The organism is Actinacidiphila bryophytorum, from assembly GCF_016916835.1.
GTDB lineage: Bacteria > Actinomycetota > Actinomycetes > Streptomycetales > Streptomycetaceae > Actinacidiphila > Actinacidiphila bryophytorum.
In genome coordinates, this window is the sequence record NZ_JAFFIX010000027.1 from 1 (window position 1) to 114,123 (window position 114,123).

General features: G+C 72.0%; 104 protein-coding genes, 1 pseudogene and 1 riboswitch (1 of these 106 only partly in view). Of the genes and pseudogenes, 59 read left to right on the plus strand and 46 right to left on the minus strand.

Annotated elements, in window-relative coordinates; all coding sequences use genetic code 11:
- Nucleotides 1–94: 94 nt before the first annotated feature.
- Both JT723_RS29210 and JT723_RS29215 read right to left on the minus strand, forming a co-directional pair.
- The gene (locus JT723_RS29210; RefSeq protein ID WP_205047842.1) at nt 95–361 is read right to left on the minus strand and encodes a DUF6295 family protein; all 267 of its coding nucleotides are present in this window, start codon (nt 359–361) and stop codon (nt 95–97) included.
- Between the two features lie 270 nt (nt 362–631).
- Complete coding sequence (locus tag JT723_RS29215; RefSeq protein ID WP_205047843.1) at nt 632–1,402, minus strand: dienelactone hydrolase family protein; 771 nt, start codon at nt 1,400–1,402, stop codon at nt 632–634.
- Between the two features lie 49 nt (nt 1,403–1,451).
- On the opposite strand from JT723_RS29215, the gene JT723_RS29220 reads away from it, so the two are divergent.
- The 6 genes from JT723_RS29220 (at nt 1,452) to JT723_RS29245 (ending at nt 5,420) form a co-directional block, all read left to right on the plus strand.
- A complete protein-coding gene (locus JT723_RS29220; RefSeq protein ID WP_205047844.1) occupies nt 1,452–1,982 on the plus strand; it encodes a MarR family winged helix-turn-helix transcriptional regulator in 531 nt (176 codons plus the stop codon).
- Entirely contained in the window at nt 1,975–2,115 is a 141-nt protein-coding gene (locus tag JT723_RS29225) for a hypothetical protein (protein WP_205047845.1), read from the plus strand. The genes JT723_RS29220 and JT723_RS29225 overlap by 8 nt, the downstream gene beginning before the upstream one ends.
- Nucleotides 2,116–2,307: 192 nt before the next feature.
- Nucleotides 2,308–2,817 carry a SigE family RNA polymerase sigma factor gene (locus tag JT723_RS29230; RefSeq protein WP_205047846.1) on the plus strand — a complete coding sequence of 170 codons (510 nt, stop codon included), beginning with the start codon at nt 2,308–2,310 and terminating at the stop codon, nt 2,815–2,817.
- Between the two features lie 51 nt (nt 2,818–2,868).
- A complete protein-coding gene (locus JT723_RS29235) occupies nt 2,869–3,648 on the plus strand; it encodes a hypothetical protein (RefSeq protein WP_205047847.1) in 780 nt (259 codons plus the stop codon).
- A gap of 166 nt (nt 3,649–3,814) precedes the next feature.
- Nucleotides 3,815–4,099 carry a Sec-independent protein translocase subunit TatA gene (tatA, locus tag JT723_RS29240; protein WP_205047848.1) on the plus strand — a complete coding sequence of 95 codons (285 nt, stop codon included), beginning with the start codon at nt 3,815–3,817 and terminating at the stop codon, nt 4,097–4,099.
- 244 nt (nt 4,100–4,343) lie between these two features.
- Nucleotides 4,344–5,420, plus strand: a complete 1,077-nt coding sequence (locus JT723_RS29245) for a PucR family transcriptional regulator (RefSeq protein WP_205047937.1) — start codon at nt 4,344–4,346, stop codon at nt 5,418–5,420.
- Nucleotides 5,421–5,969: 549 nt separating this feature from the next.
- On the opposite strand, the gene JT723_RS29250 is transcribed toward JT723_RS29245, so the two are convergent.
- On the minus strand, nt 5,970–6,479 hold the full coding sequence (locus tag JT723_RS29250) for a MarR family winged helix-turn-helix transcriptional regulator (protein ID WP_205047849.1): 510 nt from the start codon (nt 6,477–6,479) through the stop codon (nt 5,970–5,972).
- A gap of 110 nt (nt 6,480–6,589) precedes the next feature.
- Between JT723_RS29250 and JT723_RS29255 the strand changes: the two genes are divergently transcribed.
- From JT723_RS29255 to JT723_RS29270, 4 genes are all read left to right on the plus strand, one after another.
- Nucleotides 6,590–7,141, plus strand: a complete 552-nt coding sequence (locus JT723_RS29255) for a YceI family protein (protein WP_205047850.1) — start codon at nt 6,590–6,592, stop codon at nt 7,139–7,141.
- A 192-nt stretch (nt 7,142–7,333) separates the two neighbouring features.
- Nucleotides 7,334–8,071, plus strand: a complete 738-nt coding sequence (locus JT723_RS29260) for a hypothetical protein (protein WP_205047851.1) — start codon at nt 7,334–7,336, stop codon at nt 8,069–8,071.
- A gap of 9 nt (nt 8,072–8,080) precedes the next feature.
- Nucleotides 8,081–10,123: an SPFH domain-containing protein gene (locus JT723_RS29265; RefSeq protein ID WP_205047852.1), complete on the plus strand. Its 2,043-nt coding sequence runs from the start codon at nt 8,081–8,083 to the stop codon at nt 10,121–10,123.
- Nucleotides 10,124–10,137: 14 nt separating this feature from the next.
- The gene (locus JT723_RS29270) at nt 10,138–15,099 is read left to right on the plus strand and encodes a DNA repair ATPase (RefSeq protein ID WP_205047853.1); all 4,962 of its coding nucleotides are present in this window, start codon (nt 10,138–10,140) and stop codon (nt 15,097–15,099) included.
- 553 nt (nt 15,100–15,652) lie between these two features.
- Here the strand turns inward: JT723_RS29270 and JT723_RS29275 are convergent.
- Both JT723_RS29275 and JT723_RS29280 read right to left on the minus strand, forming a co-directional pair.
- Nucleotides 15,653–16,249, minus strand: coding sequence for a phosphatase PAP2 family protein (locus JT723_RS29275; protein ID WP_205047854.1), 597 nt, complete (start codon nt 16,247–16,249; stop codon nt 15,653–15,655).
- Nucleotides 16,249–16,911, minus strand: coding sequence for a DedA family protein (locus JT723_RS29280; protein WP_205047855.1), 663 nt, complete (start codon nt 16,909–16,911; stop codon nt 16,249–16,251). Before JT723_RS29280 ends, JT723_RS29275 begins: the two co-directional genes overlap by 1 nt.
- 115 nt (nt 16,912–17,026) lie before the next feature.
- Between JT723_RS29280 and JT723_RS29285 the strand changes: the two genes are divergently transcribed.
- The 8 genes from JT723_RS29285 to JT723_RS29320 all read left to right on the plus strand — a co-directional run bounded on the left by JT723_RS29285 (nt 17,027) and on the right by JT723_RS29320 (nt 27,280).
- On the plus strand, nt 17,027–17,446 hold the full coding sequence (locus tag JT723_RS29285; RefSeq protein ID WP_205047856.1) for a BlaI/MecI/CopY family transcriptional regulator: 420 nt from the start codon (nt 17,027–17,029) through the stop codon (nt 17,444–17,446).
- Nucleotides 17,447–17,705: 259 nt separating this feature from the next.
- On the plus strand, nt 17,706–18,617 hold the full coding sequence (locus tag JT723_RS29290) for a M56 family metallopeptidase (protein ID WP_205047857.1): 912 nt from the start codon (nt 17,706–17,708) through the stop codon (nt 18,615–18,617).
- A gap of 334 nt (nt 18,618–18,951) precedes the next feature.
- A complete protein-coding gene (locus tag JT723_RS29295) occupies nt 18,952–19,326 on the plus strand; it encodes a hypothetical protein (RefSeq protein ID WP_205047858.1) in 375 nt (124 codons plus the stop codon).
- Nucleotides 19,323–23,789 carry a pyocin-S2/colicin E7-DNase domain-containing protein gene (locus JT723_RS29300; RefSeq protein WP_251513012.1) on the plus strand — a complete coding sequence of 1,489 codons (4,467 nt, stop codon included), beginning with the start codon at nt 19,323–19,325 and terminating at the stop codon, nt 23,787–23,789. The genes JT723_RS29295 and JT723_RS29300 overlap by 4 nt, the downstream gene beginning before the upstream one ends.
- A gap of 59 nt (nt 23,790–23,848) precedes the next feature.
- Nucleotides 23,849–24,052: a bacteriocin immunity protein gene (locus tag JT723_RS29305; protein WP_205047859.1), complete on the plus strand. Its 204-nt coding sequence runs from the start codon at nt 23,849–23,851 to the stop codon at nt 24,050–24,052.
- Between the two features lie 127 nt (nt 24,053–24,179).
- A complete protein-coding gene (locus JT723_RS29310; RefSeq protein ID WP_205047860.1) occupies nt 24,180–24,587 on the plus strand; it encodes a YciI family protein in 408 nt (135 codons plus the stop codon).
- A 13-nt stretch (nt 24,588–24,600) separates the two neighbouring features.
- Nucleotides 24,601–25,758, plus strand: coding sequence for an RNA polymerase sigma factor (locus JT723_RS29315; RefSeq protein WP_205047861.1), 1,158 nt, complete (start codon nt 24,601–24,603; stop codon nt 25,756–25,758).
- Between the two features lie 484 nt (nt 25,759–26,242).
- The gene (locus JT723_RS29320; protein WP_251513010.1) at nt 26,243–27,280 is read left to right on the plus strand and encodes a DUF2786 domain-containing protein; all 1,038 of its coding nucleotides are present in this window, start codon (nt 26,243–26,245) and stop codon (nt 27,278–27,280) included.
- Between the two features lie 100 nt (nt 27,281–27,380).
- Here the strand turns inward: JT723_RS29320 and JT723_RS29325 are convergent, their stop codons facing one another.
- From JT723_RS29325 to JT723_RS29345, 5 genes are all read right to left on the minus strand, one after another.
- Nucleotides 27,381–27,539, minus strand: a complete 159-nt coding sequence (locus JT723_RS29325) for a hypothetical protein (protein ID WP_205047862.1) — start codon at nt 27,537–27,539, stop codon at nt 27,381–27,383.
- Nucleotides 27,536–27,997 (minus strand): NUDIX domain-containing protein, encoded by a 462-nt coding sequence (locus tag JT723_RS29330; RefSeq protein WP_205047863.1) that lies wholly within the window; start codon nt 27,995–27,997, stop codon nt 27,536–27,538. The genes JT723_RS29325 and JT723_RS29330 overlap by 4 nt, the downstream gene beginning before the upstream one ends.
- 29 nt (nt 27,998–28,026) lie before the next feature.
- Nucleotides 28,027–28,800 (minus strand): hypothetical protein, encoded by a 774-nt coding sequence (locus JT723_RS29335; protein ID WP_205047864.1) that lies wholly within the window; start codon nt 28,798–28,800, stop codon nt 28,027–28,029.
- Between the two features lie 116 nt (nt 28,801–28,916).
- Nucleotides 28,917–33,299, minus strand: coding sequence for an FG-GAP-like repeat-containing protein (locus tag JT723_RS36295; RefSeq protein WP_205047865.1), 4,383 nt, complete (start codon nt 33,297–33,299; stop codon nt 28,917–28,919).
- 315 nt (nt 33,300–33,614) lie between these two features.
- Complete coding sequence (locus tag JT723_RS29345) at nt 33,615–33,935, minus strand: hypothetical protein (protein WP_205047866.1); 321 nt, start codon at nt 33,933–33,935, stop codon at nt 33,615–33,617.
- Nucleotides 33,936–34,065: 130 nt separating this feature from the next.
- Between JT723_RS29345 and JT723_RS29350 the strand changes: the two genes are divergently transcribed.
- Nucleotides 34,066–40,671 (plus strand): polymorphic toxin type 28 domain-containing protein, encoded by a 6,606-nt coding sequence (locus JT723_RS29350; RefSeq protein WP_205047867.1) that lies wholly within the window; start codon nt 34,066–34,068, stop codon nt 40,669–40,671.
- A 185-nt stretch (nt 40,672–40,856) separates the two neighbouring features.
- Nucleotides 40,857–41,246 carry a hypothetical protein gene (locus JT723_RS29355; protein WP_205047868.1) on the plus strand — a complete coding sequence of 130 codons (390 nt, stop codon included), beginning with the start codon at nt 40,857–40,859 and terminating at the stop codon, nt 41,244–41,246.
- Nucleotides 41,247–41,357: 111 nt separating this feature from the next.
- Here the strand turns inward: JT723_RS29355 and JT723_RS29360 are convergent.
- Nucleotides 41,358–41,900, minus strand: a pseudogene (locus JT723_RS29360) (site-specific integrase); the annotation flags it as partial.
- A gap of 498 nt (nt 41,901–42,398) precedes the next feature.
- Between JT723_RS29360 and JT723_RS29365 the strand changes: the two are divergent.
- Nucleotides 42,399–43,181, plus strand: a complete 783-nt coding sequence (locus JT723_RS29365; protein WP_240166367.1) for an IS5 family transposase — start codon at nt 42,399–42,401, stop codon at nt 43,179–43,181.
- On the opposite strand, the gene JT723_RS29370 is transcribed toward JT723_RS29365, so the two are convergent.
- Together JT723_RS29370 and JT723_RS29375 are read right to left on the minus strand one after the other, a co-directional pair.
- The gene (locus tag JT723_RS29370; protein WP_205047869.1) at nt 43,147–43,629 is read right to left on the minus strand and encodes a hypothetical protein; all 483 of its coding nucleotides are present in this window, start codon (nt 43,627–43,629) and stop codon (nt 43,147–43,149) included. The two genes, JT723_RS29365 and JT723_RS29370, sit on opposite strands and share 35 nt — an antisense overlap.
- Before the next feature lie 251 nt (nt 43,630–43,880).
- Nucleotides 43,881–44,435, minus strand: coding sequence for an EF-Tu/IF-2/RF-3 family GTPase (locus tag JT723_RS29375; protein WP_205047870.1), 555 nt, complete (start codon nt 44,433–44,435; stop codon nt 43,881–43,883).
- A gap of 127 nt (nt 44,436–44,562) precedes the next feature.
- Between JT723_RS29375 and JT723_RS29380 the strand changes: the two genes are divergently transcribed.
- On the plus strand, nt 44,563–44,754 hold the full coding sequence (locus JT723_RS29380) for a hypothetical protein (protein ID WP_205047871.1): 192 nt from the start codon (nt 44,563–44,565) through the stop codon (nt 44,752–44,754).
- Between the two features lie 56 nt (nt 44,755–44,810).
- Here JT723_RS29380 and JT723_RS29385 read toward each other — a convergent pair whose 3' ends face one another.
- The gene (locus tag JT723_RS29385; protein ID WP_205047872.1) at nt 44,811–45,233 is read right to left on the minus strand and encodes an ATP-binding protein; all 423 of its coding nucleotides are present in this window, start codon (nt 45,231–45,233) and stop codon (nt 44,811–44,813) included.
- A 225-nt stretch (nt 45,234–45,458) separates the two neighbouring features.
- Between JT723_RS29385 and JT723_RS29390 the strand changes: the two genes are divergently transcribed.
- From JT723_RS29390 to JT723_RS29405, 4 genes are all read left to right on the plus strand, one after another.
- Entirely contained in the window at nt 45,459–46,298 is an 840-nt protein-coding gene (locus JT723_RS29390; protein WP_205047873.1) for a helix-turn-helix domain-containing protein, read from the plus strand.
- Complete coding sequence (locus JT723_RS29395) at nt 46,274–46,498, plus strand: DUF397 domain-containing protein (protein WP_205047874.1); 225 nt, start codon at nt 46,274–46,276, stop codon at nt 46,496–46,498. Before JT723_RS29390 ends, JT723_RS29395 begins: the two co-directional genes overlap by 25 nt.
- Nucleotides 46,486–46,686, plus strand: a complete 201-nt coding sequence (locus JT723_RS29400) for a hypothetical protein (protein ID WP_205047875.1) — start codon at nt 46,486–46,488, stop codon at nt 46,684–46,686. Before JT723_RS29395 ends, JT723_RS29400 begins: the two co-directional genes overlap by 13 nt.
- 83 nt (nt 46,687–46,769) lie before the next feature.
- Nucleotides 46,770–47,849, plus strand: a complete 1,080-nt coding sequence (locus tag JT723_RS29405) for an ABC transporter permease (RefSeq protein ID WP_240166368.1) — start codon at nt 46,770–46,772, stop codon at nt 47,847–47,849.
- Between the two features lie 114 nt (nt 47,850–47,963).
- Here the strand turns inward: JT723_RS29405 and JT723_RS29410 are convergent, their stop codons facing one another.
- The 7 genes from JT723_RS29410 to JT723_RS29440 form a co-directional block, all read right to left on the minus strand.
- Nucleotides 47,964–49,724 (minus strand): hypothetical protein, encoded by a 1,761-nt coding sequence (locus JT723_RS29410; protein WP_205047876.1) that lies wholly within the window; start codon nt 49,722–49,724, stop codon nt 47,964–47,966.
- On the minus strand, nt 49,702–50,163 hold the full coding sequence (locus JT723_RS29415) for a hypothetical protein (RefSeq protein ID WP_205047877.1): 462 nt from the start codon (nt 50,161–50,163) through the stop codon (nt 49,702–49,704). Before JT723_RS29415 ends, JT723_RS29410 begins: the two co-directional genes overlap by 23 nt.
- A gap of 96 nt (nt 50,164–50,259) precedes the next feature.
- On the minus strand, nt 50,260–51,534 hold the full coding sequence (locus JT723_RS29420) for an APC family permease (RefSeq protein WP_205047878.1): 1,275 nt from the start codon (nt 51,532–51,534) through the stop codon (nt 50,260–50,262).
- A 67-nt stretch (nt 51,535–51,601) separates the two neighbouring features.
- On the minus strand, nt 51,602–52,732 hold the full coding sequence (locus JT723_RS29425) for a DUF3103 family protein (RefSeq protein ID WP_251513009.1): 1,131 nt from the start codon (nt 52,730–52,732) through the stop codon (nt 51,602–51,604).
- Between the two features lie 362 nt (nt 52,733–53,094).
- Nucleotides 53,095–54,141: a rod shape-determining protein gene (locus tag JT723_RS29430; protein WP_251513007.1), complete on the minus strand. Its 1,047-nt coding sequence runs from the start codon at nt 54,139–54,141 to the stop codon at nt 53,095–53,097.
- Nucleotides 54,138–54,608, minus strand: coding sequence for a DUF7144 family membrane protein (locus JT723_RS29435; RefSeq protein ID WP_205047879.1), 471 nt, complete (start codon nt 54,606–54,608; stop codon nt 54,138–54,140). The genes JT723_RS29430 and JT723_RS29435 overlap by 4 nt, the downstream gene beginning before the upstream one ends.
- Nucleotides 54,609–55,026: 418 nt before the next feature.
- Nucleotides 55,027–55,242, minus strand: a complete 216-nt coding sequence (locus JT723_RS29440; RefSeq protein WP_205047880.1) for a dodecin — start codon at nt 55,240–55,242, stop codon at nt 55,027–55,029.
- A 142-nt stretch (nt 55,243–55,384) separates the two neighbouring features.
- On the opposite strand from JT723_RS29440, the gene JT723_RS29445 reads away from it, so the two are divergent.
- Entirely contained in the window at nt 55,385–56,470 is a 1,086-nt protein-coding gene (locus JT723_RS29445; RefSeq protein ID WP_205047881.1) for a PP2C family protein-serine/threonine phosphatase, read from the plus strand.
- A gap of 24 nt (nt 56,471–56,494) precedes the next feature.
- On the opposite strand, the gene JT723_RS29450 is transcribed toward JT723_RS29445, so the two are convergent.
- From JT723_RS29450 to JT723_RS29460, 3 genes are all read right to left on the minus strand, one after another.
- Nucleotides 56,495–58,195 carry a serine/threonine protein kinase gene (locus JT723_RS29450; protein WP_205047882.1) on the minus strand — a complete coding sequence of 567 codons (1,701 nt, stop codon included), beginning with the start codon at nt 58,193–58,195 and terminating at the stop codon, nt 56,495–56,497.
- Nucleotides 58,196–58,342: 147 nt separating this feature from the next.
- On the minus strand, nt 58,343–59,743 hold the full coding sequence (gene gad / locus JT723_RS29455) for a glutamate decarboxylase (RefSeq protein WP_205047883.1): 1,401 nt from the start codon (nt 59,741–59,743) through the stop codon (nt 58,343–58,345).
- 59 nt (nt 59,744–59,802) lie between these two features.
- On the minus strand, nt 59,803–61,194 hold the full coding sequence (locus tag JT723_RS29460) for an ABC transporter ATP-binding protein (RefSeq protein ID WP_205047884.1): 1,392 nt from the start codon (nt 61,192–61,194) through the stop codon (nt 59,803–59,805).
- Nucleotides 61,195–61,352: 158 nt separating this feature from the next.
- On the opposite strand from JT723_RS29460, the gene JT723_RS35535 reads away from it, so the two are divergent.
- Nucleotides 61,353–62,078, plus strand: a complete 726-nt coding sequence (locus JT723_RS35535) for a DedA family protein (protein ID WP_251513005.1) — start codon at nt 61,353–61,355, stop codon at nt 62,076–62,078.
- Between the two features lie 10 nt (nt 62,079–62,088).
- Nucleotides 62,089–63,588, plus strand: a complete 1,500-nt coding sequence (locus tag JT723_RS29465; RefSeq protein WP_251513003.1) for a threonine/serine exporter family protein — start codon at nt 62,089–62,091, stop codon at nt 63,586–63,588.
- 376 nt (nt 63,589–63,964) lie between these two features.
- Here JT723_RS29465 and dacB read toward each other — a convergent pair whose 3' ends face one another.
- A complete protein-coding gene (gene dacB, locus JT723_RS29470; RefSeq protein ID WP_251513002.1) occupies nt 63,965–65,341 on the minus strand; it encodes a D-alanyl-D-alanine carboxypeptidase/D-alanyl-D-alanine endopeptidase in 1,377 nt (458 codons plus the stop codon).
- An 87-nt stretch (nt 65,342–65,428) separates the two neighbouring features.
- On the opposite strand from dacB, the gene JT723_RS29475 reads away from it, so the two are divergent.
- From JT723_RS29475 to folE, 6 genes are all read left to right on the plus strand, one after another.
- Complete coding sequence (locus JT723_RS29475) at nt 65,429–65,923, plus strand: inorganic diphosphatase (protein WP_033173553.1); 495 nt, start codon at nt 65,429–65,431, stop codon at nt 65,921–65,923.
- Between the two features lie 127 nt (nt 65,924–66,050).
- The gene (locus JT723_RS29480) at nt 66,051–67,247 is read left to right on the plus strand and encodes an Rv3626c family coenzyme F420 biosynthesis-associated protein (RefSeq protein WP_205047887.1); all 1,197 of its coding nucleotides are present in this window, start codon (nt 66,051–66,053) and stop codon (nt 67,245–67,247) included.
- Between the two features lie 258 nt (nt 67,248–67,505).
- Nucleotides 67,506–68,501: a tRNA lysidine(34) synthetase TilS gene (gene tilS / locus JT723_RS29485; RefSeq protein WP_205047888.1), complete on the plus strand. Its 996-nt coding sequence runs from the start codon at nt 67,506–67,508 to the stop codon at nt 68,499–68,501.
- Between the two features lie 43 nt (nt 68,502–68,544).
- On the plus strand, nt 68,545–69,099 hold the full coding sequence (gene hpt, locus JT723_RS29490) for a hypoxanthine phosphoribosyltransferase (protein WP_307794049.1): 555 nt from the start codon (nt 68,545–68,547) through the stop codon (nt 69,097–69,099).
- 245 nt (nt 69,100–69,344) lie between these two features.
- Nucleotides 69,345–71,396 carry an ATP-dependent zinc metalloprotease FtsH gene (ftsH, locus tag JT723_RS29495; RefSeq protein WP_205047889.1) on the plus strand — a complete coding sequence of 684 codons (2,052 nt, stop codon included), beginning with the start codon at nt 69,345–69,347 and terminating at the stop codon, nt 71,394–71,396.
- 121 nt (nt 71,397–71,517) lie between these two features.
- Complete coding sequence (gene folE / locus JT723_RS29500; protein ID WP_205047890.1) at nt 71,518–72,126, plus strand: GTP cyclohydrolase I FolE; 609 nt, start codon at nt 71,518–71,520, stop codon at nt 72,124–72,126.
- Nucleotides 72,127–72,158: 32 nt separating this feature from the next.
- Here the strand turns inward: folE and JT723_RS29505 are convergent, their stop codons facing one another.
- Nucleotides 72,159–73,271, minus strand: a complete 1,113-nt coding sequence (locus tag JT723_RS29505) for an alpha/beta hydrolase (protein ID WP_205047891.1) — start codon at nt 73,269–73,271, stop codon at nt 72,159–72,161.
- Between the two features lie 212 nt (nt 73,272–73,483).
- On the opposite strand from JT723_RS29505, the gene JT723_RS29510 reads away from it, so the two are divergent.
- The 8 genes from JT723_RS29510 (at nt 73,484) to JT723_RS29545 (ending at nt 79,506) form a co-directional block, all read left to right on the plus strand.
- Complete coding sequence (locus tag JT723_RS29510) at nt 73,484–75,352, plus strand: phosphatidylglycerol lysyltransferase domain-containing protein (RefSeq protein ID WP_205047892.1); 1,869 nt, start codon at nt 73,484–73,486, stop codon at nt 75,350–75,352.
- A gap of 23 nt (nt 75,353–75,375) precedes the next feature.
- Nucleotides 75,376–76,278: a dihydropteroate synthase gene (gene folP, locus JT723_RS29515; protein ID WP_205047893.1), complete on the plus strand. Its 903-nt coding sequence runs from the start codon at nt 75,376–75,378 to the stop codon at nt 76,276–76,278.
- Nucleotides 76,275–76,742 (plus strand): nuclear transport factor 2 family protein, encoded by a 468-nt coding sequence (locus JT723_RS29520; RefSeq protein ID WP_205047894.1) that lies wholly within the window; start codon nt 76,275–76,277, stop codon nt 76,740–76,742. The genes folP and JT723_RS29520 overlap by 4 nt, the downstream gene beginning before the upstream one ends.
- Before the next feature lie 3 nt (nt 76,743–76,745).
- Entirely contained in the window at nt 76,746–77,105 is a 360-nt protein-coding gene (folB, locus tag JT723_RS29525; RefSeq protein WP_205047895.1) for a dihydroneopterin aldolase, read from the plus strand.
- Nucleotides 77,102–77,713, plus strand: coding sequence for a 2-amino-4-hydroxy-6-hydroxymethyldihydropteridine diphosphokinase (gene folK, locus JT723_RS29530; RefSeq protein WP_251513000.1), 612 nt, complete (start codon nt 77,102–77,104; stop codon nt 77,711–77,713). Before folB ends, folK begins: the two co-directional genes overlap by 4 nt.
- A 44-nt stretch (nt 77,714–77,757) precedes the next feature.
- Nucleotides 77,758–78,258 carry a DUF3180 domain-containing protein gene (locus tag JT723_RS29535; protein ID WP_205047896.1) on the plus strand — a complete coding sequence of 167 codons (501 nt, stop codon included), beginning with the start codon at nt 77,758–77,760 and terminating at the stop codon, nt 78,256–78,258.
- Between the two features lie 304 nt (nt 78,259–78,562).
- Entirely contained in the window at nt 78,563–79,081 is a 519-nt protein-coding gene (locus JT723_RS29540; protein ID WP_205047897.1) for a cupin domain-containing protein, read from the plus strand.
- Nucleotides 79,081–79,506 carry a rhodanese-like domain-containing protein gene (locus tag JT723_RS29545; RefSeq protein ID WP_205047898.1) on the plus strand — a complete coding sequence of 142 codons (426 nt, stop codon included), beginning with the start codon at nt 79,081–79,083 and terminating at the stop codon, nt 79,504–79,506. The genes JT723_RS29540 and JT723_RS29545 overlap by 1 nt, the downstream gene beginning before the upstream one ends.
- On the opposite strand, the gene JT723_RS29550 is transcribed toward JT723_RS29545, so the two are convergent.
- Nucleotides 79,507–80,637: an ABC transporter ATP-binding protein gene (locus JT723_RS29550; RefSeq protein WP_205047899.1), complete on the minus strand. Its 1,131-nt coding sequence runs from the start codon at nt 80,635–80,637 to the stop codon at nt 79,507–79,509. It abuts the gene before it with no gap.
- Between the two features lie 123 nt (nt 80,638–80,760).
- Here JT723_RS29550 and JT723_RS29555 point away from each other — a divergent pair, with 123 nt between their 5' ends.
- From JT723_RS29555 to JT723_RS29570, 4 genes are all read left to right on the plus strand, one after another.
- Complete coding sequence (locus JT723_RS29555; protein ID WP_205047900.1) at nt 80,761–81,456, plus strand: ABC transporter permease; 696 nt, start codon at nt 80,761–80,763, stop codon at nt 81,454–81,456.
- Nucleotides 81,453–82,169, plus strand: coding sequence for an ABC transporter permease (locus tag JT723_RS29560; protein ID WP_205047901.1), 717 nt, complete (start codon nt 81,453–81,455; stop codon nt 82,167–82,169). Before JT723_RS29555 ends, JT723_RS29560 begins: the two co-directional genes overlap by 4 nt.
- Nucleotides 82,166–83,143: an ABC transporter substrate-binding protein gene (locus JT723_RS29565; protein ID WP_205047902.1), complete on the plus strand. Its 978-nt coding sequence runs from the start codon at nt 82,166–82,168 to the stop codon at nt 83,141–83,143. The genes JT723_RS29560 and JT723_RS29565 overlap by 4 nt, the downstream gene beginning before the upstream one ends.
- Nucleotides 83,144–83,307: 164 nt before the next feature.
- On the plus strand, nt 83,308–84,240 hold the full coding sequence (locus tag JT723_RS29570; protein WP_205047903.1) for a hypothetical protein: 933 nt from the start codon (nt 83,308–83,310) through the stop codon (nt 84,238–84,240).
- Between the two features lie 271 nt (nt 84,241–84,511).
- On the opposite strand, the gene JT723_RS29575 is transcribed toward JT723_RS29570, so the two are convergent.
- The 3 genes from JT723_RS29575 to JT723_RS29585 all read right to left on the minus strand — a co-directional run bounded on the left by JT723_RS29575 (nt 84,512) and on the right by JT723_RS29585 (nt 87,932).
- Nucleotides 84,512–85,360 carry a sigma-70 family RNA polymerase sigma factor gene (locus JT723_RS29575; protein ID WP_205047904.1) on the minus strand — a complete coding sequence of 283 codons (849 nt, stop codon included), beginning with the start codon at nt 85,358–85,360 and terminating at the stop codon, nt 84,512–84,514.
- A 75-nt stretch (nt 85,361–85,435) separates the two neighbouring features.
- Nucleotides 85,436–86,578 carry an NADH-quinone oxidoreductase subunit D gene (locus JT723_RS29580; RefSeq protein ID WP_205047905.1) on the minus strand — a complete coding sequence of 381 codons (1,143 nt, stop codon included), beginning with the start codon at nt 86,576–86,578 and terminating at the stop codon, nt 85,436–85,438.
- Nucleotides 86,579–86,984: 406 nt separating this feature from the next.
- Nucleotides 86,985–87,932 (minus strand): SAM-dependent methyltransferase, encoded by a 948-nt coding sequence (locus JT723_RS29585; RefSeq protein ID WP_205047945.1) that lies wholly within the window; start codon nt 87,930–87,932, stop codon nt 86,985–86,987.
- Between the two features lie 190 nt (nt 87,933–88,122).
- Between JT723_RS29585 and JT723_RS29590 the strand changes: the two genes are divergently transcribed.
- Nucleotides 88,123–89,106: a carbohydrate-binding protein gene (locus JT723_RS29590; RefSeq protein WP_205047906.1), complete on the plus strand. Its 984-nt coding sequence runs from the start codon at nt 88,123–88,125 to the stop codon at nt 89,104–89,106.
- Here the strand turns inward: JT723_RS29590 and JT723_RS29595 are convergent.
- The 3 genes from JT723_RS29595 to JT723_RS29605 form a co-directional block, all read right to left on the minus strand.
- Complete coding sequence (locus JT723_RS29595; protein WP_205047907.1) at nt 89,096–90,037, minus strand: 1-phosphofructokinase family hexose kinase; 942 nt, start codon at nt 90,035–90,037, stop codon at nt 89,096–89,098. The two genes, JT723_RS29590 and JT723_RS29595, sit on opposite strands and share 11 nt — an antisense overlap.
- Nucleotides 90,038–90,275: 238 nt before the next feature.
- Nucleotides 90,276–91,436: an N-acetylglucosamine-6-phosphate deacetylase gene (gene nagA, locus JT723_RS29600; protein ID WP_205047908.1), complete on the minus strand. Its 1,161-nt coding sequence runs from the start codon at nt 91,434–91,436 to the stop codon at nt 90,276–90,278.
- Nucleotides 91,436–92,368 carry an ROK family protein gene (locus JT723_RS29605; RefSeq protein ID WP_205047909.1) on the minus strand — a complete coding sequence of 311 codons (933 nt, stop codon included), beginning with the start codon at nt 92,366–92,368 and terminating at the stop codon, nt 91,436–91,438. Before JT723_RS29605 ends, nagA begins: the two co-directional genes overlap by 1 nt.
- Before the next feature lie 180 nt (nt 92,369–92,548).
- On the opposite strand from JT723_RS29605, the gene JT723_RS29610 reads away from it, so the two are divergent.
- From JT723_RS29610 to otsB, 3 genes are all read left to right on the plus strand, one after another.
- Nucleotides 92,549–93,823, plus strand: a complete 1,275-nt coding sequence (locus JT723_RS29610; RefSeq protein WP_205047910.1) for an extracellular solute-binding protein — start codon at nt 92,549–92,551, stop codon at nt 93,821–93,823.
- Nucleotides 93,824–93,830: 7 nt separating this feature from the next.
- Nucleotides 93,831–94,064 carry a DUF3263 domain-containing protein gene (locus tag JT723_RS29615; RefSeq protein ID WP_205047911.1) on the plus strand — a complete coding sequence of 78 codons (234 nt, stop codon included), beginning with the start codon at nt 93,831–93,833 and terminating at the stop codon, nt 94,062–94,064.
- Between the two features lie 261 nt (nt 94,065–94,325).
- On the plus strand, nt 94,326–95,186 hold the full coding sequence (gene otsB, locus JT723_RS29620) for a trehalose-phosphatase (protein ID WP_205047912.1): 861 nt from the start codon (nt 94,326–94,328) through the stop codon (nt 95,184–95,186).
- Here the strand turns inward: otsB and JT723_RS29625 are convergent.
- Together JT723_RS29625 and JT723_RS29630 are read right to left on the minus strand one after the other, a co-directional pair.
- A complete protein-coding gene (locus JT723_RS29625; protein WP_205047913.1) occupies nt 95,167–96,591 on the minus strand; it encodes an alpha,alpha-trehalose-phosphate synthase (UDP-forming) in 1,425 nt (474 codons plus the stop codon). The two genes, otsB and JT723_RS29625, sit on opposite strands and share 20 nt — an antisense overlap.
- Nucleotides 96,592–97,427: 836 nt before the next feature.
- Nucleotides 97,428–98,396, minus strand: a complete 969-nt coding sequence (locus JT723_RS29630) for a glucosyl-3-phosphoglycerate synthase (protein WP_205047946.1) — start codon at nt 98,394–98,396, stop codon at nt 97,428–97,430.
- Between the two features lie 153 nt (nt 98,397–98,549).
- Nucleotides 98,550–98,677, plus strand: a riboswitch (SAM riboswitch).
- 17 nt (nt 98,678–98,694) lie between these two features.
- On the opposite strand from JT723_RS29630, the gene thrC reads away from it, so the two are divergent.
- From thrC to groL, 4 genes are all read left to right on the plus strand, one after another.
- Nucleotides 98,695–100,002, plus strand: a complete 1,308-nt coding sequence (gene thrC, locus JT723_RS29635; RefSeq protein ID WP_372441393.1) for a threonine synthase — start codon at nt 98,695–98,697, stop codon at nt 100,000–100,002.
- Nucleotides 99,999–100,274 (plus strand): MoaD/ThiS family protein, encoded by a 276-nt coding sequence (locus JT723_RS29640; RefSeq protein WP_205047915.1) that lies wholly within the window; start codon nt 99,999–100,001, stop codon nt 100,272–100,274. The genes thrC and JT723_RS29640 overlap by 4 nt, the downstream gene beginning before the upstream one ends.
- 443 nt (nt 100,275–100,717) lie before the next feature.
- On the plus strand, nt 100,718–100,921 hold the full coding sequence (locus JT723_RS29645) for a cold-shock protein (protein ID WP_009339379.1): 204 nt from the start codon (nt 100,718–100,720) through the stop codon (nt 100,919–100,921).
- Between the two features lie 336 nt (nt 100,922–101,257).
- The gene (gene groL / locus JT723_RS29650) at nt 101,258–102,880 is read left to right on the plus strand and encodes a chaperonin GroEL (protein WP_205047916.1); all 1,623 of its coding nucleotides are present in this window, start codon (nt 101,258–101,260) and stop codon (nt 102,878–102,880) included.
- A gap of 111 nt (nt 102,881–102,991) precedes the next feature.
- On the opposite strand, the gene JT723_RS35540 is transcribed toward groL, so the two are convergent.
- The 3 genes from JT723_RS35540 to JT723_RS29665 all read right to left on the minus strand — a co-directional run bounded on the left by JT723_RS35540 (nt 102,992) and on the right by JT723_RS29665 (nt 105,481).
- Nucleotides 102,992–103,372 carry a DUF6281 family protein gene (locus tag JT723_RS35540; protein WP_205047917.1) on the minus strand — a complete coding sequence of 127 codons (381 nt, stop codon included), beginning with the start codon at nt 103,370–103,372 and terminating at the stop codon, nt 102,992–102,994.
- Between the two features lie 65 nt (nt 103,373–103,437).
- Entirely contained in the window at nt 103,438–104,367 is a 930-nt protein-coding gene (murQ, locus tag JT723_RS29660) for an N-acetylmuramic acid 6-phosphate etherase (RefSeq protein WP_205047918.1), read from the minus strand.
- Nucleotides 104,368–104,512: 145 nt separating this feature from the next.
- Complete coding sequence (locus JT723_RS29665) at nt 104,513–105,481, minus strand: MurR/RpiR family transcriptional regulator (RefSeq protein ID WP_205047919.1); 969 nt, start codon at nt 105,479–105,481, stop codon at nt 104,513–104,515.
- Nucleotides 105,482–105,552: 71 nt separating this feature from the next.
- Between JT723_RS29665 and JT723_RS29670 the strand changes: the two genes are divergently transcribed.
- Complete coding sequence (locus JT723_RS29670; RefSeq protein WP_205047920.1) at nt 105,553–105,897, plus strand: DUF8819 family protein; 345 nt, start codon at nt 105,553–105,555, stop codon at nt 105,895–105,897.
- Entirely contained in the window at nt 105,894–106,169 is a 276-nt protein-coding gene (locus JT723_RS29675; RefSeq protein WP_205047921.1) for a DUF4031 domain-containing protein, read from the plus strand. Before JT723_RS29670 ends, JT723_RS29675 begins: the two co-directional genes overlap by 4 nt.
- A gap of 329 nt (nt 106,170–106,498) precedes the next feature.
- On the opposite strand, the gene JT723_RS29680 is transcribed toward JT723_RS29675, so the two are convergent.
- Nucleotides 106,499–106,924, minus strand: coding sequence for a MarR family winged helix-turn-helix transcriptional regulator (locus JT723_RS29680; RefSeq protein ID WP_205047922.1), 426 nt, complete (start codon nt 106,922–106,924; stop codon nt 106,499–106,501).
- An 89-nt stretch (nt 106,925–107,013) separates the two neighbouring features.
- Here JT723_RS29680 and JT723_RS29685 point away from each other — a divergent pair, with 89 nt between their 5' ends.
- Nucleotides 107,014–107,745 (plus strand): SDR family NAD(P)-dependent oxidoreductase, encoded by a 732-nt coding sequence (locus JT723_RS29685; RefSeq protein WP_205047923.1) that lies wholly within the window; start codon nt 107,014–107,016, stop codon nt 107,743–107,745.
- Nucleotides 107,746–107,762: 17 nt separating this feature from the next.
- On the opposite strand, the gene JT723_RS29690 is transcribed toward JT723_RS29685, so the two are convergent.
- The gene (locus tag JT723_RS29690) at nt 107,763–108,185 is read right to left on the minus strand and encodes a MarR family winged helix-turn-helix transcriptional regulator (protein WP_205047924.1); all 423 of its coding nucleotides are present in this window, start codon (nt 108,183–108,185) and stop codon (nt 107,763–107,765) included.
- Between the two features lie 177 nt (nt 108,186–108,362).
- Between JT723_RS29690 and eno the strand changes: the two genes are divergently transcribed.
- Nucleotides 108,363–109,679, plus strand: coding sequence for a phosphopyruvate hydratase (gene eno / locus JT723_RS29695; protein ID WP_205047925.1), 1,317 nt, complete (start codon nt 108,363–108,365; stop codon nt 109,677–109,679).
- Here the strand turns inward: eno and JT723_RS29700 are convergent.
- The 6 genes from JT723_RS29700 to JT723_RS29725 form a co-directional block, all read right to left on the minus strand.
- Nucleotides 109,666–109,950 (minus strand): DUF397 domain-containing protein, encoded by a 285-nt coding sequence (locus tag JT723_RS29700; protein WP_205047926.1) that lies wholly within the window; start codon nt 109,948–109,950, stop codon nt 109,666–109,668. The two genes, eno and JT723_RS29700, sit on opposite strands and share 14 nt — an antisense overlap.
- Nucleotides 109,916–110,794 carry a helix-turn-helix domain-containing protein gene (locus JT723_RS29705; RefSeq protein WP_205047927.1) on the minus strand — a complete coding sequence of 293 codons (879 nt, stop codon included), beginning with the start codon at nt 110,792–110,794 and terminating at the stop codon, nt 109,916–109,918. Before JT723_RS29705 ends, JT723_RS29700 begins: the two co-directional genes overlap by 35 nt.
- 91 nt (nt 110,795–110,885) lie before the next feature.
- A complete protein-coding gene (locus tag JT723_RS29710; protein WP_205047928.1) occupies nt 110,886–111,560 on the minus strand; it encodes an HD domain-containing protein in 675 nt (224 codons plus the stop codon).
- Nucleotides 111,561–111,633: 73 nt separating this feature from the next.
- Nucleotides 111,634–112,395: an ABC transporter permease gene (locus JT723_RS29715; RefSeq protein WP_205047929.1), complete on the minus strand. Its 762-nt coding sequence runs from the start codon at nt 112,393–112,395 to the stop codon at nt 111,634–111,636.
- 40 nt (nt 112,396–112,435) lie between these two features.
- Nucleotides 112,436–113,257 (minus strand): ABC transporter permease, encoded by an 822-nt coding sequence (locus JT723_RS29720; RefSeq protein WP_205047930.1) that lies wholly within the window; start codon nt 113,255–113,257, stop codon nt 112,436–112,438.
- Nucleotides 113,258–113,267: 10 nt separating this feature from the next.
- A protein-coding gene (locus JT723_RS29725) for an ABC transporter ATP-binding protein (protein WP_205047931.1) crosses the window boundary here: on the minus strand, nt 113,268–114,123 show its 3' portion. The gene runs 101 nt beyond the window's last position; only the last 856 of its 957 coding nucleotides appear in the window; its start codon lies beyond the right edge, outside the window — the gene reads right to left on this strand; the stop codon is at nt 113,268–113,270.

A 114,123-nucleotide genomic window follows, 5' to 3' on the forward strand; every position in this document is an offset into this window, starting at 1 on the left:
TCCTACAGCCAGCGGATGCACCACGGTGCGGGCGGCAGCTGCCGCCCGCACCGCATTCATGTCCGGCCCGGACCGCGGCCCCCGCCCGGGAGCCTCAGACGCGCATTCCGGCGGGTACGGCGGCCAGCGCCGCCTGGATCGCCGCGACCAGCCGTTCCGCGGACTCCGCGGTCAGTTCCACGGCCACCCGGGCGGCCGGCCCCCTGCCGGGGTCGGCGAAGTCGATGTTCAGGGTGTGCTCGGCCATCGCGTGGACGGGGTGGTCGAAGTAGACGGTCACGTCGGAGACGTGGAACCACGCCCCGCCCGGCCCCTTGGCGCTGCCGTCGACCTCGTCCTTGAAAGTGGCGTATGTGCACATGTCTCAGCCCTTCTGTTTGTCGGTCGGTCTTCCTGCTCCCTTCCTCCGCGGGCGGCCTCGTTCCTCGGCCGACCACTGCGGAAGCTCGGGCGTCAGCCCTTCTGTTTGTCGGTCGGTCTTCCTGCTCCCTTCCTCCGCGGGCGGCCTCGTGCCTCGGCCGACCACTGCGGAAGCTCGGGCGTCAGCCCTCCTGTTTGTCGGTCGGTCTTCCTGCTCCCTTCCTCCGCGGGCGGCCTCGTGCCTCGGCCGACCACTGCGGAAGCTCGGGCGTCAGCCCTTCTCCTGGAGGTGCTTGCCGAAGAAGGCGGCGATACGGTCCCAGCCGTCGGTGGCGGCGGCCACGTTGTAGGCGGGGCGGTTGACGGCGAAGAAACCGTGGCCGGCGTCCTCGTAGCTGTGGAATTCGAAGTCGCTGCCCTGCTCGGTGAGGATGCGGCCGAGTTCCGCGACCTGCTCGGGGCTGGGGTGCTGGTCGAGGGCGCCGAAAAGGCCGAGCAGCGGTGCCGAGAGGTTCGGCAGGTCGGGGACCAGGTTGGTGACGCGCAAGGTGATGCCCTCGGGCACCTCGCCGACGACGAAGGCGCCGTAGCAGTCGACGGCCGCGTCCAGGTCGAGGCGGCAGGCGGCCAGGACGGCCTGGCGGCCGCCCGAGCAGTGTCCGATGACGCCGACCCTGCCGTTGGCGGCGGGCAGCGCCCGCAGGTACGCGGCGGCGCCCTCGACGTCGCCGACGAGGCGCTCGTCGGGTACGCCGCCGGCCGCGCGGACGGTGGCGCTGGCGTCGGCGGGGTCCGCGCCGGGGGCTTCGCGGCTGAAGAGGTTGGGGCAGATCGCGTCGTAGCCGAGTTCCGCGAAGTGCCTGACCATCTCCTTGGTCTGCCGGTCGTAGCCGGGCAGGTGGTGGATGACCACGACGCCGCCGCGGCTGCGGTCGCCGGCGGGGCGGGCGAGATACGCCTCGATCTGGTCGCCGCCGTGCCCGGCGACGGAGATGGTGGTCGCGAAGAGCGAGCCGGGGGAGGTGTCCGGGTAGCCAGTCATGGCGCCAGCTATACCATAAGGCTGGACTGATCAGTTTATGCTGAAGACCATGACGGCCAGCAGCAAGGCCCCGCCCCCCGACCCGACACCAGCCCACGCGCCGGCCACGGAGGCCGCGCGGGCCGGGGGTGCCGGGCAGGCCGCGGAACCGGGCGGGGGGGCCGCGCGGCTTGCGGCGGATCTGCGGGCCGCCATCGGCCCCCTGGTGAGGCGGCTGCGGCGGTTCCGGCCCGACGACGAGCTGACCTTGTCGCAGACCTCCGTGCTGGTGCGGCTGGACCGCGAGGGGCCGGCGACGGGTTCCGAACTGGCGGCGGGCGAGGGCGTACGCCCGCAGTCCATGGCCGCGATCCTCGGCGTGCTGCACGAGCGCGGCCTGGTCACCCGGGCGTCCGACCCGGCGGACGGCCGGCGCATCCTCGTGTCGCTCTCGGAGGCCGGGCGGGCGGGCCTGAGCGGCGCCCGGCGGGAGAGGGGGAGGCGGCTGACGCAGGCCATCAGCGACGAGCTGACCCCCGAGGAGCAGGCCGTGCTGGCGGCGGCCCTTCCGCTGCTGGAGAGGATCACCCGCCATGTCTGAGCCCGCGGACCGGCCCGAGCCCGCGGACCGGCCCGAGCCCGCGGGCATACGCCTGGCGCCCGGCACCGGGAGCGGCGCCACGGCGACCGGCCGCCCCGACCACTATCCCTGCTGCGCGGCACCCCGGGCCTGACGCCCGAGCTTCCGCAGTGGTCGGCCGAGGAACGAGGCCGCCCGCGGAGGATGGGGGCACCTCCCGCCGAAGGCAGGGGGAGAGCAGGAAGACCGACCGAGAACAGGAGAAGTGACCGCTCCCGGGCTGTAACGCCCGCGGCCTCCCATCGCGTCAGAGAGGTGGAAGGCCGACGGGAAGGGAGCCGCGAGCGTGCGAAAAGCGCAGACCCAGGCGTACCTGGAGTTCGCCCGGATACGCACCGGCCCGCTGTACCGCTCGGCCTGCCTGCTCACCAGCGGTGACACGCACCTGGCCGAGGATCTGGTCCAGGAGACCCTGGGCCGGATGTACCTGGTGTGGAACCGCACCTCCAAGCTCGGCAATCCCGCCGCGTACGCCCAGACCGTCCTGGTCCGGGCGTTCCTGACGCACCAGCGGCGCCGCAGCAGCACGGAACGCCCCATCGCGGAACCGCCCGACCTCCCGGCGGGCGCCGGCAGCGACACCACCCTGCGCGTCACCCTGCTCGAAGCACTCGCCCGGCTGGCCCCCAAGGACAGGGCCGTCCTCGTCCTGCGGTACTGGGAGGACCGCAGTATCGAGGAGACGGCGGCGGCGATGGACGCCACCCCGGGCGCGATACGAACCCGCTGCGTCCGCGCCCTCGGGCGGCTGCGGGACGAACTGGGCGGCGAGCTTGCCGACCTCATCGCCCACTGACCCACCACACCCACCGGGACCACCCCGGAACACCCCCGTGAGGACACCCCCATGCCCGTGGAATTCGAAGACGACCTCGGCGACGCGCTGCGCCGCACCGCCGACACCTTCCGCCCCGCCGACCCGCGCGAACTCGTCGACGCGGGCCACCAGGCAGGCCGCAGGATGCGCCGCCGGCGTACCGCGGGCGCCGTTGCGGGCGCCGCCGCGATCGCCGCGGTCGCGGTCGGCGGTGTCCTGGCCGGCGGGCTCGCGCAGCACGACGGGCACACCAGCGGTGTGGCCGCGGCCCCCGAGCAGCCCAAGCCGGCCGCCAAGCCCGCCGCGGCGGCGGTCACCGGCGAGCAGGTCGCCGCCGTCTTCGCCGGGCTGCTGCCGCACGGCACGGTCAAGGACCTGCAGGGCAGCGGCCCCGCGGACTTCGGCTTCCCCTTCGCGTCCGCCAGCGCCGTCTTCGATGACGGCAAGGGCCCCGCCGAGGTCGCCGTGGGCCTGCAGCGCGACGGCCAGCCCCTCGAACCGTGCGGGCAGGTGCGGGCCTCCGGCGTCTGGTGCTCCCTCACCCATGTGCACGGCGGCACCCTGCAGATCATCAAGGGCTACGAGTACCCCGACCACCGCGTCGAGACCAAGGACTGGACGGCGACGTTCGTCACACCGGACGGCTCCCAGGTCCAGCTGAACCAGTGGAACTCCAGCGCGGAGAAGGGCGCCCCCATCACCCGCAAGAACCCGCCGCTGGACGTCGCCCAGATGACCGCGATGGTCACCAGCGCCGACTGGAAGCACCTGCTGGCCTCGCTGCCCAAGCCCAAGCCGTACGCCGGCTGACACATCGGGCCGGGCGGCGCCAGACCTGGGGGGTCTTCCCGTTCACGCGCTTTTTGCGCATGCTTTGAATACCCGGGTGCCGTCCGCGGCGGCTTTCGGGTGACAATGCGAAGTCGAGGCGCAGGACGTACGAAGCAGTTCGCCCCCTGAGTGAAGCGAGGATCCCATGTTGCGAAACGGGCTGGAGCCGTGGCACCTGATCGTGGTGGCGATCGTCGTCATCGTGCTGTTCGGTTCGAAGAAGCTTCCCGAGGCCGCCCGCGGCCTGGGCAAGTCGATGCGCATCCTGAAGTCCGAGGCCAAGGCGATGAAGACCGACGACGACAAGGGCACCACCGCGAGTGCCGCGCCGACGTCCACGCCGACCCCGGCGCCCGAGGCCATCACCCCCAGTGACGTGGTCACCGCGAACGAGGCCGCCCCGACGCAGCAGGCCACCACGGCGAAGTAGCGCCACCACCCGCACCAGGCCCCGGACGGCTGCTGCCGTCCGGGGCCTCGTGCTGTCCGGGCGCCCGGTGCCGCCCGGGGAGGCCGCCTTTTCCGGGATCCGGCAGTCTTGGTAGGTTCTCGGCGTCCGGGTTGCGGAAGCCGGGCGTCAGGTTCAGGCCAGGGGCAGGGGTGAGGACGTGGTGACGGCCGGAGCCGGTACGCCGACGGGCACAGGCGGAAGTACGCCCGCAGGCACGGCCCCGGTGCCCGCGGAATTCCTGGCCGGATTCCCCGAGACCCTCGCCGAGGTCTCCCGCAGCTGCCGGGCGCTGACCCGTGCGGAACGCGAGAGCCGCAGGGCACTCGGCGAACAGGCCGCCGACGCCGGCATCGGCCTGCGCGAACTCACCACGGTCCACCTCGCCGCCGCCCGCCGCGCCTGGGGCTCACTGCCCGGCGTCGCCGGCGCCCGCGACACCGCGGAACTGCGCAGCGTCGGCGCCGCTGTACTCGGCGCGATCGAGGCGGGTGTCGGCGCGCTCGCCGAAGGCCACGCCCGCGCCCAGCGGCACGCCGTGCGGCGGGCGGAAGCCGCCCGCCGCGCCTTCGTCGACGACCTGCTCTACGGCCGCAGTGACCCCGGGCGGATCGCCGAGCAGGCCGAAGGCTTCGGGCTGCGGCTCGCGGAACGCCACGTCGTCGCGGTCGCCGCGCACCCGCCGGGGGAGCCGTACGACGACGCGCACCCGCTGCTGCGCCGTATCGAACGCGAACTCGCCGGCCGCTTCGGCGACCACGACGCGCTCATCGCGCCCAAGGACGGCCGGCTCGTGTGCGTCGCGCCCACCGGGCAGCGGCAGGTCTTCGACGCCTTCGTCAAGCTCGCGTGCGCGCCCGACGGAACACGGGTCGCGGTCAGCCGGCCGCACAGCGGGGCCGTGGGCGTCGTGCGCTCCTACGAGGAGGCGCTCAGCGCGCTCGACCTCGCCGAGCGGCTCGCCCTCGACGGGCGCGTCCTGAACGCCGCCGACCTGCTCGTCTTCCCGGTCCTCATGCGGGACCGGGCCGCGATGACCGACCTCGTGCAGTCCGTGCTCGGGCCGCTGGCCACCGCCCGCGGCGGGGCGGAGCCGCTGCTCGCGACCATCTCGGCGTACGCTGCCGCGGGCTATGTCAACGCGGAGGCCGCGCGCCGCCTCGATCTCAGCGTGCGCGCACTCTCCTACCGGCTTGAGCGCATAGCCGCGCTCACCGGCTTCGACCCGGACGACCCGCTCCAGCGCTACACCCTCGAAACCGCCGCCATGGGCGCCCGCCTCCTGGGCTGGCCGCCCCCTTAGCCCGTCGCCCCCTCCCGGGTGCGTCCCCCGCCCTGCGACCTCCCCGCCATCGTGGCTGGGCGCGCAGTTCCCCGCGCCCCTGGGGGGTGCCCCTTGCGGTGGGCGGTCGGCTTTCCCCCGGCGGTGGGTTGCGCGCGCAGTTCCGCCCCCAGAGCTTCGCCTGGGGGTACCCCCAGCGCCTCCTGAGGCGATTGCCCCTTGAGGCGCGCTTGCACCTTTCGGTGCGCGAGTGGCTGGTGGCGCAGTTCCGCCCCCAGAGCTTCGCCTGGGGGTACCCCCAGCGCCCCTTGAGGTCCTGCCCCTTGCGGTGGGCGGTCGTCTTTCCCGCCGTCGCGGCTGGGCGCGCAGTTCCCCTCGCCCCTGGGCGGGTGCCCTCTTGCGCAGAGGGGGAGCGTTTTTCAGGGGCGCGGGGAACTGCGCGCCCAGCCCGAGGAGCGGGATAGAAGCAATGCCACAGCAAGTGGCACCCACCTGGGGGCGCTGGGGGTACCCCAAGGCGAAGCTCCGGGGGCGGAACGGCGCGACAAGCCCCCACCGGGGGAAGGCGGGTCAGGAGTCGCAGGCGTCGGCGCCGGCTTCGTCTTCCGCCCGCGCGGCAGCGCACTCCGTGCGCAGGCCCGCGCTGATCGCCTCGCCGATGTCCCGCAGGGACTGGAGCTGCTCAGGCGTGAGCACGTCGAAGATGTGCTCACGCACGGTCGTGACGTGCCCGGGGGCGGCCGCGGCGAGGGCCGCGTAACCGTCTTCGGTGAGCGCGCAGACCCACCCGCGGCGGTCCCCGTCGGCGGGGCGCCGTTCGACCCACCCGTTGCGCTCGAGCGCAGCGACCGCGTGGGAGAGCCGGCTGCGGGAAGAGAGCGAGACGTCTGCGAGTTCACTCATACGGAGGCGCCGGTGCGGCGCCTCCGAGAGGCGGACGAGGATCTCGTAGTAAGCCATGGGCATGCCCGAGTCCTGTCGCATCTGCCGGTCTATGTGCGCGGAGAAGGCGACCGTGGCGGACAGGTACGCCCGCCAGATCTCCTGCTCCTCCGCGCTCAGCCAGCGCACATCGTCCATATGTTCATCATAACGGTGGTTGAACTCTCAACACCAGCGGGATATGGTGGCTGAGCCTTCAATCACCACAATCACCAACCTTCGATGGTTCCGTCCAAGGAGTATCTGCCATGAGTTCGCAGACCGCAGTGATCGACGGCTATGTCGCCGGTACGTGGACGATCGACACCGTGCACTCCGACGTGTCCTTCTACGTCCGTCACCTCGGCGTCTCCAAGGTCCGCGGTCACTTCGCGGCCTTCGAGGGCACCATCGTGACCGCCGAGGACCCGCTGGAGTCCACCGTCAACGCGGTGATCAAGACCGCGTCGGTGAGCACCAACAACGAGACCCGGGACGGCCACGTGCGCAGCGCGGACTTCCTGGACGTCGAGAACTTCCCCGAGATGACCTTCCGCTCCACCGGCATCCGCCCGCAGACCGCCGAGCTGTTCGAGGTCGACGGTGAGCTGACGCTGCACGGCGTGACCAAGCAGGTCACCCTCAAGCTGGAGCTGAACGGCTTCGGCAAGGGCTTCGACGGCAACGCGGTGGCCGGCTTCTCCGCCGCCACCGAGATCAGCCGCGGCGACTTCGGCGTGACCGGCGGTGCCGCCGGTGCCGCGGTCAGCGACAAGATCAAGATCGCGCTGGAGATCGAGGCGGGCGTCGCCCAGGCCTGATCCACCGGGTGCACCGCACCGGCCGCCGCCCGCGTCAGTACGCGGACGGCGGCCGGTGGCGTTTCGGTTCCCGTACGACCCGGACGCGATGCGCGCAAGAACTCTGCCGGAAAGCGGCAATGCCCGGCTCGCCCCCCTACTGCCAGGATCGCTGCGGCGGTCGAAGAGCCGGCAGGGGGAGGCGAACGGGGAATGGGGCAGTTCACCGACGTCGTCCTCGGCTTTCCGACCGTGCTGTTCACCGGGGGACTGGTGGCCGTGGTGGCCTTCTGGGCGATCGTGCTGGTCGGCGGCGCCGACGCGCACGGTCCCTGGCACCACGGCGCCGCAGGTGGACACGGGGGGGCAGGGGGAAACGGGGGGCACAGCGGTCATGGCGTCAACGGGGGGCGCCATGACCGCCTGGGGGGCGAGGCCGACGGGCACGGCGGCGGGGCCGGGGCGCTGGCCGCCGCGGGGCTCGGCGGGGTGCCCGTCACCGTCGTGCTGTCGCTGCTGGTCGCCCTGTCCTGGTTCCTGAGCCTGGCCGGCTCCGCCGCCCTGCACGGCGCCGACCTGCCGGGCAGGACGGTCCGCGTCCTGCTCGGGCTCGTCGTGACCGCCGCCGCGCCGGCCGGCGCCTGGTCCGGCACCTGGCTGCTGGTACGCCCGCTGCGCCGGCTCTTCCCCGACGTCCGGCCGCCCTCCCGTGAGGACTTCGTCGGCCGGGTGTGCGTCATCCGCACCGGCACCGTCACCGCCCGCTTCGGGCAGGCCGAGGTCGCCGCACCCGACGGCTCGACCGCCGTGGTGCAGGTCCGGCAGACCGGCGGGGACACCTTCACCTCCGGCAGCAGCGCGCTGCTGTACGCCTACGACCCGGACGGCGAGTTCTTCTGGGTCGCACCCTTCGACACGCTCGAACCTCTCGACACCTTCACCACCACCTGAGGATCCGCCATGGATGCCACTGCCATAGGGATCGGTGTGCTCGTCGCCGTTCTCGCGCTCATCGCACTCGGAGTGCTCTTCACCGTCAGCCGGCTCTTCCGCAAGGTCGAGCAGGGCCAGGCGCTGATCATCTCCCGCACCCGCCAGGTGGACGTCACCTTCACGGGCGCCGTCGTCCTGCCGGTGCTGCACAATGCCGAGCTGATGGACATCTCGGTGAAGACCATCGAGATCCAGCGCACCGGCCGCGAGGGTCTGATCTGCCAGGACAACATCCGCGCGGACATCCACCTCACCTTCTTCGTCCGGGTCAACAAGACCAAGGAGGACGTGGTGAAGGTCGCGCAGGCGATCGGCACCGAGCGGGCCAGCCACCAGGAGACGCTGCAGGCGCTGTTCAGCGCGAAGTTCTCCGAGGCGCTCAAGACCGTGGGCAAGCAGCTGGACTTCGTCGACCTCTACACCCACCGCGAGCACTTCCGTGACCAGATCATCCAGGTCATCGGTACCGACCTCAACGGCTACCACCTGGAGGACTGCGCGATCGACTTCCTGGAGCAGACCCCGCTGACCCAGCTGGACCCGGCCAACATCCTGGACGCGCAGGGCATCAGGAAGATCACCGAGCTGACCGCGATCGAGCATGTGCGCACCAACGAGTTCCAGCGCACCGAGCAGAAGGAGATCACCCGGCAGAACGTCGACGCCCGGGAGACCATCCTGGAGCTGGAACGCCGGCAGGCCGAGGCGGAGATCAAGCAGCGCCGCGAGGTCGAGACGCTGCGGGCCAAGGAGGAGGCGGTCACCGCCCGCGTCCAGGAGGAGGAACGGCTCGGCGCCCAGGGCGCGTTCCTGCGCACCGAGGAGCAACTCGGCGTGCAGCGGCAGAACCAGGAGCGGGAGATCGCCGTCGCGCAGAAGAACCGCGAACGGGTCATCGCGGTGGAGAACGAGCGCATCGAGAAGGACCGGGTCCTCGAAGTCATCGCGCGCGAGCGGGAGACGGAGCTGGCCAGGATCTCCAAGGACAAGGAGGTCGAGGGCGAGCGCCGGGAGGTCGCCGACGTCGTACGCGAACGCATCGCGGTGGACCGCACGGTCGCCGAGCAGGAGGAGTCGATCAAGGCGCTGCGGCTGGTGCAGGAGGCCGAACGAGAGCGGCAGGCGCTGGTCATCACCGCCGAGGCGCAGGCGCAGGAGCAGCTGGTCAAGGACATCAAGGCCGCGGAGGCCGCGGAGCAGGCCGCGCAGCACAAGGCGCGCGAGGCGCTGACCATGGCCGAGGCGCGCAAGGCCGCCTCCGAGCTGGACGCGGCCGCCAAGATCCGGCTGGCCGAGGGCATGCGCGCGGAGGCCGCGGCGGCCGGGCTCGCCGAGGTCGAGGTGCACGAACGCAGCGCCGCCGCGATCAGCAAGGTGGGGGTGGCCGAGGCGGAGGCGACCGCCGCGCGGCTGAAGGCCGAGGCGGACGGGGTGCGGGCCAAGGCGCTCGCGGAGGCCGAGGGCACCACCGCACAGGCCGCGGCGGAGTCCGCGCTGATCGGCGGGCGGCTCAAGGCGGAGGCCGCCGGCCTGACCGAGAAGGCCGCCGCGATGGCGGCACTGGACGACGCCTCGCGCGGCCACGAGGAGTACCGGCTGCGGCTGGCGGCCGACAAGGACGTACGGCTCGCGGGCCTGGAGACGCAGCGGCAGATCGCCGAGGCGCAGGCGACCGTGCTGGCAACGGGCCTGGAGAAGGCCGACATCCAGATCGTCGGCGGCGACACCGTCTTCTTCGACCGGCTGCTCGGCGCGGTCGCCGCGGGCCGCAGCGTCGACTCCTTCGTCGGCAGCTCCGAGACGGTCAAGGCGCTCGGCGCCGACTGGCTCGACGGCTCAGGGCGCTTCACCGAGGACGCCACCAAGGTGCTCAGCGCCCTGGCCGCAGGCAACGGCGGCGCCACCGGCAACGGCAACGCCGCCACCGTCCTCGCCGCACTGCTCGGGCAACTCCAGGCCCAGCAGCCCTCGTTGGCCGGCGCACCGGCCAACGGCCTCGCGAAGAAGTGAGCGGGCGCCCCGTCATGACAGACACGGGTGAAACCCGCGGTGACCGGCTCGACGCGGACGCCTACGACCTGCTGCGCGAGCGGCTGGCCGCGGCGGCCCGCGAGCTGGCCGGGCGGGCCGAGGCCCTCAACTCCGCCCGGCAGGAGGCCTTCGGCGGCGGCGAACTGCACCTGGCCGGCACCGAACGCCTCGGCACCCGGCGGGCGTCGCTGCCCGCCGACGTCGCACCGGTCGGCGCCGGGCTGCTCTTCGGCGCGAACCCCGCACAGGTCGAGGACGTCGCCGACGTCCTGTCGCTGCGGGAGGCCGACGAGCCGGTGGCCGGGCTGCTCGACGACCCGCAGTTCGTACGGGACTTCCGCGAGCTGTACCGCTACTACCGGCAGACCCGGCTGCTGCGGCTGCGCGCCCTGGAAGGCCGCCTGCTGGCCGTCTTCCGCACGGGACCCTCGCCCGCCGACGTCAAGGCGCTCGGCTGGCGCATCGGCCCCGACGGCGGCTACGCCTACCAGGGCACGGCCCGCGACACCGCAGAAGCCGACGGCGGGGCCTACGCCGTCACCTGGACACCCGCGGGCCGCGAGGCCCATGTGCCCGGGCGGCACCCGCACCTGGCCTTCGGCGGCGTCACCGTCGACCCCACCGGCGGCACCCTGACGGTCACCGTCGGCGACACCGTCCACGAGGAGCCGGTCGAGGACGCGCTGCAGTCGCTGGCCGACGCCGACGTCGAACACGCCTGGGTGGAACCGCTGCTGCTGCTCCGCGTGCGCCCCTACCACGAGGACACCGACCGCTACTTCGCCGTCAACACCCGTACCGAGCAGGTCGAAAGGCTCGACGCGATCGGCCAGGCCTGCCTGCGGCTGCCCGACGAGCAAGGCGTGGTCTTCCCCGGGGGCTACGCGCTCGCCACCGGCGGCACCCGCACCTTCGACCTCGAAACCGGCGGTGTGCGGCTGGACTTCGAACGCCTCGTGCGGTCCGCGAACGGCGAGGACGTGCTGTACGTCTTCCACGCCGAGGGCCGCCGGCTGCTGCTGCCCTACAACCTGATCCGCAAGGAGGTCGCCGCCCCGCTGACCGTGCAGGGCGCCGCACTCTACGACGACGGCACCCTGCTGACCCTGCGCCCCGCCGACGGCGACGAGCCCGCGCGCGTCCACACCCTCCAGCGCTGGCGGACGCCCTTCGTCTCCGACACCTGGGCGGCGGCGCAGCCCGCGGGCGAAGGGCCGCTGGCCAGGATCGGCAACGCCGACCTCGTACGCGCCGTCTCCGACGCCCTGTCGGTGGCCCGCGCCGCCCTGGAGACCGCACCGGGCGCCGCCGTCTACCAGGCACTCGCCGCCTCCTGCGACCGGGTCCTCGACCGCCACCACTGGCTCGCCGACGACGGCTGCTTCGGCCTGGACGCCCCGCTCACCGCGGTCCGCGACACCGCCGCCGACGTGCTCGCCGAATACGCCCGGGTACGCGAGGCCACCGCCCGCGCCGGGCAGGCCGTCGACGAGGCCGCCGCCCAAGTCACGACCCTGGTACGCCGGGTGCGCGGCGAGGCCGCCGCGGGCGCCGAGGAGTGGGTCACCCGGCTCACCGCCCTGCGCCAGGCGCAGGGCAGGCTGGTGACGCTGCGCGAGACGCGCTACGCCGACCTCGGCCGGCTCGACGCGCTGTCCGCCTCGCTGGCCGCCGAGTCGGCGTCCGCCGCTTCCCGGGCCGCCGCATGCTTCGCCGACGAGCACGCCTTCGACGGCTTCCGCGCCCGGGCCGCCGAACTCGCCGCGTCCGCCGCCGACTTGGACACCGCAGCCGACGGCGACGCGGTCGGCGCGGACCTCGACGAGCTGGCGCAGGGCCTCGCCACCGTCACCGAGACGGCCGCGACCCTGGAGATCACCGACGCGACCGTACGCACCCGCATCCTCGCCGCGGCCGCCGACGTCCTCGGCGCGGTCAACCAGGCCAGGGCCGTGCTCGACGCCCGCCGCCGCGAGCTGCTCGGCGCCGAGTCCGCAGCCGAGTTCGCCGCGGAGAGCGCACTGCTCGCGCAGAGCGTCAGCGGGGCGCTCGCCGCCGCCGACACCCCCGAGGCGTGCGACCTGCACCTGGGCCGCCTGCTGGTCCAGGTCGAGAACCTCACGACGCGCTTCGCCACCGACCCCGAGCGCCTCGCCGCACTCGCCGAGCGCCGCGACGAGATCCAGCAGACCCTGGCCGCCCGCAAGCAGTCACTGGCCGACGAACGCGCCCAGCGAGCCGGGCGGTTGGCCGAATCCGCGGAGCGCATCCTGGACGGCGTCCGCCGCCGGGCCGCCGCCCTCGCCTCACCCGACGACGTCAACACCTACTTCGCATCCGACCCGATGCCGGCGCAGCACCGCAGGATCGCCGCGGAGCTGCGGGAGTCGGGCGACCCGGCCCGCGCCGCGGAACTGACCGCCGCGCTGGCCGCCGCCCGCCAGGACGCCGCCCGCACCCTGCGCGACCGCGCCGACCTCTACGAGGACGACGGCGCCACCATCCGCCTCGGCCGCCACCGCTTCCCGGTCAACGCCCACCCCTTCGACCTGGCCCTCGTCCCGCACGGCGACACCCTCGCCTTCACCGTCACCGGCACGGACTACCTCGCGCCGGTGGGCGATCCCGCCTTCGCGGCAACCCGCCGCTTCTGGACCCGCCCCCTGGTCTCCGAGACCCCCGACCTCTACCGCTCCGAATACCTGGCGGCCACCCTCCTCCTGGACGCGCTCCCCCTGCCGGGCGCCACGTCCGGCACCGAGCTGCGGCCTGGTGGGGCCGCGGGCGCCCCGCCTTCCGCCGGGTTGCGCCCGGTCGGGGGTGCGGGTTCGGTGGGGGCCGGCGTCGATGCCGCGGGTGGTGCCGGGTTGCGCCCGGGTGGGGGCGCGGTGGGTGGCGCCGGTGCGTCCGGCACCGAGCTGAGGCCTGGTGGGGCCGCGGGCGCCCCGCCTTCCGCCGGGTTGCGCCCGGTCGGGGGTGCGGGTTCGGTGGGGGCCGGCGTCGATGCCGCGGGTGGTGCCGGGTTGCGCGCGGGTGGGGGTGCCGGCACGCCCGGTGGCGGGGGGCGGTCTGGTGGGGGTGGATGGCTTGCCGATGCCGAAGGGCTGGTGCGGGAGGCCGTGCAGGCGCGGGTCGACGAGGGATACCAGCGCGGGGTGCACGACCACGACGCCGCCGTGCTGCTCGACGCCCTCGCCGCCGTCGCGCCGGGCGCCGGGCTGCTGCGCTACCCGCCGGGAGTGCGGGCCGCCGCGCAGCTCTTCTGGGTGCACGGCACCGACGCGGGCGGGCGGGCCGCGTGGACGACACGGGCGCGCTCCCTGACCCGGGCTGCGGCCTTCGGCGGCGCCGCCACCGCCGGTGCGCTGGAGGCGCTCGGCGCCGAACTCGGCGGCGCCGCGGCCGCTTTCCTGCGGGCCGCGGGTGTCGAGACGGGAGCGGACAGCGACCTGGTCGGCGAGTACCTGGTCGCGGAACTCGCCGCCGAGCAGGCCGGGTTCGTCGCGGGCGAGGCCGCAGCAGACGTCGGGCGGCGGTTCGCCGACGCGCTCGGCGGCACCGACGGGGTGCCGTACAAGGAGGTCGTCGCCGACCTCGACGCGCTCGGCGGGGACCTGGCCGCGCGCTGGCAGCTGGCCCTCGGCTGGCTCGGCTCCTTCGCCGGCGAGAACGGCGCCCACGGCGACCACCTGGAGACCGCGGCCGCACTGGTCTGCGGCGCCGACGCCGTACGGTACGCGGCCGGCGGCGGCGTCGACGTCACCGTCGAGGGGCTGCTGGGCGCCCACCCGCGCATCGTGCAGGGCCGGTTGGACCTGCGGCTGGACGAACTCCTCACCGCGGTACGCCGCTTCCGCAGCGAGGAGGTGCCGGCGTACCGCGCGTACCAGCGCCACCGCACCGCCGTCGTCGCCGCCGAGCGCGACCGGCTCGGGCTCGCCGCGTACCGCCCGCGCCCGCTCACCGGCTTCGTGCGCAACCGGCTGCTGGACGAGGTCTACCTGCCGCTCGTCGGCGACAGCCTCGCCAAGCAGTTCGGCACCGCCGGCGGCCTGCTGATGCTGCTCTCACCGCCCGGGTACGGCAAGACCACCCTGGTCGAATACGTCGCCGCCCGCCTCGGCCTCGCGCTCGTCACCGTCTCGGGACCCGCACTCGGCACCGGCACCACCTCCCTCGACCCGGACATGGCGCCGGACGCCACCGCCCGGCGCGAGGTCGAGAAGCTCGACTTCGCGCTCGCGCTCGGCTCCAACGTCCTGCTCCACCTCGACGACATCCAGCACACCTCGCCCGAACTCCTGCAGAAGTTCATCCCGTTGTGCGACGCCCAGCGCCGCATCGAAGGCGCCGGCGGCACGCACGAACTGCGCGGCAAACGCTTCGCCGTCTGCATGTCGGGCAACCCCTACACCGAGTCCGGCGGGCGCTTCCGGGTGCCCGACATGCTCGCCAACCGCGCCGACGTGTGGAACCTCGGCGACGTCCTGACCGGCCGCGAGGACGTCTTCGCGCTCAGCTACGTCGAGAACGCGCTCACCGCCAACCCGGTGCTCGCGCCGCTCGCCGGTCGCGAACGCTCCGACCTGGAACTCCTGCTGCGGCTCGCCGCCGCCGACCCGACGGCCGGCGCGGACGGGCTCACGTACCCGTACGAGGCGGACGAGCTGGCCTCCGTCCTCGCCGTGCTGCGGCAGGCGCTGCAGGTGCGGCGCGTGATCCTCGCCGTCAACTCGGCGTATATCGCTGCCGCTACGGGAGGGGGTGAGCCTTTCCTGCTCCAGGGTTCCTACCGCGACATGACCCGGCTCGTGAGCCGCCTCCACCCCACGCTGACGTCCGCGGACGTCGACGCGCTCATCACCGACCACTACCGGGCCGAGTCCCACGTCCTCGCCTCCGGCGCGACCTCCGCCCTCCACCACCTGGCCGCCCTGCGAGCCGCCCTCGCCTGAGGGGTTGCCACTTGCTGTGGCGTCGCGTCATCCCGCGGGTGGGGCTTGTCGCGCAGTTCCGCGCGCCCCTGATGGTTGCCCTCTGTGCGCAGGGCCGGCGCTTTCAGGCGGCGCCCTCTGCGCAGGAGGGTGAGCGTTTTTCAGGGGCGCGGGGAACTGCGCGCCCAGCCTCAACGGGGCGAAAGGAAGCAACGCCACAGCAAGTGGCAATCACCCAGGGGCTCGGGGAACTGCGAGACAAGCCCCCACCGGGGGAAAGGCGGGCGCGGCAGCGCAAGTGGCGGGATCCGGGGCGACGCCGCGGGTTCATGCGGCCTCCCCCCGGGGGGAACCGTGCGCTTACCCGGGGACGGAACCGTCCTGGCGTGAACACAACCTCCTCGGGCCGTCGCGGACGCGCACGACTGGCTCTACCGCGGCGACATCCTCAAGACGCAGCTGATCCTCGACCGCTACTGAGCCGCTACTGAGCCGCTACTGAGCCGCGACCGAGCCCGGCCCCGGGCGCCCCTACGCCCCCCACGCCCCGGGGCGCCCGCACCGCCGCCGCGAACTACACCGCCGTCGCGCTGCTCACGAGCGCCTTGAGCCTGGTCTCGCGCAGCCGTACCACCACCGGTGCCGCCCGCCGCGAGGCGAGGGCCAGCGGCCAGCCGACGAGCGTGCCGAGCACGAGTGCGGCCAGCACGTCGTGCGGGTAGTGCACCCCGATCCACACCCGCGATGCGCCCATCAGGAGCGCGACGGGGATCGCGTACAGGCCGGTACGCCGGGAGGCGAGCAGCAGGGCGACCGCGCAGGCGGCGGCGATCGCCGTGTGGTTGCTGGGGAAGGCGTAGTCGCCCAGGCCCGGGCAGGTCTCGACGGTGACGGTGTGCAGCGTCTGGCAGGGCCGCTGCTCGGCGAAGGCGGACTTCACGAGGTCGTTGACCAGGAAGACGGCGACGACGACGAGCGGTACGCACAGCGCCGCGGCCATGCGGGCGGCGTCCGCGGACCTGGCCCGCCACCACACCGCGAGCATCATGACGGCGAAGACGCCGAGCCCGTAGTCGCTGAAGAAGCGGATGACGTCGTCGAGGGGCTGCGGGGTGCGGTGCGCGAGGTCGGTGACCCAGCGGTAGAGGCCCGCGTCGAACTTGGAGGTCATCACGCGCCCTCCGAGTTCCCGGCCGCGGCGGCGCGGCGGCTGCGTACGACCTCCATGGCCAGCGGGGCCAGGGACAGCACGACGATGAGCGCCACGATCGGCAGCAGGTAGGTGTCGACGTGCGGGACGGACGAGCCGAGGCCGTAGCCGCCGAGGACCAGCCCGACGCTCCACACGGTGCCGCCGGCGACCTGCCAGAGGGTGAAGGTCCCGGCGGGCACGCCGAGCGCGCCGGCCAGCGGGTTCAGGACGGTGCGCACGACGGGTACGAAGCGCGCCAGGACGACGGCCTTGGCGTGCCCGTAGCGCTCCAGCAGCTCGCCGGCCCGCTGCGTGCCCTGGTGGATCTTGCGGCTTCTGGTTCTGGCGAGCAGGGCAGGGCCGCCGCGCCGTCCGATGGCGTAACCGGTCTGCGCGCCCAGCAGCGCCCCCGCGAGCGCGGCGACGAGCACCTGCCACAGCGAGAGATGCACCACATCGGACGCACCGGACACGCTGAGCAGTCCCGCGGTGAAGAGGAGCGAGTCACCGGGCAGGAAAAAGCCGATGAGCAGACCGGTTTCGGCGAACATGACGACGGCGATGCCGACGGCTCCGAAGGAGGACAGCAGCGAGGTCGCGTCGAGCACGTTCACGGCCTGGTTCAGCACGGGCAGGGGCATGGCGGTGGAGCCCTCCCATAATGGGTCCGGGGGGCGCGGCGCGGCACCCCTTCCGACTACAGTCGAGTAGTCGGTCTACAGAACTGTAGACGAACGAGCGGGAAGGAGCGATTCCATGCCGGAGGCCAGTGCGTCGGCCCGCCGCCCTTCGGGCGAGCTGGAGGCAAGCGTGCTCGCTGCGCTCTGGGCGGCGAACGGGCGGGCGCTCACGCCCGCCGACGTCCAGCGGGAACTCGTCGCCGCCCTCGGTGCCGACCTCGCACGCACCACCGTCACCACGATCCTCGCCCGCCTCCACGACAAGGGCTCCGTCAGCCGCACCCGCTCCGGCCGCGGCTACGCCTACCTTCCGGCCCAGGACCCGCCCGGCCTCGCCGCCCGCCGCATGCGCACCGAACTGGACAAGTCGGAGGAGGGCCTGCGCGGCACGGTCCTGGCGCGTTTCGTGTCCGAGCTGGACGCGGCCGACGAACAGGTGCTGCGCGCCCTCCTGGCGGAGGTGCCGCCGCCCGCCACCGAGGACGACCCCCGGTGAGCCGCCGCGCCCGCGCCCGGGGCGGCAGTATGAGACCCCAGCCGCCCGCCGCCCCGCCCCTCGTCCCCCAGCCGAGCCCCCGGGTGGGTTCCGGTCGGGTCGGTGGTGTCCGGCTGTGGACGCGGGTGAGTTGCGGTCGGGTCGGCGGTGTCCGGTTGGGGACGCGGGTGGGTTCCGGTCGGGTCGGTGGTGTGCGGTTGGGGACTCGGGTGGGTTGCGGTCAGACCCGTGGTGTGCGGCTCGGAGGAGGTGAGCGGGTGTGATCGTCGCCGTCTGGGTGCCCTTGCTGCTGCCGCTGCTCGCCGCGCCCGCCGCCAGGCGGCTGGCCGAGGCGCTGGCGCCGCGGACCGCGGCATGGCTGCTGGCCGGTTCGGCGGTCGTGCTGGCCGCGTGCAGTACGGCCGCGCTGGCGCTGCTCGCCGGGGCCGGTGCGCTGCGGCTCCCGCCGGTGGCCGCGTTCGGCCACCTCGTACTGCCCGTCGTCGGCGACCAGGGCACCGTCCCGGCCGCATGCGCCGCCACCGTGCTGCTCGCCGCGGTCGGCGCGGCCCTGCTGCGTACGTCACGGCAGCGCGTCCTGCTGGCCGCCCGCGCCCGCAGGGCCGCCGCCGCGGCCGGTTCCGCGGGCGGCGACCTCACCGTCCTGGACGAGGACGGCCCCGACGCGTACGCACTCCCCGGGCGGCCCGGGCGCATCGTCGTCACCACCGGCATGCTCAGGGCGCTCGACCCCGCGGAACGCGAGGTCCTGCTCGCCCACGAACGCGCCCACCTCACCGGGCGCCACCACCTCTTCCTCACGGCCCTCGCCCTGTCCTGCGCCGCCCACCCTGCCCTGCGCCTACTGCGCGGCCCGCTGTCCTACGCGCTCGAACGCTGGGCCGACGAGTCCGCCGCCACGGCGGTGGGCGACCGGCGCGTCGCCGCCCGTGCCATCGGCCGGGCGGCCCTGGCCACCCGGCCCACCTCCCCGCGGCCCCTCGCGGCCCTCCCGGCCGCGGCCGGCCCCGTACCCCGCCGCGTGGCGGCCCTCCTGACCCGCCCCCACCCACCCCGCACCCCCCGCACGGTCGCCCTCGCCCTGGCCTGCTGTCTCGCCCTCTCCACCGCCTGCGCCCTGGAGGCGGCCCACGACCTCCACGGCTCCATCGAAGTGGCCCAATCCGAATAGCCCCTCCGGGGTCCCCCCGGCCAACCTGCCCCTTGCGCCGGTCCTTCCCCCTCCCCACCACCGCGGCTGACCCCGCAGTTCCCCCGCCCCTGGGTGGGTGCCCTCTTCCGCAGAGGGTGAGCGTTTTTGAGGGGCGCGGGGAACTGCGCGCCAAGCCCCCACCGGAGGCGCGGGTCGTCACCGACCCAAAGGGGCTGCTCGGTCCGTGCCGGACCACCGGCGGGTGGGGGGTGGGGGCGCGGCCCCGGGATGTGGCCGGATTCCGCACCGCCGCAGGCGATCGCCCCGGGTACGGTGGATGGTCACGTAACGTCACAGCTCGGGGGAGTGTTCAGTGGGTCACGGTGACGGTGACGGTCACGGCGAGGTCCTGTCGATCAGAACGGCCGACCTCAAGGCGGCAGCCCCGATCTTCCAGCAGCAGGCCGTCAGCCTGGGCACCGCGCTGACGACGCTGGTCACCACGCTCGACGGCCTGGGCGCGCCCTGGGGCGACGACGACCAGGGCACCCAGTTCTCCGACGCGTACAAGCCGCAGCAGACGAACATCGAGGGCGCGGCCGGCATCCTCGTCCTCGGCCTCACGAGCATCCACGAGGCGATGGCGGACATGTCGGACGGCTTCGTGGACAACGAGGAGGCCATCCGGGGAATGTTCACCCCGCTGGACCCCAAGTCCCCGCAGCAGCAGGACGGTTCCGGCCGGTGAGCGTCGAGGACGAGGCCAAGAAGCTGCTCATGAAGATGGGCATGTGGTGGCCGGACGCCAACTCCGGGACCCTGCGTGCCGCGGCGGGCGCGTGGCGGACATTCGCCGGCTCGGTCGACGACGTCCGTACGCCGGTGAACAACGCGGCGACCTCGCTCATCCACAACAACAAGGGTGAGTCGATAGCCGCGTTCGGGACGTTCTGGGGCCGCTACGCGGGCGCCGGGGACACGGGCTGGCTGAGCGATCTCGCCAAGTCCGCGCGCGGCATGGCGGACGCGCTGGACGCGTTCGCCGACGCGGTGGACGACGCCATCAACAAGCTGTGGACGCAGATCGGTATCGACGCGACGGTCATCGTCGCCGGGATCGGTCTGGCCTTCTTCACCGCGGGCATATCCGCGGCCGCGTCGGCCGCGGCGACGGACGCGATCATCGACCTGGCCGGGACGCTGGGCATCGCGGTGTCCACGACCGTGGCGGAGATCGCCGGGACGACGCTGGCCGCGGCCGCGTTCGGCGGCATGGAGTCGGTGACCGTCGACCTCGCGATAGCGCAGCCGCTCAAGATCGCCACCGGGCTGCAGCAGGGCCTGAGCCTGGACGAGGTCAACGAAGCCGCCGAGAGCGGCATGATCTTCGGTGGGGGGCTCGGCGGCGTCACCAGCCTGGCGAAGGCCGCGGCCGGGCTCGACGGGGCCGACATCCTGCACAGCCTCCCGTGGTCGCGCCCCTCGGTCCTGCGGCCCGACCTGGTGGACCTGGGTCCCGCGGCCCGCCAGACCGCGCAGATCCCGTGTGTCGGCGAACCGGTCGACGTGGCCACCGGCGCGATGGTCATGACGCAGACCGATCTGACGCTGCCGGGCACGCTGCCCCTGGTCTTCCGGCGCACCCACATGTCCTCCTTCAGGGCCGGCCTGTGCTTCGGGTCGAGTTGGGCGTCCACGCTGGACGAGCACATCCAACTCGACGCGGAGGGTGCGGTCTTCGCAGCGGCCGACGGGATGCGGCTGGTCTACCCGATTCCGCGGCCCGGCGGGGCCGTGCTGCCGGCCAAGGGCGTGCGGTGGCCGCTGGAGTGGGACGGCAGGCCGGACGGGGTCATGACCGTCACGGACCCGGACTCCGGTGTGGTCCGCAGTTTCAGCACACCGGTTCCCTCCGGCACGCCGGGCGTGGCGCATCTGCCGCTGGACAGCTGGCAGGACCGCAACGGCGACCGTATCGACATCGACCGCACCCCCGAGGGCATCCCCACCGCGCTGCGCCATTCCGGCGGCTACCACGTGGCCGTGGACACCGCGGGGCCGAGGATCACGGCGCTGCGCGTACTCGACGCCGCGCCCCCGCCCTACGAGCCGCCGGGTCCCGGCAACACGGGCGGCACCGGCAGCCCCGGAACGGTCGTGATGCGCTACGGCTACGACAAGGCGGGCAACCTCGCCGAGGTCGTCAACTCGTCGGGGTCGCCGCTGCGTTTCACCTACGACGAGCAGGGCCGCATGACGTCGTGGACCGACCGCAACGGCACCACGTTCACCTACACCTACGACCGCCGCGGCCGGGTCGTCCGCACCGACGGCACCGGCTCCTTCCTCTCCGGCCGCCTCACCTATGACGAGGAGTCCCGCACCACCACCTACCGGGACTCCCTCGGCAGGGAGTCGGTCCACCGCTACGGCGCCGAGGGCCTGGTGACCGAGGAGACCGACCCGCTCGGCCACGTCACCCGCACGCAGTGGGACGCGACGCTCGGCGAACGGACCTCCTCGACGGACCCGTTGGGACGTACGACCCGCTATGCCTACGACGAGCGCGGGTGCATGACCGCCGTCACCCGGCCGGACGGCTCGACGGCGCACGCCGACCACGACGGGCGCGGCCGGCCGCTGGAAGTCGTCGAACCCGGCGGTGCGACGTGGCGTTACGCCTACGACCGGAGCGGCAACCTGCTCTCCACGACCGACCCGCTCGGCGCGGTGACCCGGCGGACGTACGACGAGCGGGGCCATCTCGCCTCCGTGACCGACGCGTTGGGCCACACGACGCGCATCGCCTGCAATGCCGCAGGGCTTCCGCTCGCCATCACCGACCCGCTGGGCGGCACGACGTCGGTGACCCGCGACGGGTTCGGCCGGATCGTCGAACTCGTCGGCCGGCTGGGCCGATCGACCCGCCTGGGATGGACGGTCGAGGGGAAGCCGGCCTGGCGGCAGTACGCGGACGGCACCCGCGAGGAGTGGACGTGGGACGGCGAGGGCAACCTCCTCACCCACACCGACCGCGGCGGACGCACCACCCGGCACACCGTCGGCCCCTTCGACGTCCCCGCCACCCGCACCGACCCGGACGGCACCACGTACGCCTTCGCGTACGACACCGAGCTGCGGCTGACCGGGGTCACCAACCACCAGGGCCTGACCTGGTCCTACGTCTACGACGCGGCAGGCAGGCTGCAGGCGGAGACCGACTTCAACGGCAGGACCCTGACCTACGCCCACGACGCGGCGAACCAGCTGGTCGCCCGCACCAACGGGGCCGCAGAGACACTCGACTTCACGCGGGACGACCTCGGCCGGATCACCGCACAGCGCACGGGTGCGGGAGAGGTCACCTCCTACGCGTACGGCCCGGCGGGCGACCTCGTCCACACGCGGAACGCGGACGCGGAGCTGAGCATCGAGCGGGACGCGCTGGGCCGCACCGTGGCGGAGACGCTCAACGGCCGTACCACCGCGTACACCTACGACCCGGTCGGCCGCCGCACCTCACGGACGACCCCGTCCGGCCTGACGTCCACCTGGACCTACGACGCCGCCGACCGGCCGAGCGCCCTGGCCACGGAGTCCGGCAGCCTGCGCTTCACCCATGACGCCGCGGGCCGCGAGGTCGAGCGCGCCGTCGGTGACGCGGCCGTCCTGCGCCAGACGTGGGACGCGACGGACAAGCTCACCTCCCAGTCCCTGGCCGACGGTCCCTCGTCCACCGCCGTCGCCACCCTGCAGCACCGCACGTACACCTACCGGGACGACGCGTGCCTGAGCGAGATCCGCGAACTGACCTCGGGCACACGGCACTTCGACCTCGACGCGGTGGGCCGGGTCACGGGCGTGCGGGCGCACGGCTGGGCGGAGTCGTACGCCTACGACGCCGGCGGCAACGTGACGCGCGCCGCCGCACCCGGCCACGCGGCCCCGGGAGCACGGCAGTTCACCGGCACGCTCATCCGGCACGCAGGCCGTACGACCTACGAACACGACGCGCAGGGGCGGCTGATCCGCAGGACGCGCCGACTGCTCAGCGGCGGCAGGAAGGTCTGGACGTACACCTGGAACGCCGAGGACCGGCTGGTCCGCACGGCCACACCGGCGCACGGCACCTGGACCTACACCTACGACCCGCTGGGCCGCCGGCTGTCCAAGAGCCGCAGCGGCGGCGGTGCCGGATTACCCGGGGCCGACCGTACGGACTTCAGCTGGGACGGGACCTGCCTGGCCGAACAGCTGGCGGCGGACGGCACCAGCACGACCTGGGAGTACGCCCCGGGCACCCACGTCCCCGTCGCCCAGATCACCCGGCGCTCCGGGCCGCGGCGGCCGGGCACGTCCCGCCTGTCGGGTGTGTCTCGGCTGTCGCAGCCCGGCGAGGCGCCGGAGCAGGGCGACCCCGAGCGCTTCCACGCGATCGTCACGGACGCTGCCGGCACGCCCACCGAACTCGTCTCGGCCCGGGGCACGCTGGACTGGGAGGGGCGTACGACCCTGTGGGGCACCCGCCACGAGCCTCCCGACGCGGACCCCGACGCCGACCCGGACGGCGTCGCGACGGACTGCCCCCTGCGTTTCCAGGGCCACTACGCCGACCCGGAGACAGGACTCCACTACAACCACCACCGCTACTACGACCCGGAGACCGCCCGGTACCTGAGCCCGGACCCGCTGGGTCTCGAACCCGCGCCCAACCCCCACGCGTACGCGCCGAACCCGCTGGAATGGGTGGACCCGCTGGGCCTGCAACTGTGCCTGGCCGCCGCCGTCAAGGCGACCGTGCTGCGCAACAGCCCGGGTGCGGTGACCGGGGGATCGCGGTTGGCCGACGTCAGCGGGCAGTGGCTCAAGGGGAGCGCGGGAAACGCGGGGAGAATTCCCGGGCAGATAGCACGGGCACTCCAGGGCCGGGAATTCAAGAGTTTCGACGACTTCCGCGAGGCATTCTGGGAAGAGGTTTCCAAGGACCCGACGCTGGCCCCGCAGTTCTCCCCGTCGAACCAGACCCTCATGTCCCAGGGAAAGGCCCCGTTCGTCACCGACGAGCAGGCTGTCGGCGGGAACAAGCGCTACGTCCTGCACCACGTGACGCCGATTCAGCACGGCGGCGGCGTTTACGACCTCGACAACCTGGTCGTCGTCACACCCCAGTACCACGCCAGGATACTCGACCCCGGGTACCATATGGGATAAGGCGGCGAAAGATCCGCCCCGCTGCATTTCCGGGTATTCGATAGGGTGAGGTGGGCATCATGTCGAGGGACGAGCTGGTCCGGCTTGTCGAGCGCATTATGGCCGGGGAAGGGACGGAGAGCGAGCACGACGAGCTCGTGCGGCTGCTTGAGGCGAATGTCCCGCATCCTCGTGTGGTGAATCTGATCTACCACTCCGATCCGCAGCTCAGCGCCGCGGAAGTGGTGGACGAGGCTCTGGCGTACCGGCCGATCGCGCTCTGAGCCCGCCCGGCTCGCGGGATGCGCCGGGCACGCGCGGCTCGCGGATGTCGAGATGCGGAGGCCGGCTTCGACCCAGGAGTGCACCGCGGCACACAATGGGCCGCACCGGGACGAGGAGGGTCCAGCCATGGCCAAGTACCTGCTGCTCAAGCACTACAGGGGCGCCCCCGCGGCGGTCAATGACGTGCCGATGGAGAAGTGGACGCCCGAGGAGATCACGGCGCATGTGGAGTACATGCAGGACTTCGCTGACCGGCTGGAGGAGTCGGGGGAGTACGTGGACGGGCAGGCGCTCGCGCCGGAGGGGGCGTTCGTGCGGTTCGACGGGGAGGGGCGGCCGCCCGTGACGGACGGGCCGTTCGCCGAGACCAAGGACCTCATCGCCGGGTGGATGATGATCGACGTGGACACGTACGAGCGGGCGCTCGAACTCGCCGGTGAGCTGTCCGCCGCGCCCGGCGCCGGGGGGCGGCCGGTGCAGGAGTGGCTGGAGGTGCGCCCCGTCATGCACGGGCTGCGTACCGTCACGGACTGACGGCCGGCCGACCGTGGACGAGGTCCTGCTGCGGAACCTGACGCCGAGCGTGCTCGGCGTCCTGGTCCGGCGCGGCGCGGACTTCGCGGCGGCCGAGGACGCCGTGCAGGACGCGCTCGTGGAGGCGGTACGCGGCTGGCCGGCGGACCCGCCGCGGGACCCCAAGGGGTGGCTGATCACCGTGGCCTGGCGGCGTTACGTGGATGCCGCCAGGTCGGAGGCGGCCCGCCGCAGGCGGGAGGACCGGGCGGAGGAGGAACCGCCGCCCGGCCCGGTGTCCACCGCCGACGACACGCTCCAGCTGTACTTCCTGTGCGCCCACCCCTCCCTGACGCCGTCCTCCGCGGTGGCGCTCACGCTGCGTGCGGTCGGCGGGCTCACGACGCGGCAGATCGCCCGCGCCTACCTCGTACCCGAGGCGACGATGGCGCAGAGAATCAGCCGCGCCAAGCGCACCGTCTCGGGCGTACGCCTGGACCGGCCGGGCGACGTCGCGACCGTGCTGCGGGTCCTCTACCTGGTCTTCAACGAGGGCTACTCCGGCGACCTCGACCTCGCCGCGGAGGCGATCCGGCTGACCAGGCAGCTGTCCGCCGCGATCGACCACCCGGAGGTCGCGGGCCTGCTCGCGCTGATGCTGCTGCACCACGCCCGGCACGCCACCAGGACCGCACCCGACGGCTCCCTGGTGCCGCTGGCCGAACAGGACCGCAGCCGGTGGGACACCGCGATGATCGCCGAGGGCGTGGACGTCCTGCAGGCGGCGCTGGCCCGCGACCGGCTGGGCGAGTTCCAGGCGCAGGCGGCCGTCGCGGCGCTGCACGCGGACGCGCAGGCGGCGGAGGAGACGGACTGGGTGCAGATCGTCGAGTGGTACGACGAGCTGGTGCGGCTGACCGACAGCCCGGTCGTACGGCTGAACCGCGCGGTGGCCGTCGGCGAGGCGGACGGCCCCCGGGCGGGCCTCGCCGCACTGGCCGCACTCCCCGGCGACCTGCCCCGGTACGCGGCGGCGTCGGCGTACCTCCACGAGCGGGCCGGCGACCTCCGCGCCGCCGCCCGCCTGTACGCCGACGCCGCCCACCAGGCCCCGTCCCTGCCCGAACGCACCCACCTGACCCGCCAGGCGGCCCGCCTGAACGCGCTGCTGGGGGACGGGGGCGATGGCTGAGCGCGCCGACGGCGGGTGCGGGGCGGTCGGGGCGCACGTGGGCGCTCGCGGTCCGCGGGGTGCGTGAGCCGTGCGGCGGTAGCTGAACGCCCACGGTGTACGTTGCCGCTCGCGGCCGGGGCGTAGGTGAGCGCTCGCCGGGGGAGCCAGGCGGGGCTGGCGTACGTGAGCGCTCGTCGCTGGTGCGGGGCGGTCGGGGTGCACGCGAGCGCTCGCGGTCCGCGGGGTGCGTGAGCCGTGCGGCGGTAGCTGAACGCCCACGGCGTACGTTGCCGCTCGCGGCCGGGGCGTAGGTGAGCGATCGCCGGGGGAGCCAGGCAGCGCTGGCGGACGTGAGCGCTCGTCGCTGGTGCCGGGCGGCGACGGCGCATGTGACCGCCCGCAGCAGGAGCTGGATTCCCGCTGCGTACGTGAGCCCCCGGCGGCCCGCCCTGTGCGGCCGCCGCACGCACCGCCCGCCCGCCCGGCCAGCGACAATGGTCGGGTGGAGGACAGATTCGGTGAGGCGCTCGCCCGGGCCGCGCGCGGGGGTGACGACGACGTGGACGCCGCCGCGTCCGTTCTGGCGGCAGACGCCGACTGGGACGCGGCCGCCGCGCGGGCCGCGGAGCGCACCGTGGCGGACTGCGAGCGCCGCGGCTGGGAGCCGCAGGACCTGCTGCGGATGGCCGGCCGGGAGCTGACCCCGCTGCACCGGCGGCTGGCGGGCGCGCTCGCCGGCGAAGGCACCGGCGACGGCACCGGCCTGGGCGCCTTCGCCCGGGCCGAACGGCTCGACCGCTTCTCCGCGGCGGCCGCGTACGTCGAGCTGCTGCGCCTGTACGTCCGCCTCCCGGCGATCCCCGCGCTGGTGGCGGCCCCGCCCGGGGAGTCCGCGGCGCCGCCGAAGATGCTGGCCCGTATCCGGGCGCTGCTGGCGAAGGCGGAGTCGACCGGCTACCCGGACGAGGCGGAGGCCCTGTCGGCGAAGGCCCAGCACCTGATGGCCCGGCACAGCATCGACGCGGCGCTGCTCGCCGCGTCCCACGACGGCGTGAGCGGCGCCGGCGCCGGCGCCCGCCGCATCGGCGTCGAGCGGCCGTACGAGGGCGCGAAGGCCCTCTTGCTGGACGCAGTCGCCGCGGCGAACCGCTGCCAGTCGGTGTGGTCGTCGGAACTGGGCTTCTCCACGGTCGTCGGCCACGCCCCCGACCTCGACGCCGTCGAACTCCTCTACACCTCCCTGCTGGTGCAGGCCGACCGCGCCCTGCACCGCGGCCGTACGTCCCGCTCCCGCGACTTCCGCGAGTCCTTCCTGATCGCCTACGCGTCCCGTATCCGCACCCGGTTGGGCGAGGCGACCGCCGAGGAGGAGTCCGCGGCGCCGCCCGACCTCCTTCCCGCCCTGGCCTCCCGCGCCCTCGCGGTCGAGGACACCACCCGCCGCCTCTTCCCGACCACGACCACCTCCCGCCTGCGCGCCCGCGACGCATCCGGCTGGGAGCACGGCGAATCCGCCGCGGACAGCGCCCACTTGCACTGACGGCCCCGGCCGGCACGGCACCAACCTGCGGCCGTTGGGGATCTGTTGGTGACGGCTCGTAGCGTCGTGCCACGCGGCGGACGGCGCCGGGGCCGCCCGATCACGGGGCAGGCCCCGGCCCGTCCGTGCCCGCGCGGGCGTCCTCCAGTGCCGCAAGCCACGCGACGCACTCCTGGATGCGCTGCGGCAGCAGGTGGGAGCGGGCCAGGTCGAGGCAGGCCTGCCAGCAGTCGCAGTCGGCCGACCCGATTCCCCTCACGGGCGGAGGAGTTGCGCCAGGGGTTCGCGGATGTCGGCGGGGTGGAGGTTGAGGGGGGCGAAGTCGGCGGGGGTGGCCCAGAGCAGCTCGAAGCTGTTGTCGGGCGAGTGTTCCTGGGCCTCGGGGCCGGACAGGGTGGGTGTGCCGGTGACGTCGGCGACGAGGAAGTACGAGGCCGGGCGGCCGTTGTGCCGCCCGGTCCACAGCAGCCGGTCGATACGTCCTTCGAGGCTGGTCTCCTCGGTCAACTCCCGCAGGGCGGCGTCTTCGGCGGACTCCCCGTCCTCGACGTGACCGCCGACCAGGACGGCGTAGTGATGCCCGGGGCACGTGGGCCCCGGGCATCCGGTGGCCTCGCACATCACGCAGTCGCCGTACCTCTCGTGCCTGAGGTAGCGCTTGATGACCAGCGCACGCGAACCATCGACGACAACGGCGACCGCTCTGGGTATCGGCATGCCGCCGAGCATGCCAGCCGACGGGCCGATCAGGTCAGCTTCTTGAGCTGAGCGGTGAGGACCTGCGGGGGGATCTGGGCGGGTTGGGCGCCTGGGGCGGGGATGGAGAAGGACGAGAAGGACACGAGGGTCGCGCCGACGCGGACCACGACGTAGATCTCCTGGGTCGGTGGCATCAACGCGGAGTCACCGTCCGACATGCCGGGGATGGACTGGTCCATCCGGTAGGAGACCGCTTCGTCGCCGAGGCGCGGGTCGGGAAGGGCCGTGACGTTCTTGTAGGTGTAGGTGTCGCCGGTGACGGTGCCGACGAAGGCGGTGCAGGCGCCCAGGGACTTGCGGAGGTCGGCGATGCCCTGGGCCGCGGTGGTCTTGGTGTATGAGGCGAGAGTGACGATGGTCTGCTGGCCGTCCTCGGTGGACGTGTCCTCGGCGGCCTGGACGACTCGTCCGGTGGTGGCGGGGTAGGCGGTGACGGACTTGGTCATGTCGTAAAGGGGCTGGCAGCCCTCGGCGGTTATGAGGGTGCGGTGATCGACGTCGAGGCGGCCCACTGGTTTGCCCTTGCCTGCGATGGTCTCGACGCTGTAGTTGGTGAGGTCGGCCGGAACCAGAGCCGCCTGGTCCAGCTCCTGCTGGCTGAGTACGTGCTCGGGAGCCTCCTCGGCCGCCGGTGCAGACGTCTGCTTGCGCTGCGGCGAGTCGCTGCTGTCGGCGGCGCCATCCGACCCGCACCCGGCCAGCACCCCCAGCGCTGCGACCACCCCGACTGCGGCCAGGCGCAGTGTCATCTTGCGGTTCATATTTCGCGTCCTCATCTTCTGAGCTCTCGGTACTGCACTTGCCCCGGCGGGGCCGGGCGCCGTCACCGGACGGCACCCGGCCCCGCCGGGGGGTGTGGTGGTCGGGCGGGAGGTGCTTACCAGCTGTTGCCGATTTGGATGCGGGTGCTGAAGGCCGTTGCGGTGCGGGGGTAGAGCCAGAGGTCTCCGTTGGGGTCGCGGGCGATGAGGTCGGGGTTGGTGTCGGCGTTGAAGTTCCCGATGCCGGCGAAGGTGTAGTTGCTCCAGCCGGTGCCGATCTGTACGCGGGTGCCGACGTCGTTGCTGCCGTTGCCCGGGTAGTTCCACAGGAGACCGGCGGGGTCGCGGGCGATGACGTCGAGGTTGCCGTCCTCGTCGATGTCGGCGATGCCGGCGAAGGTGTAGTCGGTCCAGCCGGTGCCGAGTTGGAGGCGGGTGCCGATGCCGGCTCCTGAGCCGGTGCCCGGGTAGAGCCAGAGGTCTCCGTTGGTGTCGCGGGCGATGAGGTCGGATTTGCCGTCCTTGTTGAAGTCGCCGACGCCGGCGAACGCGTAGCCGCTCCAGTTGCCGGTGAACGCGATGCTGGGGGTGAGCAGGTCGTGGCCTGCGTCGCCTGGATACAGACGCAGAGTCCCGTTGGGCGCGAGGGCGACGACGTCGGGGTAGCCGTCCTTGGTGAAGTCGGCGATCCCGGCGAAGGTGTAGCCGGTGAATCCGCTGCCGATGTAGAGGTTGTCCGCAGCGAACCCGGCGCTGCCGTTCCCCTGGTAGATCCACAGGTTGCCGGATCCGTCGGCGGCGACCAGATCGGCCTTCCCGTCGCCGCTGAAGTCGGCGACGTCGCTGAAGGTGTACGGACCGGCGGGCAGCGGGAGGTTCGCCATGGTGGCGACCTCGTCGGTGGTCAGGACCGTACCGTTCCAGGTCTGCGCGTCGGAAATGCTGCCACTGAAGTAGGAGGCGCGTGCGCCGTTGTTGAGGTTGTTCCCGAGCGTGAACTGGCCGGTGAATCCGGACACGGCGGTGTGGGTGCCGTGTGCCATGAGCCGGTCGTCGACGTACAGGTCGGTTGCCTTGGTGGCGGGGTTGTAAGTGACGGTCAGGTGTGCCCATTGGCCGACGACTGCGGTGCCGCCGGCGATGCAGTCGTAGGCGCGGGTGGTGTCGGACGTGGCCATGCAGAAGGACCACTCGCGGTTGGACTGGGCGTACAGCAGGAATCCGGAATTCTTGGTGCCGTCCTGGGAGGCAATGACGCCGCCGATCGCGGAGGGCTTGGCCCACAGGGACAGCGAGAACGATGATGACATCGACAGCGCCGCGCCGGTGCTCATCGATCCGGTGCCGTCCAGCGTCAGGACGTTGCCGAGGGCGTCGTCGGCGTCCCAGGTGGCTCCGGATGCCGAGCCGGTGAGCGCCAGGTTTCCGCTGGTGTCGACGGCGGTGCTGGCGGTGCTGCCGCCGGCGCCGTCGTCCAGCGGCCAAGCGTGGTCCGGGCTGGAGATCTTCTGCCCGGTCTGTGCGGTGAGTGCGGTGCCGTCGAAGAGGTACGCGGTGGCATTGCCGTTGGCGTCGACCTTCCGCAGATCCGGGATGCCGTCACCGTTGAGGTCGGCGGCCTGCAGGATCGGTGCGGCGGCGCTTGTCCAGCCGCCAGTGGCGAGCTGGACCGGGGTCACGGGGCCTTCCGCGGCGAGGGTCTGGAGGTCGGTGGGGCTGTAGTAGTAAAGGGCACCGGTGGTGGCACCACGGGCGAACATCCCTGGCAGGCCGTCGGTGAGGGCGGTGGTGATGTTCCAGTCGGCCCAGTCTCCGTTCCCAGTGGGATTGGTGTGCGACAGGGTCAGGGGGTCATCGAGCCCGGCGAACAGGCCGGGAGACGGGGCGGAGTCTTCGTCGATGAGGTTTCCGTTGACGACCAGCAGCAGGTCGGGAAAGCCCTGGAACACGCCTCCGTTGACGGATTTGTAGAGCTTCCCGCCGCTGGCGACGGCGGTGGCCAAATGCCCGTCGCTGTCCTGGAAGGCGAGGGTCGAGATGTCGGTCTGGTTGCCGCTGGTGGGTGACAGGGCCGTCCCGTCGCCGTTGCCGTAGAGAATCGAGCCTCTACCGGTAGCGGGGTTGTAGTCGAGGACGTCGTTGAATCCGGCGCCAGTGGCGAAGTGGCCGGTGATGGCCTGCGTGTCGTCCCAATCGCGGGGCGTACCGCCGAGATTCGGGCCTTGGGCACCGATGTTGGTGACACTCGCGGAGATCTGGCCGGCGTCGGGGATGTGAGCGAGCCAGTATCCGCTGGGCAGTCCGGCCTGGGCACCGACCGTGGTGAGGTCCGGGTGGCCGTCGCCGGTCAGGTCGCCCTCGGGGGCGGTGGCGGCGGGAGTGGCGTTGAGAATGCAGTTCGCGGTGTCGCCGATGTTGCCGCCGATGGAGGCGGCGGTAACGGTGAGGACGTTCGTGCCCCGGGTGGGCGTGACGCTGATGCTGGTGCCCGCGGTTGTCGCCGGTGCGGCGCCGTTGAGTTGGTAGAGGTAATGGCCGGGTGCCGGGACCCCGAGGTCGGTGTCGGGCGTCACTGTGAAGGTCGCGGGTTTGCCGACCTGGTATTCGAGGGCCGACTCACTGCAGTCGATGCCGGCGGCGTCAAAGACGTTGGGCGCGCCCGGATGCGTGGGGTCGAAGGTGAACGTGCAGGTCGTGGACGAGTCCACTGATGTATAGGTGCCGTCGCTCGCGGTGACGTTCCACGACAGCTTGGTGGCCGTACTGGTGCCGAGCCAGCTCTCCAGGTTGGCCTTGGTGAGGGTGTAGACGGCCTTCGTACCCGAAGCGGCGTTGACGGTCTTGGTGGTGACGGTCGCGCCACCTGTGGTCTTGGTGACCTTGAAGGTGGCACTCAATGTGCCGCCTTCAGGATCGCTGACGCCGGCGTAGAGGGTGACGTCGCCGTCACCCATGGTTCCCCCGGTGCAGTTCCGGCTCGGCGAGGTGCTCAGCGGGCTCGGTATCGCGGGCCTGTGGTCGTAGGTGGTGGTCATCGTCATCGTCGAGTGGTCGAACTTCTTCCACCCGTACGCGTCGTCTTCGTCCGTGGCGCGCAGGCCCAGCGTGATGCTGGAGGCAGGGTGGTTCGCGATGGCCTGCATAGCGGTATGGGTGTCCCAGCCGACGGAGGCGGTGGGGCAGTCGGACGACCAGCCGTGCGCGGCGCTGACCGCGTCGATCTTGGTGTTCCAGGCCGGTTCGTTGTTCCAGGTCGTGCTTGACGAGATCGCGCCGGTCGTCCACAGTTCCACCGGCCTGGCGGTGCACGAGGGGGCGTAGGTCTCGGTGGCGTAGAAATGCGTCTTGTCGGGGTCGATGATCGCCCCGTAGATCCTGCTGTCGACGCTCATCCGTACGAAGGTGTGCGCCTTGTAGTAGGGCGACTGCCAGCCCTGGTAGCCGACCCGCAGGCCCACTTCGTCGGTGGTCTTCCAGAAGCTGGTGCCGGCGTAGGCCGATGCGGTGTACGTCCAGGCCTGCGCGGAGCCGCCGGCCGTGTAGGTGGGGTCGATGTACAGCGGGTAGACCGTGGACTCGCCGGTCAGCAGGCCGGCGTCCGGGGTGAGGGCGATCGCTCCCGAGCTGTAGACGGCCTTGATCGGCGCCACGTGCGCGTCGGCTCCCGGGGCAAGGCTGCTGGATGTCTCCGGGTCGCCTGCGGTGGGTGCGTCGCTGTCTTCGGTGGCCGAGCGGATCTGTGCAGTGCCGTCGGTTCCGGTGGCGGAGTCCCACATCATGGGGGCAGGGGCGGCGAAGACCGTGGCGCCGGTGATGTCCTTGGCCGTGAAGTTACCCGCCGCGTCGGTGGCCGGTGTGACGTTCTTGGCCGTGGTGTCGAAGGTGAGCGTGGTCAGGGCGGGATTGGCGGCCGCTGTGGCGTTCTTGACCACCAGAGTCTCGGAGAAGCCGCCCTGGTTGTCCGCGGTGACGTCGAGGTCGACCCCCGGCAGGACCTCCGAGTAGGTGGCGGTGCGCCCTGACAGGGTGGGAGCCGGGAGCGAGCCGATAGTGGCCGGCAGGGTCAGTGACAGCGACCGGTTGGTGTCCTTCATGACCGCCAGCGGCCGGGTGCCGCCGCCGGAGAGCGTCAGCGCGGTGGTGCTGAGGGCCGGTGAGACGGTGCCGTCCGCGTTGCGCACCAACGTGGCGTCCAGCGGTCTCCAAGCGCCGCCGGAGTACTTGCGCACCGGCTCGGCGGTCTGGGTGAGCGTGAACGAGCCGTCCGGGTTGGCTGTTACGGTCTCGCTCGGGCTGGTGGCGGAGTCCACGGCCACCGCCTGACCGCTTGCGACGGCTTGTGCGGAGGCATCCGCTTCGCCGGTCAGAGCTGTGGTGGGCTTCGCCGCCGATGCAGGGGCGGCGGCGTGGGCGGGCGCCGCCACGGTGGTCAGCGACAGTGCGCCGAGCGCAGTTGTCAGCACGGCGGCCAGCGCGCGCCGGGTACGAGCAGATCTCACAGGCGGATTCCCCCCAGGATTCGTGTCAGAGCCCGACACGTGTCGAGTCGGTGGATGCGGCAACCAGTGCGGCAGCGACCGGCAGAGCATCCCCCGGACCTGGGCTTTCGTCGACACCGCACCCCGCTTGCGACGGTTTGCCGTGGAGGGAATAAGGAGCAACTGCCCCGTTTTCGCACACTTCCACCACGATGTCTTTGCGGAAACATTACATTTTCATGTACTGACATATCGGAAATGAAGCTCTCGGCTTGACCCGTTCATTCGTGCGATAGTCAACGCCGCTTCACCGGTCAGACGTGTGCCGGAAGCTCGTCATGCCTGCTCGCAGGCCGTTTGAGAGATGGGACCGGTGTAGTCCATGGCTCGGGTTGCGTGGTTCGGCCGCGGCTTCCAGCGGATGAGTGTGCGGCGCCGGTGGGTCGGCACCGTTGCCGCGCTGGCGCTCACCACCTCGTTGGCGAGCGCCAGTCCGGCTCTGTCGGCCCCCGCGCACGCGGGACCGCCACCTGTGCATGACGTCAAGCCAGTCTCCGGTGTGACGGCCCTGAAGCCGAAGAGGATCAAGGTCGAGGACCAGGCGAAGCGCGCCTTCCACGCGTCGCCGGCGCGCTGGCCGGCCGCGGCCAGCGCCACGGCATCCCTTCCCGCCCCGGCGGGCAAACAGCCGGGGACCAAAGCCGCCGCATCGGGAACGCCGGTGTGGGCTCGGGCTGTTGCGCCGAAAAGCGGCGCCTACAAAGGACCCAGCAGTGTCAAGGTCAAGGTGCTGGCGCATCAGGACGCGACGAAGCTGGGCGTCAACGGCGTGCTCTTCACCGTCGGCACGGCGGCGGGTGGCGCGGGCGACGTCCAGGTCGGCCTGGACACGGCCGCGTTCGGGCAGGCCTACGGCGGCAACTACGCCTCCCGCCTGCACCTGGTCCAGCTTCCCACCTGTGCGCTGACCACTCCGGAGCTGGCCGCGTGCCGCACACAGAAGCCGCTGAGCACCGACCGCGACGGTGCGGCCGGTATGGCGACCACGCTGGACATGGCCGCCGCTCAGGACGCCTCGGCCGCTCCGTCCGCCCAGGGCGCCGCGGCCGTACAGCCGGCCGCGGCGACTGCGATGGTGCTGGCGGCGACGGCGTCCACTGACAGCGGCGCGGGCACGTACGCGGCGACATCGCTCAAGCCGTCCGGTTCATGGTCGGCGGGTGGCTCGTCCGGTTCGTTCAGCTACAGCTACCCCATCGACTTGCCCGGTTCCTCCGGCCAGTTGCGTCCTTCGCCGGATCTGAGCTACGACTCGGGCTCAGTCGACGGTCAGACCTCGTCCACCCAGGCACAGGCATCCTGGGCGGGCGACGGTTGGAGCACGCCGGACTCCTACGTCGAGCAGACCTTCACCTCATGCTCGGACAAGCCGGAAGGTACGGCGTCTCCGGTTGCCACCGAGGACAACTGCTATGCAGGGCCGCTCCTCACCCTCTCCCTCAACGGCTCCTCGTCCTCGCTGATCAAGGATGACGTGACCGGTGACTGGAAGCCTGAAGCCGACAACGGTGAGGTCGTCAAGCACATCACCAACTCCGCTAATGGCAGCGGCACATACAACACCGACTACTGGACCGTCACCGAACGCAACGGGGACACCTACGAGTTCGGCCGCAACCAGCTCCCGGGCTGGACCGCGGGCAAGCCGACGACCAACTCGGTGGACACCGAGCCGGTCTACTCGGCGCACTCCGGCGACCCGTGCTACTCCTCAGACGGTTTCACCTCGTCGGTGTGCACCATGGCCTACCGCTGGCACCTGGACTACGTCACCGACACACACGGCGACGCGATGGCCTACTACTACCACCAGGACACCAATTACTACGGCGAGGACAACGGAGCCCACAACGTCTCCTACGTCCGCGACTCGTACCTGTCCCGTATCGACTACGGCTTCCGTGACGGGGGTGCCTACGGCACCGTCCCGGACCAGGTCGTCTTCAATACCGTTGGCCGTTGCACGCTGGCCACTTGCGACGCACTGTCCTCCGGCACAGCAGCTAGTCAGTATCCCGATGTCCCGTATGACCTTGTGTGCGCATCAGGGGCGACGTGTACGCAGCACTCCGCCTCCTACTTCTCCACCGCCCGCCTGTCGTCCATCACCACACGGCAGTACTCCACCGCCACGGCCGGCTACCAGGTGGTGGATACATACACGCTGAACGAGACCGAGCCGCCGACGGGCGACGGAAACACGCCCACCCTGTGGTTGTCGTCCATCACACACACCGGAAACGACACCACTGCGGGTGGCTCCTCCGCAATTGCTCTTCCCGACGTGAAGTTCGCAGGCATCGATCTGCAGAACCGGGTTGACACCTCCTCGTTCCCAGGACTGCACCGCTACCGGATCTCGTCCGTGACCAACGAGATGGGTGGCATCACCTCGGTCGCCTACGGCCTGCCCGAGCCGTGCACAGCGGCCTATGTGGCCACCGCGAACCCGTCGAGCAACACCAAGTCCTGCTATCCGGTGGTGTGGACACCGAAGGACTACACCGCGCCGATCACCGACTGGTTCGAGAAGTACTCCGTGACCCAGGTTCTGCAATCCGACATCACTGGTGGTGCGGTCGCCCAGGAGACGGACTACACCTACACAGGGGGAGCCGCCTGGCACCACGACGACAGTGAGGTCGTCAAGGCCAAGTACCGCACCTGGGGCCAGTTCCGTGGTTACGGCACCGTCGAGACCCGCACCGGCGACGGCGCCAACGACCCGCAGACCAAATCCGTCACCACGTACTACCGCGGTATGGACGGCGACTGGCTGTCGGCTTCGTCGACCCGTTCGGTCTCGCTCACCGACTCCCAGGGCGGCCACCACACCGACAGCGACCAACTGGCCAACAAGCCCCTGGAAACCACCAACTACCTGGGCTCCGGCGGCGCGGTCACCGACTCCACCATCACGTCGTACTGGATTTCGCCGGCAACGGCCACCCGCGCCAGGACCGACGTTCCCGACTTGACCGCCCACGCGGTCCAGACTGCCGAGGCCTGGACCGGCCAGGCCCTCACCGACGGTGGCACCACGCACTGGCGGTACACCGAGACCGACACCACCTACGACGCGGATCCGGGGGACGCCACCTTTGCGTTTCCCACCCACGTGTACAGCCACACCGTCCCTGCGGAGGCCGCGTACGACAGGTGCATCTCCACCGCATACGCACCGGCCAACACCGCGAAGAACCTCGTTGGTCTGATCTCCTTCCAGGAGACGGACTCCGTCGCCTGCTCCGGCTTCACAGAGAACAGCACTGCGACGGTCCCGAAAAACCTCAACTCCCTCGGCGCACCGACGTCTGTCGACCGGCCGGCCCAAGTCGTGTCCGCCACCCAGAACTTCTACGACGACCCCACCTTCTCCTCGACCTTCCCGCAGGCGTCCGCGCCCACCGTCGGCGACGTGACGATGGCCCGCCACGCGTCCGGCTTCACCGGCGGCGCCTTCACCTGGGTCACCGGCAGCCGCAGCACCTACGACAGCTACGGCCGGGCGACCGTCGCCTACGACAGCAACGGCAACAAGACAAGCACCGCCTACACCGTCGACAGCGTCGGCCTGACCACCGCGGTGAGTTCCACCAACGCCAAGAACCAGACCGCCGGCACCACCCTCGCCCCGGCACGTGGCCTGACACTCACCTCGACGGACGTCAACGGCTTGGTCAGCACGGTCCAGTACGACGCTCTCGGCCGCACCACTGCTGCCTGGGAGCACAATCGTGCCGTCACCCAGCCCGCCGACGAGCTGTACATCTACACGGTCTCCCAGACCGGCCCCTCGGGCGTGACCACCAGGACGCTGAATGACTCCCTCGGCTACGTCACCTCCATCAGCCTCTACGACGCCTTGGGCCGGGACCGGCAGACCCAGACCCTGACCCCGCAGGGCGGGCGCCTGGTCACCGAGTCGATCTACGACTCCCACGGCTGGGTGCGCAAGAAGAACAACGCCTACTGGGACGCGGACAACCTGCCTGCGTTGGAGTTCGCTTCGGCGCAGGACTCTGAGATTCCCAACCAGGACGTCTTCACCTTCGATGGTCTCGGCCGCACGGTGGTGGACGACTCCGAGCAGTACTCGGTGACCAAGCAGACCACCACCACCATCTACAGCGGTGACACCACCACGGTGATCCCGCCGGACGGCGGCACGGTGAAGGCCACCACCACCGACCCGCTCGGCCGTACCGCATCCGTCGTCTCGTACAGCGCCCGGCCCACGCTGAATAAGCCGGCCAACACCTTCACCGGTATCTGGTCCGTCAGCGGTGGTACGTCCAACGCGATCACCTACGGCTACGACGGGCACGGCAACCAGGACGCCACCGAGAGCGGCGGCAGCACCTGGACGACGACATTCGACCTGCTCGGCCGCGCGACGGCGAAGTCCGACCCGGACGCCGGCACGAGCACCATCGTCTACGACGCCAACGGCAACCTGACGCAGACCACCGACGCCCGCGGCGACAGCGTCTCGTTCGTGTACGACGCGTTGAACCGCAAGACGGCCCAGTACGCGGCCACCACAGCCGAGCAGGCTTCGGCCAACGAACTCGCCTCCTGGGTCTACGACAACGACAACGCCGTGGCTAATGTCAAGAACCCGATCGGCCAGCTCACCACCGAGACCGCCTACAACGGCGGGGCCGCGTACGTGACGCAGCAACTCGGCTACAACGCCTTCGGTGAGTCACTCGGCGAGTCGGTGATCATCCCCGCATCCGAGGGCACTGCCCTCGGCCGCACCTGGACGTTCAAGCACACCTACACCCCCGACACCGGCCTGCTCTACAGCGACAGTTACCCGCTGGCCGGCGGCCTCCCGGCCGAGTCGGTCCTCCACGGCTACTCGACTTCTTTGGACCTGCCCAACACTGTTGCCGACACGTCATACGGCTACGCCCAGAACACCACGTACTCCGCGTACGGCCAGGTCCTCCAGGAGACCGTCGGAGCGGCCGCCAACCCGGCCTATCTCACCAACACCTACGACCCGCACACCGGCGCGCTGACCGATCAGCTGCTGACCCGCTCCACGCAGCCGGCCGCGATCGACGACGAGGCCTACACCTACGACCCGGCCGGCAACATCACCCGGCAGACCAGCACCCGCCTAGGGGCCACCGCTGCCACCGAGACGCAGTGCTACCAGTACGACCAGCTCGACCGGCTCAACCAGGCCTGGACCGCGACGGACTCGTGCGCGGCGACTCCCACGACCGCAGCCCATTCCACGGTCGGTGACCAGCTCACCGGCGGGAGCGCGTACTGGACCAGCTGGACCTTCGACATCCTGGGCCAGCGCACCAGCCAGACCGACCACTCCACCAGCGGCGGCGCGGACACCACCACCAGCTACACGTACAAGGGCACCGGCAACAACAACACCGCCGACCAGCCCCACGCCCTCGCCAGCACCACGTCCACCGGTGCCGCCACCGCCTCGACCGCCTATGCCTACGACGCCGACGGGAACACGCTCACCCGCACCACCGCTTCGGGCACCCAGAACCTGACCTGGAACACCGCCGGTCAGCTCACCCAGGTCGCCGGTTCCGGCACGGGCACCACCAGCTACGTCTACGACGCCGACGGGAACGTCCTGCTGCAGAAGGACCCGGGCAGCACGGTCCTCTATCTGCCCGGCCAGCAGATGACCCTCAACACCGCCACCAACACCACCACGGGTGTCCGCTACATCGCCCTGCCCGGTGGTGGAACCGCGGTGCGTACCGGTCTCAGCGCCAACTACGGTTTCGAATTCGGCGACCTGCACGGCACCAACGGCATCCGCCTGGACAGCACCGGCCAGGTCCCGACCTGGCGCCAGTTCACCCCCTACGGCGACACCCGCGGCACCACGGTCACCTGGACCGACAACCGCGGCTTCCTCAACGCTCCGAACAACACCAACACGGGCCTCACCCTCCTGGGCGCTCGCCAGTACGACCCCACCATCGGTCGCTTCATCAGCCTCGACCCGCTCTTCGAAGCCACCGACGACCAACTCCTCAACGGCTACGGCTACACCCGCGACAACCCCATCGGCCAAGCCGACCCCACCGGGCTACGCCCACTCGGCGCGTGCGACGGCGAATGCGGTACCGGTGCGTCGGACGTCTCCAAGCCCGAGAACGTTGTGGCCAACAACGTCTACAAGGCGACCCACAGCAAGAACTGGGTCAACACCCACTCGGTGTCCGGGCGCGCCAAGGACCGCCCGCAGACGCAGTACGCCCTGTTCAGCCCTAGCCAGAAGTCGCATCTCGAAGGCGGCTACTGGAAGCCGTTCACCAACGCCTTCGGCCACATGGAAAACGTGTGCTTCGGGCGGACCGGCTGCCAGAAGGCAGCCCAGTACCTGCTGCACCACGAAGACGATGTCGCTGGTGCCCAGCGGATCGCCGCGACCTACTGCGTCGATCACTACGACGAGTGCACGCGGGAAGCCGCAAAGTGGGATCGAAGCAATCAGATCTTCGAAGACGCGGCAATGATGTTCGCCGGCGGGGATCTGCCGGACCTCGGCGAATTCGACGACGTCTACCTGGCCACAAAGGCCGGTGAAAAGGGCTGCCTGAACAGCTTCGCGCCCGACACCCCAGTACTGCTTGCTGACGGGACCAGCAAACCCATCAGCAAGGTGGTCACAGGTGACGCCGTCGAAGCCGGCAACCCCGCCACCGGCAGGGACGAAGGCCCGCGCGCCGTCACCGCCACCCTCATCAACCACGACGACAACCTCATCGACATCCAGGTCGAGACGTCACCCGGACATCTCACCATCCTTCACACCACCACAGAGCACCCGTTCTGGGACGACACCACCCACGCCTGGGTCAACGCCGCCGACCTCACCCCTGGCCACGTCCTCGAAACCGCCCACAACACCCACGTCCGCATCGCCGCCCTCCACCCCGTCACCGGCGAAGCCGACATGTACAACCTCACGGTCAACGACCTGCACACGTACTATGTACTCGCTGGTACCACGCCAGTGCTTGTGCATAATTCGAGCTGCGGCATTCCGACGAAGACAGACAGGATTGCCGAGCATCTCACTTTCAGGGATCTTGATGCCGCTCAACGCGAACTTGGTGGCGAGGTTGTTGCGCGAAAGGCTGATGGAACTCCTTGGGACCATGTTGGGGAGGTTCGAGACGCTCAGAAGGGTCTCCTGAACCGCATTCACCAGATCAAGGTGCAGATGTCAAAGGCAGGGGTTGATGACCCGAGCTTCCCATCACTGCAGGACGAATTCAGCCAGGCAAGCAAACTGCTCGACTACTCAGAGAAATATGTCCCGAGGCACTGATGGCAGATTTTAGAGACATGCTCAGTAAAGCGAAATCTGGGACGCTGAGCGCTAGAGAGCTCGGCGTTGCCGTGGAGGCAATTTCTGAGGGCCGGACAAGTCAGGGAGACCTGTATACAGCGTTGCACGTGGTTGGACTAGCGGGTTCCTCTGCCCAAGCGGAGGCTGTCAGGCAGTATCTCCGTATGCCTGCGGATCCAATGCTGTCCCGCCTTGCCTTGCAGGTACTTGGTGACTACTGGGGGATGTCTTCTGAGCTCCTCCCTGAGCTCCGCAGCTTCCTGGCTGGAGTCGATTGGGATGTTGATGGCGATGTTCGAGATATCGCCATTTCCATCACTGGCAGGCACCTTCGAAATGCAGGCGGGCCGACGGACTTGGCGAAAAGTTTGATGGATATCGCCGACGATGAAAGCGAGTTCGGTCTTGTGCGAGAGGCCGCCTTGCGGGCCTTGGCCACCGGACTTGGGGATTCGCTTCTCGAAACGTCATCTCCTGCCGTCCGAGTGCGCGTTGGATCTGCACAGGCTGTCGACGTCCTAGCCCGTGCAAGAAAAAGCTATGCCCGGCATTAGCTGGCATCAGGGAATGTAATTCCATGATTTGAGCGGCAAGAAGCCCCGCCAAGACCGTGGGGGTCCTGGCGGGGCTTCTTGCCGTCTTGACGGCAGTAGTTGACGGCAACGTCAACAGACGGTGATTGCACAAAGCGGCGGTTCGTCACCATCGTCGGGCTCGGCGGCGGGCTTGGTGGGGTCACGGAGGGCGTTGCCGAGGAGGTCGATGGCCTGCCTCTGCAGGCGGAGCCGGACGTGGGCGTACACCGTGGCGGTGACGCCGATGTGGGCGTGACCGAGTAGCTCCTTGATGACGACGAGTTCGACGCCCTGCTCCAGGAGCAGGGTCGCTGCCGAGTGCCGAAGATCATGGAAGCGGATACGGCGGAGCCTGGCCTGGCGGAGCAGAGTGTTGAAGTGTCGGGTGAGCGTGGCTCCCTCGATCGGGGCTCCGTCGGGCCGGGTGAACACGTAGCCGCTGTCCCGCCAGCTGGTGCCTGCCGATTGGCGTTCCTGGCGCTGCCGGTCGCGGTGCTGTTCGAGGGAGCGCAGGCATGGGGTGGGCAGGGCGATCCGCCGTTCCGAGCTCTGGGTCTTGGTTGGCAGAGCGGTCAGGCCGCTGGAATTGGTGCGCTGCAAGGTGCGGCGGATGCTGGCGGTCCCGCCGGCCAGCCGGGCCGCAGCGCGAGTTCGCCCTCCGCTCCCGGGCCGTCCAGCACGTGCACGCGTCCGCCGACGACTTGAGCCCGACCGTTCGGCCCGCGTTCCAGGACCGCAGCTTCCACGTCCGGTAGCGGTCGCCCCATGGATCCCGGTCGGATCTGCGTCCCGGGGACGTTCGCGATCATGATGCTGCCGGTCTCGGTCTGCCACCAGTTGTCGTGCACTGGCAGACTGAGAAGCTGTTGCGCTATCGAGCGTGGTGAGCGTGGGTTCGAGTGTGGTTTCCCGGTCGGGTGATCTTCGGTCGGGGCAGGCATGGGGACAGGGCCTCCGGTGCATCTCGGGGTTGTCGAGACCAACGAGCATGCCGTGGAGGCCCTGTTGCCGTTGTTGTACGCCTTTGCGTCGGGCGGGTCCAGCTCGTTCGCCCGGTCGTGTGACTGTCTCGCGCACCGTTTCGGGAACGCGGGCGACCGCCCCGGCCGGGAGCCGCGGTATCCGTCGGACATGACGGATACGGAGTGGGCCGCGGTACGGGGTCTGCTGCCGGTGCCCGGCTGGATGGAGGGCAGGGGCAGGCGGCCGGAGGGCTACTGCCACCGGCAGATGCTCGACGCGGTCCGCTACCTGGTCGCGGGCGGTATCACGTGGCGGGCGATGCCAGCGGACTTCCCCCCGTGGGACCGCGTCTACGCGTTCTGGCGGCGCTGGCGCGACCAGGGGCTGATCGGCGAACTGCACGACAGGCTGCGTGACCGTGTCCGGCAGGCGGCCGGCCGGGACACGGAACCGACCGCGGGCATCATCGACGCACAGTCGGTGAAAGGGGCCGCGTCGGTGCCGACCGCGACCAGGGGCTTCGACGGCGGGAAGAAGGTCAACGGACGCAAGCGGCACATCGTGGTGGACACACTCGGACTGCTGCTGACGGTGGTGGTCACGGCGGCGTCGGTGACCGACCGCGAGGCAGCCCGGACGCTCCTGGCCCGGCTGCGGCGCCGGCACTGGCGGATCACGCGGGTGTGGGCGGACGGCGGCTACACCGGGCAGCTGGTCGACTTCGCCCGCAAGGTACTGCAGATCGCGCTGACGGTCGTCAAACGCAGTGACGACACCAGCGGGTTCACCGTGCTGCCCAAACGGTGGCTGGTGGAGCGGACGTTCGCGTGGCTGATGCGCTCACGCCGCCTTGCCCGCGACTACGAACGGCGCACCGACAGTGCGGAGGCGATGATCTGGTGGTCGATGAGCATGGTCATGAGCCGCCGCCTGGCCCGGCAACGACGCTGAACATCCCCGGCCTGTTCTCCGCCAGCCACCCACGCGCGGCCAGGCGCTTGGCCTTCGACCGCACCCCCTCGACCTTCGCGGGAACCGGCTCAAGCCCGAGTGCTGCCGCGAGTTGCCGGCAGTCCATCGCTTCTCCGCCCGACCCGCCAAGGGCCTTCATGATCCGCCGGTAGTCCGGCGCCAGCACGCTCGCGTCGAGCCCGTCCCGCCAGACCGGCACCACCGACCCGGGCACCGCACCCGCCACCGGCGCCGGCCGGGCCTCGACCACCGCAGGCGCCGCCTCCCGGCCGCAGCGCGGCTCCGCAAGAACCTGCCCGACCGTCTCCCGAGCGATCACGAATCGCTCCAGCACGGCCTCCGCCTCCCGAAGACCGGCCTGCAAGACCTCCACCCGCTGCCGGGCGGCACGCTCCCGCTCCTCCAACAACCCCATCACCGACGGCACACGGCACCTCCACCGAAGAGACGACACAACACGTCATCCCTGCCGCCAATCCGCCAACATCACACCTGACCAGCGGAAACACGGCCAGCACCTTCGGAAAGACAACAGCTTCTCAGAGAACGAGCCGCCGGGTCTCGACGGACCGCGATTGAGCGAACTGCCGGCTGGCGCCTGCGTCGGCGCACGGCCAGGGGCCGTTCCCGTGCGCCACTGTGTGCACGCCAGCGGGGCCCGAAGGCGAATCGCCCGGGTCAGTCGAGGAGGCGGGTCACGGTTCCCGAGCCGGCGGCTCGGCCCAGGTGGCGGAAGGCGAAGGGCTGGGCTTGCTCCAGGGGGACGGGCTGGTCGAGGGTGATCGTCGCGGTTCCGGTGTGGAGGGGGTGCAGGGCGTCGGTGGAGCCGGTGAGGGTGACGTCGCCCGTGACGACGGCGGTGCCGATGTGGAACTGGAGCCGCTCGCCGGTGTGCAGGGTGGCGGCGCCTTGCTCCTCTGACAGCAGGGTGATGTCCGCCGCGAAGCCGGTGTGCTCTCGGATCGAGCCAAGTGCTGCCAGCACCTGGCCTCGTACGACGGCATCGGCCGCCACGCCGCGTATCGACAGGCCCACGTTCATGCCTGCGCTCGCCTCGGCGAGGCTTCGACGGGGGGCATGGATTTCCTCGACAGTGACGGTCGCATTGCTGCCGAAGCCGACGACCGCCACCTCGTCGCCCCGGGCGACCCGCCCGCGCGCGATGCTGCCGGTCAGCAGGACCACCCTGCCCTGGTTCCGGCAGAAGACGTCCTCGATGGGCATCAGGAACATCAGGGCTCTCCTCCCGGCGGTCGGTCGTCGTCGGACGATATTCTCGGGCGATGTCGAACCGGGCGGTGGACGCGGGTCTCAGCTTGGCCAGGGTGATGGTGCACTGCGGCACGAGCCGGACGAAGGCGTGCTGCGCGCCGCCGGTGCCGCGTACCGCGCAAGGCTGACCGGGGCGTCCGCCGACCTGCGGGACCTGATCGCGCTGGCACCGCAGCTCACGAACACGGCCTACCGGGAGCTGCTGATCGGCTACGCCTGCGAGGGTGTCGGGCTGTCGTCAGGGCTCGTGGCGGAGGCCCGGCGTCTCAGCAGCTCTTGAAAGTGGGCGCGGGGGCGGCGCCTCGATGTGAGAGGGATGCGTAGTACGCGGGCGGGTCAGGTGGTCGGGTGGGGGCAGAGTGCCCAGGTGATTTTGCCGGGGCCGTTGCGGGGGGTGACGCCCCATTGGTGGGCGGTCAGGGTGTCGATCAGGGTGAGGCCGCGGCCCTGTTCTGCGTCGAGGGGGGCCGGGGTGAGGGTGGGGGTCGCCTCGGTCAGGGGGATGGAGTCGTGGACTTCCAGGCGGACGCCGGCGGGGGTGCGCAGGATGCTCACGCCGGTCTTGCGGCCGGGGGCGGTGGCGTGCTGGAGGGCGTTGGTCATCAGTTCGGTCAGCACCAGGCCGGCGACATCTGCCAGGTCGGAGAGGTCCCAGCGGGCCAGTTGGCGTTCCAGGGAGTGGCGGGCCTGGTGGACGCCGCGGGGGGTGGCGGGCCACAGCACTTGCGCCGGGAGGTAGGTGTCGGTCGTGGTCGCCATTGCTGCGTGCCGCCTCTGGGTGATCGGGTTCTGACGTTCCGTAGGTAAGCGTGCGGCATCGTGCCTACGATCTGTAGGGGTGGGGGATTGCCCTCCCCGACCGGCATCCCGCCGGTTCGCAGGCGTGCCGTCGTAACGCTGTGCATGCAGGTCCGTGCCCTGGCCGACGGCGGTTTCCGGGCTGTTGCCCGGACCCGAGGCAACGGAAGTGGGTGCGTAGTTCGTATGGACGTCAACGGGGACGAGGAGTTGTCGGCTCGCGCCGTCTACCGCAACGAGCTGCTGCGGCAACGGGAACGCAGCGGGTGGACGCTCGCCGAGCTGGCCGAGCGCACGAAGTACGACGCCTCGTATCTGCAACGGCTGGAGACCGGCGGGCGGTTGGGGTCCGTGGACGCCGCCGGTGTCCTCGACCGGACCTACGGCACGGGGGATCTCCTTGCCCACCTCTGGCGGCTCGCCAAGCGCGAGGCCGGCGCCAACCGGTACGAGGGCTTCAGCGATGTTGAGGCTGAGGCCACCGGCATCCATGCGTTCAGCCTGAGCACCGTGCCGGGGCTCTTGCAGACGCCCGGCTACGCCGAGGCCTTGCTTCGGCTGGAAGGTCAGGTGAGTGACGAGATACTGACTGGCCAGGTGCGGGCTCGGATGGCGCGACAGGAACGCCTTGCCGGGCCGAAGGCCCTGCAGTACCGCGGCCTGCTGGACGAGTCGGTGATCCGGCGTCCGACCTCTGACCCGCAGGTGTGGGCCGACCAGTTGGCGCGGCTGGTGGAGGCTGCCCAAGAGCCGAACATCTCGTTGCAGATCGTGCCCTTCGGGATCGGTCCGCACGCCCTGGTCTTCAACACCGTCCAACTACTGTGGCTGCCCAGCGGGCGTACGGTCGCCTACTTCGAGAACATCTGGAGCGGCCAACTGGTCCAGGAAATCGAGGACGTGGAGCGGATTCGGTTGGCCTACGATCTGCTGAGGGACAGTGCGCTCTCTACTCGCGACTCCCTCGCACTGATGCGAACCACGCTGGAGGACCACACGTCATGCGAAATTCCGCACCAGATCTGAGCGCCGCCTCGTGGCGTAAGTCGTCGTACAGCGACACGTCGAACCCCGACAGCTGCGTCGAGGTCGCTCCCGGCTTCGACGGCATCGTCCCGGTGCGGGACTCCAAGGACCCGCAGGGGCCTGCGCTGGTCTTTCCGGCCGTGGCCTGGGCCGCGTTCGTCGCCGACGTGAAGGCGGACCGCTTTCCATGGCGAAGGTGACGATCAGCCTGGACAGTGACCTCGCGATCGAGGTCATGCTGCTGGCCGGGACGCGGAGTCCGCAGGACGCGGTCGAGTTGATCGTGCGGGACTACCTGGAGCGCGGGCACCGCACCGAGGCGCGGACCGGGGACACCGCGGACGGGCATCGCGTCGCCGACCGGCGGACCGGGCCGGAGGAAGGCTGACGGGAGCGCGCCGGGACGCGTTCTGTCGTACCCAGGTGCTTCTATGGTCACTCAGGGTCGTTGAGTGAACGCATGGAGTCGCCATGGCAGAGATGTCGCCGCCACCACCGCAGGACTACCGGCCGTCGAAGGGCTTCCGGCGGGAGGTCATGGACGCGGTGACGCCGCGGGCGTCGATCCTGCTGCTCGGGGTGCTGGTGCTGGAACTGGCCTTCATCGTCTCCTACATCGGGGCCTTCCACTCGCCCAAGCCGAGCCGGGTGCCGATCGCCGTGGTCGCACCCGCGGGGGCGCAGGCCGCGCTGGTCGGGAAGCTCAACGCGCTGCCCGGGCACCCGCTGTCGGCGAGGTCGGCGGACAGCGTGGGGCAGGCGCGGGCGATGGTGCTGGACCGGAGTGTGGAGGCCGCGCTGGTGGTCGGGCCTGCCGTTGGGGCCGACCGGCTGCTGGTGGCGACCGCCGGGGGGCCTGCGGGGGCGACGGCCCTGCAACTGGTCTTCCAGAAGGCGGACGGGCCGCGGCGGGTCGTGGTCACCGACCTGCGGGCGCCCAACCCCGCGGACGGGCGCGGGCTGAGCAGCTTCTACCTCGTCGTCGGGGTGATCATCGGCGGCTACCTGGCGTCGGCGGCGCTGGCGATGTCGTTCGGGGCGCGGCCCGCGAACCAGCACCGTACGCTCGTACGGCTCGGCGCGCTGGCCGGTCTGTCGGTGCTGTCCGGGCTCGGGGCGGCGATCATCGCCGACCTCGTCTTCGACGCGCTGCCCAGGCACTTCTGGACGCTGTGGTGGATCGCGGTGCTGATCACCTTCGCGACGGCCGCCGCCGGTATGGCCTTCCAGGTGCTGCTCGGGCCGATCGGGATCGCCCTGTCCGTGCTGATCTTCGTGGTGCTGGGCAACCCGAGTGCGGGCGGGGTGTATCCGGCGTCGCTGATGCCGCCCTTCTGGCGGGACATCGGGCCTGCGCTGCCCAACGGGGCCGGGGTGACGCTGGTGCGCAACTACTCCTACTTCGGCGGGCACGACACCGCGACCGCCTGGTGGGTGCTGGCCGCGTGGGCGGTGGGAGGGGTGCTGGTGGGCGTCCTGGCGTCGCTGCGGCGGCAGGCGAAGTTCGGGGTGATGGGGCCGCCCCGCGCGGAGGAGGGGACGGTCGGTTGAGCGCCTCCACGGCGGCCTGGGCGTCGGCGTCACCGCCCGCTCCCCTCCGGCCCCAGTGGCTCCCCATGGCTCCCACATTGTGGCCCTGCCGGCGGCGGGCGCGGGGCGCTGTGCTCAGAGCCGGTGCGTCAGGACCAGGACCACGATCGCCGTCATGGGCAGGTACGCCAGCCACGTCGCCAGCGTGGCGGCTTTGGTCGACTTGGTGTACGTGAACGTGTACGTGCCCGGCACGATGCTGAGGAAGACCAGCGCCAGGAGCGAGGCAGCCGAGTGGAGGAAGCCGCGCGGTGAAAAGGCGACCAGAACCGCGGCCTGCAGCGAGCACAGCAGGATCGCGACGAGTGCGCGGGCGGTGGCCGCGGGCCAGGACATCGGGTCCTCCGCGATCGGCGGAACCTGCGGCTTGGCCTCCCGCCGGGCCGCCGCTTTGGCGGATTCCTTCGCCACCGCCGCCTCGACATTGCGGCGGTACTCCGCCTCGCTCTCCTCGCCGGCGTCGCCGCGCTTGTCCGCGATGAGGTCGATGACCGACTCCCATTCCGCGGCCCGGACGCGGAGGTAGGCGTGCGTGAAGAAGAGGGAGACCGCGGCGGCGGTGAAATAGGCCCACGCGTGCGGCGGCAGCTCGACCTGGAAGGCGGCCACGACGACCAGCGGCACGGTGATCAGGGGCCGCACCTGCCACCACCCGGGAATCCGGAAGTACGGCGAGCCCAGGCCGAGCTGCGCACCACGGGACCTGGACAGGCGGCGGGTGAAGGCCAGTTGGGCGTACGAGGCGCGGATCGCCACCCGCTGCAGCTCGTGGCCGCGCAGCCAGGCGGGGCTGCGGCTGGTGTGGAAGGACGGCCGCAGCCGGTCGAGCGTGTCGACCCTGCGGTGCCCGGGGAACTCCAGGGAGATCCTGTCCAGGTCCGCGCGGTCCAAGGCGCCGCGGGCGCGGGCGAGTTTGCGCAGCTGGTAGCGGTAGGGGCCGAGGAGCGCGTCCTCGACGCCCTGCCGGACGTCCTCGACGGCCAGGTGGCGTATCGCGAACTCGTCGGCGGCGATCTCCCGTTGCAGGGCCTCGCGGTTGGGGCCGAACGGTTTGGCGACCGTGTAGACGAGTGCGATCAGCACCGCCGTCACCGTGATCGACAGCACGGTCTTCTGGACGAGCATGAACAGCAGGCTGCCGAGGCACACGAGTTGGGCGGCGGGGACGATCTCGTACTCCACGTTGCCCATCGCCGCGCCGGAGGCGTGGCCCAGCTCGTGCAGCAGGCGGAATCTCACGCCCGCCCGCCGCGCCTGGCGGGGGTCGCGGGCCATGCAGACGTAGCTGGTCCCGGCGTAGCTGGTGAAGGTCCGGTCGTCGACCTGGATGCCGTCGCGGGCGCTCGTGACGAAGACCCGCACCCTGACGGGTTCGTCGCTGCGGTGCCGGTGCATCTCCGACCAGGCCTGCGGGCTGACGAGGTAGCGCAGGTCGCTGACCTCGGAGATGCGGAAGCGGGGGTCGGCGAGGCGGAGGGCGGCCCCCTTGGTGTTGCGCAGCGAGATCGCCGCCCAGGCGGCCGACCGCGTCAGGTTCGAGGAGATCAAGCCGATCGACAGTGCCAGCATGCCGGCGTGCGAGGAGAAATTGCGCACCATGAGGATCGTCAGGAACAGCGGCAGCGCGACCCGCTCGACCACGGTCACGGCGTAGGTCGCCGCGGCCAAGAGGGGGACGCGCTCCACGAGACGGAGCAGCAGCAGCGGTAAGTCCGCGGCGAGCGGCATCACGCGGGCCTCGGCGAACCGGGCCGCGCGGCTGCCGGCCGGCTTCGCGTCCGCGGCCGGTGGGGTGGCGGGGGTGGCGTCCCCGCTAGCCGGCGTGCCCGGTGCCATCTGCCGGGCCAGACGTGCCCGCCGGGCCAGACGTGTCCGCCGCGGCCGCCGGGTCCGACGCGTCCGACGCGTCGCGCAGGATCGACTCGGCGACGTCGCCGACCTGTTCGGTGATCTCCTCGGGCAGGTCCCGGCGTTCGGCCTCGGCCACCATCTCGTCGTGGATCTCGCGGCGGGTCGGCGGGCGGCCGGTGCGGGTGCGGAAGCGGTCGTGGAAGGTCAGGCCGAACTCGACGATCCCGGCGGCGGAGCCGAGGAGTTCGATCAGGCCGTAGAAGTCGAAGGGCTCGCCGCCCGCCTCGCGGTGGTACAGCTCGCGGGGGTCCTGCCCGGCGGCCACGGCGTCGGCGATACGGCGGGTGACGTCGTCGCCGACCATGTCGGAGAAGCCGGGCCAGTTGTCGATGACGAGGCGGGCGGTGGTGTCACCGTGGGGCAAGACGGCCTCCGGGCGGGGCGCGCGGCGATTGTGGCAAGCGCATATGTACCCGGCGGGGGTGGGGGGAGAACTACGTACTTGATCGTAGAAATCCGGTCATCCACCGTGTCCAACCCGGCCGTTGGGGCGTGTACGGCGCACCGCGTAGAGGGCGGCGCCGACCGCGGTCACCGCGAGGCCTGACAGGACCGAGGACGCCGGGAGGCTCGCGCCCAGGGCGGCGCAGCCGAGGGCGCCGACGACCGGGACGGCGAGCGGGGGGCGGTGCTCGGCCGGGGTGAGGCGGGTGGCGGAGGCGTTGGCGATGGCGTAGTAGAGGAGTACGCCGAAGGAGGAGAAGCCGATGGCGCCGCGCAGGTCGGTCGTGGCCGCCAGGACGGTCGCGACGGCGCCGACGGCGAGTTCGGCCCGTACCGGCGCGCCGGCGGTGAGGGCGGACAGGGCGTGCGGGAGGTGGCGGTCGCGGGACATGGCCAGCGTCGTACGGGAGACGCCCAGCAGCAGCGCGAGCAGCGAGCCGAGTGCGGCCACGGCGGCGCCGGTGCGGGCCACCGGGGCCAGGCCCGGCGCGCCCGCGGCCCGTACCGCGTCGGCGAGCGGGGCGGTGGAGCGGGCCAGGGCGGCGGGGCCGAGGACGGCCAGCAGGGTGACGGCGACGGCCGCGTACACCAGCAGCGTGATGCCCAGGGCCAGCGGGATCGCTCGTGGGATGGTGCGGGCCGGGTCGCGTACCTCCTCGCCGAGGGTCGCGATGCGGGCGTACCCGGCGAAGGCGAAGAAGAGCAGGCCGGCCGCCTGGAGCAGGCCGTGCGCCGAGGCCCCGGTGCCGGTCGCGGTGAGGCGCCCGGCGTCGGCGTGGCCGCCGATCAGGCCCGCGACGACGCACGCGGCCAGCACGGCCAGCGTCACCGCGACGATCAGCCGGGTCAGCCAGGCGGACTTGCGCACGCCCAGGCAGTTGACGGTGGTCAGGCCGACGACGGCGGCGACGGCGAGGACGCGGGCGTGGCCCGGCCAGGCGTAGTGGCCGACGGTCAGCGCCATCGCCGCGCAGGACGCGGTCTTGCCCGCGACGAAGCTCCAGCCCGCGAGGTAGCCCCAGAAGGGGCCGAGCCGCTCGCGCCCGTAGACGTACGTGCCGCCGGACTCCGGGTGGCGGGCGGCCAGCCGGGCGGAGGAGGTCGCGTTGCAGTACGCCACCACCGCCGCGAGCCCGAGCGCGCCGAGCAGTGCGCCCCCGGCCCCCGCGGCCCCCGCGGCCGGTCCGAACGCCCCGAAGACCCCGGCCCCGACCATCGCGCCGAGCCCCACGACCACGGCGTCCCCGACGCCGAGCCGCCGCACCATTCCCTGTTCCGTCACGGGCGGCATGGTGCCACGTCGAAGTGACGGGACGGTGCCGGGAGGCGGGGCCGGGCGCCCCGCCTCCCGTGCCGGGTCAGAACTGCTGGACGAAGTAGGGCTCCACGGTCATGCGCCCGTTGCCGCGCGCACCGTTCAGCTGGCCGGAGGAGGTCTGCGCGAGGGTGTACCAGGAGTCGACGTAGTCGGCGTCGTTGGTGTACCAGGACGACGGGATCGCCGCCAGGATCGCGTCCACCAGGGGGACGTAGGCGCCCTGGTCGGTGATGGTGAGCAGGGCGTCCGCCAGCGCCTTGGCAAGCGTGGCGTAGTTGGTGTCGCCGTCGTCCTCCATCATCACGACGTCGGCCAGGTTGTACTTGTAGGAGGACCAGTTGGCCAGGATCTGGTTGGGGTAGTAGGTGGTGTGGTCGTTGTCCAGGTACGGCATGTCGACAGTGTCGACCCGCACCTTGCCGTCGAACCCGAAGCCGCTGACGAGCGAGAAGATCTCGGCGTCGCCGAGAATCCACGGCTCCTCGTCGTCGTTGAGGTAGACCGAGTTGATCTTGGTGGTCCAGTAGCCGCCGGTCGTGGCGGTCGTGCTGGTCGCGGGGGCGGAAAGACCGGCCTGGCTGAAGGCCTTGTCCACCTGGGCTAGGCCGGTCGCGGTGGCCTTGGCCACGTCGACGTCCACCACGTAGACGGGCTGCTGCGGCGTCTGCCGGGCGCTGAGGGTGTGGGCGCGGCCCGCGCTGTCGTACGCGGTGACCGCGGCGCCGTTGTCGTCGTCCGCGGCGACCGCGACCAGGGGGGCGGTGTCCGGGGTGAGCGCGGCCTTCATGCTGTCGGCGCCCAGCCGGACCCGCAGCAGCGAACCGGTCTGCGCGCCCAGGCCCTTGGCCGCGGCGATCTTCAGGTCGGCGGCGGTGACCGCGCCGGCGAGCGCGGCGGGCGCGGCGCCGCCCGAGGTGAGGCGGGCCAGGTCCACCTGCCCGGAGCCGAGCGCGGCTGACCGCACCCGGCCGCGCCAGCCGGGGTCCGCGAGGGAGGCGGCGAGGCCGCGCGCGACGGCTGTCTCGGCGGCGGTGACGGGGGAGGCGGCGGAGGTGGCGGTCGTGGTGGGGGCTGCTTGTGCTGAGGGCAGGGCGAGGCCCTGGGCTGCCAGGACGCAGGTGGCGCCGAGTGCGAGGGTGATCGCGGCGCGCTTGCTTGCGGTGAGGTGCACGGGGGGTTCCTCCTGGAGGGGTGCCGGTGCCGCTGGTGAGCGGCGGGGCGGCGGGCGGGGGTTCTCAGGACGGAGCCGATCTATGCGGGTAGACACCCGCACCGCCGCCATCATGGCCGGAACATGCCAAGCCGCACAAGCCACTCCGCCCGACATGGCCGAGCCGCGTACTACTGGCTCGTAACGGCCACCCGCCATGCCTCGCTCAGGCGGCATCCGCGCTGGGCGTGAGGCCGATCGCCGGCTCGGTGTCGAGCGTCCGGGCCGGGCGGCGCAGGCGGGGGCGCGGGTGCGGCGGGGCTGCCCGCGCATGCCGCGAGGGGCGGGCCGGCTGCAGCCGGCCCGCCCCTCGCGGGGGTGGGTCAGACGGTCAGGGGGTCGAGGAGGAGGGGGCGGACGCGGCCCTCGATCATGGCGCCGAGGCCCTGGACGGCCACCACGTCGGGGCGGTCCGCGACGTGCACGGGCATGTCGGTGGCCTGGCGGAGCATCAGGTCGAGGCCGGGCATCAGGGCGGAGCCGCCGGCCAGCATGATGCCGCGGTCGCCGAGGTCGGCGACCAGGTCGGGCGGGCAGTGGCGCAGGACGCCGGTGATGGCGTCGACGACCGCGGTCAGCGGGGTGCGCATGGCGTGCCGTACGCCCTCGGTCTCGACCAGCACCGAGCGGGCCATGCCGCTGACGACGTCGCGGCCATGGACCTCCGTGGTGGGGGTGCCGCCGCTGCCGGGGGCACCGAGCATCTGGTGCAGCGGGCGCACCGACTGGCTCGGCAGCATCAGCTCGTGCGCATTGCGCAGGTGCTGCACCACCGCCCGGTCGATGGCGTCGCCGCCGACCGGCACGGTCTCCGCGGCCACGATGGAACCGAGCGAGAGGACGGCGACCTGCGTGGTGCCCGCGCCGCACACCACGATCATGGTGGCCTCGGGGTGCTCCACCGGCAGCCCGCAGCCGACGGCCGCGGCGATGAGGGTGTCGACCAGTTCGACGCGGCGCGCGCCGAGCCCGTACATCGTCTCGACCGCCGCCCGCCGGGCGATCGGCTCGCTGCCGTGCGGTGTGCACACCGCGGCCCGCATCATCGGGACCCGCAGCCTGCGGCGGCCGAGCTTGTCGCCGAGGATGTGCCGCAGCATCCGCTGGGCCATGGCGATGTCGACCACCGCGCCGCCCGCGACCGGGCGGGCGACGCGGATGTGCTCGGGGGTGCGGCCGGCCATCTGCTCGGCGTTGGCGCCGACCGCGATGAGCGCGCCGGTGCGGATGTCGACCGCGGCCACGCTGGGCTCGTCGGCGACCAGGCCGGTGCCGCGCAGGTAGACCCTGGTGCGTGCGGCACCCAGGTCGACGGCGACGGTGCAGCGGCGGAGCTGGACGAGGGTGGGGTTGCCGGGGGCGCCGATCACCGTGCACTCCCGGACTGCCAGCCGCGCCGGGGGTGGTAGGTGGCCAGCGACCAGATGACGAAGACGTAGATGCCGATCATGATCAGCGACCAGGCGGGTTGGTACGGCAGGAACATGAAGTTGGCCAGCAGCGCGAGCGCGGCGATGGCGATGCCCGCGAAGCGCGCCCACGTGGCGCCCTGGAGCAGGCAGACGCCGACGATCACGGCGATGACGCCGAGGACGAGGTGGATCCAGCCCCAGGCGGTGACGTCGAACTTGTAGACGTAGTCGCCGCGGGTGACGACGTAGACCGAGTCCTTGGCGATGCCGACGATGCCTTCGAGTACCGCCATGACGCCGGCGACCACCAGCAGGATCCCGGCGAAGACCGTGCCGCCCGCCGCCCAGGCGCTGCGGCTGTCGTCGTGGTGCGAGTGGCCCGGTCCTGGGGGCGGCGGCTGCGGGGAGGGGGTGGCTTGGCTCATGGCGGCTCCCGGATCTGAAGCAGGCGGCGGGAGCCGTGCGGATCACCACGAAAGCCTGCAATCGGTGCGAACCCGTACAAAACCCGCCTTGACGACAACATGATGTGACGACCAGTCGGATAATGCGAGCAGGACTGGGCCGTACGGGAGTGCGCCATGCGGGGGTTTCGCGGCCCGGCGGGTGCCGAGGAGGCCGAAAGAGGGGCGGACGCCGGCCCGGTCCGGCGGAGGAGGCGGCCGGCTAGGCCGTGTTTTGGAAGTCCCGCCTGCCCCGCGACGCCTGGCACGCACGCTCGCTGCGTTGTCGGAGTCGTCCGAGCAGGCCCACTACGAGGACGACCCTCCGCCTTGCGATCGCACGCACCGGACGCCGCGGGGCCCGCCCTGTGGGCGGACGGCGCTACTTCCAAAACACGGCCTAGTCCGCGGACTCCAGGCGGAAGCCGAGCTTGAGACCCACCTGGTAGTGGTCGACCTCGCCGTCCACGATGTTCCCGCGTACCTGGGTGACCTCGAACCAGTCCAGGCCGCGCAGCGTCTGCGCGGCCCGGCTGATGCCGTTGCGCAGGGCGGCGTCCACGCCCTCGTGCGACGTGCCGACGATCTCCGTCACCCGGTAGGTGTGCTCGGTCATGGCGGACTGCCCTTCGGTCGGGGTCGGGGGCGCCCCCGGACGTGGGCCGGGGTGCCCTTCCACCGTGCCGCACACCTGGCGGGACCGCACGGCGGCCGATACGCCGGCGACGGCAGCCGACGTGAGTGCGTATCGTCATAAAATGGACAACGTGACGCTCGGCTGGCCCACCGCACTCGTGCGCTGGATACCTGGCGGGATGGTCGCGGGCGGGGTGGTATTCGACCTGGCGACCCCCGAGCCGTACACCGGCGACCCGCTGTTCGCCGGTGGCTGCGTGCTGGCCGGGGCCACCCAGGCGACCCGCGCCACCATGATCACCTTCGGCGCCGCACTGCTGGCGATGCTCGCGCTGACCATGGAGGACAACCGGCTCTACGACCACCGCGGCATCGCCGACCTGAGCAGCGTCGTGCTGGCGGGCGTGATCGCCGTGGCCGTCAACCGCATCCTGCGCCGGCACGGGCGGCGCCTGGCGACCGTACGCGGGGTCGCCGAGGCCGCACAGCGTGCCCTGCTGCCCGACCCGCCGCAGCGCCTCGGCCCGCTGGGCATCGCCGCACGGTACGAGGCCGCCGCGTCCGAGGCGAGGATCGGCGGCGACGTCTACGCCGCCCAGGCGACCCCGTACGGCATCCGGCTGCTCATCGGCGACGTCCGCGGCAAGGGCCTGGGCGCCGTCGGCGCCGTCGGGGTGCTGCTCGGCGCCTTCCGGGAGGCCGCAGACGCGGAGCCCGACCTGCCGCGGCTGGCCGACCGGCTGGACCGGGCGCTGGACCGCCACCAGTCGGGCAGCGGCGGCGAGACGCAGCTGGAGGGCTTCACCACCGGGCTGCTCGCCGAGTTCAGCGCCGACGGCGGCACCCTGCACCTGGTCAACCGCGGCCACCCGCCGCCGTACCTGCTGACCGCCGACGGGTCCGTACGCACCCTGGAACCCTCCGCGCCCGACCTGCCCTTCGGCATGCACGGGCTGGGCGGGGTGCGCTCGGTGCCCGACACGGTGGACGTCCCGCACGGCGCCACGCTGCTGCTGGTCACCGACGGGGTGACCGAGACCCGCGACGCGGCCGGCGACTTCTACGAGCCGCAGGCCCGGCTGCCCGCGCTCGGCCCGCAGGCCGGCCCGCAGCAGGCCGTGGAGGCGCTGCTGCGGGACCTGGACACCTGGACCGGGGGGCGGCCGGGCAACGACGACCGGGCGGTGCTCGCCGTGCGCCGCGACTGACCGGCGCCTGCGGAGCCCCGGCGCTCAGCGGTGCCGGTAGCAGAGGGTGTACGCCAGCTGGGGGTAGTTGTCGGGCTTCCAGGTCGCCCACGCGTCGTTGCCGCAGAACTTGCTGTCGTTGTAGTGCGGGGTGCGGCCGGTGACGATGACGTTGGCGGCGCTGCACTTGGCCGCGTGCAGCGAGGGCTGCGTGGCCGGGCCGGTGAAGTGCATGCACTGGTTCAGCACGGCGTGGCCCGCGTCGTCGGGGTAGACCATGCTCAGGCACAGCGTGACGTCCAGGTCGTCGCGGCCGTAGACGCCGAAGTGCTCGGACCAGTCGTTGTTGCGCAGCCCCTTGCAGCGGCTGCCGTCGGTCGTCCCGGTGATCCGCTTCTGCACGGTGAAGGCGCCGGTCTGGCAGTCCAGCTCGTCCCAGTCGCTGGTGGCGCTGCTGCCGTACACGCAGTCGCCGGCCGCCGCATGGTAGGCGGTGCCGTTCTCGTACTGGTAGCTCAGGCACAGGACCAGGTTCTGCATCGGGTACGACACGTTCCAGTCGTCGCCCTCGACCCGGTCGCAGCCGCTGGTCACCGTGGTGCCCTGGAGGACCTGCACGACCTTGAAGGTCTGCGGTGCGCAGGCGGTCGGCGACAGGTCCGCGGTCTGCGCGGAACCGTAGTTGCTGAAGCAGTCGCCGGTCTGCGCCGTCGCGATCGGGTCGGCCTGCGTCGGCGAGTCCGACGGGGTGGCGGTGTCGCCGGAGTCGGAGTCCGAGTCGTCGCTGCCGCCGCTGCTGCCGGTGCTGCTGCCCCCGTCGTCGGAGCCGTCGACCGAGGGCAGGTCGAAGGAGGGCAGGCCGCTCGGCGTCGCACCCGCGGGTGGCGTCGCGGTGAAGTCGTGGCCGCCCGAGCTTCCCGCGGTCACCGCCAGGACCACGAGCACCGCGAGCGCCACGGCCGTCGCCGCCACCGAGGCGGGCACGTCCTTCCACCACGGCCGCGGCGGCGGTGCCACCAGCTGCGGTACGGCACCGGGCGGTGTGCTCGCGTTCAGCCGGCCCACCAGGTCCTGCAGGGTGGGCCGGGCGGCGGGCCGGGGGTTCAGGCAGTCGGCGACCAGCGGGCCGAGCACCGGGTCGGCGATCTGCGGCGGTCCCGGCTGCCAGCCCTGCCCGCCGGGCGACGGCGGGCGGCCGGTGGCGGCGAAGTGCAGGACCGCGCCCAGGCCGTAGACCGCGTCCGGGTCCTCGCCGCCCGCCCTGCGCGCCACCTGCGCGATCCCGAAGGGCGCCAGCCGCGGCCCCTCGTGCCCCATGACCACCGCGGACGGCTCCAGGCCCACCAGCAGGGTCCCGGCCTGCCGGGCGCCGGCCAGCGCGCCGGTCAGCGCGACGGCCACCTCGCGTATCCGGTCCGGGGGCAGCGGGCCGCCCTTGGCGACGGCCGAGGCCAGCGTCGGCACGTCGGAGTCCGCGGTGACCACCCAGGGCGCGGGGCCCTCGGTGTCGGCGTCGACCGGCAGCACGAAGGGGCCGCCGGTGCGGCGGGCGCCGTCCACGTCGCTGCGGAAGCGGGCGCGGGCCTGCGGGTCCGCCGCCAGGTGCGGGTGCAGCAGCGTGACGGTGACCGTCGCGCCCGCCGGGTGGCGGGCCGCGTAGGCCTGGCCCAGCGCGTCCGCGCCCAGCCTGCCCACCAGCCGGTAGGGGCCGACCTGTGCCGGGTCGCCCGTCGTCAGCGGATCCATCTCGTAACTCCCCCGTCCCGTCGCACCCGTACCCCACGTACTGCGCGTCCATTTGATCGCCGGCCGGCCGACCGGAGTGGACACTGTGGCACTGCCGCGGCCGGCCGCGCCACCGGGGTCACCAGGTGGTGAAGGACTCGTGGGGAATCAGTGGTGGAAGGCGGTCGCCACCGACGAGGGGCGGTCCAGCGGACCGGACTGGCGGTGCAGTTCCGGCAGCAGCCGGGCGAGGTCGGCCATCAGCAGGTCGGCCAGGTCCTCGGAGAAGCCGTTGCGGCACACCACCCGCAGCACCGCCAGGTCCTGCCGGTCGGCGGGGTAGGTGTAGGCGGGCACCAGCCAGCCGTGCTCGCGCAGCCGCCGCGAGACGTCGAAGACGTCGAAGGAGGTGACGTCGGGCGCCGTGGTCACGGCGAAGACCGGCAGGTCCTCGCCGCCGGTGACCAGGCGGAACTCCTCCAGGTCCGCGAAGCGGTCGGCCACCGACGTGGCCACGTCCCTGCTGGTCTGCTGCACCGCCCGGTAGCCGTCCTTCCCCAGCCGCAGGAAGTTGTAGTACTGCGCCACCACCTGGGCGCCCGGGCGGGAGAAGTTCAGCGCGAAGGTCGGCATGTCGCCGCCCAGGTAGTTCACCCGGAAGACCAGTTCCTCGGGCAGCGCGGCGGCGTCCCGCCACAGCGCCCAGCCGACACCGGGGTAGACCAGGCCGTACTTGTGCCCCGAGGTGTTGATCGAGGCGACCCGCGGCAGCCGGAAGTCCCACACCAGGTCCTCGTCGATGAAGGGCGCGACCATGCCGCCCGACGCGCCGTCCACATGCACCGGGATGTGGATGCCGGTGCGCTCCTCGTACGCGTCCAGCGCCGCGCAGATCTCCGCGACCGGCTCGTAGGAGCCGTCGAAGGTCGAGCCGAGGACGGCGACCACCCCGATGGTGTTCTCGTCGCACAGCGCCAGCGCGGAGTCCGCGTCCAGGTGCAGCCGGTCGCCGCTCATCGGGGCGAGCCGCGCCTCGACCTCCCAGAACGTGCAGAACTTCTCCCAGCACACCTGCACGTTGGCGCCCATCACCAGGTTCGGCCTGGCCGTCGCCGGATAGCCCTCGGTGCGCCGGGACCAGCGGCGCTTGAGCGCCATTCCGGCGAGCATGCACGCCTCGGACGACCCGGTCGTCGAGCAGCCGACCGCCGCCTCGGGGTCCGGCGCTTTCCACAGGTCGGCGAGGATCGCCACGCAGCGCCGCTCCAGCTCGGCGGTCCGCGGGTACTCGTCCTTGTCGATCATGTTCTTGTCCCGGCACTCCGCCATCAGGACGTCCGCCTGGGGTTCCATCCAGGTGGTGACGAAGGTGGCCAGGTTCAGCCGGGAGTTGCCGTCCAGCATCAGCTCGTCGTGCACGAGCTGGTAGGCCGCGTACGGCGTCATCGGCCCGTCCGGCAGCCGGTGCTTGGGCGGGGCCGTCGCCCGCCCGGGGACGGGGTCGGCCTCGCCGACGAAGGGGTTCACCGCGATCGCCCGCGGGCTGCCTGAGCCTTTGTGCAGTGCCATGGCGTCACAATATGTCCGGATTTGCCCGCCTGTCGCGAGGGGCGCGAACGGGGACGCCGCTACTCCAGACGCGGCTGCCGCGCAGGGGCCGGGCAGATGCGCTGGCCCTCGTGGTCGAAGACGTACAGGTGCGCCAGGTCGACCAGGAGGGGGACGCGGTCGCCGCGGCGCACCCGGATGTCGGGGCCGGTGCGGACGACCAGGTCGCCGGTCTGCGTCTCGGGCGTCGTGGGCCGGTCCATGACCGACACCGGCGCCTGCTGCGGCTTGGGCGGCACGCCGTTGGACGACGAGGAGGCGGAGCCCTCCCGCTCCATCACCGTGGCCTGGATGCGCCGCGCGGCCTTCTGCGCGAGCTTGCCGAGCCCCACCCCGCTGCTGCCGCCCCGGCGCGAGCCGTTCCGTGCCGCCGCGGCCGGCCGCGGCGCCTCCAGCTCGGGCACCAGCGCGGGACGCGACCCGGTGTTGAGGTGCACCAGCGACTCGTGGCCCTGGTACTCCACGTGCTCCACGATCCCGCTCAGCACCACCTCGCCGGCGTGCGCCTGGCTGGGCTGCGCGATACGCACCGCCTCCGAGCGCAGCCCGACGATGATCCGGCGGCCCTGCTGGATGCGCAGCATCTGGTGGTCGTAGCTCAGCGGCTCCGGCAGCCCGAGCCGCTGCCGGCCGAAGTCGATCCACATGCCGCCGGTGAGCGGGGCGATGACGGTGGCCTGGAGCAGGTTGATCCGCGGGGTGCCGACGAAGGCCGCGACGAACACGTTCTCCGGCAGGTGGTACGCCTCACGCGGGGTGCTGATCTGCTGCAGCACACCGCTGCGCATGATCGCGACCCGGTCCCCGAGGGACATGGCCTCTGCCTGGTCGTGGGTGACGTACACGGTCGTGACGCCCATGCCGTGGGTGAGGCGGGCGATCTCCGCACGCAGGTGGGCGCGCAGCTTCGCGTCCAGGTTGGACAGCGGCTCGTCCATCAGGAAGACCGACGGGTGCCGGGAGATGGCCCGGCCCATGGCCACACGCTGGCGCTCACCGCCGGAGAGCTGGCCCGGGTAGCGGTCCAGGATCTCCTCGATGCCGAGGATGCGGGCGGTCTCGTCGACCCGCGGCCCGTGCTCCTCGCCGGGCATCTCGAACCGCAGCGGGAAGCCGATGTTCTCCCGGCTGGTCATGCTCGGGTACAGGGCGAAGTTCTGGAAGACCATGGCCATCCGGCGGTCGCCGGGCGCGAGGTCGTTGGAGTACTCGCCGTCGAGCAGCAGCTCGCCCGTGGTGATGTCCTCAAGCCCCGCGATCATCCGCAGGACCGTGGACTTGCCGCAGCCCGAGGGGCCGAGGAGCACCAGGAACTCCCCTGGCGCGATGTCCAGCGAGAACCGGTCCACGGCTGGCGACGGCTGCTTCGGGTAGTACTTGGAAACTTCGTGCAGGGTGATGGCGCGAGTCATAACGGGAGCCGCCAGGTGGTTCGGACGCAGTGACGGGGCACGTGGGGGGATGACTTTCCGGACATGCGGTGGTGCGCGGGTGACACTGCGGAGAAGGTAGTCCACTACTCGCAGGTTGCGGAACGTTTGTATCAACACTGCATTGATACTTTTGGATCGTGACGAACCTCGCGCTCGGTCCGAGCTGGCTCTCTCCCGACCATCTGATCAACACCTACGGCCTGTGGGGCGTACTGCTGATCGTGTTCGCGGAGTGCGGGCTGCTGATCGGATTCTTCCTGCCCGGCGACTCGCTGCTGTTCACGACCGGTCTGCTGGTCGCCGGCGGCACCCTGGACAAGCCGCTGTGGGCGGTCGCGCCGCTCATCGCGGTCGCCTCGGTACTGGGGCAGCAGGCCGGCTACCTGTTCGGCCGCAAGGTCGGCCCCTCGCTCTTCAGCCGCCCCGACTCGCGGCTGTTCAAGATGGAGAACATCGAGAAGGCACACGGCTTTTTCGAGCACCACGGCTCGAAAGCCATCGTGATGGCCTGCTTCGTGCCGATCGTCAGAACGTTCACCCCGATCGTCGCAGGCGTCAGCCGAATGAACTACCGCACCTTTGCCACCTTCAATGTCATCGGCGGCACCCTGTGGGGCGCCGGCGTCACCCTGCTGGGTTACTGGCTGGGACAGATCGAATTCGTCAAGGACAACATCGAGGCCATCCTCGTCCTGGTGGTGCTGGTGTCCGTGGTGCCGCTGGCCATCGAGTACCTGCGCTCCCGCGGCAAGGCCAAGACCGGCTCGGAAGCCGCCGGGTACGAGGCCGGCCCGGACGCCGACACCACGCCCGAGGTCATCGGGGCGCCGCGGGGCGGCCGGCACCGCGCGCAGAAGAACTGAGGCCGGGCGGGTGACGGGCGGCGGCGGCCCGGGCGCGGGGGAGGAGCCGGAAGCGGGCCAGGGCTCCGCCTTCACGCCGCCCGAAGGCATCCCCGTCGTCGCACTGCCGCCGGGCGACGCCCGCTGGCAGGACCGCATGCGCACCTTCGTGCGGCTGCCCGTCACCGAGCGGCCAGGCCCCGAGGCCGCCTTCGCCGCCAGGCCCGAGGGCGGGCACACCGTCTCCGTGCCCCGGGTCCTCGACCTGACCCTGCGCATCGGCGAACTCCTGCTCGCCGGCGGCGAGGGCGCCGAGGACGTCGAGGCCGCCATGCTCGGCGTCGCCTACGCCTACGGGCTCGCCCGGGTGGAGCCCAACGTCACCTTCACCCTGCTGGGCATCTCCTACCAGCCCTCGCTGACCGACCCGCCGCTCACCAGCAGCCGCACGGTGCGCCGCCGCGTCACCGACTACACGCGGCTCGCGGCCGTCTACCGCCTCGTCGACGGCATCACCACCGGTGAGGCGACCCTGGAGGACGCCTACCGGCGGCTCGCCGACATCCGGCGCAACCGGCACCCGTACGGCAGCTGGCTGCTCACCGGCGCCGCCGGGCTGCTCGCCGGCGCGGCCAGCCTGCTCGTCGGCGGCAACCTCATCATCTTCCTGGCCGCCGGGGTCGCCGCCATGCTCGGCGACCGGCTCGCCTGGCTGCTCGCGGGGCGCGGGATCCCCGAGTTCTACCAGTTCGCCGCCGCCGCCATGCCCGCCGCCGCGATGGGCGTCCTCGTGGACCGCGCCCACTGGATCCCCGGCGCCGCCGGCGTCCAGTCCTCCGCCGTCATCACCGGCGGGCTCTTCGCGCTGCTGCCAGGCCGGGCACTCGTCGCCGCCGTGCAGGACGGGCTCACCGGCTTCTACATCACCGCGTCGGCGCGGCTGCTCGAAGTGATCTACCTCGTCGTCGGCATCGTCATCGGCGTCACCCTGATCCTCTACGCCGGCGTCCACTTCGGCGCCGACCTCAACCCCGACCAGGCCATCCGCGCCTACGACCACCCCTGGGTGCAGCTCGTCGCCGCGATGGTGCTGACGCTGGCCTTCGCGGTGCTCCTGCAGTGCGAACGCGCCGTGCTGCCGCTCGCCACGCTCAACGGCGGCGTCGCCTGGACCGTCTTCGGCGTCCTGCACCAGCAGGCCGGCGGCAACCAGGTCGCCGCGACGGCCGCTGCCGCCGGGCTCGTCGGGCTGTTCGGGCAGCTCATGGCCCGCTACCGGTACGTGTCCGTACTGCCGTACGTGACCGCGGCCATCGGGCCGCTGTTGCCAGGGTCCGCGACGTATTTCGGACTTCTGGCCTTCACGCAGAACCATGCGTCGCAGGGCTTCACGCAACTCACCAGGGCTGCGGCCCTGGCGCTCGCCCTCGCCATCGGGGTGAACCTCGGCAACGAGATCGCCCGCCTCGCCCTCCCGACCCCGGGGCCTGCGGCCCCCCGCCGCGCCGCCAAGCGCACCCGCGGGTTCTAGGGGTGCCCTTGCGGCAGGCGGTTCGCCTGCCCGCCGGTGGGGGCTGGTCGCGCGGTTCCCCGCGCCCCTGGGTGGTTGCCACTTGCTGTGGCGTTGCTTCTTTCCCGTTCCTCGGGTTGGGCGCGCAGTTCCCCGCGCCCCTTCAGGTCCTGCCTCTTGCGGTGGGCGGTCGGCTTCCGGTGCGTGGTGGTTGGTCGCGCAGTTCCCCGCGCCCCTGGGTGGTTGCCCTCTTCCCGCAGGGCCTGCGCTTTCAGGCGGCGCCCTGTGCCTGGGAGGGTGGGCGTTTTTCAGGGGCGCGGGGAACTGCGCGACAAGCTCCCGGCGGCGGAGAGGCGATCGGGCGCCGGAAGGGGCAGGAAGCTGGGGGCTCGCCCCCTCAGGGGGCGGAGAGGGATGTGGCCAGGGCGTCCAGGGCGGATTGGGCCGAGACCGGATTCGTCGTGCCCTGGGTCATGAAGGAGAAGGCCAGGACACGGCCGGTGGGGGTGACCGTCACCCCGGCGATCGTGTTGGTGCCGGTGAGGGTGCCGGTCTTGGCGCGGACCAGGCCCGCGCCCACGGCACCGTGGTACCGGGACGCCAGCGTCCCGGTGAAGGACGCGACGGGGAGCCCGGCGAGGACGGGCCGGAGTTCGGGGTGGGCCGGGGACGCCGCGAGAGCGAGGATGTGCGTGAGGGTCGCGGGGGTGAGCGCGTCGACGTGGTCGAGCCCCGAGCCGTCGGCGAAGACGGCGTGCGCGAGCGGCACACCGTACTGCCGCAGCGCGGCCCGTATGGCCTGCGCGCCGCCCGCGAAGGAGGCCGGCCGCCCGGAGGCGATGGCGACCTGCCGGGCCAGCGCCTCGGCCAGGTCGTTGTCCGAGTCGGTGAGCATGCGCTCGACGAGGGCGCTGAGCGGCGCGGACTGGTGCGCGGCCAGCTGCGTACCGCCGGCGCCGCGCCCGCGCGCGGGGTGCCCGGTGACGTGGATGCCGTGGCCGCGCAGGAGCGCGGCGAAGGACGTGGCCGCGGCGAGGGCCGGGTCCGTGGCGCGCTTGGCGATGCCGCTGGTGCTGTGGTCGAGCCGGCCTTCGCGGACCATGAGCGCGGTGACGGGCGCGAGGTTCTCGTTGACGCCGATGGGGTGCATCAGGGGGCCGGTGTAGAGCGACGTGTCGTAGCCGAGGCGGACGGACGTGGTGCCGCGGGCGCGCAGTGCGGCGGCGGTGTCGGCGGCGAGCCGGTCGAGTTCCAGGGTGGGGTCGCCGCCGCCGACCAGCACGATGCGCCCGGGGGCGGTGGTGACGACGCTGGTCGTCAGGGTGTGGTCGCCGCCGAGGAGGCCGAGCGCCGCGGTGGCGGTGGCGAGCTTGGTGGTGGACGCGGGGGTTGAGGCGATGCCTGACCCGTGGTCGTAGAGCACCGCCCCCGAGGTGACGTCGAGCACGGCCCCGGTGCGTACCGTGCCGAGCGCAGGCGACTTCATCAGCGGTGCGAGCCTGGCGGCGACCTGCGCCGCGGTCTCCGGCGCCCCGCCGCCGGCGGCGGCCAGGACGGGCGCGGCAGAGGGCGCGGGCGGCGCCCCCTGCGTCAGGGGCGCGGCCGCGGCGGGCCGCGGCTGCGCATGGCGGCCGTCGCGCGCGGCGGCATGCCGCCGCTCGGCCTTGCGCTGCCCGCCGTCCCACGGCCCCGCCGCGGCCACCGCACCGGCGGCGACGACCGCGCCTATTGCCGCGGATATCGCCACCACCTGCACGTTCCTGCTGTGCGGCACCGCCGACCAGCCCCTTTCGCGACCACCCACCTGCGTGGGAGACACTTAATCACCCGCAGTATGCGCTGATCATGGAGGAGTAGGGCCTTGGAGTTCGACGTCACGATCGAGATCCCGAAGGGTTCGCGGAACAAGTACGAGGTGGACCACGAGACCGGTCGTATCCGCCTGGACCGCCGGCTCTTCACCTCGACCAGCTATCCCGCCGACTACGGCTTCATCGAGAACAGCCTCGGCCAGGACGGTGACCCGCTGGATGCGCTGGTCATCCTGGACGAGCCGACCTTCCCCGGCTGCCTGATCACCTGCCGCGCCATCGGCATGTTCCGCATGACCGACGAGGCCGGCGGCGACGACAAGGTGCTGTGCGTGCCGGCGTCCGACCCGCGGGTGGAGCACCTGCGGGACATCCACCACGTCAGCGAGTTCGACCGGCTGGAGATCCAGCACTTCTTCGAGGTCTACAAGGACCTGGAGCCCGGCAAGTCCGTCGAGGGCGCCGACTGGGTGGGCCGCGCCGAGGCCGAGGCGGAGATCGAGGACTCCTTCCGCCGCCTCAAGGAGCACGGGCCGGGCCACTGACGGCCGCTGCCGCATCGAGCACCTGCCGTGTACGCCCGAGGGGCGGGCCTGGGGAATGTCCCCCGGCCCGCCCCTCCGGCTTGTGCGCGGCGCCCCAAAGCGCGGACCGGCAACGTACCGTGAAGGCATGACGAGCATCGGTGGAAGCGAGATGGTCGACTGGAACCTCGCCGTGGCCACGGCCCAGCGGCTGACCCGGCCGGGGCCCGAGGTCAGCAGGGACCAGGCCCGGGCGATCGTCGCCGAGCTGCGCGGGCACGCGCAGGACTCGGAGGCGCATGTGCGGGGCTTCACCCGCATGTACGGCGACGGGGACGGGGACACGCCGCCGCACGGCACCCCGGTGCTGATCGTGGACCGGGCCGGCTGGGTGAAGGCGAACGTGGCCGGCTTCCGTGAGGTCCTCAAGCCGCTGCTGGTCAAGATGCAGGCGCGCAGGCCCGGCGGCCCCGGCGGTGCGGTGCTCGGCACGGTCGGCGGCAAGGTCACCGGTGTCGAGGTCGGGATGCTGCTGAGCTTCCTGTCCTCGCGGGTGCTCGGGCAGTACGAGACGTTCGCGCCGCCCACCCGCGAGCTGCCCGCAGGCCCGGTCAAGCCGGGACCCGGCGAGTCGCGGGCGGGCCGGCTGCTGCTGGTCGCGCCGAACATCGTGCAGGTCGAGCGGGAGCTGGACGTGGACCCGCACGACTTCCGGCTGTGGGTGTGCCTCCACGAGGAGACGCACCGCACGCAGTTCTCGGCGGTGCCGTGGCTGCGCGACCACATCGAGGGCGAGATCCAGTCCTTCCTGGGCGAGACGGAACTGGACGCCTCTACCGTCATCGAGCGGGTCCGGCAGGCCGTGCAGTCCTTCACCGGCGCGAACGGCACCAAGGACGAGGAGGCGGCGTCGCAGGAGGCCGCCGCCGAGGCGCCCGACGACGGGCGGAGCCTGGTGGACCTGGTGCAGACGCCGACGCAGCGGGAGATCCTGGCCCGGCTGACCGGCGTGATGTCGCTGCTCGAAGGCCACGCCGACTACGTGATGGACGGTGTCGGCCCCGAGGTCGTGCCGAGCGTCGCGGAGATCAGGGAGAAGTTCAGCCGCCGCCGGGCCACCGGCGCCGGGCGCCTGGACCAGGCGCTGCGCCGGCTGCTGGGCCTGGACGCGAAGCTGAAGCAGTACCGCGACGGCGAGCGCTTCGTGCGGGCCGTGGTCGACGAGGTCGGCATGGACGGCTTCAACAAGGTGTGGACGTCGCCGAACACGCTGCCGACGAAGGCGGAGATCGGGAAACCCGCGGAGTGGGTCGCGCGAGTGCACGCGAGGACCTCCGACGGCTGACGAGCGAGCACCCGCAGTGGCCGGCCGAGGAACGAGGCCGTCCGCGGAGGGTGTGAGGCGGAAGACGGAGCGACAAGAGGTCGGTTGAGGCCCTTCACGCCCCCGGTTCACCCGTCCGAGGGACCGTAGACGCAGGGTAGGGCGTGCGATGCTCGGGTAATGCCCAGAGTTCTGTCACCATCTGGATACCCTGCGTCATCTCCTCTCGTCGATCCTGCTCACCGCAGCCATCACAGCCTCCTCAGGAGGGAACCGGACATGGGACCCCACCCCACGGTCGCGGCGATACGCCTGGCGGTCCGCCGCGTCCTGCACGACGTCCTCGACTCGTCCGCAGAGCCGCACCCCGTGGTGCTCGCCGCGTGCAGCGGCGGCGCCGACTCCATGGCGCTCGCCGCCGCCCTCGCCTTCGAAGGGCCGCGGCTCGGCGTGCGGGCCGGCGCGGTCACCGTCGACCACGGCCTGCAGGACGGCTCCGCCGTCCGCGCGCAGGAAGTGGCCGGCCGGCTGCGCGCACTCGGCCTCGACCCGGTGGACGCGGTCGGCGTGACCGTCGGCCGCCAGGGCGGACCCGAGGCCGCGGCCCGCGACGCCCGCTACGCGGCACTGGACGCCGCCGCCGACCGGCGCGGCGCCGCGGCCGTACTGCTCGGCCACACCCGCGACGACCAGGCAGAAACGGTGCTCCTCGGGCTCGCCCGCGGTTCCGGCATCCGGTCCCTGTCGGGCATGGCCGCGGTCTCCGGCGCCGGCGGCCGCTACCGGCGGCCCTTCCTGCTGCTGGACCGCGACACGGTGCGCCAGGGCTGCCTGGCCCAGGGCATCACCGTGTGGGAGGACCCGCACAACCACGACCCCGCCTACACCCGCTCCCGGGTCAGGCACGAGGCGCTGCCCGTACTGGAGAAGTCGCTCGGCAAGGGCGTGGTCGAGGCGCTGGCCCGCACCGCCCAGCTGTCCAGGGACGACGCGGACGCGCTCGACCAGTGGGCCGCCGACGCCCAGGCGGACGCGGCGGGCGACGACGGCAGCCTGGACGTACGCCGGCTGGCCACGCTGCCGGCCGCGGTACGCCGCCGGGTCCTGCGCAGGACCGCGATCGCGGCGGGCTCGCCGCCGGGCTTCCTGTTCGCCCGGCACATCGAGGAGGTGGACCGCCTGGTCACCGGCTGGCACGGGCAGAAGGCGCTCAACCTGCCGGGCGGCGTCGCTGTGCTGCGGGCCAATGGCAGACTGGTCTTCTCGCCGTCGTAGACGCGCCGACGTGGACCCGAGCAGCTGAGGGACGTACCAGGCAGTGAACGAGATCGACATGGGCACCGACCTGGAGAAAGTGCTCATCTCCAAGGCAGAGATCGACGCCAAGCTGGTGGAGCTTGCCGCGGAGATCGACCGGGACTACGCGGGCAGGGACCTGCTGATCGTGGGGGTGCTCAAGGGCGCCGTCATGGTGATGGCGGACCTGGCCCGCGCCCTGTCGAGCGAGGTCACCATGGACTGGATGGCGGTGTCGTCCTACGGGGCGGGCACCAAGTCCTCCGGCGTGGTGCGCATCCTCAAGGACCTGGACACCGACATCGCAGGCCGCGACGTCCTGATCGTCGAGGACATCATCGACTCGGGGCTGACCCTCTCCTGGCTGATCAGCAACCTGGGATCGCGCGGCCCCGCCTCCCTGGAGGTCTGCACCCTGCTGCGCAAGCCGGAGGCGGCCAAGGTGGAGATCGACGTGAAGTACACCGGCTTCGACATTCCCAACGAGTTCGTCGTCGGATACGGCCTCGACTATGCGGAGAAGTACCGGAATCTGCCCTTCGTGGGGACCCTGGCCCCGCACGTGTACGGCGGCTGACACGCGGCAGGCACGCGGCCGGCCGGGCAGCCGGCCGCCGCCCGGCACCGCACAGGGAACCGATGGCTCCTTCCCAGCGTTGGAGCAGGGGAAAGCGGGTTGGTTAACAGTCGGCGGCGCCCTCGGGTGACAATGCTGGGGTACCGTCCGAAGGTCGGGTCATTACAACACCGGATGCACGCGCCGCCAGCAGGCGGCGGTGCCTCACTGTGGCAGGAGGGACGGGGCGGTTTCGCCCCGCATGGATGGACGTGAAGCGCTATTTCCGTGGGCCAGTGATGTGGATCGTGCTGGTTGTCCTCGCCGTGGTCGTGTTGATGCAGGTCGTCGGATCCGGCGGCGGCTACAAGACGGTGGACACCGGCGCGGTCCTGCATGCGATCGACACCAACCAGGCCAAATCAGCCGAGCTGACCACCGGGGACGACAACTCCATCAAGGTGCAGCTCAAAGACGGCGTGAAGATCGAGGGCAGCTCCAAGGTCAGGGCCAGCTACATCGGCGACCAGGGTGCCGCGATCGCCGCCGACCTGCAGCGGATCGTGGACGGCCAGGTCAAGGGAGTCCAGCTCCCCGACAAGTACACCGTCTCGCAGTCCAAGCAGAACGCCTTCCTCGGCATTCTGCTGTCGCTGCTGCCCTTCGTCCTGATCGTGGTGGTCTTCCTCTTCCTGATGAACCAGATGCAGGGCGGCGGTTCGCGCGTCATGCAGTTCGGGAAGTCCAAGGCCAAGCTGATCACCAAGGACACCCCCAAGACGACGTTCGCCGACGTGGCCGGCTGCGACGAGGCGGTGGAGGAGCTCCAGGAGATCAAGGAGTTCCTGCAGGAGCCCGCGAAGTTCCAGGCCGTCGGCGCCAAGATCCCCAAGGGCGTGCTGCTGTACGGCCGCCCCGGTACGGGCAAGACGCTGCTCGCGCGGGCCGTCGCCGGTGAGGCGGGCGTCCCGTTCTACTCGATCTCCGGCTCCGACTTCGTGGAGATGTTCGTCGGTGTCGGCGCCAGCCGGGTGCGCGACCTGTTCGAGCAGGCCAAGGCGAACGCCCCGGCGATCGTCTTCGTCGACGAGATCGACGCCGTCGGCCGGCACCGCGGTGCGGGCCTGGGCGGCGGGCACGACGAGCGCGAGCAGACCCTCAACCAGCTGCTGGTCGAGATGGACGGCTTCGACGTGAAGGGCGGCGTGATCCTGATCGCCGCCACCAACCGGCCCGACATCCTCGACCCGGCGCTGCTGCGCCCGGGCCGCTTCGACCGGCAGATCGCGGTCGACCCGCCGGACCTGCAGGGCCGTCTGGAGATCCTCACGGTCCACCAGAAGGGCAAGCCGATCGCGCCGGACGTCGACCTGATGGCCGTCGCCCGCCGCACCCCCGGCTTCACCGGTGCGGACCTGAGCAACGTGCTGAACGAGGCGGCGCTGCTCACCGCGCGCAGCGACAAGAAGCTGATCGACAACAACGTGCTGGACGAGGCCATCGACCGCGTCGTGGCCGGCCCGCAGAAGCGCACCCGCATCATGTCGGACAAGGAGAAGAAGATCACCGCGTACCACGAGGGCGGACACGCCCTGGTCGCGGCGGCCTCGCCGAACTCCGACCCGGTGCACAAGGTGACGATCCTCTCCCGCGGCCGCGCCCTGGGCTACACGATGGTGCTGCCCGACGAGGACAAGTACTCGACCACGCGCAACGAGATGCTCGACCAGCTCGCCTACATGATGGGCGGCCGGGCGGCCGAGGAACTGGTCTTCCACGACCCGACCACCGGCGCGTCCAACGACATCGAGAAGGCCACCGCCACCGCCCGCGCGATGGTCACGCAGTACGGCATGACCGAGCGCCTCGGCGCGATCAAGTTCGGCTCCAGCGACTCCGAGCCCTTCCTCGGCCGTGAGATGGGCCACCAGCGCGACTACTCGGAAGAGGTCGCCGGGCTGGTGGACGAGGAGGTCAAGAAGCTGATCGAGACCGCGCACAACGAGGCCTGGGAGATCCTGGTCGAGAACCGGGACGTCCTGGACAACCTGGTGCTGGCCCTGCTGGAGCGGGAGACGCTCAACAAGGAGGAGATCGCCGAGATCTTCGCCCCGATCGTCAAGCGCCCCACGCGTCCGGCCTGGACCGGGTCCGCCCGGCGTACGCCGTCCACCCGGCCCCCGGTGCTCTCGCCGAAGGAGCTGGCGCTGACCAACGGCAGCCAGCCCTCCAACGGCAACGGCCCGGCGGCCATCACCACGACCAAGCCGCCGACCGAGCCGGCCGACCTGCCCGAGGACGGCAGGAACGACAGCTGAGAAGCCGCAGGTCCGGGAGGCTCCCGGAATGAAGGCCGCGGCCCCGGGGTTTTACCCTGGGGCCGCGGCCTTTGTCGCAAGCCGCACCAGAACCAGCACCACGCAGCAGGAACGAGGCACCATGACCGACCCTGTGACACTCGACGGCGAGGGCCGGATCTCCGAGTTCGACGAGAAGCGGGCCGCCGCGGCGGTACGCGAGCTGCTGCTCGCCGTCGGTGAGGACCCCGACCGGGAGGGCCTGCGGGAGACCCCGAACCGGGTGGCCCGGGCCTACCGGGAGATCTTCGCCGGCCTGTGGCAGGAGCCGGAGGACGTGCTGACCACGACCTTCGACCTCGGGCACGACGAGATGGTGCTGGTCAAGGACATCGAGGTGATGTCGTCGTGCGAGCACCACCTGGTGCCCTTCGTGGGCGTCGCGCACGTCGGCTACATCCCCTCCGCGAGCGGCAAGATCACCGGCCTGTCCAAGCTGGCCCGGCTGGTCGACGTCTACGCCCGCCGCCCGCAGGTGCAGGAACGTCTCACCACGCAGATCGCCGACGCGCTGATGCGGATACTGGAGCCGCGCGGGGTGATCGTGGTCGTGGAGTGCGAGCACATGTGCATGACGATGCGCGGGGTGCGCAAGCCCGGGGCGAAGACCATCACCTCCGCGGTGCGCGGGCAGCTGCGCGACCCGGCCACGCGATCCGAGGCGATGAGTCTGATCATCGGCAGGAGCTGAGGCCGCGGGCCTGCACATGTCCGCGGGCCTGCTCAGGGCGCCAGGTGTGCGCTGAGCCACTCCAGGGCCGGGGGGATCTCGCGGGCCCAGGTCGTGAAGTTGTGGCCGCCGCTCGGCAGGATGATCGAGGACACGTGGGTGGGGCCGCCCGCCGCCGCGATGAAGCGCAGGGTCGCCCGGTAGTTGCGCTCGCCCTGCCGGCTGCTGGTCACCAGCAGGTTCACCGCCGGGTGCGGCAGGTGGGCCAGGCGCCACATGAGGTCGTTGGAGGCGCGGCGGGCGGTGCTGCCGCCGTAGAGGTCACCGGTCGTGGCGTCCTTGGGGGCGCCGTAGTCCGCCGACAGGCCCACCGCGCTGCCGTACGAGCCGGGGTCGCGCAGGGCGAGCTTGAGGGCGCAGTAGCCGCCCGTGGAGTCGCCGATGATGCCCCAGCTCGCCGGGCCCGCCCCGATCCGGTAGCGGGCCGACAGGGCCTTCGGCAGGTCGTGGGCGAAGAAGGTCTCGGTCTGCGGCCCGCCGGGCACGTCCGTGCACTCGGTGTCCCGCGGCGGAGCGACCGTCGGCCGCATCATGACCAGGATCATCGGCCGGGCGGTGCCGCGCCGCACCTGCCCCGCCGCGACCGTCGGATACTTCAGCTTCTTGTACAGCGCCTCCGCGGTGCCCGGGTAGCCGGTGAGCACCACGGCGGCGGGGAAGCGGCGGTGCGGCTCCCTGAAGTACTGCGGCGGCAGGTAGACGTACGCCGTCGTCGTGATGCCCGAGGTGCCGCCGCCGACCGCGATCTTCTGGATCTGGCCGCCGACCCGCGGCACCGTGCCGCCGGCGACGTTGACGTGGACGGTGCCCAGCACCCGCATGCCGCCCTCGGCGGGTGAGCCCCCCGCGTGGTCGACGACGACGCCCGGGGTGGTCTCCATGCCGAAGAGGTCGGCCCAGGAGGCGTAGAAGCCGAAGGAGTAGTTCGCGGCCAGGCCGAGCGCCGCGACCAGGGCCAGCTGTGTGCCCAGCAGCACACCGACCCTGCCCAGCACCGCCAGCGGACCGCGCCTGGCCAGCCGCGGCCACAACCACACGGTGGCGGCGAAAAGCGCCAGCGCGAGCAGAGCGGCGGCCAGCAGCACCTTCTTACTCGTGAGACCCATGTCGGCAGGTGTACTTTCTGCGTCGGCGTCCAGTTGTGCCGCCCGGGACGGAACCCGGACGGCAGAAGTCGCGTCCTAGAGGGCGCAAATTCTTCGTACTGGAGCAGATTGCGGGACATACCCGTGATTTCCGGTGATGCTGTGGTTTGGGTGACCCATGTCTGTGCTGCTAGAGGGTGAAAGCCCGGCCCGGGTTCCGTCGGCGGTGGACGATGTCCGCTGACCGGGAGCCGGCCGAGCGCCGGCACATCTGGCCCGTGCGGTCCGCCGCCGTGCCGAAGATCATCGGCACCGCGACGGCCGTGATCGGCCTGCTCGACGTGGTCTCCGCGGTCTTCCCGGCCTTCCGCAACGGCCGTATGCACCACATGGCCGCGGTCTTCCCCGGCACCGTCAGCTCGCTGGCCGCCGCCACCTCGGTGGTCACCGGCATCCTGCTGCTGATGCTGGCCCACGCCCTCAAGCGCGGAAAACAGCGGGCCTGGTGGGCCGCGGTCGCCCTGCTGCCGGTCGGCGCCGCCACCCAGCTGATCTACCGGCACTCCTTCTTCGGCGTCGGGGTGTCCCTGGCGCTGATGACGGTGCTGCTCCTGCACCGGCAGGAGTTCACCGCCCTGTCCGACCCGCGCACCCGCTGGCGGGCGCTGCTGAACTTCACCGGGCTCAGCGCCGTCGCCTTCTGCCTCGGCCTGGTCATCACCAGCGCCCACCCCGCCTCCGAGCGCGGCAACCCCGGCTTCCTCGACCGCTGCCAGCACGTGCTGCTCGGCCTGTTCGGCGTCTCGGGACCCGTCGACTACACCAGCGACCGGGTCGACGACGTCGTCGGCTTCTCGCTCGGCGGCCTCGGCCTGCTCATCGCGATCTCCACCGTCTACCTCGCGCTGCGCCCCGCGCGCCCCGTCGCCGAGCTGAGCGAGGCCGACGAGAACCGGCTGCGCGGCCTGCTGGCCCGGCACGGCGCCCGCGACTCGCTCGGGCACTTCGCGCTCCGCCGCGACAAGTCCGTGGTCTTCTCGCCCAGCGGCAAGGCCGCGGTCTGCTACCGGGTGGTGTCCGGCGTGGCACTGGCCGGCGGCGACCCGATCGGCGACGTCGAGGCATGGCCCGGCGCCATCGAGCGCTTCATGGAGCTGGCCCGCGCCCACGCCTGGCTGCCCGCCGTCGTGGGGTGCAGCGAGACCGGCGGCGAGGTGTGGACCAGGGAGACCGGCCTGGACGCGCTGGAGCTGGGCGACGAGGCCATCGTCGACGCGGCCGACTTCACCCTCCAGGGCCGCGCCATGCGCAATGTGCGGCAGATGGTCAAGCGCATCGAGCGCTCGGGGTACGAGTGCCGGGTGCGCCGGGTGCGGGAGCTGACCGAGGGCGAGAAGCAGAAGGTGCGGCTGGCCGCCGACGCCTGGCGCGGCACCGACACCGAGCGCGGCTTCTCGATGGCGCTCGGCCGCTTCGGCGAGGACCTGGACGGCGACTGCGTTGTCGTCACCGCCCACAAGGAGCGCGAGCCTGGCGCACCGCACCCGGAGCTGGGCGACCTGCGGGCCGTGCTGCACTTCGTGCCGTGGGGTGCCGACGGCATGTCGCTGGAGCTGATGCGGCGCGACCGCAGCGCCGACCCCGGTCTCAACGAGCTGCTGATCGTCGCGGCACTCCAGCAGGCGCCCTCGCTCGGCGTGGTCCGCGTGTCGCTGAACTTCGCGATGTTCCGCTCGGCCCTGGCCCGCGGCGAGCGGATCGGCGCGGGACCGGTGCTGCGCGGCTGGCGCGGCCTGCTGGTCTTCCTGTCCCGCTGGTTCCAGATCGAGTCGCTGTACAAGTTCAACGCGAAGTTCCAGCCGGACTGGGTGCCGCGCTTCCTGGTCTTCCCCAACTCCCGCGACCTGCCCAGGATCGGCTTCGCGATCATGCAGGCCGAGGGCTTCGTCAACCTGTCGCTGCCGCTGCCCGCCGTCGTCCAGCGCTTCCTGCCGGGCCGCGCCGACCGGCCCCCGCACCGGCACCGCACGGGGTACGCCGCCGCGCCCGGCACCGCCGCGGGCTTGTCGCGGGACTCGGGCAAGCGGAGTGCGGTCGCCTGACCCGTACCGCCTACGCTGGGCGCATGAGTACCCAGCAGGGTCCGGCAGGACCCGTAGGACTCCCTCAGTGGGACCGCTGCGCGGTCATGGGCGTGGTCAACGTCACGCCCGACTCCTTCTCCGACGGCGGGCGGTGGTTCGACCCCGACGTCGCCGTCAAGCACGGCCTGGACCTGGTGGCCCAGGGCGCCGACCTGGTCGACGTCGGCGGTGAGTCCACCCGGCCCGGTGCGGCACGGGTCGACGAGGCCGAGGAGCTGCGCCGGGTGCTGCCCGTGGTCCGCGAGCTGGCCGCGGCGGGCGTGCTGGTCAGCGTCGACACGATGCGGGCCGCCGTCGCCGAGCAGGCCGTCGCCGCGGGCGCCCGGCTGGTCAACGACGTCAGCGGCGGCCTGGCGGACCCGGGCATGGTCCCGGTGGTGGCCGCGGCCGGCGTGCCCTTCGTCGTCATGCACTGGCGCGGCCAGAGCATCGACATGAACAACCGCGCCGTCTACGCCGACGTCCTCGCCGAGGTCGTCGCGGAACTGCGCACCAGCCTGGACCGGGCCGTCGCAGGCGGTGTCGACCCCGGGCGCATCGTCCTCGACCCGGGCCTGGGCTTCGCCAAGGAGGCGGGACACGACCTCACCCTGCTCGCCCACCTCGGCGCGCTGCGGGCGCTCGGCCGGCCGCTGCTGGTCGCCGCCTCCCGCAAACGCTTCCTCGGCCGGGTCCTGGCCGGCACCGCGGGCGACCCGCCGCCGGCCCGCGAACGCGACGCGGCCACCGCCGCGGTGACCGCCATCGCCGCGCGCGAGGGCGCCTGGGCGGTGCGGGTGCACGAGGTGCACGCCAGCGCCGACGCCGTACGGGTGGCGCGCGCCATCGAGGCGGCGGCCGGGCGGACCGAGACCGGGCGCACCGCGGCGGAGGCGGGCGCATGACGCCGCGCACCGCGGAGGCCCGCGCCGTCGAGCGGGCCAACCAGGCCTTCTACGACGCCGTCGAGAACTCCGACCTCGACGCGCTGGAGAAGGTCGTCCTCGACGGCCCGCTCGCCGAGTCCGTCGCCGTCGTCCACCCCGGCTGGCCGGTGCTGCGCGGGCGCCGCGAGGTGATGCGCTCCTTCGCGCTGATCATGGCCAACACCGACTACATCCAGTTCTTCCTCACCGACGTCGAGGTCGGTGTCGACGGCGACGCGGCCGTCGTCACCTGCACAGAGAACATCCTCACCGGTGGCCCTGCCGAGGACGACGGTTCGGCCGGCTCCCTGGTCGGCGGCCTCGTGGTGGCCACCAACGTCTTCCGCCGCACCTCCGACGGGTGGCGGCTGTGGGTGCACCACGGCTCCCCGGTGCTGGCCGAGGAGGACGACGAGACCGCAGAAGCAGAACACGAGGAGTGAACGGTGGACCGAGTCGCGCTGCACGGCCTGAAAGTGCACGGGAACCACGGGGTTTTCCAGCACGAGCGGGAGAACGGCCAGGTCTTCGTGATCGACCTGGTGATGGCGCTGGACACCGCCCCCGCGGCGGCCGGTGACGACCTCGACAGGACCGTGCACTACGGTGTGGTCGCCGAGGAGGTCGCGGCCGTCGTCTCCGGCGAACCCGTCGACCTGATCGAGACCCTTGCCCAGCGCATCGCCGACACCTGCCTGGGGCACGAGGCGGTGCAGGAGGTCGAGGTGACCGTGCACAAACCCGACGCTCCCATCACCGTGCCCTTCGACGACGTGACCGTGACCATCACCCGGAGGCGCCCGTGACCGCCGAATGGCCGGAACAGTCCGCAGACCCCACCGTCCAGCCCGTGCCCGCATCCGTCGTGGCCGCCGTCGACGCGGCCGACAGCACCCTGCAGAACCCCAAGACCGCCGTCATCGCCCTCGGCGGCAACCTCGGCAACCGCCTGGAGACGCTGCAAGGCGCCGTGGACGCCCTGGAGGACACCCCGGGCGTCCGGGTCAAGGCCGTCTCCCCGGTGTACGAGACGGAGCCGTGGGGCGTCGAGCCCGGCACCCAGCCCGGCTACTTCAACGCCGTCGTCCTGATCCGCACCACCCTGCCGCCCGGCTCCCTGCTGGAACGCGCCCACGCCATCGAGGAGGCCTACCTTCGGGTGCGCGCCGAACGCTGGGGTCCGCGCACCATCGACGTCGACATCGTCGCCTACGACCGGGTGGTCTCCGACGACCCGGTCCTCACCCTGCCCCACCCCCGCGCCCACGAGCGGGCCTTCGTGCTCGTACCGTGGTACGACGTCGACCCGGCCGCCGACGTGCCCGGGCACGGCCCGGTCGCGGAACTGCTCGCGACCGTCGGCCGGCAGGGCGTCCAGCGCCGCGACGACGTGGAACTCCGGCTGCCCGAATAATCGTTGCGACCGGTAGACAACAACGACGTGGAGGCGGGCGCTCGGTGAGGACACTGCGGATCAGGATGCTGGCGGGGCTCTTCGCGATCGCTCTGGTGATCGCGTGGTCCATCGCCCGGCTGTGGGACACGGTCGGCACGCTGCCCGGCGTGCCGGTGGCCGCGCCCATCGTCCTGGCCCTCATCGCGGTGGCCCTCTTCGCGACCGCGCTCTCCCTGCGCTCCCGGCTGCGCGCCCAGCGCGAGCGGCGGCCGGGAGCCAAGGGCGTCGACCCGTTGGCCGCCGCCCGGGCGGTGGTCTTCGCGCAGGCCAGCGCGCTGGTCGCTGCGCTGGTCGCGGGTATGTACGGGGGCGCGTGCCTGTACCTGATCATGTACAAGCTGGACATGGACCCCCGGCGGCACCAAGCCGTTTACGCCGGCCTGGCCTTCCTCGCCGGGGTCGCCGTCGTGGCCGCGGCCATATTCCTTGAGCGGATCTGCAAACTCCCGGACGACGAGGACACGCCCCCCGGCGTGCACCACGCCTCCCACCACCGCCACTAGCCCTTCCCCCCGGTGGGGCCTTGTCGCGTAGTTCCGCCTCCAAGAGCTTCGCCTGGGGGCGGAACTGCGCGACCAGCCACCCGCCGGGGGGAGGTCGCGGGGCGGCCCCGAGGGGCAGGTGGGGTGCGGGCAGTTGACCGGCGCGGCTTGGGCGTGGTTTGGTCGAGCCGTGGATGTGTACACGGCTCGGCTCTACCGGAGGGTCCATCTGGACCTGCTCCGGTACGCGGGCTGCGTGTGTACGGCCGCGCGCTGACGCGCGCCTCCGGCCGTCCGTACACCTACGCCTCCAGGGTGGTCACCCTTGTCACGTCAGACGTCACGTACTCCCCTCGCGCCCAGCGCAGCCGAACTGCTCGACTTCGCGCGGCGCACCGCCGCCGACTTCGCGCTCGTGCGGGACCTTCCCCTCGATCCGGAGGGCCGCACCTGGGTGCGGCTCGAAGGGCCCGGCGGGGCCGAGGCCTGGCTCATCGGGTGGCCGCCCGGCGCCGAGACCGGGTGGCACGACCACGGCGGCTCCTACGGCGTGTTCGTCACCGCCGCCGGTGAGCTGACGGAGCAGTCGCTGTCGGTGCCGCTGCCCGGCGAGGGCTGGCGCTCGCTGGAGCTGGCCGAAGGCCTGGACCGCAGCCGGGTGCTGCCGGAGGGCGAGGGCCGGGCCTTCGGGCGGCACCATGTGCACCAGGTCGAGAACCGCTCGCAGCTCACGCATGCCGTGTCGGTGCACGCGTACTACCCGCCGCTGCCGCTGATCCGGCGTTACAGCCGCAAGGGCAGCACCTTCCGCCTGGAGCTGGTCGAGCGCCCGGAGGAGTGGTGATGGCCGGCTCTCTGGACGAGCACCTGGCCGCGCTGCGGTCGACGTACCGCAGGCTCGGCCCGCAGGAGGCGGCGGTGGCGGCCCGGGAGGGCGCGCTGCTGGTCGACATCCGCTACGCGGCCCTGCGGGACCGGGACGGCACGATCCCGGGTGCGGTGATCGTGGAGCGCAACGAGCTGGAGTGGCGGCTCGACCCGTCGGGGTCGCACCGGCTGCCGCAGGCGGTGGCGTACGACCTGCCGGTCGTGGTGGTCTGCAACGAGGGCTACGCCTCCACCCTGGCCGCCGCCTCCCTGCACGCGCTGGGCCTGACCCGGGCGACGGACCTGGCGGGCGGTTTCCAGGCGTGGCGGGCGGCGGGCCTGCCGGTGGCACCGCCGGACGGCACCCCGACGGTTGCGACGCCTTCGGTGGCGGCGGGGTAGTCAGCCCACCGACTCGACCACGGCGCCGTCGCGTACCGACCGGCGCAGGGCCTCGTGCAGCCGGCCGGGGGTGAGCACTCCGACGAAGCGGGTGCCGTCGAGTACGGCGACCCACCCGGCGTCGTACTGGAGCATGACGGAGAAGGCCTGTTTCAGGCTCGCCCCGACCGGCACCCACGCGTCCATGCGCCGGGCGTGGCCGCGTACGGTGCCGGCTCCCTCGGGCGGCAGGGCGGCGGCGGGGACCCAGCCGTGCAGGGCGCCGTCCTGGTCGAGGACGACGCCCCAGCGCGCCCGGTCGGCGCGCAGGCGCGCACCGGCCGCGGCGGTGGGCTCGTCGAGCCGGACGACGGGGGCCGGCTCCAGGTCCGCGGGGGTGACGGGGGTGACCGACAGGCGTTTGAGGCCGCGGTCGGCGCCGACGAACTCGGCGACGTAAGGGGTGGCGGGGGCGCCCAGGACCGTGGCGGGGGAGTCGTACTGCTCGATGCGGCCCTCGCCGTAGACGGCCATGCGGTCGCCGAGGCGTACGGCCTCCTCGATGTCGTGGGTGACGAAGAGCACCGTCTTGCGCACCTGGGCCTGGAGGTTGAGGAACTCGGTCTGCAACCGCTCCCGCACGACCGGGTCGACCGCGCCGAAGGGCTCGTCCATCAGCAGCACCGGCGGGTCCGCGGCCAGCGCCCGGGCCACGCCGACCCGCTGGCGCTGCCCGCCGGAGAGCTGGTCGGGGTAGCGCGGGCCGAACAGGGCCGGGTCGAGGCCCACCAGGTCGAGGAGTTCCGCGGCCCGCGCCCTGGCGGCGGCCCGCTTCCAGCCCAGCAGCGCGGGCACGGTCGCGGTGTTCTCCAGCACCGACTTGTGCGGGAAGAGGCCCACCTGCTGGATGACGTAGCCGATGCGGCGGCGCAGCGCGACCGGCTCCATCGCGGCGATGTCCCTGCCGTCGAGCAGGATGCGGCCGCCGGTGGGTTCGATGAGCCGGTTGACCATCTTCATCGTGGTGGTCTTGCCGCAGCCCGACGGGCCGACCAGCGTCACCAGCTCGCCCGCCGCCACCTCGAAGGCCAGGCCGTCGACGGCGGTGGTGCCGTCGGAGTAGCGCTTGCTGACGTTCTCGAATCTGATCATGTGTCCTCGGCTCCCGGTCTGCCACCGTAGCGCCCGCCGTCCCTGATGTGAGGGATCGCGCATGTATGGGCGTTGTGTGGCGGTGGAACCGGAATGTCGGACCCTGCGGTTAGGCTCGCGCCCATGGCCTCAGAGAACTGCCTGGTCGCCAACGACTGGGTGTGCGGGCAGTACCTGCGCGAATACCGGCAGGAACTCACCGACGCGACGCTCCAGCAGCTGTGGATCACCGCCGTGTCGGTGGCGATCGGGCTGCTCGTCGCCTTCCCGCTCGCGCTGGCCGCCCGCCGCCGGCGGATCGTCGCGGGACCCGTCCTCGCGGCCACCACGATCCTCTACACCGTGCCGTCGCTGGCGATGTTCTCCCTGCTGCTGCCGGTCTTCGGCATCACACCCTGGCTGGTCGTCACCGGCCTGGTGCTCTACTCGCTGACCATCCTGGTCCGCAACATCCTCGCCGGCCTGCAGGCCGTGCCCGCCGACGTGACCGAGTCCGCCCGGGCCATGGGGTACGGGCCGCTGCGGCTGCTCTTCGGCGTCGAACTGCCGCTCGCGCTGCCCGCGGTGATGGCCGGGCTGCGGATCGCCACCGTCTCCACCGTCGCCCTGACCACCGTCGGCGCGATCATCGACTACGGCGGCCTCGGCAATCTGCTGCTGTCCGGCATCGGCAGCAACTTCCGCGCCCAGGTGCTGGCCGCCTCCGTGCTCTGCGTCGTCATCGCCGTACTCGCAGACGTGGCTCTGCTCGGCGTGCAGTGGCTGCTGACACCGTGGAAGCACAAGCGCCGCCGGGCCAGGGCCGGTGCCGCGGCATGAGCGCCGTCGGCGGGGCGTGGGACTGGCTGACCACCGGGGCCAACTGGTCGGGGCAGGAAGGCGTCGTCCACCGCCTCGGCGAGCACCTCTACTTCAGCGGGGTCTCGCTCGCCATCGCCATGGCCCTCGCCCTGCCGCCCGCGCTCCTGCTGGGTCATCACGGCCGCGGCGGCGCCCTCGCCGTCAACGTCTCCAACGCCGGCCGGGCTGTCCCCACCTTCGCCGTACTGACGCTGCTCCTGCTGCTCATCGGCTCCGACAGCGACTGGCCGGTGATCATCGCCCTGGTGCTCTTCGCGGTGCCGCCGCTGGTCACCAACGCCTACGTCGGGGTGCGCGAGGCCGACCCGGACGTCGTCGAGGCGGCCCGCGGCATGGGGATGACCGGCCGCCAGCTGCTGCTGCGGATCGAGCTGCCGCTGGCCTTCCCGCTGATCTGGACCGGTGTCAGAAGCGCCGCCGTCCAGGTGATCGCCACCGCCACGCTGGCCGCACTGGCCGGATTCGGCGGCCTGGGGCGGATCATCACCGCGGGCTTCAACCGGCAGATCACCGCCCAGGTGGTCGCGGGAGCGGTGCTCGTCGCCGTACTCGCCCTGCTGGTCGAAGGCCTCTTCGTGGTCCTGCAGCGCGCCCTGGACCCGATGCGCCGGCGGCCCGCCCGCGCCGCCCCGCCCACCCCCGCCCCCTCACCGTCTGGAGCGACCCGATGATCAACCGACGCGTACGCGCCGCCGGTACGGCACTGGCCGCCGCCCTGCTGCTGACCGCGGCGGCCGGCTGCGGCAGCGGCGGCAAGGACGAACCCGCCGCCGGCGGCGCCGCCCTCGCCACCGGTGCCGCGGCCGCCGCCACCGGCGACCAGGACCTCGTCGTCGGCTCGGCCGGCTTCACCGAGAGCGCGATCCTCGCCGCCATGTACGCCAAGGTGCTCGACAAAGCCGGTTTCCACACCACGGTCAAGACGCTCGCCAACCGCGAGCTGTACGAACCCGCCCTGGAGAAGGGCCAGATCGACGTCGTCCCCGAATATGCCGCGACACTCGCGGAGTTCCTCAACACCAGGGCCAATGGCGCCGACGCCGAGCCGGTCGCCTCCAGCGATGTCACCGCCACCGTCGCCGCACTGACCAAGCTCGCCGACCAGCGCGGCCTCAAGGTGCTCCCCGCGGGCAAGGCCGTCGACCAGAATGCCTTTGCCGTCAGCAAGGACTTCGCCGAGCAGCACCATCTCAAGACCCTTTCCGATCTTGGCGCGTCCAAGGCCAAGATCACATTGGCCGCCGGCGACGAATGCCCCGACCGGCCCTACTGCGAACCGGGACTGAAGAAGACCTACGGCATCGACGTCGTATCCGTGGACCCCAAAGGCGTCGGCACCACCCAGTCCAAGCAGGCCGTCCAGGACGGCACCGACCAGCTCGTCCTCACCACCACCACCGACGCCACCCTCGACCAGTTCGACCTGGTCCTGCTCACCGACGACAAGCACCTGCAGAACGCCGACAACGTCCTGCCCGTACTCAATGCGCAGGACGCCGCCGACCCCAAGGCCGCCGCGGCCCTCGGCAGGCTCACCGCCGTACTCACCACCGCCGACCTCACGGAACTGAACAAGAAGGTCGACGCGGAACGCCAGAAGCCCGGGGATGTCGCCGCCGACTACCTCGACGCCAAGGGGCTGTGATCATCTGACGGGGTAACAGTCCGGGCATTCACCATGCCGCAAAAGGGACACAACGTGCCATGGTGAATGCCCTCCGTATTCGGCCGCCATTAGATACCGGAATCGGGCGGAAAAAGTGTCACCCGCCGCCCCACAGGCCGTCCGCGCACGCTAAATTTCTGGCCATGCCCCGAGGACGCCACCGCCATTCCCAGCCACTGCACCGCCTGCTCCCGCCGCTGAGCGTCGCCGGCAGCGCCGTGGTGCTCGCCGCCGCCTCCCTCGTGGCCGCGGATACCGGCGTCATACGGGTCATCACCGCCGCCACCGCACTCACCGCGATAGCCGGCGCCGCCCTCGCCCGCACCTGGGACCGCTCCGCCGGCCGCGAGGTCGCCGAACTCGAAGCCGCCAGGGTCCGCGAGGAATGGCGCACCGACGAGCGGGTCGCGGAACTGGAAACCGACCTGGAGGAGTCGCGCGACATCCGCGGCCGCCTGGAGAAGAAACTCCGCGGCAAGCGGGCCGAACTCGCCCGGCTCCGCACCGAGCACGCCGACCTCCTGCGGCGGTACGCCACCGCCGAGGCCGAGCGGGCGCGGGCGCTGGAGAAGAACCGGCAGCTGCGGGTCGGCGAGGCGCCGCAGCAGCTCGCCCTCACCGCCGGGACCTCGGCCATCGGGCCTGCGGCCTTCCTCAAGGCCGAGCAGGCGTTGCGGGAGCTGTCACGCAACGCGGCCAGGCAGCAGGCGCAGGCCACGGTCGAGGAAGCGCGCCGCCGCGAAGCGGCGGCACCCGAGGAGCCGCAAGGGCGGCACACCGCGGAATCGCACGCGCGGGCTCTGCCCGTGCGTGAACACCGGCTCGTGCCGGCCGTCGCCGCGGCCGTCCTGCCCTACGCGCAGCCGTCCGCCCCCGGCGGTTCCGGTGCCCGGGCGGTCGGCGGCTTCGACTTCTTCGGCACGCAGAAGGCCCTCCCGCCGGCGGTTTCCACCCCCGACGGGGAGCACGCTCAGGCCGAGCATGCCCAGGCCGAGGACCCGGCCGAGGTCATCGACCTCACCGCTCACGACGACACCGAGCAATTGGACATGTCCGGCCTCCGCGCCCAGGCCTGACGCCTGCGGCGGGCGATCACCTTTCGCCCGGTGGGGGCTTGTCTCGCAGTTCCCCGAGCCCCTTGAGGTCCTGCCCCTTGCGCTGGGCGTTCGCCTTCCCGCCGTCGTGGCTGGTCGCGCAGTTCCCCGCGCCCCTGAAAAACGCTCCCCCTCGCAGGCAGACGGCGCCGCCTGCGCCAGCTCTGCGGGAAGGGGGCACCCCCCAGGGGCGCGGGGAACTGCGCGACAAGCCACGACGCAGCCGCAGGCGAGCGGCCACCGCAAGGGGCAGTTACGGGAGGCGTTCCACCGTCAGGGTGGTGAGGGATTCGGCTGAGGTCAGGATCGTGATCGTGTGGACCTGGGTCGGGGTGAAGGTGAAGGTCAGGACGCGGTAGCGGGGGGTGCCGGGCTCGGCGACGATGCCGACGGTGCCGTCGATGAGGGCGAGGTAGGCGCCGGCCGAGGCGGCGCCGACGGCCGCGTTGCGGGCCACGGCGGCGGCGCCGCGAGTGACCGTCGCGCCGGGCATGTCCGAGCGCGACACCGCGTCGGGGTCGAGCACGGCGACCAGCGCCTCGAAGTCCCCCTCCCGGGCGGCAGCGAGAAACGCACTGACCACCTGCCGCTGCAGCGCGAGATCGGGTTCGGGCGCGACGGGTGCCCCCTGGACGCGGCGCCTGGCGCGGCTGGCGAGCTGCCGGGCCGCGACCGGGGTGCGGTCCACGATGGGCGCGATGTCGTCGAAGGGCACGGCGAACATGTCGTGCAGGACGAAGGCGAGGCGTTCCGCCGGGTCGAGGGTCTCCAGGACGACGAGCATGGCGACGCCGACCGAGTCGGCGAGGACGGCCGCACGCTCGGGGTCGGCGGACTCGGCGGCGCCGGCCGGCGCCGCCGTGAGCGGCTCCTCGCGGCGGGACTTGCGGGAGCGCAGCATGTCGAGGCACACCCGGCCGACGACGGTGGTGAGCCAGCCGGCGAGGTTGGCGACCTCGCCGGTGTCGGACCGGCTGAGCCGCAGCCAGGCCTCCTGAACGGCGTCGTCGGCCTCGGCGGCCGAGCCGAGCATGCGGTAGGCGACCGCGCGCAGGTGGCTGCGGTTGGCCTGGAAGCGTTCTGCCAGTGCCTCGTCGTTCATCGGTCACGTCCTTGCGTAGCGTCGTCGCCACCTTGACGCGTGGCGCACCGCGGATGTGACCGGCCGCCCGCCGGGCTACTTGTCGACGTCGCCGACGACGAAGAACATCGACCCGAGGATGGCGACCATGTCGGCGACCAGCGTGCCGGGCAGCAGCACGGTGAGCGCCTGGATGTTGTTGAACGACGCCGAGCGCAACTTGAGGCGGTAGGGGGTCTTCTCGCCCTTGGAGACCAGGTAGTAGCCGTTGAGGCCGAGCGGGTTCTCGGTCCAGGCGTAGGTGTGGCCCTCGGGGGCCTTGAGGACCTTGGGCAGCCGCTGGTTGATCGGCCCCGGGGGCAGGTCCGTGAGCCGGTCGAGGCAGGCGTCGGCGAGGTCGAGGGCGACGTGGGTCTGTTCGAGCAGCACTTCGAAGCGGGCCAGGCAGTCGCCTTCGGTGCGGGTCACGACCCGCATCGTGTCGGCCAGCTCGCCGTACGCCAGGTAGGGCTCGTCCCTGCGCAGGTCGAAGTCCACGCCTGAGGCCCGGGCGATGGGGCCGCTCACGCCGAAGCCGTGCACGTCCTGCTGGGAGAGGACGCCGACACCGCGGGTCCTGCCGCGGAAGATCTCGTTGCCGAGCACCAGGTCGTCGATGCGGCCCATGCGGGAGCGGACCGCGGCGACGGTGGCCCGCGCGCGGCCGGTCCAGCCGTTCGGCAGGTCCTCCTTGAGGCCGCCGACCCGGTTGAACATGTAGTGCATGCGCCCGCCGGAGACCTCCTCCATCACCTGCTGCAGCTCCTCGCGCTCGGTGAAGGCGTAGAAGATGGGGGTGATCCCGCCCAGCTCCAGGGGGTAGGAGCCGAGGAACATCAGGTGGTTGAGCACGCGGTTCAGCTCGGCGAGCAGGGTGCGGGTCCAGACGGCGCGCTCGGGGACCTCCATGCCGAGCATGCGCTCGACGGCGAGCACGACGCCGAGTTCGTTGGAGAAGGCGGAGAGCCAGTCGTGGCGGTTGGCCAGCATGACGATCTGGCGGTAGTCGCGGGCCTCGAAGAGCTTCTCCGCGCCGCGGTGCATGTAGCCGACGATCGGCTCCGCGGACCGGATGCGCTCGCCGTCGAGCACCAGGCGCAGGCGGAGCACTCCGTGCGTCGAGGGGTGCTGCGGGCCGATGTTCAGCACCATGTCGGTGCCTTCGGCTGCGCCGCCGATTCCGATCGTGGTCTCCGTCATGACCCCATCCTCTCAGCCCGGCCCTCCCGGGCTGCCCGGGTCCCTGGGGGGTGCCCTCTTCCGCAGAGGGGGAGCGTTCTGGGCCGTGTTGTGGAAGTCCCGCCTGCCCCGCGACGCCTGGCACGCACGCTCGCTGCGTTGTCGGAGTCGTCCGAGCAGGCCCACTACGAGGACGACCCTCCGCCTTGCGATCGCACGCACCGGACGCCGCGGGGCCCGCCCTGTGGGCGGACGGCGCTACTTCCAAAACACGGCCCAGGGGCGCGGGGAACTGCGCGCTCGGCCCGGACGAGCGGGAAGAAGGCAACGCCACTGCAAGTGGCAACCGCCTCAGGAGGCGCTGGGGGGACCCCCAGGCGAAGCTCTGGGGGCGGAACTGCGAGACAAGCCACCCGCCGGGGGAAGGTCAGGTCAGGGCGGAAGCCACCGCGGCGAGCGGAGGAGTGGGGGTCAGGGACCAGGTGAAGGTGCCCAGGGCCGAGGGGGAGGTGAGGGTGGCGGCCTGGGTGGCCGCGGCCAGGGCCTGGACGTACGCGGCGGGGGCGGTGGTGGCCAGCGACAGGGGGGGACGGGCCGCGGTCACGCCCAGGGCGCGCAGGGCGGTGCGCTGGGGGACGGGGGTGGCGCCCGGGAGCGAGTCGGCGGCGACGTGGGCGGTGAGGTCGCAGGAGCCGTCGGGCACGGGCGGGACCTGGCGCCCGGCGCGGTAACCGGTGAGGGTGCCGTACTCGGGCCGGCGGGCCAGCTCGTGGGAGTAGTCGACGGCGACGGCGAGCCCGTCGGCGAGGGTGCCGGCCGCGGCGGCCCACGCCTCGTCCCTGGTCCGCCCGATCTCGGCCCGCCCTCCGGGCGGGATCCGCGGCCACCAGCGGCGCAGCCACCGCAGGTCGGCGCCGCCGACCTGCGCCCCGAGCCGCTCGGCCCCGTCGGCGGTGCTGACCTCGACGTAGCGGACGGCGCCGTCCTCGTCGGCCTCGGCCACGTCCAGCGGCACGTTGTCGAGCCATTCGTTGGCGAACAGCAGCCCGCGCACACCGTCCGGCGGCTGCGCGGTCCAGGTGACGCGGGGGTCGAGGCCCGCCGGGCGCGGCGCCAGTTCGACGGCGTAGGCGCGTACCCGCGCGGCCACGGAGGAGGGAAGCGCGTCGAGCACGCCGGCGCACAGCTCGCCGCGGCCCGCGGCCATGTCGGTGAAGACGAGGTCCGCGGGGTGCCCTAGCGCGCTGTCGACCCGGCACAGCAGCTCGGCGACGGCCCGCGCGTACAGCGGCGAGACATGCACTGACGTGCTGAAATGGTCCGCGGGCCGCTCCCGGGTGAAGAAGCCGCCACTGCCGTAGAGCGCCTGCTGCATCGCGGTGCGCCAGGGCAGCCACTGCGGGGTGGGGCTGGTCACACGGAACCTTCCTGACCTGGACTTGCGTCGTAGGGCTGGGCGGTTTGCCACCCGGGGCCGGTAGGGTTCCGGAATACCACAGTGCCGTGGGCGCCGATGCAGGTGGCGGCGGATGTGCGGTAAGGCAGTACGAGGGAGTGGACAGCGGATGACGGCCGGACAGGACGGCACGCCGGAGAACGACGACCCGTTCGGGTACCTCTACCGGGCCGAGGACGGCAGCGAGCAGCCGGCGGCGCCACGCACCTCGTACAACCAGGTGCAGCGGGTCGGCGAGCGGCGCAGCCCCCAGCAGCCCCAGGGGCAGCAGCAGGGCGGGTACGGCTACCCGCCGGCCCAGCAGCCCGGGCAGCCGCAGGGCGGATACGGGTACCCGCAGCCGCAGCAGCAGGCGTACGGCTACGACCAGCAGCAGGGCGGGCAGCAGTACACCCGGCAGCAGCCGCAGTACGCGCCCGCGCCGCAGCCCGGTGACGGCGGTGGCCACCGGGGCGCGGGCCCCGGCCACGGCGGCGGCGACGCGCCCAACCGCAAGGGCCTGCTCATCGCGGCCATCGCGGTGGTGGCCGCGGTCGCGATCGGCATCGCGATCGCCATGAGCCAGGGTGACGGCAAGGGCAACGAGGCCGACAACAAGCCGTCGAGCCCGCCGGTGAGCAGTGCGGCGCCCACGGCGGAGTCGCAGACGCCGTCCGCGTCGCCGACGCCCTTCGCCTCCGACAAGGTCGACGCCAACACCTTCGCGCTGACCGCGCCCGCGGCGACCAGCACGCAGTGGCCGGGGTCGAACGCCGGCACCTACGTCGACAACATGAACCAGGTCGGCGCCGCCGCCACCTGGACGGTCACCGTCCCCGAGGACGGCGCCTACACCTTCTTCATCAGCTACGGGAACGCCGGCCCCGACGCGACGCTCTCGCTCGCCGTCAACGGCAAGATGCGCACCACCCCCGTCAAGCTGAGGAACTACGGCTCCTACACCGACTGGTCGAAGGCGTGGAACAACACCACCTACGCCTACGTCAACCTCACCAAGGGCGAGAACACGCTGGCGCTGAGCTTCCAGGACGGCGACACCGGCGGGGTCAACCTGGACCAGACGTGGCTCAAGCAGGGCCAGGTCACCAAGTAGCCGGCACGACCTCGACGCGCGGCAGCAGCTCCGCGTAGGCGGCCGGGTCGTACTCCCCGGCCGCCGGGGCCAGCACCGTCGCCGCCGACAGGGCGACCGCGCGGGCCAGCCGGGCCGGCCAGGGCAGGCCTTCGGCGAGCCCGGACAGCAGCCCGGCGACCGCGGAGTCGCCGGCGCCGGTCGGGTTGCCGCTCAGCGGCACCGGAGGGGCGGCCCGCCAGCCGCCGTCGTCCTCGGCCACCACCAGCATCCCCTCGGCGCCCAGCGACGCCGCCACCGCCCGCGCCCCCCGCCTGCGCGCGTCCCTCGCCGCCCCCACCGGCTCGGCGAAACCGGTCAGGCCGGCCAGCTCGTCGGCGTTCGGCTTGATCAGGTCCGGCCGTGCGGCCAGGCCGCGCCGCAGCGGCGGGCCGTCGGAGTCCAGCAGGACGTACACGCCGGCCGCGCGGGCCTCGCGTATCAGCTCCGCGTACGCCCCCACCGGGACGCCCGGCGGCAGGCTGCCGCACAACGCCACCGCGTCGGCGTCCCCCGCCGCCAGCAGCTCCCGGTAGACCCGCAGCAGCGCCCCCCACTCGGCGGGCGTGACGGTGGGACCCGGCTCGTTCAGCAGCGTCGCCCCACCGCTGCGGGACTCCACGATCCCGACGGTACGGCGGGTGTGCCCGGCGATCGGCACGAGCGCGTCCGCCAGGCGGGCCGCGTTCGGGTCCGCGGCCAGCCGCCGCCGCACCTCGCCGCCCGCGGGTCCCCCCGCGAACCCCGTCACGGCCACGCGGTGCCCCAACGCCGCCAGCACGCGGGCGACGTTCAGCCCCTTCCCGCCCGCCCGCTCGACCACGTCCAGCACCCGGTGCGCAGCTCGCGGCCGCAGGGCCGGCACCCTGTACGTCAGGTCCAGCGCCGCATTGAGCGTGACAGTAATGATCACGCCCCCATCTTTCCCTCCCCCCACCCGGCCGACCCCGGGGGGCTCCCCGCGATGCCCGCTCCGCAGAGGGCACCCACAAGGGGCGCGGGGAACTGCGCGCCAAGCCCACCACGTACGCGCGGGTCGTCTCCGTCCGAAAGGGGCTGTTCGGTTCGCTCCGGACCACCGGCCGGTGGTGGGTTGCGCGCGCAGTTCCCCGCGCCCCTAAAAACGCTCGCCCTCTGGGCGGAAGTGGGCGTCAGGGGTGCTTCAGCCAGGTGCCCTGACGCATGACGGCCGTGACGTCGTAGGACTCGTCCAGGACGACGAGGTCCGCGTCCATGCCCGGGGCGAGCGTGCCGACGCGGTCGGCGAGCCCGATCAACCGCGCGGGGTTCGTGGAAACCGCGCGGACCGTGTCGGGGAGTGACAGGCCGTCGAGGGTGACCGCGCGCTTGAAGGCGGTGTCCATCGTCAGGGTGGAGCCGGCGATGGAGCCGCCTTCGACGAGGCGGGCGACGCCTTCGAGGACCTCGACCTTGAGCGGGCCGAGGTCGTAGAGCCCGTCGCCGAACCCGGCGGCGTCCATCGCGTCGGTGATGAAGGCGACCCGGTCGGCCCCTGCCGTGCCGAAGGCGAGTTCGAGCACGGACGGGTGCAGGTGGGTGCCGTCGTTGATGAGTTCGACGGTGATCCGCTCGTCCTCCAGGAGCGCCGCGATCGGCCCCGGCGCCCGGTGGGCGAGCGGCGGCATCGCGTTGAAGAGGTGGGTGGCGACGGTCGCCCCCGCCTCGATCGCCTCGACGGTCTGCTCGTACGTGGCGTCGGTGTGCCCGATCGCGGCGATGACGCCGAGTTCTGCGAGCAGCCGTACGGACTCGATGCCGCCGGGCAGTTCGGCCGCGAGGGTGACCATCTTCGCGGTGCCGCGCGCGGCCTCCACGAGCTTGCGCACGTCGGCGGGGTCGGGGTGGCGCAGCAGGCCCTCGTCGTGGGCGCCCTTGCGGCAGGGGGAGATGAAGGGCCCCTCGTAGTGGATGCCGGCGATCTCGCCCTGCTCCACGAGTTCCGAGAGCATCCCGGCCTGCCGGATCAGCGCGTCCATCGTCTCGGTGACGGTGGAGACGACCAGCGTGGTCGTACCGTGCTCGCGGTGGGTGCGCACCCCGGTGAGCACGTCCTCGGCGGTGCCGGAGGTGAAGGACGCGCCGCCGCCGCCGTGGTTGTGGATGTCCACGAAGCCGGGGACGACGGTGTGGCCCGCGGACAGGTCGAGGACGACGTCGTCGGGCAGCGGCCCGGTGTCGGCCGCGATGCGCGTGCCCTCGACCGCGATCCGGCCGCCTTCCACCACACCCGTGGGCAGGACCACACGGGCACCCGCCAGCACCGTGCGCTGCGTTGTCGTTACGGGGGCCATCAGGCGGTTACCTCCACGGAGAGTAGATCCCAGGCGAGCAGGCCGGCGCCCAGGCATCCAGCGGTGTCCCCGAGGGCGGCGGGGACGATGAGGGGGAGCTTCTGGAAGGTGGTGCGCTCCTCGACGGCCGCCCGCAGCGGGCCGAAGAGGGTGTCGCCGGCTTCGGCGAGGCCGCCGCCGATGATGATGACCCGCGGGTCGATCAGGGTGAGCCCGGTGACCAGGCCGGCGGCCAGCGCGTCGACGGCGTCCCGCCAGACCTCGGTGGCGCGCGGGTCGCCGGCTTCGACGGCGCGTGCGCAGTCGGCGGCGTCGGCTTCGGGGTCGCCGCTGGCGGCGGCCCAGGCGCGGGAGACGGCGCCGGCGGAGGCGAGGATCTCCATGCAGCCGTACTGCCCGCAGGTGCACTCGGGTCCGCCGGGGCGTACGACGCAGTGGCCGAGTTCGCCGGCGAAGCCGTGGGCGCCGGCCTCGATGCGCCCGTCGATGCCGATGGCGCCGGCGATGCCGGTGCCCAGGGCGAGGAAGAGGAAGCGGTCGGTGCCGCGGCCCGCGCCGATGCGGCCTTCTGCGAGGCCGCCGCTGCGTACGTCGTGGCCGAGGGCGACGGGTACGCCGTCGAGCCGTTCCGACAGCAGCGCCCGCAGGGGCACGTCCTTCCAGCCGAGGTTGGAGGAGTACGCGGCGATGCCGTTGACGTCGTCCACGATGCCGGGCACGGCGACGCCCGCGGCGGCGGCTCCTTCGCCGTACGCGCGGGCACCGTGGGCGCGCAGGTCCGCGGCGAAGTCCAGGATCGCGGTCACGACGGCGTCGGGGCCGTGCTCCCTGCCGGTGGGCCTGCGGTCCTCGTGCAGCAGGGTGCCGTCGGCTGCTACCAGCGCGGCCTTCATCCCGGTGCCACCCACATCAAGGGCGATGACATGTCTCACGGGGACAGTCTCGCGGGTAACCCCTGTAAAGGTCTAGTCCACTCGTCGAGGAAGATCCGTGGCGTCATACCGCGACCCGCTGAATGACGGATTCCGGCGGTGGTGTAGACCTTGGGTGAACCTGTGGGGAAGACTCTGCGCTTCCGCGGACCCTCCATCCTCGAAAGCGGTAACCGGAGCATGAGCGTGCAGCGACGAAGACTTGTCAGCCTTGTGGCGTCCGGACTCGGCACCGTACTCGCCGCGACCGGCCTCAGCGCCTGCAGCGGCAGCTCGGACAAGGACGTCACCTTGCGCCTGGTCGCCGCCGACTACGGCGACCCCAAGACGCACAACAGCTCGACGGAGTACTGGAACGCCCTCGTCAAGTCCTTCGAGCAGAAGAACCCGCACATCAAGGTCGACGTGCAGGTCGTCGACTGGGACCACGTCGACGCCAAGGTCGCGGCCATGGCCAAGGCCGGCCAGGCCCCCGACATCGCGCAGATCGGCTCCTACGCCGACTACGCGTCCAAGGGCATGCTCTACGCGGCCGACGACCTCTTCCCGATCAGCATGCAGGCCGACTTCATCCCCTCGCTGGTCAAGGCCGGCTCGGTCCGCCGGGTGCAGTACGGCCTGCCGTGGGCGTCCAGTTCGCGGCTGTTCTTCTACAACAAGGCCCTGTTCAAGCAGGCCGGCATCAAGAAGGCGCCGGCGACCTGGGCGGACGTCGCACGCGACGCGGGCAGGCTCAAGGACCACGGCGTCAAGGTGCCCTACGGGCTGCCGCTGGGCACGGAGGAGGCGCAGGCCGAGTCCCTGATGTGGATGCTCGGCGCCTCCGGCGGCTACACCGACACCGTCGGCGGCTACACCTTCGACTCCGTCGAGAACGTCGCCGCCTTCACCTGGGTCAAGGACAACCTCGTCGCGAAGGGCCTCACCGGCCCCGGCGACCCCGCCAAGACCAACCGCCGCACCGTCTTCTCCGACTTCCTGTCCGGCGACGCCGCCATGATCAACGGCCACCCGACGCTGCTCGCCCAGGCCAAGGCCGCGCACATCGACGTCGGTGTCGCCGCGCTGCCCGGCGAGCGCGGCCCGCTGTCCGACACGCTGGGTGTGGCCGACTGGATGATGGCGTTCAAGCAGAAGGACGACCACCTCAAGGCGGACAGCGCCTTCCTGCAGTACGTCTACAGCCCGGAGAACTCGCTGAAGTTCCTGGAGCAGTACGGCCTGCTGCCGGTGACCACCAGCGCCTCGCAGGCGATGGAGCACAACCCCAAGGACGCGGACCTGCTGCAGTTCCTCGACCGGCTGCCCGACGCGGTCTTCTACCCCGTCGACAAGACCTCCTGGGGGCCGGTCAGCGACCAGGTCAAGAAGACGATCGGCTCCGCCGTGGACGGCGACCCCAAGCAGGTGCTCGGCGTCCTGCAGCGGTTCGCCACCGCGCAGGGCGGGAAATAGGCCCTTCGTGAGCCAAGAGGAGCTGTCCGCGCGGGACATCGAGGTCCTGGACTTCGCGTCCAGGACCTGGTCGGGCCCGGGCGCCCGCGACCGCGCGATACGCGAACGCCTCGGCATCTCCCCGACCGCCTACCTCCAGCTCCTCAACGCCCTCCTCGACGACCCCCGCGCCCTGGCCCACGCCCCGGTCACGGTCAACCGCCTCCGCACCACCCGCGCCGAGCGCCGCCGCGAGCGCTGAGGTTTCCTTCGACCTTCCCGCCGTCGTGGCTGGTCGCGCAGTTCCCCGCGCCCCTTCAAAAACGCTCACCCTCCGGGAAGAGGGCAAGCCAAAAGGGGCGCGGGGAACTGCGCGCCCAATCACCCACGCACCGAAAGGTGCAAGCCCACAGCAGTGGCACCCACCTGGGGGCGCGGGGAACTGCGCGACAAGCCCACCACTGGGAGAAGGTCCCGCGACGACAGCCGCACCCCCCGTGGGGGGGACCGGTAAGGTCAAGGCATGGCTTCCGCGGAGATCCCGACCCCCACCACTCCCGAAGGAAAAGAAGGCCTGGCAGCACTGCTGTCGCACCCGCAGCGCGCGGTCGTCGCGCTGGACTTCGACGGCACACTGGCCCCGATCGTCCCCGACCCCGAGCAGGCCCGCGCCCACCCGGGCGCGGTCCCGGCGCTGGCACGCCTGGCGCCCCACCTCGCGGCGGTGGCCGTGGTCACCGGCCGCCCGGCCGGGGTCGCGGTCCGCTACGGCGGCTTCGCCGGGGTCCCGGCCCTGGACCACCTGGTGGTGCTCGGCCACTACGGCGCCGAGCGCTGGGACGCGCACACCGCCGAGGTGCACAACGCGGGGGCGCACCCCGGCGTCACCGCGGTCCGCGCGGAACTGCCCGGCTTCCTCGACCGCAACGGCGCCTGGCAGGGCACCTGGATCGAGGACAAGGCCGGCCGGGCGGTCGCCGTCCACACCCGGCGTACGGAGGACCCGGACGCCGCCTTCGAGGCGTTGCGCGCCCCGCTGTCCCAACTGGCCGCGGACCACGGCCTGGTGGTCGAGCCGGGGCGCTACGTCCTGGAGCTGCGCCCGCCGGGCGTGGACAAGGGCGTGGCCTTGGCGGCGTACTTGCGCGAGGTGGACGCGGGCTGCGTCCTCTACGGCGGTGACGACCTCGGCGACCTCGCCGCCTATGCCGCGGTGCACGAACTGCGCCAACAGGGCCTGCCCGGGGTGCTGGTGGCCAGTGCGGGCGGCGCCGACTCGCCCAAGGAGCTGACCTCGCAGGCCGACCTGGTCGTCCCCGGCCCGGCCGGAGTCGTCGCGTTGCTCGACGCCATCGCCGACGCGATCACGCCTCCAGCGCGCTGACCTGGTCCAGGAACCACTGCGTCGGCGGCAGTGCGGTCGCCGCCGCCGCGAGGCGCTTGGTGCGGTCGGCGCGCTCGGCGTCGGGGAGGGTCAGGGCGTCGTTCAGCGCCTGGGCGGTGGCGCTGACGTCGTAGGGGTTGACGACGATCGCGTCGCCGCCCAGCTCCTCGTACGCGCCCGCCTCGCGGGACAGCACCAGGGCGACGCCGTTGTCCGACACCACCGGCATCTCCTTGGCGACCAGGTTCATGCCGTCCCTGATCGGGTTGACCAGCGCCACGTCCGCGAGGCGGTACGCCGCCAGCGAGCGCGGGAAGTCGTCGTCGACCTTGAGCAGCACCGGCTGCCAGTCGGCGGTGCCGAACTCCTCGTTGATCTCGGCGGCGACCCGGCCGACCTCCTCGGTGTACTCGCGGTACACCGCCAGGTCCTGGCGCGAGGGGTAGGCGAAGGCCACGTGCACCACCCGGCTGCGCCAGCCGGGGCGGTCCGTCAGCAGCCTGCGGTACGCGTACAGGCCGCGCACGATGTTCTTCGACAGCTCGGTGCGGTCCACCCGGACGACGAGCTTGCGCCCCGGGCCTGCCTCGGCCCGCAGCGCGGCCATCCGCTCGGCCACGTCGTCGCGGGCGGCGCGCTCGCGCAGGAAGTCGGCGTCCGCGCCCAGGCCGTGCACGCCGAGCCGGGTCGTACGCCCGCGGTGCGTCACCTCGCGGCCGTCCGCGGAGACCTCCGCGCCCAGGACGTCGGCGCAGCACGCGGCGAAGGCGTCCGCCCAGCGGCGGGTCAGGAAGGCGGCGCGGTCCGAGCCGAGGATGCCGTCGAGGACGGCCGCCGCGATGTCGTCGGGCAGCAGCCGGAAGTAGTCCGGCGGTGCCCACGGGGTGTGCGAGAAGTGCCCGATGCGCAGGTCGGGGCGCCGCGCCCGGAGCAGCGCCGGGACCAGGGCCAGGTGGTAGTCCTGCACCAGGACGGACGCCTGCGGTGCGGCCTCCTCGGCCAGGGCGTCGGCGAAGGCGGCGTTGTACGTCTCGTAGGCCGCCCACTGGTGGCGGAAGTCCTCGTCGAAGGCGGGTTCGAGGGGGGTCTGGTAGAGCATGTGGTGCACGAACCAGAGCACCGAGTTGGCGATGTCGTTGTAGGCCGCGTGGAAGACGGCCGGCTCGACGGAGATCATCCGCGAGCCGGGTTCCGCGGTGCCGCGGCGCACCGCCTCCCGGTCGCCGTCGGTGAGGGCGGCGCACACCCACAGCGACTCACCCGCGGAGTCGATCGCGCTCAGCCCGGACACGACACCGCCGCCGCCGCGTCTGCTGCGCAGCTCACCGTCGTCCCCGACGCTGTAGGCCACCGGGCCGCGGTTGGACGCGACCAGAATCCGGGCAGCACGCGACGATCCGTCCATGCGCCGAGCCTTGCCACGTAGTGCCCGCCTCAAACCTCCCGGGCCACCCCGCCCCCGCATGCCCCTTCCGTAATCCGCCAGCCCCTCCGGGGCGCGGGTGTGCGTTGCCCTTGCGCAGGGCGGCGAGCCTTTTCAGGCCGCGACGTCCCGGGCGGTCCCCTTCCGCAGGGGGTGCTTCTTGCCGGCCGCGCGGCCTGAGCTGGGTGCCCATGCGTAGGGCGGTGCTTTTCAGGGGCGCGGGGAACTGCGCGCCAAGCCCCCACCGGGCGCGCGGGTCGTCACCGCCCCGAAGGGGCTGTTCCTGTCGGAGCCGGACCACCGGCCGGTGAGCGAAGCGAGTGGGGGCACCTCCAGGCGAAGCGCTGGGGGAGGGCTGCGCGCGCGGTTCCCCGCGCCGCTGAAAACGGTCACCCTCTGTCGCAGAGGGCAAGCCATCAGGGGCGCGGGGAACTGCGCGCCAAGCCCCCACCGGGCGCGCGGGTCGTCACCGCCCCGAAGGGGCTGTTCCTGTCGGAGCCGGACCACCGGCCGCGAGCGAAGCGAGATGGGGGCACCCCCAGGCAAAGCCCTGGGGGAGGCTGCGCGCGCGGTTCCCCGCGCCGCTGGAGAGCACCGCCGACCGCAGCGGCACCCCCTGGCGGGAACCCGCCCCGGAGGGGCTAGGCCGTGTTTTGGAAGTCCCGCCTGCCCCGCGACGCCTGGCACGCACGCTCGCTGCGTTGTCGGAGTCGTCCGAGCAGGCCCACTACGAGGACGACCCTCCGCTTTGCGATCGCACGCACCAGACGCCGCGGGGCCCGCCCTGTGGGCGGACGGCGCTACTTCCAAAACACGGCCTAGGCAGCCGGGCGGCTGAGGTATTCGGGGACGTTCAGCATCGGGGGGCGTTCCTCGGTGTCGACCGGGTGGGTCGAGGGGACGAAGCGGCCGGACGCGCGGTCGTACTGGGTGAGGGCCGGGCGGACCAGGTGGGCGCGGCCGGCGAGGCGGAGGTGCGCGGTGCGGTAGATGGCCGCGGCCATGCGCCCCAGCGCCTGGCCGTCCTGGTGGCGGTGGTGTCGCACACCGACGTCCACCTGGCCGAGCGCGTCGAGGCCGGCGAGGGCGAGGGAGTCGATGAGCATGCCCAGCTCGACGCCGTACCCGACGGGGAAGGGGAGCTGTTCCAGGAGCGTGCGGCGGGCCGCGTACTCGCCGCCGAGGGGCTGGACGAAACCGGCCAGCCGCGGCCAGTGGAGGTTGAGCAGGGGGCGGGCGACCAGCTCGGTGACCCGCCCGCCGCCGGCGGGCACGACGGCGCCGCCGGTCTCCAGCGGGCGGTCGTACATCGCCTTGACCAGCTGCACCGCCGGCTCGGTGAGCAGCGGCCCGACGATCCCCGACACGAAGCGGGAGTCGAACTCCCGCAGGTCCGCGTCCACGAAGCACACGATCGCCCCGCTGGTGACCAGCAGCGACCGCCACAGCACCTCGCCCTTGCCGGCGACGGCCGGCACCCTCGGCAGGATGGCGTCCCGCGCGACGACGGTGGCGCCGGCGTCCGCGGCGACGCGGGCGGTGGCGTCGCGGGACCCGGAGTCCACGACGACGACCTCGTCGACCAGCGGCACGTCCGCGGTCATGAGGTCGCGCCTGATGACCTCGACGATCGCGCCGACGGTCGCCTCCTCGTCCAGCGCGGGCAGCACCACGCTGACGGTCCCCGCGGGACCGGCCGCCCGCTTCGCGGCGAGCAGCAGGTCGAGCGGCCGGTCGGCGGCCGACCAGGAGCGGCGGGCCAGCCAGCTCTCCACCTCTTCGAGCACGTGCGCGTCTCCTGTGTGATCCATCTCGCGGTTCGGACGACTATCTCAACGGTCACCCTCGTCGGTTACAGTCTTGAACAATGCTCGTGAGCCCCGCATGCCGGGGTGCCGCGGCAGGACAAACGCCCGGGCCTGAGTCGCCCGGAGCCATACCGCTCATCCAGAGGGGCAGAGGGAACGGCCCGTTGAAGCCCCGGCAACCCTCCCGCCGACCGCGAGGTCATGGTGGGGAAGGTGCCAATTCCGTCTCGTGGCGACGTCCGCCGCGAGGAAGATGAGGAGAAAGGGCCTCGCCATCATGGCTGTGCAGACCGTCGCCGGTAAGAGCACCAGCACCTCCGCGGAAAATCCTCAGGAAACCCCGTTCGGCCCTGCCGCCGCCCTGTCGTGCCGGGAGTGCGGCACCCGCTACCCGCTGACCCCGGTCTTCGCGTGCCTGGAGTGCTTCGGGCCGCTGGAGGTGGCGTACGACCTGCCGGTGGGCGACCCGGAGGGCCTGCGGGCGCGTATCGAGGCGGGACCGGCGAACATCTGGCGCTACGCACCGCTGCTGCCGGTGCCCGCTGACGTCACGCAGAAGCAGAACCTCAACCCGGGATGGACCAAGCTCGTCAAGGCCGACAACCTGGCGCGCGAGCTGGGCGTGACGGGCGGCCTGTACGTCAAGGACGACTCGGGCAACCCGACGCACTCCTTCAAGGACCGGGTCGTGGCGATCGCCCTTGAGGCGGCCCGCACCTTCGGCCTGACCACGCTGTCCTGCTCGTCCACCGGCAACCTGGCCGGTGCGGTGGGCGCCGCTGCCGCCAGGGCCGGCTTCCGCAGTTGCGTGTTCATCCCGCACGACCTGGAGGAGGGCAAGGTCGTGATGGCCGCGGTCTACGGCGGCGAGCTGGTCGCGATCGAGGGCTCGTACGACGACGTGAACCGTTTCTGCTCGGAGCTGATCGGCGACCCGATCGGCGAGGGCTGGGGCTTCGTCAACGTGAACCTGCGGCCGTACTACGGCGAGGGCTCCAAGACGCTGGCGTACGAGATCGCCGAGCAGCTGGGCTGGCGGCTGCCGGACAACCTGGTCATCCCGATCGCGTCCGGCTCCCAGCTCACCAAGATCGACAAGGGACTGCAGGAGCTGATCAAGCTCGGCCTGGTCGAGGACAAGCCGTACAAGATCTTCGGCGCCCAGGCCGAGGGCTGCTCGCCGGTGTCGGCCGCCTTCAAGGCCGGGCACGACGTGGTGCGCCCGGTCAAGCGGGACACCATCGCCAAGTCGCTGGCGATCGGGAACCCGGCGGACGGCCCGTACGTACTGGACATCGCCCGGCGCACCGGCGGCGCGGTCGAGGACGTCAACGACGAGCAGGTCGTGGACGCGATCAAGCTGCTGGCCCGCACCGAGGGGATCTTCGCCGAGACGGCCGGCGGGGTGACCGTCGGTGTGCTGAAGAAGCTGATCGAGACCGGGCAGCTGGACCCGGCCGCCGAGACCGTCGTGTTCAACACCGGCGACGGCCTGAAGACCCTGGACGCGGTGTCCCCGACCACCGGGCCGACCGCGACCATCCGCCCCACCGTTGCCGCGTTCCGAGAGGCTGGCCTCGCATGAGTGCTTCCGTCCGTATCCCCACCATCCTGCGCACGTACACCGGCGGCCAGGCCGAGGTCCCGGCCGAGGGCGACACGCTGGCCGCGGTGATCGAGTCGCTCGAAAAGAATCATGCGGGTATTTCCGCGCGGGTTCTCGACGAGACCGGAAAACTCCGTCGTTTCGTGAACGTGTATGTCAACGATGACGATGTCCGCTTTTCCGAGGGTCTTGCGACGGCGGTGCCGGACGGCGCCAGCGTCTCGATCATTCCCGCGGTCGCCGGCGGCTGAGCCGGACGGTACCCGACCTGACAGGAATCCGCAGACACTCTGACGTTTAACCCGCGCCCCATCCGGGAACTGCTTTCGTCCCCGGGTGGGGCGCCCGCATGCGGGCCGGTAGTTGAAGCTCTGTACAGTTGCCGGGGGCAAGTGGCACTTCCTGAGGTTGCTGAGCATCAACTGCGGCGATTTATCGCCAAATTCACAAGCGATAAGACCTGGTACGTACCTTATGTCCGGTCCGACTTGACCCGCATTATCGTTTTTTCCTGGGGTATTTCCGATCGGTCGCGCCCAGAATTCTCGTCCAATTGACCTGTTGCAGACGGCATCCGTGCAGATACATTCAGCCGCGGTCGACGCGTTCCGGCGCACACCCCTGAGGGGGTGAGGTCTGACCCGGGCCCGCGGAGCGCGGGGCCGCGATAGGGCCAGTAATAGGGGAGTTAGGAATGGCTCAGGGCACCGTCAAGTGGTTCAACGCGGAGAAGGGCTACGGCTTCATCGCGGTCGACGGTGGTGCGGATGTCTTCGTCCACTACAGCGCGATACAGATGGACGGATACCGCACCCTCGAAGAAGGCCAGCGGGTCGAGTTCGAGATCTCGCAGGGTCAGAAGGGGCCGCAGGCGGACATGGTCCGCCTCGCCGGCTGATCGGCTCGGACGCGTTCGGCCACCGACGCGACGCCAGACACGAGGGGCCACCCCACCAGGGGTGGCCCCTCGCCCGTTGTCCGGGAAGGCCGGGCAAGGAGGCCGGACGGGGCGGGCCGGGAGGCCCGGGGCGCTTGCACTCGCAGGGGGTGAGTGCTAATCATTGGCGTTAGCACTCTCCGAGTGAGAGTGCCACTTGGACCGGGTTGGTGAGGCTCGGCCGGGCGTCGGGAAGGAACCGGCGGACGGCGGGCCGTCCGTCGCGGGCACCACACGGTCCGATCCACCGCCCCCCGCCTCGGTGGGGGAACCCCCAGTCCGCGGAGGACACTTCACATGGCTAAGATCATCGCGTTCGATGAGGAGGCGCGGCGCGGCCTTGAGCGCGGGATGAACCAGCTCGCCGACGCCGTTAAGGTCACCCTCGGTCCCAAGGGCCGGAACGTCGTCCTTGAGAAGAAGTGGGGCGCCCCCACGATCACCAACGATGGTGTCTCCATCGCCAAGGAGATCGAGCTGGAGGACCCGTACGAGAAGATCGGCGCCGAGCTGGTCAAGGAAGTCGCGAAGAAGACCGACGACGTCGCCGGCGACGGCACGACGACCGCGACCGTCCTGGCCCAGGCCCTGGTCAAGGAGGGCCTGCGCAACGTAGCCGCCGGCGCCAACCCGATGGCGCTCAAGCGCGGCATCGAGCGTGCCGTCGAGGCCGTCTCCGCCGCCCTGCTGGAGCAGGCCAAGGACGTGGAGACCAAGGAGCAGATCGCTTCGACCGCCTCCATCTCCGCCGCCGACACCCAGATCGGCGAGCTGATCGCCGAGGCGATGGACAAGGTCGGCAAGGAAGGCGTCATCACCGTCGAGGAGTCGCAGACCTTCGGGCTCGAGCTCGAGCTCACCGAGGGCATGCGCTTCGACAAGGGCTTCATCTCGGCGTACTTCGCCACCGACCTGGAGCGTATGGAGGCGTCGCTCGACGACCCGTACATCCTGATCGTCAACTCGAAGGTCTCCGCGGTCAAGGACCTGCTCCCGCTGCTGGAGAAGGTCATGCAGTCGGGCAAGCCGCTGCTGATCATCGCCGAGGACGTCGAGGGCGAGGCCCTGTCGACCCTGGTCGTCAACAAGATCCGCGGCACCTTCAAGTCCGTCGCCGTCAAGGCGCCCGGCTTCGGTGACCGCCGCAAGGCCATGCTCGGCGACATCGCCATCCTCACCGGTGGCACCGTCATCTCCGAGGAGGTCGGCCTCAAGCTGGAGAACGCCGGTCTCGACCTGCTCGGCCGCGCCCGCAAGGTCGTCATCACCAAGGACGAGACGACCATCGTGGACGGCTCGGGCGACACCGACCAGGTCGCCGGCCGGGTCAACCAGATCCGCGCCGAGATCGACAACAGCGACTCGGACTACGACCGCGAGAAGCTCCAGGAGCGCCTGGCGAAGCTGGCCGGCGGCGTGGCCGTCATCAAGGCCGGTGCCGCCACCGAGGTCGAGCTCAAGGAGCGCAAGCACCGCATCGAGGACGCGGTGCGCAACGCCAAGGCGGCCGTCGAGGAGGGCATCGTCGCCGGCGGCGGCGTGGCCCTGCTGCAGGCCTCCGCGGTGTTCGAGAAGCTGGAGCTGGACGGCGACGAGGCGACAGGCGCCAACGCCGTGAAGCTCGCGCTGGAGGCCCCGCTCAAGCAGATCGCGGTCAACGGCGGCCTCGAGGGCGGCGTCATCGTCGAGAAGGTGCGCAACCTCCCGATCGGCCACGGCCTGAACGCCGCGACCGGCGAGTACGTCGACATGATCGCCGAGGGCATCATCGACCCGGCGAAGGTCACCCGATCCGCGCTGCAGAACGCGGCGTCCATCGCCGCGCTGTTCCTCACCACCGAGGCCGTCATCGCGGACAAGCCCGAGAAGGCGGCCCCGGCCGCCCCGGGTGGCATGCCCGGCGGTGACATGGACTTCTGATCCCGGGACACCCCAGGATCACCGTCCGAAGCACGGCGGCGCCCCCTTCCCGTCAGGTACGGGAAGGGGGCGCCGCCGTGTGTGCCGGCTCAGCCGCGGGTCCAGACCGAGTCAGTTGGCGGGCATCGCCAGCGGTGCGGGCAGGTGCCCGGGGTCGGTGACGCCGATGACGTCGTCCTCGGTGATCACCGCGAGCCCCGGGTCGACGCCGGCGACCGGGTAGACGCTGACGGTCTGCCGCGGCTCGGAGCCGCCGCCGTCCTGGCAGCCCTCGAACCAGCCCTGCCCCAGCGGGCTGCCCTTGTGCGGTACCACCTTCGCGGACTCCTGACCGGGCGCCAGGACGTACAGCGTGCCGCCGTAGTGGAGTTGCCACGCGCAGTCCGCGTTCGCGCCGGAGGCGCCGCCTCCGGCGCCTCCTGAGCACCCGGCCAGTGCCAGCCCTGCCGCTGCCAGCGCCGCCGCCGTCAGTGCCGCTCGTCGTCCGTTCACGGATCCCCCCTCGTCTCGGTGTGCCGATGGGACGCACCTCGGGCGAAGGGGGTTCCGGACACGCCCTAGCGGCCGGCGGACTCCAGGGCCTTGCGGAGGTGGCCGCCGGACTCGGACAGCAGGCGGGCGGCGGTCGGGGCGTCGACCCTCGCCAGCAGGGTCAGGATGGCCGGTTTCACCTCACCGCCGGTGGCGGTCAGCGCCTGCTCGATGGCCGTGTCGTCGGCGCCGGTGGCCAGCGACACGATGCGCCGCGAGCGCGCCCGCAGCTTCTCGTTGGATGCGCGCACGTCCACCATCAGGCTCCCGTAGGTCTTGCCGAGCCGGATCATGGTGATCGTCGAGAGCATGTTGAGCACCAGCTTCTGGGCGGTGCCCGCCTTGAGCCGGGTGGAGCCCACCACGATCTCCGGGCCGACCACGACCTCGATGCCGTGGTCGGCGGCGGCGGCCAGCGGCGAGTCCGCGTTGCAGGACAGCCCCACGGTCAGCGCGCCCAGTGCGCGGGCGTGCTCGACGGCGCCCACGGCGTACGGGGTGCGCCCCGACGCCGAGATCCCGACAACGGTGTCGGCCGCGGTCAGACCGAGCGCGTCCAGGTCCTCGGCGGCCAGCTCCCGGCTGTCCTCCGCCCCCTCGATCGAGGTGACCATCGCGGCGGGCCCGCCCGCGATGAGGCCGACGACCTCCTGCCCCGGTGTGGTGTTGAAGGTCGGCGGGCACTCGCTGGCGTCCAGTACGCCGAGTCTGCCCGCCGTGCCCGCGCCGGCGTAGACGAGCCGGCCGCCGCGCGCCATCCGGTCGGCGATGCCGTCGATCGCCGCGGCGATGCTGGGCAGTTGGGCGGCGACTGCGGCGGGAACGGTGGTGTCCTCACCGTTCATCGTGCGGGCGATCTCCAGGGTCGGCAGGCGGTCGATCTCTGCCAGCTCCGGCCGGAACGCCTCGGTGGTCAGCGTGTCCAGCTCTCGGCGCAGCTCGGTGTACTGGGGCATTTGCGGCTCGTTCATCCTTCTCGCAGTGGTCAGGTGCGGGCATGGGGGGATGGGCCGGCCGGCCGTCGTCCTTGGCGCGGGGGGCTCGTAGGTCCGGACACGTAAGTCCGGATAAGTGGTTTCAGCGCATTATTTCAGTGCATGGTCAGCCACGGGCTCCACGCGGCCGGTGGCGGTGGGCCAGCGCCTCGTACGACGCGGCGAGCGCGGGCGCCGCCGACTCGTACGTACGCTGCGCGACTCCCACGAACAGGCAGTCCACCAGTAGGAGTTGGCTCGTCCTGCTGGACATCGCGGCCGGCCGCAGCTCGCTCTCGCGGGAACTCGACGTGGTCAGGACGATGTCCGCCCACTGGGTGACGGGGCCGTCAGGGCGGCCGGTGAGCGCGATCGTCGTCGCCCCCCGGTCGAAGGCCGCCCGCAGCGGCTCCATCACGTCGTGCGTGCCGCCCGAGTGCGTGATCGCCACCGCGACGTCGCCGGGGCGCAGCTGCACGGCGTTCGTCACCGCCAGGTGCGGGTCGGTGTGCGCGTGCGCGATCCGGCCGATCCGCAGCAGCTTCTGCGCCAGGTCCTGGCCGACCAGGCCCGAGGCGGCCATCCCGTAGATGTCCGTGCGGCGGGCCGCGGACAGCGCGGTCACCGCGGCCTCCAGTTGCGCCATGTCCACCTGGGCGGCGGTGTCGGCCAGCGTCTGCTGCTCCTCCGCCGCGAGCTTGGCGACGACGTCGGCCAGCGGGTCGTCCACCGCGATGTCCGCGGTCACCGCCGGCGGGACGCCGGCCGCCTGCTGGGCCGCCAGCGCGGCCAGGGCCAGTCGCAGGTCCCGGTAGCCCGGGTAACCCAGCAGACGTGCCGTCCGGACGACCGTCGCCTCGCTCGTGCCGGTGCGTATCGCGAGCGCGGTCACCGTCTGCTGGGCGCAGCCGGCCGGGTCGCCCGCGACGGCCTCCGCGACGCGCTGCATCGAACGCGTCATGTTCGGGGCGAGGGTACGCACCTTGGCAGCGAGTGCCCCCGGGTCGGGGGGCGTGGCGGGTATGACGGGCGCGTCCGCGGCGCCGCGCACGGGACGGACGCTCGGGGGGAAATTTTCCTTCACGCTGTGGGTCACCTTATGAAAGGTATTTTCATGCCGCGGGGGGCGTCAAGGGCGTTTCCCGCTGGCGCGGGACAATGGACGGCATGGAAGCCCCCGCAGAGGCGGTGCTGCACGCCGCCCGGGCACTCGTGCTCGCCGACCTCACCGCCCGCGACGTCGCAGGCCCCGCCGTCGTCTCCCTCGTCGAGGACGCCGTCGCCCAGCGGCGCTGGTGGCTCGACCAGTGGCCCGACGGTGCGGCCTACGTCCCCGGGCTGGTGGCGCAGGACGTCCAGGACGCCCTGCTCTCAGCGTACGGCCGCTGGCCCCTGTGTCCGCTGTGCGAGGACCCGCACGCCCTCGACGTCGAACCCGAACTCGGCCCCGACCCGCACTGGGTCTGCTCGGCGCGGGCGGAAGTCGTCGCCCCCGTGGGCGCCCTCCGGTGAGCATCTACGTCGACCCGCCGACGTGGCCGGGCCACGGGCGCCTGTGGTCCCACCTCGTCAGCGACACGTCCTACGCGGAGCTGCACGAATTCGCTGCCCGCTTGGGGGCTCCGCGCCGCGCTTTCGAGCGCGACCACTACGACATCCCGTCGGAGTCCTACTCCGCCGCCCTCGCCCTGGGCGCGATCCCCGCGTCCCCCCGCACCCTGGTCCACCACCTCCACACCGCGGGCCTCCGCCGCCGCAAACCCCCTCCGGGGGAGGGTGCCTAGAAGGGTGCCCCTCTGCGCAGAGGGTGAGCGTTTTTGGGGGCGCGGGGCCGTGGGGCGCCCTTGCGCAGGGCGGCGAGCGTTTTCAGGGGCGCGGGGGTCGTCTCCGTCCGAAGGGGGCTGTTCGGTTCGTGCCGGACCACCGGCGGGTGGTGGGGGCACCTCCCAGGCGAAGCTCTGGGGGATGGTCGCGCAGTTCCCCGCGCCCCTTGTGGCTTGCCCTCTGGGCGGAGGGTGAGCGTTTTCAGGGGCGCGGGGAACTGCGCGACCAATCACCCATGCACCGAAAGGTGCAGGCCCACCGCAAGGGGCAATCACCCTGAAAGGGCGGGTCAGGCCCGGAGGGCGGTGGTGGCGGCGCGGAGGAGGGGGAGGAGGGCGGCGCGGTCGGCGGCGGGCCAGGAGGCGAAGCGGGCGGCGACCGCGGTGTCGACGGCGTCCTGGAAGTCGCCGGTCAGCTCCTCGCCGTCGGCGGTGAGGTGGACCCGGGTGACGCGGCGGTCGTGCGGGTCGGCCTCGCGGGTGAGCAGGCCGCGCCGCTGGAGGCGGTCGACCAGGCCTGTGACGTTGGTCTTGTCGCAGTGCAGCAGGGTCGCGGCCTCGCCGAAGGAGGGCTGCCGGTGCTGGGCGAAGCACAGCAGTTGGGCCTGCTGCGGGGTGATGCCCATGCGGCGGCTCACCGCGCTGAAGAGGGCGTCGACCTCCCGGAAGAGGTCGATCAGCGCCCCGGTGAGGTCATCGCCCGTTGTGTCCGCCATGTCGACAGCCTACAACCTGGACAGTTGACACTCTCGACTAAATGGTCGAGCCTGTCGACCATCTACAGTGTCATTCATGGGGAGGGACCATGCACATCGAAGAGCGGGTCGCGGTCGTGACCGGGGGTTCGCGCGGCATCGGCCTGGCCGTCAGCGAGCGGCTTGCCGCGTCAGGGCTGCGTGTCGTCATCGGGTCGCGCGGCGAGGAGGCGGCCGAGCGGGCGGTGGCCCGTATCAAGGAGGCGGGCGGCCATGCGGCCGCGGTCCGCGCCGACGTGACCGAACCGGCGTCCGTACGCGCGCTGTTCGACGCGGCCGAGGACGCGTACGGCCGCGTGGACGTCTGGGTGAACAACGCGGGTACGGCCACGGTGGGGCCGCTTGAGCACACCACCGACGAGGACTTCGAACGGCACTTCGCCGCGAACGTCCGCGGCACCTTCGCCGCGCTGCGCGAGGCCGCCCGGCGCATCCGCGACCACGGGCGGGTGGTGCTGATCTCCTCCGCCCTGACCGTCTCGCCCATGCCTGGCGCCGCGCTGCTCGCCGCGAGCAAGGCGGCCGGCGACCAGCTCGCCCGGACGCTGGCGTGGGAGCTGGGTCCCCGGTCGGTCACGGTCAACAGCGTGCTGCCCGGCCTGACCCGCACCGGTGTGCTCGACACCGTGCCCGCGCACGTCGTCGCGCGCGACGAGGCCCGCACGCCGCTCGGCCGCCTCGGTGAGCCGGAGGACATCGCCGAGATCGTCGGCTTCCTGGCCTCCGACGCCGGGCGCTGGGTCACCGGCCAGACCCTGCACGCGGCCGGGGGCATGATCTGACCCGCCCGCTCAAGGGCTCAGTGGGAGGCGAGGCGTTCCATCAAGGCGGCGCTGCGCGCCAGCAGGTGGCGCTCCTCGGGGGTCAGCTCCGTCTCGATGGCCTGCGCCAGCCAGCCGGCGCGGCGGCTGCGCTCGGCCTCCAGGGCGGCGCGGCCGGCGGGGGAGAGTTCGACGAGGGACTTGCGGCCGTCGGTGGGGTGGGCGCGGCGGGCGACGAGGCCCTGGTCCATGAGGAGCCCGACCGCCCGTGCCATGGACTGCGGCCGGACCCGCTGGTCGGCGGCGAGATCGCTGGTGGTCATGGCCCCGTCGCGGTCGAGCGTGCCGAGGACGGCGACCTGCCCGAGCGGGATGCGGTCCTCGTGCTTCACGCGCCGGGTGAGCTTCCCCATCGCGGTACGCAGTTCTGCGGCGACGGTGGCGGGTTCCGGGATGGGCATACGGCACTTTAGCTCCCGCCCTGACCTGCATGGACCTGCGCGGGACCTGCACGGCGATCTCTACAGCACAGCTGTACAGCCATACTGAACAGCATTGCTGTAGAGTTCGGCATGTCGCGGTACGCGCCGACGCCGTCGCAGCAGGGCCGCGGCATCCCCCCGAGGGAAGGAACCCCCATGGCGTTCACCGCATACGAGCCCACCACCATCCGCTCGGTCACCGCCCGAACGGTCCTCGACAGCCGCGGAAACCCCACCGTCGAGGCGGACGTCCGCCTCGCCGACGGCTCCCACGGCCGGGCGGCCGTCCCGTCCGGCGCCTCCACCGGCGCCCGCGAGGCCGTGGAACTGCGCGACGGCGACCCCGCGCGCTGGCACGGCAAGGGCGTGGACCGGGCGGTCGCCCACGTCACCGGTGAGATCGCCGCCGCGGCCGTGGGCCGCGACGCCGACGACCAGGCAGGCCTGGACGCCGCCCTCGTCGCGCTCGACGGCACCGCCGACAAGTCCCGGCTGGGTGCCAACGCCCTGCTCGGCGTCTCCCTGGCCGCGGCCAAGGCCGCCGCGGCCAGCCACCGCCAGCCGCTCTACCGCCACATCGGCGGCGCCGACGCCCGCCTGCTCCCGCTGCCGATGATGAACATCGTCAACGGCGGCGCCCACGCCGACAACCCGCTGGACTTCCAGGAGTTCATGATCGCCCCGGTGGGCGCGGCGACCTTCGCCGAGGCCGTCCGCATGGGCTCCGAGGTCTTCCACACCCTGCGCCGCGACCTGCTGGCCGCCGGGCACTCCACGGGCGTCGGCGACGAGGGCGGCTTCGCCCCCGCCCTGCGCACGGCGGAAGAAGCGCTGGACTTCGTCACCGCGGCCGTCGAGCGCACGGGTTACCGCCCGGGCGCCGACATCGGCCTCGTCATGGACCCGGCGTCGTCCGAGTTCTTCCACGACGGCGTGTACGTGTACGCGGGCGAGGGCGTACGGCGCACCCCCACCGAACACGCCGACTACCTGGCCCACTTGATCGACGCCTACCCCGTCGTGTCCGTCGAGGACCCGATGGCCGAGGACGACCTCGACGGCTGGCGCGACCTCACCGCCCGCGTGGGCGACCGCTGCCAGCTCACCGGCGACGACGTCTTCTGCACGAACGAGCAGCTGCTGCGGGAGGGCATCCGCACCGGCGTCGGCAACTCGGTCCTGGTCAAGGTCAACCAGATCGGCACGCTGACGGAGGCGTTGGCCGCGGTGGCGACCGCGCACCGCGCGGGCTGGACCGTCGTGATGTCGCACCGCTCCGGCGAGACGGAGGACACGACCATCGCCGACCTCGCGGTGGCGACGGGTTGCGGCCAGATCAAGACGGGTTCGCTGTCCCGCTCGGACCGCACGGCGAAGTACAACCAACTCATCCGCATCGAGGAGGAGTTGGGCTCCTCGGCGCGTTACGCGGGCGGCGCGCTGATCCGCCGCGGTGACCTCACACGCGCGTGAACTCGCCCCGGGCGGCGGCCCCCACGAACGCGGTCCACGCCGCCGGCGTGAAGGCCAGGACGGGACCCTGCGGGTCCTTGCTGTCCCGGACGGGTACGACGCCGGCGCCGTCGTCGGCGACCTGTACGCAGTTGCCGCCGGTGCCGTCGCTGTACGTGCTCTTACGCCAACGAGCGTGCGTGAGGCTGTCGCTGGCCTCGATGCAGTTGTCGCTGTCGCCACTGCTGTACGTGCTTTTACGCCACGTCACCGCCGCTGCGTTGAGATGCATGCTCGTACTCCTCGGCTACTGCTTCCATGAGCGTCAGGGAAGCCTCCGGCGGGAGGGCCGCCGCTCCGAGAAGATCGTATGTGAAGCTGCACCGCTTGACGGTCGCGGGATCGTCGACCAGCGACCCGCTTTCCTGCGCGGGCGCGTAGACGACGGGGTTGTCAGCCTCGAACGTCATCAGCTTCAGTGCCCCGCCCAAGCCCGCGTGCGTTCCGACGCTGTACGGCACGATCTGCACGATGATGCGGCTGCTGCGGATCATGTCGCAGATGTGCCGCAGCTGCGCTGTCATCACCGCCGGGCCGCCGCAGGGGCGCCGGATCACGGCCTCGTCCAGCACAGCCCAATACACCGGCAGATTCGGGTTCTTGAAGATCTCGGCCCGTGCCAGGCGGGCAGCCTGGCGTTTGCTCACCACCTCGGCGGAGACCACGGGGTCGTAGCCCCTGATGACCGCCAGCGTGTACGCCGGAATCTGGAGCAGCCCGGGGACGAGGGACGGCTCCCACTCGTGGATCGTGAGCGCCACCGTCTCCAACTCGGGGATATCCGCGAAGTGTTCGCGGAAAGGGGTGGCGCGCGCCGCCACCATGTACCGAGTGAAGAAACCGCCCGCGTCCAGGATGCGGTCAAGCTCCTTGGCCATGTCCGGGTGGATGCGGCGCTCGCCGCTTTCGAGGCGGGCGATGTGCGACGTGCCCACGAACAGCAGCTCACCCAGTGCCGATTGGGTGAGCCCGGCGCGGATGCGCTGGAAACGCAGCTCCGCGCCGTACATGGCGCGGGGCGACTGCGCCGGGTTGAGGGTCTTGGCGGTGGTGGGGGCGTGTTTGCGGTCGGCCATGTCGTGACTCCCGTGCGGTTATGAGGCGTGCGGGACCAGCACCATGACCGACAGTAGCGCGTAGTACGCAGTGCGCGGGAGGAAACGGGGATTATGCCTCCAGCAGTTCCAGCTCCGTCGTGAGGTTGCGGCGGGCCGTGCGCTCCCAGTGCTCCTGGCCGTAAGGGGTGCGGAAGAGGTGGGGGAGGGCGAGGAGGCGGCGCAGGATGTCGGCGCGGCCCGTGCGGAAGTCGGCGTCGGGGACGAAGGCGTATTCGGCGCGGACGGCGGCGGCGTAGGCGGCGTAGGAGGCGGGGTCGCCCGCGAGGACGGCGAGGTCGGCGTCGCAGAGGACCTCGCCGTCGGCGTCGCCGGGGGCGGGGTCGTGGGTGATGGTGAGGCGGACCAGGCGGGTGACGTCGGCCGTGCGGTCGGCGTCGACGCCCGCCTCGGCCAGGGCGCGGCGGGCGAGGTCGGCGCTGCGCTCCTCGTTCTCGCTGCGGTCGGGACGGTAGACGGCGTCGTGGAACCAGGCGGCGAGCGCGACGGTGTCGGGGTCGTGGGCGTACGCCGTCAGCTCGGTGGTGCGGGCCAGGACGTCGGAGAGGTGGTCGAGCGTGTGGTAGCGGCGCTGTGGCTCGCCCCAGCGTTCCAGCAGGTCGCGGCCGTAAGGGGCGGGGTCGGGTGCGTCGTCCGGGCCTGCGCTCTGGCAGCGGCGCAGCAGCTCGTTCCACTGGGCGAGGAGCGCGTCGTAGCGGGGGTGGGCGGCGGCCCTGGTGGTCGGCATGCGGGCCATTGTGACCCAACGCCTGCGCATGCTTGCCCCCGGGGCGCGCGGGCCGTGCGCCAGTCGGGTGCCGTCACGGCAGCAACATGCGCTCCAGGCGGCGCAGGGCCAGGGCCAGCGAGGCGCAGCCGAGGAGCAGGAGGTAAAGGGCCGCCCAGCCGACACCGGCGTCCACGACGCCCAGCGACGGCTGACGTATCAGCTCGATGCTCTGGTAGAGCGGCAGGCACTCGACGCCGATCTGCACCGGCCGCGGGTACACGCCCAGCGGGTAGAAGGTCGTCGCGAACAGGAACATCGGCAGCATCACCAGCTGCACCAGCTGGAAGTCCTGCCAGCTGCGGATGTACGTCACGACCGCCAGGCCCGCCGCCGCGAAGGCGAAGGCGACCAGCAGCGCGCCCGGCAGGATCAGCAGCGCCCACAGCGAGTGCACCAGGCCGAAGGCCGCCACCGCCGCGCCGAAGACCACCGTCACGGCGGTTCCGCGCAGCAGCGCCCACGCGACCTCGCCGAGGGCGACGTCGCGGACGGTCAGCGGGGTCGCGAGGATCGAGTCGTACGTGCGCAGCATCCGCAGCTTGCCGTAGATGTTGAACGTCGTCTCGTTCATGGCCCCGTTCATCGCCGCCGTGGCCAGCAGCGCGGGCGCGACGAAGTCGACGTAGCCGACGGACGGGTCGCCCAGGCCCGGCACATGGCCGACGAGCGCGCCGATGCCCAGGCCCATGGACACCAGGTACAGCACCGGCTCGAAGACCTCTGCCAGCAGCAGGTACCAGGTGTGGCGGTAGATGACGAGGTTGCGCTCGACCAGGGCGGCGGGGCCTGCCACGGCCGGGGATCTCCACAACGCGACCGGCACGGTGGTCCTCTCAGCTGTTGAGTCGGCGGGTGTACGAGCGGCTCGCCGCCCACACCCCGGCGGCGGTCAGGGCGAGCAGGTAGCAGGCGTGTACGGCGGCGGCGCCCGCGTCCCCGCCGCCGAGCGCGGCCGACCGGGTCAGGGCCACACCCTGGTACAGCGGGGTGCAGGCGGCCACCGCCCGCAGCCAGTGGGGGAGTTGGCCCACGGGGAAGAAGGTTCCGGAGAGCATGTAGAGCGGCATCACGACGAAGCGGTAGAGCCCGTTGAGGCGGCTCTGCCGGTCCACCCGCACCGCCCATGCCATCAGCGGGGCCGCGAAGGCCATGCCGGTGAGCAGTACGGGACCCGCGGCCAGCAGCGCGCGGGCCGGGCGAACCACGCCGAAGGCGACCACCACCGCCAGGAAGAGCAGGCCGCTGAGCAGCACCCGGAAGGCCACGAAGAGCAGGTGCCCGGCCAGGATGTCGCCCGGGCGCATCGAAGTCGCCGCCGCTGCCGGGTAGTTGCCGCGGCTGCGGGACGACTGGAAGACGGGGAAGGCCCCTTCGACGAAGCCGTTCTGCATCGCGGACGCGGCCAGCAGGCCGGGCGCCAGGAAGTCCAGGTAGGGCGTACCGGCCAGGTGGCCGCTGTGGTTGGCGTCCACCAGCTTGCCCAGGCCCGCGCCCAACGCGGCCAGGAAGAGCAGCGGGTTCGCCACGCTGATCACCACCGTGCCGCGCCAGATGCGGCGGTAGCGCCGCATCCAGTAGCCGAACTCGCGCAGCGCGGGGAGCCGGGCGGTCAGCACGTCGGTCGCCGTCAGCGCCGTCGTCGCCGACGTCGTCATCTGTGGCATCTCAGTCCACCAGCGTCCGGCCGGTGAGGGTCAGGAAGACGTCCTCAAGGCCCGCTCTGCGGACCAGTGCGGTCAGCGGCTCGACTCCCGTGCGGTGGACCGCCGTCAGGGCGTCCTCGCCGTCGTCGGCGTACACCAGGAGGCGGTCGGGCAGGACTTCGACGCGGGCGTCGACCCCCTTCGCCGTGTCGGCGATCTTCTCGGCCGCCTGCTGCTGGCGGTCCGGCGGGAAACGCAGCTCCAGCACCTCGCGGGTGCAGTGCGCCTCGATCAGCCCGCGGGGGCTGCCCTCCGCGACGATCCGGCCGTGGTCCATGACCACGATCCGGTCGCACAACTGCTCGGCCTCGTCCATGTAGTGGGTCGTCAGCAGCAGCGTCACGCCCTGCTGCTTCAACCGGAAGAGCCGCTCCCAGAGCAGGTGCCTGGCCTGCGGGTCCAGGCCGGTCGTCGGCTCGTCCAGCAGCAGGATCTCCGGGTCGTTCACCAGTGAACGGGCGATCGTCAGGCGGCGCCGCATACCGCCCGACAGCGCCTCCACCTGCTCGTCCGCCTTGTCCGCCAGACGCGCGAACTCCAGCAGGCGCGCGGCCCGTTCGCGGATCACCGCTCGCGGCAGGCCGAAGTAGCGGCCGTAGACCAGCAGGTTCTCGCGGACGGTCAGCTCGGTGTCGAGCGTGTCGTCCTGCGGGACCGAACCGAGGCGGGCGCGGATCTGCGGGCCGTGCGTGGCCGGGTCCATGCCGAGGATCTCCAGTCGGCCGGAGGACGGCGGCGAGACCGCCGCGACCATGCGCATCGTGGTGGACTTTCCGGCGCCGTTCGGGCCGAGGAAGCCGAAGGCCTCGCCGGCCGTG

Coding starts and splice junctions, on each gene's coding strand:
- gad (WP_205047883.1), bottom strand. CDS start 59,743: ATGGCACTGCACAAAGGCTCAGGCAGCCCGCGGGCGATCGCGGTGAAC.
- JT723_RS29555 (WP_205047900.1), top strand. CDS start 80,761: ATGGCCTCAGAGAACTGCCTGGTCGCCAACGACTGGGTGTGCGGGCAG.
- JT723_RS29435 (WP_205047879.1), bottom strand. CDS start 54,608: ATGAGCCAAGCCACCCCCTCCCCGCAGCCGCCGCCCCCAGGACCGGGC.
- JT723_RS29685 (WP_205047923.1), top strand. CDS start 107,014: ATGCACATCGAAGAGCGGGTCGCGGTCGTGACCGGGGGTTCGCGCGGC.
- ftsH (WP_205047889.1), top strand. CDS start 69,345: ATGGACGTGAAGCGCTATTTCCGTGGGCCAGTGATGTGGATCGTGCTG.
- JT723_RS29400 (WP_205047875.1), top strand. CDS start 46,486: ATGGCGAAGGTGACGATCAGCCTGGACAGTGACCTCGCGATCGAGGTC.
- JT723_RS29355 (WP_205047868.1), top strand. CDS start 40,857: ATGCCTGCGGATCCAATGCTGTCCCGCCTTGCCTTGCAGGTACTTGGT.
- JT723_RS29225 (WP_205047845.1), top strand. CDS start 1,975: ATGTCTGAGCCCGCGGACCGGCCCGAGCCCGCGGACCGGCCCGAGCCC.
- JT723_RS29255 (WP_205047850.1), top strand. CDS start 6,590: ATGAGTTCGCAGACCGCAGTGATCGACGGCTATGTCGCCGGTACGTGG.
- JT723_RS29265 (WP_205047852.1), top strand. CDS start 8,081: ATGGATGCCACTGCCATAGGGATCGGTGTGCTCGTCGCCGTTCTCGCG.
- JT723_RS29625 (WP_205047913.1), bottom strand. CDS start 96,591: ATGGACGGATCGTCGCGTGCTGCCCGGATTCTGGTCGCGTCCAACCGC.
- JT723_RS29480 (WP_205047887.1), top strand. CDS start 66,051: ATGACGAGCATCGGTGGAAGCGAGATGGTCGACTGGAACCTCGCCGTG.
- JT723_RS29570 (WP_205047903.1), top strand. CDS start 83,308: ATGCCCCGAGGACGCCACCGCCATTCCCAGCCACTGCACCGCCTGCTC.
- thrC (WP_372441393.1), top strand. CDS start 98,695: ATGGCTGTGCAGACCGTCGCCGGTAAGAGCACCAGCACCTCCGCGGAA.
- tilS (WP_205047888.1), top strand. CDS start 67,506: ATGGGACCCCACCCCACGGTCGCGGCGATACGCCTGGCGGTCCGCCGC.
- JT723_RS29610 (WP_205047910.1), top strand. CDS start 92,549: ATGAGCGTGCAGCGACGAAGACTTGTCAGCCTTGTGGCGTCCGGACTC.
- JT723_RS29390 (WP_205047873.1), top strand. CDS start 45,459: ATGGACGTCAACGGGGACGAGGAGTTGTCGGCTCGCGCCGTCTACCGC.
- JT723_RS29275 (WP_205047854.1), bottom strand. CDS start 16,249: ATGACCTCCAAGTTCGACGCGGGCCTCTACCGCTGGGTCACCGACCTC.
- JT723_RS29250 (WP_205047849.1), bottom strand. CDS start 6,479: ATGGACGATGTGCGCTGGCTGAGCGCGGAGGAGCAGGAGATCTGGCGG.
- JT723_RS29445 (WP_205047881.1), top strand. CDS start 55,385: ATGGACAACGTGACGCTCGGCTGGCCCACCGCACTCGTGCGCTGGATA.
- JT723_RS29700 (WP_205047926.1), bottom strand. CDS start 109,950: ATGCATCTCAACGCAGCGGCGGTGACGTGGCGTAAAAGCACGTACAGC.
- tatA (WP_205047848.1), top strand. CDS start 3,815: ATGTTGCGAAACGGGCTGGAGCCGTGGCACCTGATCGTGGTGGCGATC.
- JT723_RS29510 (WP_205047892.1), top strand. CDS start 73,484: ATGTCCGCTGACCGGGAGCCGGCCGAGCGCCGGCACATCTGGCCCGTG.
- JT723_RS29505 (WP_205047891.1), bottom strand. CDS start 73,271: ATGGGTCTCACGAGTAAGAAGGTGCTGCTGGCCGCCGCTCTGCTCGCG.
- JT723_RS29335 (WP_205047864.1), bottom strand. CDS start 28,800: ATGAACCGCAAGATGACACTGCGCCTGGCCGCAGTCGGGGTGGTCGCA.
- JT723_RS29590 (WP_205047906.1), top strand. CDS start 88,123: ATGACGGCCGGACAGGACGGCACGCCGGAGAACGACGACCCGTTCGGG.
- JT723_RS29575 (WP_205047904.1), bottom strand. CDS start 85,360: ATGAACGACGAGGCACTGGCAGAACGCTTCCAGGCCAACCGCAGCCAC.
- JT723_RS29690 (WP_205047924.1), bottom strand. CDS start 108,185: ATGCCCATCCCGGAACCCGCCACCGTCGCCGCAGAACTGCGTACCGCG.
- JT723_RS29395 (WP_205047874.1), top strand. CDS start 46,274: ATGCGAAATTCCGCACCAGATCTGAGCGCCGCCTCGTGGCGTAAGTCG.
- folP (WP_205047893.1), top strand. CDS start 75,376: ATGAGTACCCAGCAGGGTCCGGCAGGACCCGTAGGACTCCCTCAGTGG.
- JT723_RS29220 (WP_205047844.1), top strand. CDS start 1,452: ATGACGGCCAGCAGCAAGGCCCCGCCCCCCGACCCGACACCAGCCCAC.
- JT723_RS29375 (WP_205047870.1), bottom strand. CDS start 44,435: ATGTTCCTGATGCCCATCGAGGACGTCTTCTGCCGGAACCAGGGCAGG.
- JT723_RS29365 (WP_240166367.1), top strand. CDS start 42,399: ATGACGGATACGGAGTGGGCCGCGGTACGGGGTCTGCTGCCGGTGCCC.
- JT723_RS29645 (WP_009339379.1), top strand. CDS start 100,718: ATGGCTCAGGGCACCGTCAAGTGGTTCAACGCGGAGAAGGGCTACGGC.
- murQ (WP_205047918.1), bottom strand. CDS start 104,367: ATGCCCCAGTACACCGAGCTGCGCCGAGAGCTGGACACGCTGACCACC.
- JT723_RS29550 (WP_205047899.1), bottom strand. CDS start 80,637: ATGATCAGATTCGAGAACGTCAGCAAGCGCTACTCCGACGGCACCACC.
- JT723_RS29680 (WP_205047922.1), bottom strand. CDS start 106,924: ATGGCGGACACAACGGGCGATGACCTCACCGGGGCGCTGATCGACCTC.
- JT723_RS29450 (WP_205047882.1), bottom strand. CDS start 58,195: ATGGATCCGCTGACGACGGGCGACCCGGCACAGGTCGGCCCCTACCGG.
- JT723_RS29585 (WP_205047945.1), bottom strand. CDS start 87,932: ATGCAGCAGGCGCTCTACGGCAGTGGCGGCTTCTTCACCCGGGAGCGG.
- JT723_RS29215 (WP_205047843.1), bottom strand. CDS start 1,402: ATGACTGGCTACCCGGACACCTCCCCCGGCTCGCTCTTCGCGACCACC.
- JT723_RS29720 (WP_205047930.1), bottom strand. CDS start 113,257: ATGACGACGTCGGCGACGACGGCGCTGACGGCGACCGACGTGCTGACC.
- JT723_RS29330 (WP_205047863.1), bottom strand. CDS start 27,997: ATGCCGATACCCAGAGCGGTCGCCGTTGTCGTCGATGGTTCGCGTGCG.
- JT723_RS29310 (WP_205047860.1), top strand. CDS start 24,180: ATGGCCAAGTACCTGCTGCTCAAGCACTACAGGGGCGCCCCCGCGGCG.
- folE (WP_205047890.1), top strand. CDS start 71,518: ATGACCGACCCTGTGACACTCGACGGCGAGGGCCGGATCTCCGAGTTC.
- JT723_RS29520 (WP_205047894.1), top strand. CDS start 76,275: ATGACGCCGCGCACCGCGGAGGCCCGCGCCGTCGAGCGGGCCAACCAG.
- JT723_RS29410 (WP_205047876.1), bottom strand. CDS start 49,724: ATGGCACCGGGCACGCCGGCTAGCGGGGACGCCACCCCCGCCACCCCA.
- JT723_RS29565 (WP_205047902.1), top strand. CDS start 82,166: ATGATCAACCGACGCGTACGCGCCGCCGGTACGGCACTGGCCGCCGCC.
- JT723_RS29260 (WP_205047851.1), top strand. CDS start 7,334: ATGGGGCAGTTCACCGACGTCGTCCTCGGCTTTCCGACCGTGCTGTTC.
- groL (WP_205047916.1), top strand. CDS start 101,258: ATGGCTAAGATCATCGCGTTCGATGAGGAGGCGCGGCGCGGCCTTGAG.
- JT723_RS29545 (WP_205047898.1), top strand. CDS start 79,081: ATGGCCGGCTCTCTGGACGAGCACCTGGCCGCGCTGCGGTCGACGTAC.
- JT723_RS29580 (WP_205047905.1), bottom strand. CDS start 86,578: ATGACGGAGACCACGATCGGAATCGGCGGCGCAGCCGAAGGCACCGAC.
- JT723_RS29405 (WP_240166368.1), top strand. CDS start 46,770: ATGGCAGAGATGTCGCCGCCACCACCGCAGGACTACCGGCCGTCGAAG.
- JT723_RS29670 (WP_205047920.1), top strand. CDS start 105,553: ATGGAAGCCCCCGCAGAGGCGGTGCTGCACGCCGCCCGGGCACTCGTG.
- JT723_RS29710 (WP_205047928.1), bottom strand. CDS start 111,560: ATGCCGACCACCAGGGCCGCCGCCCACCCCCGCTACGACGCGCTCCTC.
- JT723_RS29270 (WP_205047853.1), top strand. CDS start 10,138: ATGACAGACACGGGTGAAACCCGCGGTGACCGGCTCGACGCGGACGCC.
- JT723_RS29385 (WP_205047872.1), bottom strand. CDS start 45,233: ATGGCGACCACGACCGACACCTACCTCCCGGCGCAAGTGCTGTGGCCC.
- JT723_RS29280 (WP_205047855.1), bottom strand. CDS start 16,911: ATGCCCCTGCCCGTGCTGAACCAGGCCGTGAACGTGCTCGACGCGACC.
- eno (WP_205047925.1), top strand. CDS start 108,363: ATGGCGTTCACCGCATACGAGCCCACCACCATCCGCTCGGTCACCGCC.
- JT723_RS29460 (WP_205047884.1), bottom strand. CDS start 61,194: ATGACTCGCGCCATCACCCTGCACGAAGTTTCCAAGTACTACCCGAAG.
- JT723_RS29285 (WP_205047856.1), top strand. CDS start 17,027: ATGCCGGAGGCCAGTGCGTCGGCCCGCCGCCCTTCGGGCGAGCTGGAG.
- JT723_RS29420 (WP_205047878.1), bottom strand. CDS start 51,534: ATGCCGCCCGTGACGGAACAGGGAATGGTGCGGCGGCTCGGCGTCGGG.
- JT723_RS29640 (WP_205047915.1), top strand. CDS start 99,999: ATGAGTGCTTCCGTCCGTATCCCCACCATCCTGCGCACGTACACCGGC.
- otsB (WP_205047912.1), top strand. CDS start 94,326: ATGGCTTCCGCGGAGATCCCGACCCCCACCACTCCCGAAGGAAAAGAA.
- JT723_RS29560 (WP_205047901.1), top strand. CDS start 81,453: ATGAGCGCCGTCGGCGGGGCGTGGGACTGGCTGACCACCGGGGCCAAC.
- JT723_RS29305 (WP_205047859.1), top strand. CDS start 23,849: ATGTCGAGGGACGAGCTGGTCCGGCTTGTCGAGCGCATTATGGCCGGG.
- JT723_RS29210 (WP_205047842.1), bottom strand. CDS start 361: ATGTGCACATACGCCACTTTCAAGGACGAGGTCGACGGCAGCGCCAAG.
- nagA (WP_205047908.1), bottom strand. CDS start 91,436: ATGGCCCCCGTAACGACAACGCAGCGCACGGTGCTGGCGGGTGCCCGT.
- JT723_RS29705 (WP_205047927.1), bottom strand. CDS start 110,794: ATGGCCGACCGCAAACACGCCCCCACCACCGCCAAGACCCTCAACCCG.
- JT723_RS29440 (WP_205047880.1), bottom strand. CDS start 55,242: ATGACCGAGCACACCTACCGGGTGACGGAGATCGTCGGCACGTCGCAC.
- JT723_RS29235 (WP_205047847.1), top strand. CDS start 2,869: ATGCCCGTGGAATTCGAAGACGACCTCGGCGACGCGCTGCGCCGCACC.